Origin of the sequence: Oribacterium sp. FC2011, assembly GCF_000701645.1 — a bacterium.
Taxonomy (GTDB): Bacteria; Bacillota; Clostridia; order Lachnospirales; family Lachnospiraceae; genus Oribacterium.
In genome coordinates this window covers 57,672-173,014 of record NZ_JNJM01000003.1, presented here as the reverse complement: position 1 = coordinate 173,014, position 115,343 = coordinate 57,672, and the positions used below count along the sequence as shown (strand labels likewise).

Annotated in this window: 90 protein-coding genes, 3 tRNA genes, 1 other RNA gene and 1 other annotated feature (2 of these 95 cut by a window edge); of the genes, 88 read left to right on the top strand and 6 right to left on the bottom strand. The window is 43.3% G+C overall.

The genetic code is table 11. The features are described 5' to 3' along the window. Both T357_RS0103575 and T357_RS19920 read left to right on the top strand, forming a co-directional pair. Window positions 1-474, top strand: the 3' portion of a protein-coding gene (locus T357_RS0103575; protein ID WP_031548729.1) for an alpha/beta fold hydrolase. 333 nt of this gene lie to the left of the window's left edge; 474 of the gene's 807 nt are visible here — the last part of the coding sequence; its start codon lies beyond the left edge, outside the window; it ends in the stop codon at window positions 472-474. 86 nt (window positions 475-560) lie between these two features. Further along, entirely contained in the window at window positions 561-2,474 is a 1,914-nt protein-coding gene (locus T357_RS19920) for an EAL domain-containing protein (protein WP_049962244.1), read from the top strand. A 133-nt stretch (window positions 2,475-2,607) separates the two neighbouring features. Here the strand turns inward: T357_RS19920 and T357_RS0103565 are convergent, their stop codons facing one another. Continuing rightward, window positions 2,608-3,288 carry a hypothetical protein gene (locus T357_RS0103565; RefSeq protein WP_031548723.1) on the bottom strand — a complete coding sequence of 227 codons (681 nt, stop codon included), beginning with the start codon at window positions 3,286-3,288 and terminating at the stop codon, window positions 2,608-2,610. Between the two features lie 409 nt (window positions 3,289-3,697). Here T357_RS0103565 and T357_RS0103560 point away from each other — a divergent pair, with 409 nt between their 5' ends. The 19 genes from T357_RS0103560 to T357_RS0103470 all read left to right on the top strand — a co-directional run bounded on the left by T357_RS0103560 (window position 3,698) and on the right by T357_RS0103470 (window position 32,354). After that, on the top strand, window positions 3,698-4,147 hold the full coding sequence (locus tag T357_RS0103560; protein ID WP_031548720.1) for a DUF4869 domain-containing protein: 450 nt from the start codon (window positions 3,698-3,700) through the stop codon (window positions 4,145-4,147). A gap of 10 nt (window positions 4,148-4,157) precedes the next feature. Next, entirely contained in the window at window positions 4,158-5,120 is a 963-nt protein-coding gene (locus tag T357_RS21380; protein WP_031548717.1) for a hypothetical protein, read from the top strand. A gap of 92 nt (window positions 5,121-5,212) precedes the next feature. After that, the gene (locus tag T357_RS0103550) at window positions 5,213-6,736 is read left to right on the top strand and encodes a tetratricopeptide repeat protein (protein ID WP_031548714.1); all 1,524 of its coding nucleotides are present in this window, start codon (window positions 5,213-5,215) and stop codon (window positions 6,734-6,736) included. Between the two features lie 21 nt (window positions 6,737-6,757). Next, entirely contained in the window at window positions 6,758-8,173 is a 1,416-nt protein-coding gene (locus T357_RS0103545) for an MATE family efflux transporter (RefSeq protein ID WP_031548711.1), read from the top strand. 180 nt (window positions 8,174-8,353) lie between these two features. Further along, window positions 8,354-9,541: a phosphotransferase gene (locus tag T357_RS19910; RefSeq protein ID WP_049962243.1), complete on the top strand. Its 1,188-nt coding sequence runs from the start codon at window positions 8,354-8,356 to the stop codon at window positions 9,539-9,541. Between the two features lie 124 nt (window positions 9,542-9,665). Then, window positions 9,666-12,830 carry an EAL domain-containing protein gene (locus T357_RS0103535; protein WP_031548706.1) on the top strand — a complete coding sequence of 1,055 codons (3,165 nt, stop codon included), beginning with the start codon at window positions 9,666-9,668 and terminating at the stop codon, window positions 12,828-12,830. A 233-nt stretch (window positions 12,831-13,063) separates the two neighbouring features. Further along, window positions 13,064-14,563: a carbon starvation CstA family protein gene (locus T357_RS0103530; protein WP_031548703.1), complete on the top strand. Its 1,500-nt coding sequence runs from the start codon at window positions 13,064-13,066 to the stop codon at window positions 14,561-14,563. 15 nt (window positions 14,564-14,578) lie between these two features. Next, on the top strand, window positions 14,579-15,586 hold the full coding sequence (locus T357_RS0103525; protein ID WP_031548700.1) for a hypothetical protein: 1,008 nt from the start codon (window positions 14,579-14,581) through the stop codon (window positions 15,584-15,586). A 263-nt stretch (window positions 15,587-15,849) separates the two neighbouring features. Further along, entirely contained in the window at window positions 15,850-17,667 is a 1,818-nt protein-coding gene (locus T357_RS0103520; RefSeq protein WP_049962242.1) for a bifunctional metallophosphatase/5'-nucleotidase, read from the top strand. 67 nt (window positions 17,668-17,734) lie between these two features. After that, window positions 17,735-19,918, top strand: coding sequence for an NAD-dependent epimerase/dehydratase family protein (locus tag T357_RS0103515; RefSeq protein ID WP_031548695.1), 2,184 nt, complete (start codon window positions 17,735-17,737; stop codon window positions 19,916-19,918). A gap of 2 nt (window positions 19,919-19,920) precedes the next feature. Further along, complete coding sequence (locus T357_RS0103510) at window positions 19,921-20,958, top strand: hypothetical protein (RefSeq protein WP_031548693.1); 1,038 nt, start codon at window positions 19,921-19,923, stop codon at window positions 20,956-20,958. 3 nt (window positions 20,959-20,961) lie between these two features. Next, a complete protein-coding gene (locus T357_RS0103505) occupies window positions 20,962-22,857 on the top strand; it encodes a DUF2194 domain-containing protein (protein WP_049962241.1) in 1,896 nt (631 codons plus the stop codon). A 58-nt stretch (window positions 22,858-22,915) separates the two neighbouring features. Next, window positions 22,916-24,328, top strand: a complete 1,413-nt coding sequence (gene pelF / locus T357_RS0103500; RefSeq protein ID WP_031548687.1) for a GT4 family glycosyltransferase PelF — start codon at window positions 22,916-22,918, stop codon at window positions 24,326-24,328. Beyond that, entirely contained in the window at window positions 24,316-25,845 is a 1,530-nt protein-coding gene (gene pelG / locus T357_RS0103495; protein ID WP_049962240.1) for an exopolysaccharide Pel transporter PelG, read from the top strand. The genes pelF and pelG overlap by 13 nt, the downstream gene beginning before the upstream one ends. Continuing rightward, the gene (locus T357_RS0103490) at window positions 25,842-27,728 is read left to right on the top strand and encodes a CotH kinase family protein (protein ID WP_081828033.1); all 1,887 of its coding nucleotides are present in this window, start codon (window positions 25,842-25,844) and stop codon (window positions 27,726-27,728) included. Before pelG ends, T357_RS0103490 begins: the two co-directional genes overlap by 4 nt. 13 nt (window positions 27,729-27,741) lie before the next feature. Further along, window positions 27,742-29,487, top strand: a complete 1,746-nt coding sequence (locus T357_RS0103485) for a CotH kinase family protein (protein WP_031548682.1) — start codon at window positions 27,742-27,744, stop codon at window positions 29,485-29,487. Window positions 29,488-29,507: 20 nt separating this feature from the next. Further along, window positions 29,508-30,260 (top strand): polyphosphate polymerase domain-containing protein, encoded by a 753-nt coding sequence (locus tag T357_RS0103480; protein ID WP_044916001.1) that lies wholly within the window; start codon window positions 29,508-29,510, stop codon window positions 30,258-30,260. After that, window positions 30,257-30,940: a DUF4956 domain-containing protein gene (locus tag T357_RS0103475; protein ID WP_031548680.1), complete on the top strand. Its 684-nt coding sequence runs from the start codon at window positions 30,257-30,259 to the stop codon at window positions 30,938-30,940. Before T357_RS0103480 ends, T357_RS0103475 begins: the two co-directional genes overlap by 4 nt. After that, window positions 30,933-32,354: a DUF4832 domain-containing protein gene (locus T357_RS0103470; RefSeq protein ID WP_031548679.1), complete on the top strand. Its 1,422-nt coding sequence runs from the start codon at window positions 30,933-30,935 to the stop codon at window positions 32,352-32,354. The genes T357_RS0103475 and T357_RS0103470 overlap by 8 nt, the downstream gene beginning before the upstream one ends. 133 nt (window positions 32,355-32,487) lie before the next feature. On the opposite strand, the gene T357_RS0103465 is transcribed toward T357_RS0103470, so the two are convergent. Further along, a complete protein-coding gene (locus T357_RS0103465) occupies window positions 32,488-34,230 on the bottom strand; it encodes an MATE family efflux transporter (RefSeq protein ID WP_031548678.1) in 1,743 nt (580 codons plus the stop codon). Between the two features lie 331 nt (window positions 34,231-34,561). Between T357_RS0103465 and T357_RS0103460 the strand changes: the two genes are divergently transcribed. The 29 genes from T357_RS0103460 (at window position 34,562) to T357_RS0103325 (ending at window position 64,415) form a co-directional block, all read left to right on the top strand. Then, window positions 34,562-34,635 (top strand) — tRNA-Pro (locus T357_RS0103460). Window positions 34,636-34,850: 215 nt separating this feature from the next. Further along, entirely contained in the window at window positions 34,851-36,131 is a 1,281-nt protein-coding gene (locus tag T357_RS0103455; RefSeq protein WP_031548677.1) for an O-acetylhomoserine aminocarboxypropyltransferase/cysteine synthase family protein, read from the top strand. Further along, window positions 36,128-37,507 carry an NAD(P)/FAD-dependent oxidoreductase gene (locus T357_RS0103450; protein ID WP_031548673.1) on the top strand — a complete coding sequence of 460 codons (1,380 nt, stop codon included), beginning with the start codon at window positions 36,128-36,130 and terminating at the stop codon, window positions 37,505-37,507. Before T357_RS0103455 ends, T357_RS0103450 begins: the two co-directional genes overlap by 4 nt. Before the next feature lie 193 nt (window positions 37,508-37,700). Then, window positions 37,701-38,720 (top strand): ketol-acid reductoisomerase, encoded by a 1,020-nt coding sequence (gene ilvC, locus T357_RS0103445; protein WP_031548671.1) that lies wholly within the window; start codon window positions 37,701-37,703, stop codon window positions 38,718-38,720. Between the two features lie 75 nt (window positions 38,721-38,795). Next, window positions 38,796-40,115 carry an ATP-binding protein gene (locus T357_RS0103440; protein WP_031548670.1) on the top strand — a complete coding sequence of 440 codons (1,320 nt, stop codon included), beginning with the start codon at window positions 38,796-38,798 and terminating at the stop codon, window positions 40,113-40,115. Window positions 40,116-40,686: 571 nt separating this feature from the next. Beyond that, window positions 40,687-42,345: a biosynthetic-type acetolactate synthase large subunit gene (gene ilvB / locus T357_RS0103435; RefSeq protein WP_031548668.1), complete on the top strand. Its 1,659-nt coding sequence runs from the start codon at window positions 40,687-40,689 to the stop codon at window positions 42,343-42,345. Between the two features lie 117 nt (window positions 42,346-42,462). Continuing rightward, window positions 42,463-42,717 carry an acetolactate synthase small subunit gene (gene ilvN / locus T357_RS0103430; RefSeq protein WP_029201126.1) on the top strand — a complete coding sequence of 85 codons (255 nt, stop codon included), beginning with the start codon at window positions 42,463-42,465 and terminating at the stop codon, window positions 42,715-42,717. 169 nt (window positions 42,718-42,886) lie between these two features. Further along, on the top strand, window positions 42,887-44,095 hold the full coding sequence (gene ilvA / locus T357_RS0103425) for a threonine ammonia-lyase (protein WP_031548630.1): 1,209 nt from the start codon (window positions 42,887-42,889) through the stop codon (window positions 44,093-44,095). 110 nt (window positions 44,096-44,205) lie between these two features. Next, window positions 44,206-45,840 (top strand): biosynthetic-type acetolactate synthase large subunit, encoded by a 1,635-nt coding sequence (gene ilvB / locus T357_RS0103420; protein WP_031548628.1) that lies wholly within the window; start codon window positions 44,206-44,208, stop codon window positions 45,838-45,840. Window positions 45,841-45,850: 10 nt separating this feature from the next. After that, window positions 45,851-46,339 (top strand): acetolactate synthase small subunit, encoded by a 489-nt coding sequence (ilvN, locus tag T357_RS0103415; protein ID WP_031548626.1) that lies wholly within the window; start codon window positions 45,851-45,853, stop codon window positions 46,337-46,339. 5 nt (window positions 46,340-46,344) lie between these two features. Then, the gene (locus T357_RS0103410) at window positions 46,345-46,713 is read left to right on the top strand and encodes a RidA family protein (RefSeq protein WP_031548624.1); all 369 of its coding nucleotides are present in this window, start codon (window positions 46,345-46,347) and stop codon (window positions 46,711-46,713) included. Window positions 46,714-47,085: 372 nt separating this feature from the next. Continuing rightward, on the top strand, window positions 47,086-48,144 hold the full coding sequence (locus T357_RS0103405) for a deoxyguanosinetriphosphate triphosphohydrolase (protein ID WP_031548622.1): 1,059 nt from the start codon (window positions 47,086-47,088) through the stop codon (window positions 48,142-48,144). Window positions 48,145-48,157: 13 nt separating this feature from the next. Further along, on the top strand, window positions 48,158-49,921 hold the full coding sequence (gene dnaG, locus T357_RS0103400; RefSeq protein ID WP_031548620.1) for a DNA primase: 1,764 nt from the start codon (window positions 48,158-48,160) through the stop codon (window positions 49,919-49,921). Next, the gene (locus T357_RS0103395) at window positions 49,921-50,610 is read left to right on the top strand and encodes a tRNA (adenine(22)-N(1))-methyltransferase (RefSeq protein WP_031548618.1); all 690 of its coding nucleotides are present in this window, start codon (window positions 49,921-49,923) and stop codon (window positions 50,608-50,610) included. Before dnaG ends, T357_RS0103395 begins: the two co-directional genes overlap by 1 nt. Further along, complete coding sequence (locus T357_RS0103390) at window positions 50,604-51,476, top strand: Nif3-like dinuclear metal center hexameric protein (RefSeq protein WP_029201118.1); 873 nt, start codon at window positions 50,604-50,606, stop codon at window positions 51,474-51,476. The genes T357_RS0103395 and T357_RS0103390 overlap by 7 nt, the downstream gene beginning before the upstream one ends. Window positions 51,477-51,637: 161 nt before the next feature. Then, window positions 51,638-53,290, top strand: a complete 1,653-nt coding sequence (locus tag T357_RS0103385) for a nucleoside kinase (protein ID WP_031548616.1) — start codon at window positions 51,638-51,640, stop codon at window positions 53,288-53,290. A gap of 275 nt (window positions 53,291-53,565) precedes the next feature. Then, an RNA gene (rnpB, locus tag T357_RS19955) (RNase P RNA component class A) lies at window positions 53,566-53,913 on the top strand. Window positions 53,914-54,245: 332 nt separating this feature from the next. Beyond that, entirely contained in the window at window positions 54,246-54,512 is a 267-nt protein-coding gene (locus T357_RS0103380) for a hypothetical protein (protein WP_031548614.1), read from the top strand. Window positions 54,513-54,839: 327 nt separating this feature from the next. After that, window positions 54,840-55,322 carry a hypothetical protein gene (locus tag T357_RS0103375; protein ID WP_031548613.1) on the top strand — a complete coding sequence of 161 codons (483 nt, stop codon included), beginning with the start codon at window positions 54,840-54,842 and terminating at the stop codon, window positions 55,320-55,322. After that, the gene (locus tag T357_RS0103370) at window positions 55,319-57,499 is read left to right on the top strand and encodes an NHLP family bacteriocin export ABC transporter peptidase/permease/ATPase subunit (protein ID WP_044915999.1); all 2,181 of its coding nucleotides are present in this window, start codon (window positions 55,319-55,321) and stop codon (window positions 57,497-57,499) included. The genes T357_RS0103375 and T357_RS0103370 overlap by 4 nt, the downstream gene beginning before the upstream one ends. A gap of 5 nt (window positions 57,500-57,504) precedes the next feature. Next, window positions 57,505-59,688 (top strand): ATP-binding cassette domain-containing protein, encoded by a 2,184-nt coding sequence (locus T357_RS0103365; RefSeq protein ID WP_031548609.1) that lies wholly within the window; start codon window positions 57,505-57,507, stop codon window positions 59,686-59,688. Window positions 59,689-59,936: 248 nt separating this feature from the next. Next, a complete protein-coding gene (locus T357_RS0103360; protein WP_031548607.1) occupies window positions 59,937-60,200 on the top strand; it encodes a hypothetical protein in 264 nt (87 codons plus the stop codon). Window positions 60,201-60,214: 14 nt separating this feature from the next. Further along, window positions 60,215-60,484 (top strand): hypothetical protein, encoded by a 270-nt coding sequence (locus T357_RS0103355; protein WP_031548605.1) that lies wholly within the window; start codon window positions 60,215-60,217, stop codon window positions 60,482-60,484. 92 nt (window positions 60,485-60,576) lie between these two features. Beyond that, window positions 60,577-60,774, top strand: a complete 198-nt coding sequence (locus tag T357_RS0103350) for a hypothetical protein (protein WP_031548603.1) — start codon at window positions 60,577-60,579, stop codon at window positions 60,772-60,774. A gap of 12 nt (window positions 60,775-60,786) precedes the next feature. Then, a complete protein-coding gene (locus T357_RS0103345; protein WP_031548601.1) occupies window positions 60,787-61,257 on the top strand; it encodes a LytTR family DNA-binding domain-containing protein in 471 nt (156 codons plus the stop codon). A 153-nt stretch (window positions 61,258-61,410) separates the two neighbouring features. Next, complete coding sequence (locus T357_RS0103340) at window positions 61,411-61,842, top strand: DUF3021 domain-containing protein (protein ID WP_049962239.1); 432 nt, start codon at window positions 61,411-61,413, stop codon at window positions 61,840-61,842. A 186-nt stretch (window positions 61,843-62,028) separates the two neighbouring features. Continuing rightward, window positions 62,029-62,577 (top strand): DUF3592 domain-containing protein, encoded by a 549-nt coding sequence (locus tag T357_RS0103335; RefSeq protein ID WP_031548597.1) that lies wholly within the window; start codon window positions 62,029-62,031, stop codon window positions 62,575-62,577. A 99-nt stretch (window positions 62,578-62,676) separates the two neighbouring features. Continuing rightward, window positions 62,677-63,858 carry a hypothetical protein gene (locus tag T357_RS0103330; RefSeq protein ID WP_031548595.1) on the top strand — a complete coding sequence of 394 codons (1,182 nt, stop codon included), beginning with the start codon at window positions 62,677-62,679 and terminating at the stop codon, window positions 63,856-63,858. Between the two features lie 221 nt (window positions 63,859-64,079). Next, window positions 64,080-64,415, top strand: coding sequence for a hypothetical protein (locus T357_RS0103325; RefSeq protein ID WP_031548593.1), 336 nt, complete (start codon window positions 64,080-64,082; stop codon window positions 64,413-64,415). Window positions 64,416-64,625: 210 nt separating this feature from the next. Here the strand turns inward: T357_RS0103325 and uxaC are convergent, their stop codons facing one another. Both uxaC and T357_RS0103315 read right to left on the bottom strand, forming a co-directional pair. Further along, on the bottom strand, window positions 64,626-66,041 hold the full coding sequence (gene uxaC, locus T357_RS0103320; RefSeq protein ID WP_031548591.1) for a glucuronate isomerase: 1,416 nt from the start codon (window positions 66,039-66,041) through the stop codon (window positions 64,626-64,628). Between the two features lie 132 nt (window positions 66,042-66,173). Beyond that, window positions 66,174-67,202 carry a LacI family DNA-binding transcriptional regulator gene (locus T357_RS0103315; protein WP_031548589.1) on the bottom strand — a complete coding sequence of 343 codons (1,029 nt, stop codon included), beginning with the start codon at window positions 67,200-67,202 and terminating at the stop codon, window positions 66,174-66,176. 259 nt (window positions 67,203-67,461) lie between these two features. On the opposite strand from T357_RS0103315, the gene T357_RS0103310 reads away from it, so the two are divergent. From T357_RS0103310 to T357_RS0103235, 16 genes are all read left to right on the top strand, one after another. Beyond that, entirely contained in the window at window positions 67,462-68,493 is a 1,032-nt protein-coding gene (locus tag T357_RS0103310) for a sugar kinase (protein WP_031548587.1), read from the top strand. A 499-nt stretch (window positions 68,494-68,992) separates the two neighbouring features. Next, window positions 68,993-69,242 (top strand) — a binding site (T-box leader). A 151-nt stretch (window positions 69,243-69,393) separates the two neighbouring features. Beyond that, the gene (locus T357_RS0103305) at window positions 69,394-70,521 is read left to right on the top strand and encodes an ABC transporter substrate-binding protein (RefSeq protein ID WP_031548585.1); all 1,128 of its coding nucleotides are present in this window, start codon (window positions 69,394-69,396) and stop codon (window positions 70,519-70,521) included. Window positions 70,522-70,784: 263 nt separating this feature from the next. Beyond that, window positions 70,785-71,738, top strand: a complete 954-nt coding sequence (locus T357_RS0103300; RefSeq protein WP_031548583.1) for an ABC transporter permease — start codon at window positions 70,785-70,787, stop codon at window positions 71,736-71,738. After that, a complete protein-coding gene (locus T357_RS0103295; RefSeq protein WP_031548581.1) occupies window positions 71,731-72,546 on the top strand; it encodes an ABC transporter ATP-binding protein in 816 nt (271 codons plus the stop codon). The genes T357_RS0103300 and T357_RS0103295 overlap by 8 nt, the downstream gene beginning before the upstream one ends. 274 nt (window positions 72,547-72,820) lie before the next feature. Continuing rightward, the gene (locus tag T357_RS0103290) at window positions 72,821-73,942 is read left to right on the top strand and encodes a KamA family radical SAM protein (protein WP_242840056.1); all 1,122 of its coding nucleotides are present in this window, start codon (window positions 72,821-72,823) and stop codon (window positions 73,940-73,942) included. Between the two features lie 360 nt (window positions 73,943-74,302). Further along, window positions 74,303-74,941 (top strand): cytidylate kinase-like family protein, encoded by a 639-nt coding sequence (locus T357_RS0103285; RefSeq protein ID WP_031548577.1) that lies wholly within the window; start codon window positions 74,303-74,305, stop codon window positions 74,939-74,941. Continuing rightward, window positions 74,941-76,266, top strand: coding sequence for a 3-phosphoshikimate 1-carboxyvinyltransferase (gene aroA, locus T357_RS0103280; protein WP_031548575.1), 1,326 nt, complete (start codon window positions 74,941-74,943; stop codon window positions 76,264-76,266). Before T357_RS0103285 ends, aroA begins: the two co-directional genes overlap by 1 nt. A 178-nt stretch (window positions 76,267-76,444) precedes the next feature. Continuing rightward, window positions 76,445-76,516, top strand: a tRNA-Glu gene (locus tag T357_RS0103275). 26 nt (window positions 76,517-76,542) lie between these two features. Beyond that, window positions 76,543-76,614 (top strand) — tRNA-Glu (locus T357_RS0103270). 193 nt (window positions 76,615-76,807) lie between these two features. After that, window positions 76,808-77,680: a peptidoglycan editing factor PgeF gene (gene pgeF, locus T357_RS0103265; RefSeq protein WP_031548573.1), complete on the top strand. Its 873-nt coding sequence runs from the start codon at window positions 76,808-76,810 to the stop codon at window positions 77,678-77,680. Between the two features lie 126 nt (window positions 77,681-77,806). Beyond that, the gene (locus tag T357_RS0103260) at window positions 77,807-78,037 is read left to right on the top strand and encodes a hypothetical protein (protein WP_031548571.1); all 231 of its coding nucleotides are present in this window, start codon (window positions 77,807-77,809) and stop codon (window positions 78,035-78,037) included. A 130-nt stretch (window positions 78,038-78,167) separates the two neighbouring features. Next, the gene (locus T357_RS0103255) at window positions 78,168-78,815 is read left to right on the top strand and encodes an RluA family pseudouridine synthase (protein ID WP_044915996.1); all 648 of its coding nucleotides are present in this window, start codon (window positions 78,168-78,170) and stop codon (window positions 78,813-78,815) included. Window positions 78,816-78,973: 158 nt separating this feature from the next. Beyond that, the gene (locus T357_RS20775) at window positions 78,974-80,005 is read left to right on the top strand and encodes a DUF4186 family protein (RefSeq protein ID WP_242840055.1); all 1,032 of its coding nucleotides are present in this window, start codon (window positions 78,974-78,976) and stop codon (window positions 80,003-80,005) included. Window positions 80,006-80,142: 137 nt separating this feature from the next. After that, window positions 80,143-81,360 (top strand): dicarboxylate/amino acid:cation symporter, encoded by a 1,218-nt coding sequence (locus tag T357_RS0103245; RefSeq protein ID WP_031548566.1) that lies wholly within the window; start codon window positions 80,143-80,145, stop codon window positions 81,358-81,360. 170 nt (window positions 81,361-81,530) lie between these two features. After that, window positions 81,531-82,538 carry an aspartate--ammonia ligase gene (gene asnA, locus T357_RS0103240; RefSeq protein ID WP_031548564.1) on the top strand — a complete coding sequence of 336 codons (1,008 nt, stop codon included), beginning with the start codon at window positions 81,531-81,533 and terminating at the stop codon, window positions 82,536-82,538. Between the two features lie 119 nt (window positions 82,539-82,657). Next, window positions 82,658-83,272 (top strand): NUDIX hydrolase, encoded by a 615-nt coding sequence (locus T357_RS0103235; RefSeq protein WP_031548561.1) that lies wholly within the window; start codon window positions 82,658-82,660, stop codon window positions 83,270-83,272. 74 nt (window positions 83,273-83,346) lie between these two features. Here the strand turns inward: T357_RS0103235 and T357_RS0103230 are convergent, their stop codons facing one another. Beyond that, the gene (locus tag T357_RS0103230; RefSeq protein ID WP_031548559.1) at window positions 83,347-84,117 is read right to left on the bottom strand and encodes a ribonuclease H1 domain-containing protein; all 771 of its coding nucleotides are present in this window, start codon (window positions 84,115-84,117) and stop codon (window positions 83,347-83,349) included. 425 nt (window positions 84,118-84,542) lie between these two features. Between T357_RS0103230 and T357_RS0103225 the strand changes: the two genes are divergently transcribed. The 7 genes from T357_RS0103225 (at window position 84,543) to T357_RS0103195 (ending at window position 93,331) form a co-directional block, all read left to right on the top strand. After that, a complete protein-coding gene (locus T357_RS0103225) occupies window positions 84,543-85,295 on the top strand; it encodes an HAD family hydrolase (protein ID WP_031548557.1) in 753 nt (250 codons plus the stop codon). A gap of 217 nt (window positions 85,296-85,512) precedes the next feature. Then, window positions 85,513-86,880 carry a GTP-binding protein gene (locus T357_RS0103220; protein ID WP_031548555.1) on the top strand — a complete coding sequence of 456 codons (1,368 nt, stop codon included), beginning with the start codon at window positions 85,513-85,515 and terminating at the stop codon, window positions 86,878-86,880. Between the two features lie 108 nt (window positions 86,881-86,988). Beyond that, window positions 86,989-88,029 (top strand): TIGR03943 family putative permease subunit, encoded by a 1,041-nt coding sequence (locus T357_RS0103215; RefSeq protein WP_031548553.1) that lies wholly within the window; start codon window positions 86,989-86,991, stop codon window positions 88,027-88,029. Between the two features lie 343 nt (window positions 88,030-88,372). Next, window positions 88,373-89,443 (top strand): ABC transporter substrate-binding protein, encoded by a 1,071-nt coding sequence (locus T357_RS0103210; protein WP_031548550.1) that lies wholly within the window; start codon window positions 88,373-88,375, stop codon window positions 89,441-89,443. Window positions 89,444-89,607: 164 nt separating this feature from the next. Then, window positions 89,608-90,591 (top strand): ABC transporter permease, encoded by a 984-nt coding sequence (locus tag T357_RS0103205; RefSeq protein WP_031548549.1) that lies wholly within the window; start codon window positions 89,608-89,610, stop codon window positions 90,589-90,591. After that, window positions 90,591-91,388 carry an ABC transporter ATP-binding protein gene (locus T357_RS0103200; protein ID WP_031548547.1) on the top strand — a complete coding sequence of 266 codons (798 nt, stop codon included), beginning with the start codon at window positions 90,591-90,593 and terminating at the stop codon, window positions 91,386-91,388. The genes T357_RS0103205 and T357_RS0103200 overlap by 1 nt, the downstream gene beginning before the upstream one ends. A 287-nt stretch (window positions 91,389-91,675) precedes the next feature. After that, complete coding sequence (locus T357_RS0103195; protein WP_031548545.1) at window positions 91,676-93,331, top strand: C40 family peptidase; 1,656 nt, start codon at window positions 91,676-91,678, stop codon at window positions 93,329-93,331. A gap of 245 nt (window positions 93,332-93,576) precedes the next feature. On the opposite strand, the gene T357_RS0103190 is transcribed toward T357_RS0103195, so the two are convergent. Continuing rightward, window positions 93,577-94,893: a cyclic nucleotide-binding domain-containing protein gene (locus T357_RS0103190; protein WP_031548542.1), complete on the bottom strand. Its 1,317-nt coding sequence runs from the start codon at window positions 94,891-94,893 to the stop codon at window positions 93,577-93,579. A gap of 236 nt (window positions 94,894-95,129) precedes the next feature. On the opposite strand from T357_RS0103190, the gene T357_RS0103185 reads away from it, so the two are divergent. The 15 genes from T357_RS0103185 to serS form a co-directional block, all read left to right on the top strand. Beyond that, the gene (locus T357_RS0103185) at window positions 95,130-98,090 is read left to right on the top strand and encodes an FtsK/SpoIIIE family DNA translocase (RefSeq protein ID WP_081828030.1); all 2,961 of its coding nucleotides are present in this window, start codon (window positions 95,130-95,132) and stop codon (window positions 98,088-98,090) included. Between the two features lie 61 nt (window positions 98,091-98,151). Beyond that, window positions 98,152-99,819 carry a formate--tetrahydrofolate ligase gene (locus T357_RS0103180; protein WP_031548538.1) on the top strand — a complete coding sequence of 556 codons (1,668 nt, stop codon included), beginning with the start codon at window positions 98,152-98,154 and terminating at the stop codon, window positions 99,817-99,819. A 95-nt stretch (window positions 99,820-99,914) separates the two neighbouring features. After that, complete coding sequence (locus T357_RS0103175) at window positions 99,915-101,408, top strand: UDP-N-acetylmuramoyl-L-alanyl-D-glutamate--2,6-diaminopimelate ligase (protein WP_044916024.1); 1,494 nt, start codon at window positions 99,915-99,917, stop codon at window positions 101,406-101,408. A 108-nt stretch (window positions 101,409-101,516) separates the two neighbouring features. Then, on the top strand, window positions 101,517-102,878 hold the full coding sequence (locus tag T357_RS0103170) for a UDP-N-acetylmuramoyl-tripeptide--D-alanyl-D-alanine ligase (RefSeq protein ID WP_031548534.1): 1,362 nt from the start codon (window positions 101,517-101,519) through the stop codon (window positions 102,876-102,878). After that, window positions 102,879-104,957, top strand: coding sequence for a replication restart helicase PriA (priA, locus tag T357_RS0103165; protein WP_031548532.1), 2,079 nt, complete (start codon window positions 102,879-102,881; stop codon window positions 104,955-104,957). It begins immediately after the preceding gene. Window positions 104,958-105,042: 85 nt separating this feature from the next. Continuing rightward, complete coding sequence (def, locus tag T357_RS0103160; RefSeq protein WP_031548531.1) at window positions 105,043-105,540, top strand: peptide deformylase; 498 nt, start codon at window positions 105,043-105,045, stop codon at window positions 105,538-105,540. A 67-nt stretch (window positions 105,541-105,607) separates the two neighbouring features. After that, window positions 105,608-106,585 (top strand): methionyl-tRNA formyltransferase, encoded by a 978-nt coding sequence (gene fmt, locus T357_RS0103155; protein WP_031548529.1) that lies wholly within the window; start codon window positions 105,608-105,610, stop codon window positions 106,583-106,585. Window positions 106,586-106,603: 18 nt separating this feature from the next. After that, the gene (locus T357_RS0103150; RefSeq protein WP_031548527.1) at window positions 106,604-107,305 is read left to right on the top strand and encodes a zinc metallopeptidase; all 702 of its coding nucleotides are present in this window, start codon (window positions 106,604-106,606) and stop codon (window positions 107,303-107,305) included. Between the two features lie 7 nt (window positions 107,306-107,312). Further along, window positions 107,313-108,629 (top strand): transcription antitermination factor NusB, encoded by a 1,317-nt coding sequence (locus T357_RS0103145; protein WP_049962237.1) that lies wholly within the window; start codon window positions 107,313-107,315, stop codon window positions 108,627-108,629. A gap of 72 nt (window positions 108,630-108,701) precedes the next feature. Beyond that, on the top strand, window positions 108,702-109,751 hold the full coding sequence (gene rlmN, locus T357_RS0103140) for a dual-specificity RNA methyltransferase RlmN (RefSeq protein WP_031548523.1): 1,050 nt from the start codon (window positions 108,702-108,704) through the stop codon (window positions 109,749-109,751). A gap of 3 nt (window positions 109,752-109,754) precedes the next feature. Beyond that, window positions 109,755-110,501, top strand: coding sequence for a Stp1/IreP family PP2C-type Ser/Thr phosphatase (locus T357_RS0103135; RefSeq protein ID WP_031548521.1), 747 nt, complete (start codon window positions 109,755-109,757; stop codon window positions 110,499-110,501). Continuing rightward, the gene (gene pknB / locus T357_RS0103130; protein ID WP_044915992.1) at window positions 110,498-112,654 is read left to right on the top strand and encodes a Stk1 family PASTA domain-containing Ser/Thr kinase; all 2,157 of its coding nucleotides are present in this window, start codon (window positions 110,498-110,500) and stop codon (window positions 112,652-112,654) included. Before T357_RS0103135 ends, pknB begins: the two co-directional genes overlap by 4 nt. A 115-nt stretch (window positions 112,655-112,769) precedes the next feature. Beyond that, window positions 112,770-113,753, top strand: a complete 984-nt coding sequence (gene rsgA / locus T357_RS0103125; protein ID WP_031548518.1) for a ribosome small subunit-dependent GTPase A — start codon at window positions 112,770-112,772, stop codon at window positions 113,751-113,753. A gap of 52 nt (window positions 113,754-113,805) precedes the next feature. Further along, entirely contained in the window at window positions 113,806-114,681 is an 876-nt protein-coding gene (locus T357_RS0103120; protein ID WP_031548516.1) for a pyridoxamine kinase, read from the top strand. Between the two features lie 179 nt (window positions 114,682-114,860). After that, a protein-coding gene (serS, locus tag T357_RS0103115; RefSeq protein WP_031548514.1) for a serine--tRNA ligase crosses the window boundary here: on the top strand, window positions 114,861-115,343 show its 5' portion. It continues 828 nt past the right edge of the window; the window shows 483 of its 1,311 coding nt (coding positions 1-483); the start codon lies at window positions 114,861-114,863; the stop codon falls past the right edge of the window.

Sequence of the window (115,343 nt, the reverse complement as noted above, 5' to 3'; positions counted from 1 at the left end):
CACCCGGAACTGGTTGACAAGCTGGTTCTCGGATCCACCTCCTCCCATGTTCGGGATGATGAGTTCCAGGTCTTCGATACCTGGATTAAACTTGCGAAGGAGAGAAGGGCTGAGGAACTGTATCTTAATTTCGGTGAAAAGGTATATCCCGAAGACGTTTTTGAAGGCTCAAAGGAAGGATTGATCCAGGCTTCGAAGACATTAACCGATGAAGATTTTTCACGTTTCATCGTACTCACCGAAAGCCTAAGGCACTTTGATATCACAGCCGATCTCAAAAAAATCACCTGTCCGGCTTTGGTTATCGGTTCAAAGACAGACAAGGTTTTGGGTGGAAATGCCTCTGAGCTGATAGCATTAAGCCTCAGCAACAGCTCTGATTGTGAGCTTTACATGTACGATGGATACGGTCATGCAGTATATGACTGTGCTCCGGACTATCCGGAACGGATATTAAAGTTCTTAAAGAAATAACACATCATAACAGCACGCATTACCGTCTTTTTCCAAGAGAGAAATGTAAACAATACATTTCACCGTGCAAATAACAGGAGAGTTTAATGTTTAACTGGATCAGCGACTTTAACTACGATTTTGCCATAGCAGCGATTCCTATCCAGATAATACTTCTTGTATTCTATGGAGTCCGCAGGAATCTCCCTATAGGCCAGAGCTTTTGCTTCTGGCTTGTTATGGTTGCCAATCTGGTGATGACCTCTGCCGATATCATTTCCTGTGAAATGAATGAGATATGGACAGAATTCCCGCTGTGGGTTATGTATGCTATCAATCACGCATATTTCCTCGGGTTTATCGTCAGAGGCTGGGCACTCTTTGCCTATACTGCAGAAACGTCGCACTTCCTAAAAAACAATATTCAATACAAGCTGCTTGCTTCAATACCGGCATTGGTGGCTGTATTCCTGATTTTTTCCACACCCTGGACTTCAGCTATCTATACCATTGCAGAAGATGGTTATCACAACTGTTCTTTATACGGCATTATTTATTTCGATACCTATTTCTACATTATTTTTTCAATATTCATTGTTTTGTTTCAATGGAAAAAGCTGTCGCCAAGGATCAGAGGAGGTCTTCTTTCCTTTAATCTCTTGTTACTGTTCGGTATCATCATTAGAAAACAGTTCTATCATATGCTGGTAACCAGTTATTTCAGCATCCTTTCCATCATTATCATTTTCCTGACTGCAGAAAATCCGGATCTCTACAGAGACAGCAGAACAAAGCTTCTAAACAAGGAAGCCCTGGACATGATCGGCCTGGATTACTGGGAAAGAAATATTTCCTTCAGTCTTATAGTCATGACTGTTCACAATTATGAGACCTCAAAGTCAGTTTATGGCATCAATCAGGTAAATGAGAGCCTTAAAATGATGGCAGCATGGATAGTTAAGACATATACTGGTTTGAATTGTTTTTATACCAGAAACGGAACCTTTATCGTTCTTATGAGAGGACAGATGCCCGGTGATCCCGAAACCATCATGAAGGACTGGAAGGAGAAATACACGGCTTTTCAGAAATCCTGTGAGACTCCGGTTACCATGAAGGTATCTGCGATATTCCTGCCGGGATATTTAGTTGACAGGAATAAAATCACCATGGGAGATATGGCAAGATATGCAAGGTTTAATGCCTATGCCGAAAACCACCGTGGAAACTATGTTTTTTCAGAAAGTATGCTTGATGAAGTTAAAAAGCAGAAATCACTGGAAAAAGCAGTAAAGGATGCCATAGCCAACAACAGATTTGAGGTTTACTTCCAGCCCATATACTCTGTAAAAGCCGGAAAGGTGCAAGGTGCGGAGGCATTAGCCAGATTAAAGGATCCTACCATCGGTTTTATATCACCCCTTGATTTTATTTCAATAGCAGAAAAGAACGGAGACATCATTGAGATAGGAAGACAGATATTTGAAAAGGTTTGTATATTCCTTGAAAACACTGATACAAAAGGTTTGGGCATCGAATATATCAATGTTAACCTTTCACCAATCCAGTGTATGAGCAACAGTCTTTCACAGGAGCTCTCAGATATAGCAAAAAAACACGGCATATCTATGGATATGTTTGATTTTGAGATAACTGAGTCCCTGATAGAAGATTACGAAATGATCCAGATGCAGATCGCAGGACTTCGTACCATGGGAGCCGAACTGTCTCTTGACGATTTCGGAACCGGTTCTTCAAACCTTACAAGCCTAATGAATCTGCCTATCCACGTTGTTAAGATAGACATGACATTTACCAGATCTTTCTTCTCAGGAAAGGCCGAATTCCTGCCGGATCTCATTAAACTTTTCCAGCGCTCCAATATGGCAATAGTTGTTGAGGGCATCGAAACAGTAGAGATGAAGAACAAGATGGCCGAGCTTGGCTGCGACTATGAGCAGGGATACTACTTCTCAAGGCCACTGCCTCCGGAAGAGTTCATTGAATACATGAAGAATTAGACTGCATAAGAATTCCTATTTTGCCTTTTTGATTCAGCGGCACAAATAGTAATGAAACATATTTTCACACCGGGGTCAGCACAAATAATAACCAATAAATTAGGAGTTCAGGAAAATCCTGAACTCCTTTTTCTTACTTCAGTTCAATGAGCTTGATCATATCATCGGTATCATCTGTCACGAAGCTTGTAAATGCTATACAGATATAATAATCATCCTGGATACCCATATACTCCTTTTGATAAATATCATATTCATCATCTAACAATCCATGTGCGGAAAGAAGATATGTATCTTTTCCCGAAACCTTTTTCTTTACTACAGATACATCCTTGGTTTTAATACCTGCTTCTTTAAGGGAATCCTTTATATCAGGAATACTGTCTTCAAACATTTTCTTGATGTCTGTTTCACCATCGGAAAGAGATATTGTGACACAAATGTTATCTAAAGTGTCTTCATTTTCAGCATAGGCAATGGTAACAGGATTACCCTCTTTAATACTCTTGATAACAGCATCCTTATCTTTTATAAATTTTTCTGTAGATCCATCTATTTCAGCAACTGCCGCTGCATCTCCGAAGATGAATCCATCAGGGACAGCAAGCTTGAGACCGAAATAGTCATTCTCATAAACATTCTTCTTGACTGATCCCAAAGACAGCTCTTTCTTTTCGGATTTAGTTGACTTAGAGTTTGTTTTCTTTGTGCTTGCAGCCGCAAAAGAAATAAGTGACTGATTAACCGGTGCCACACTGAAAAGCATAGCAGCAGTAAGAGCTGCAGCAATCTTTCTTCTTAAAAAATGTCTCATTATTAACTCCTTTCCTGAACAACATTTCCCGGGTTTACGCCCGGACTATCATGGCCCATGAAGAGATGGGCATAACCACAATACCTTTTGGCGTACACTATATACCTTATTTTTCGACAAAACAGGCGCAAAAAATAAGTATTTATATTTGAGATATATCTTGATTAAATCATAATTTATGTCGATAAAGATTAAGTAAGGGTTTTTGCGTTAAAACCCGGTTCTTACACCATGGACATAATAGCTATACTTATGAAGTATATTTATACTGGAGGAATTATAAATGACAAAGGTAAAGATTGTATGTAACCCATACCGTATGATATAAATACCAAAAAATAACACAAAGGTATTGATTTTTTTACGCTGACACTTGAATATATGGAGAGGGAAGGAGAGATGATTATTTATGCTTAAAATTTACTATGGAGATATTGAAAACGATAATTATATTTTTAATCCCGATTCATATTTTAACAACAGCTATGAAGATGAGTGGATAACAGATCCTTTTTCTGTTCAGATGATAAAGGATATTGATAAATCTACGGTTATAGGTCCAAGGGTTATAGATAGTCCATTCTTAGGTTCCATACCGGTTGAACGACTTTCCGGCGGCGTTAAAACACTTATTCTTATGAATAATGACTCAGAACACATATTTAACGCTTCAGCATGCGGAGATAACTGTGCAAAATGGATTTTAGAAATTGCGAAGAAAAAGGAGCTGACGATAAGACTTGGCTATTTAATGGATTTTGGAAATGATGATTTTAACATAGAAATAGCTAACCTTGGCAAAACCGTTCATAACAGTCTTGAGCTTGCAGAAACGGTTTTGGATAATCAACTCTTATAGGAAGTTCATCATGGTAGGAAAGTACGATATCGAAATTTACAACAACAGGGTTCACTATTTCCTTACGATCAAGAGAAACATAACCATTCTACAAGGGGATAGCGCAAGCGGAAAAACAGAGCTTATTAGACTCATAAGTGACTATGAGTCCAACGGAACCTCCTCCGGAATAACCATAAAATGTGAGAAAAGGAACACTGTTCTTACAAATGTAGACTGGGAACTCAGATTATCAACATTAAAACAATGCATTATCTTTATTGATGAAACTGCATCATTTATAAAAAGCAAACGCTTTGCGGAGATGGTAAAAGGTTCTGACAACTATTTTGTAATTGTCACAAGAGATGACTTGCCTCAACTGCCCTATAGTATTGATGAAATATATGGTTTGAAAAATGTTTCAGATTCATCAAAATATAAGACATATAAAAGAGTCTACAATGAACTATATAAGCTATACAATCTCGATACTTATAACGATAGTCTGAACCCACAGGTAGTTATAGCTGAAGATTCAAATTCAGGTTATGAGTGCTACAAAACCATATACGGGGAGAAGTGTATATCTGCAAATGGAAAAAGTAATGTGTACAATTGCATTCGAGAATACAATAACTCTACATCTCTTGTCATTGTTGACGGAGCTGCTTATGGTTCAGATATCGGAAAGGTAATGAGATACCTTTTCGTTTCCAAGCAAAAATGCATTGTATATGCACCGGAATCATTTGAATATGTTCTTTTAAAGGCAGGTATCCTTAATGTCCCTAAACCGATACTTGATGAAACCTATGATTATGCAGACAGTATCAAATATATGAGTTGGGAAGAATACTACACTGACTATCTCATACAAAACAGCCTTAATACTGTTTATAAATATGGCAAATCGACACTAAATGAGATTTATAAATCCGATAAAATCTTGTCCAAGATTAAAAAAGTACTACCATCAGAAATACTCACATAATGATAGACAGAAATAGATTTCAAAAAGGCTCTTGGGGACATAATAGATAAGGTGGCTTCAGAAGTTTATTGCTGTAAATTGAGAGGATGTATATGTTTTGTCCAAATTGTGGAAATGAAATAAGCGATGAAGCAAGGTTCTGCGCAAAGTGCGGGGCAAAAATGCCGGATACGGAGCCGGTACCAAACTATGCTCAGGTTCCTCAGGAGGATAATCCGTCACAGGAATTTGCCGCCGAACCGGGTTCAGCAAATGACATGCCTCATGCGGATTTAGGTCCGGCAAATATCAGGCCGGTCCACGGAAAAAACCGCCTGCCGCTGATAATAGGCCTGGCTGCGGTCTTCCTGGCCGCTGCTGTCATTGGCAGTGCGATGCTGATATGGCAGAGCAGTCCCGGAGAATCCATCAAGAAACAGTTAGTACTGGGAGAAAAGTATCTTCTGGAAGAAAATTATGAACAGGCAATTCTGGCCTTTGAAAAGGCCATAGAGATTGACCCGAAGAATCCGGAGCCATACCTCAAACTGGCTGAAATCTATACCCGTCAGGACAACTATGAAAAGGCAGTGAAGATTCTGGAAAAGGCCCGGAAGGCCGGGGCGGAAGAAGCAGATGAGGACGGAAAGATAGAAAAGCGCCTTGAGGAAGGGAAAATCATCCTTAAAGAGATGAAAGAGTCTGAAGATGCGGAGAATGAAAGTTATCAGAATACTGCAGAAACTACCGGAAATGAGATTTTGCAGAATACTACAGAAATCACAGAGACAACACAGGTAGAACAGACAGAACCTCCAAAAACGGAGTATGCTGCGGGAAAATGGCTGCAGGAGAATGGGAGATGGCGCTTCAGGACTACCGATGGAAATTACCTGAGCGACGCGTGGTACTGGCTGGATGCCAATATGGACCGGGTGGCAGAAGCTTATGCCTTTGATAAAAACGGGTATCTGTTAACTGATAAATATGTGGATGCCTCTATTGGAAATGATTACGGCCAAATCTATGTAGATGCGGATGGGGTTGCCAGGACATTCTATTCATCATATGGCGGAACCACTCCTGTCTGGACTATCGACATGCCGGATTGTCCATATACCATAAAAAAGGCAGCATCTGAGCCAGAATACTATCTGGAATATTTTGATTGTCAGGGATATTTTGATTATGAATTCGAAAAACAAAATGGTTATAATGACTTGCGTATGTTCGATGTAAACTATGGATCATTAGATGAATACGGATATCCGGAATCTTTGGGATGTATCAGTCCGTTTATGAGATACTATTACACCCTTGGATATGGAGAATATACGGCTAAGAGAGAAGAAATTTCGTCACTTGATAAGGGAAGCTATTACGAGATTCCCGTGGAAGTAATCTTTGATTATTCCGAAGATTCTCTGAATTTCTTTATGACTGCTACGGTTCGTTTTACAAAAGACTGTATCATACAATATGGATATTACGATGGACAGAGCTATAACATGGCTACTGATACTTTAGAGTATTTCCTCTCGCAGGATCAACATGGGTCCATCGGGAACTTTATGTCAATCGAGCAGGTTGACAACCGCGGGTATGCGACGCGAATCCGTACGTATTCCGCTGATTGATGACAGACTGGAATAGAATCTATGCAAAACACCGGATTTAACTGGAAAAGTTTTTTAAAAAAAGTGGCTATCATTGCGGTTCCGGTAGCTTTACAGAATCTTCTTACCACAACAGGTTCTATGGTGGATACCATGATGATCGCTTCCTTAGGTCAAACCGAGGTCGGGGCGGTGGGATTGTGCGCACAGTTTTCATCACTGATGTTCAGCAGCTACTGGGGATTTGTTGGTGGAGGAATGCTGTTCATATCCCAGTTCTGGGGAGCAAAAGATGATGATGGAATAAACCTTTCCTACGGACTTACCCTAAGCTGTATGATGACTGTAGCATTAACATTCTGCATACTCGCTACCTGTTTTCCGGATAAGGTCATGAGCCTGTACACGGATAAGGAATCTATCAAAGAAATAGGTATCTCTTATCTCAGGATTGTTGGTTTCTCTTACCCCTTTATGGTGTTTTCCATGGCCATGGCAGCGATGCTCAGATGTACAGAAAGAGTAAGGATACCTCTTTATGGAGCAATCGCCGCAGTAATAACCAATATATTTTTTAACTGGGTTCTTATCTTTGGGCATTTCGGTTTCAAGCCAATGGGGGTCCGGGGTGCCGCGCTGGCAACATTAACGGCGCAGATTGTAAGTGTGCTTTTCACCATACTACTGGCATTAAAAAACAAACATCCTTACCTATTGGCTATTAACAAACACTTTCGGTGGAACATGCCTTTTGCGGCATCGTATTTCCAAAAATGTCTGCCCATAATCATGAACGAAGTCCTCATAGGACTTGGAAATATGGTGATAAATGTAATTCTGGGGCGACAGCCGGAAGAAGCCATCGCGGCAGTTGCAGTGTTCAGAACTTTTGAAGGACTTGTCATCGGATTCTTTGCCGGCTTTTCCAATGCAGCTTCCGTACTTGTTGGAAAGGAAGTCGGAACCGGTAATATCGACCTCGCATACTCAAGAGCCTGGAGGCTTGTTTATCTATGCCAGAGTGTCATAGGCCTGGTTGTTCTCGGACTTATAGCACTTCATACTCCCATCCTTACTCTCATGGGAATGCGTGGTGCCAGCTTTGACATAGCCTTTGGTTTCCTCTGCATCTACGCAGTGGCAGCCTTCATCCGAATGGGAAACTGGACACAGAATGACACCTTCAGGGCAGCGGGAGATGCCTCCTATGGTACCATCATGGAGATAGCTTTCATGTGGATAATGGTTCTTCCTCTGGTATGGATAAGCGGCATGGTGCTGAAAACTAACACTCTGTTGGTTTTTGCTTTCTGTTATATAGATGAACCCATACGATATATACTGATGCAGATTCACCTGTTTAAAGGCAAATGGATAAAACCCGTAACTCCTGAGGGCAGAAAGGCAATGATAGGCTGGAAACCGAAAAATATCATTTTTAAGAGGCGTCGTTCGTGATACGACAGCCTCTATTTTTTTTACGATTTCAACACAAATTAGGATGAAATTTCCTTATATCCGCTTATTTTTTTGACGAAATTCATGTGTAATGGTATGTAATGCCCTGGGAATGATAGTTTTAACCGAAGTTTTTCTTTCAAACCTCAGTTACAAGTATCAATACAAAGGAGATGCAGCATGAGAACAGACACTGATAACAAGAAAACCACTGTTTACCTTGAGGGAAAGATCAATACGGATAATGCCGCAAACGTTGAGGCAGAAATATTAGCCATAGTCAATGAACTAAAGCCCGGACAGGAAATCCTTTTTGATGCAGAAAAGCTCGAATACATTTCCAGTGCAGGTCTGCGTGTTCTCATGAAGGTGAGAAAGCAGCTGGGAAAACCGATCACCATAACGGAAGTCAGCCGTGATGTATATGATATTTTCGAAACAACAGGTTTTACAGATCTGTTTAATGTAAAAAAAGTCCTTAGGAAAGTTTCCATAGAGGACTGCGAAAAAATCGGCGGTGCTCCAAACTGTGAAGTTTACCGTCTTGATTCGGAAACCATAGTTAAAGTTTATAAAGGGGATAAATATACCCGGGAGAAGATAGAAAAGGACAGGGAACTTGCCAAAAAGATTTTTACAGGAGGAATTCCTACGGCAATACCTTTCGACATGGTTAAAGTGGGGTCCCATTACGGTCTCGTTTTTGAAATGATGTCAGGAGGTTCTTTGGCAAGTATTCTTTCATCTCACCCCGAAGAAACAGAAAAGTACGGTAAACTCGTTGCAGGCTTTATAAAGAAACTTCATTCAACCGAGTTTGAAACAGGAGTTCTTCCGGATGCCAGGGCGCCGTATCTAAGGAACTTGAAATATCTTGAGGAGATAGGCGTTTACACAGAAGAGGAAGCAGAGAGAGTACATGAACTCCTCCGCACTATTCCTCATAGAAATACCTTTATCCATCAGAATCTTAATCCCGTTAACATCATGCTGATGGATGATGAGTTCATCCTTATAGATGTTGATGATTCAGGAACCGGACATCCTGTCTGGGATCTTATGGGAATGTATCAGGTTTATGTCACAGGAGCCAAAGCAGGTTGGACAAAATCTATGATGGGTCTCGGAGAAGAGGTCTTAAAGCCTCTGTGGAATACGATTCTTCATTCATACCTGGGGGAGGTACATAGTGATGATATCCCGGAGGTAAACAGAGTCCTTGGCGGCTACACGAAAATGAATCAGATTTTTGAGCTTGTAACAGACCCAACCATACCGGGAGATATAAGAAAGCCAACTATAGAAAAAGAAAAGGCAGCTTTCTTCGATATGATGGATACGCTTTACCCGGTACCGAGATGGATCTGATTTTAATTACAACGATTAGGATTCGCACACATCAGCAGAAAAACGCTTGATGTCAAAAAATCGATTATATAATAACCGATATTACAGGAAAACATCTTTAAAATGTTTTCAGGAGGGGTTTCAATTGGAAAAGTACAGATACTGTGACGAAGAACTTAAACTGATGGAGAACAGTCCGGTTCCCTTCGCAGTTTATCAATTTATAAATAAAAGAGTTATCACCATAATTCTTTCCCAAGGCTTCATTGACCTGTTCGGATTTGAGGACATGAAAAAAGAAGATGTTTATGCTCTCATGGATAACAACATGTACCGTGACACACATCCTGATGACATGGCTTCTTTAGGGGATGCTGCCTATCGCTTCGCAACTGAAGGCGGTGCCTATGACGTGGTCTACAGATCCAAAAAGCATGGGGAATACCGGATCATCCATTCCTATGGCAGACACATTTTTAAAGAAGACGGGGTCCGTCTGGCTTTTGTCTGGTATACGGATCAGGGTGCCTATGTTGAAGACGGTAAAAAAGAAAAAGACAGCCTGATGAATCTTTTCAAAAATCAGCTGGCAGAAAGAAGCATTAACGTCCAGACCAGTCATGACTATCTGACGGGTCTTCCTGCCATGACCTATTTCTTTGAACTTGCGGATGAAGGCTGCAAGAGGATACGTGAAAGTGGAAAAACTCCTGTCATTCTCTTTACCGATTTTAATGGAATGAAGGTATATAACCAAAACTATGGAATGGAAGAGGGGGACAAAGTTCTTAAGTCATATGCCGATAGACTGATCGGTATTTTTACCCATGAAAACTGCAGCAGATTCAGCTCAGACCACTTCTGTATCTTCACAGATCTGGAAAAAGGTCTTTCTGCAGCAAAACAGCTCACCTCCAACAATGCCGGAATTGATATCGAAAAAAAGCTACATCTCCGTATAGGTATGTATGTTTATGAGGATGAGAATATAAGCATAAGCGGTGCCTGCGACAGGGCAAAGGTGGCGTGTGATTCCGGCAAAAATACCTTTACTTCAAAGCTGTATGTTTTTGACCAAAAAATGATGACGACTATTGAGAATCGTCAATACGTGGTAGAGAATCTTGACAAGGCAATAAAAGAAGGCTGGATCAAGGTCTACTATCAGCCCATCATCAGAACCGCCAATGGCAGGGTATGTCATGAGGAAGCCCTGTCCAGATGGATAGATCCTGTAAAGGGCTTCCTTAGTCCTGCAGAATTTATACCTGCTCTTGAAGAATCCAACACCATATTTAAGCTTGATCTGTATGTTGTAGATTCTGTTTTAAAAAAAATGAAAGATCAGGCAAATCATGGTCTTTATATTGTTCCTCAATCAGTCAACCTGTCCAGATCCGATTTTTATACCTGTGATATCGTTGAAGAGGTAAGAAAACGTGTAGATGAGGCCGGAATTCCAAGAGACAGACTTGTTATAGAGATTACAGAAAGTATCGTAGGCGATGACATTGAATACATGATCGATAAAATCAACCGTTTTAATGAACTGGGTTTTAAGGTCTGGATGGATGATTACGGCAGCGGTTATTCATCTCCTATGATTCTTCAGAAGGTCTCCTTTGACCTGATAAAGATCGATATGCAATTTGTAAGACAGCTCGAAGAAGGTGAAAGGGCAAAGATCATACTGACCGAGATCGTCAGAATGGCAATGGCACTTGGAATGGACACAATCGCCGAAGGAATCGAAACAAAAAAACAGGCTGAATTCCTTAAGGACATCGGCTGCGATATGCTTCAGGGATACTATTTCTGCAAGCCGGTACCTCCGGAAGAAATCATTGAAAGAAACAGAAAAGGAATACAGATAGGCTTTGAAAACCCCAGGGAAGAGGATTATTATACCCAGCTTGGTAAAGTAAATCTTTATAATCTTTCCATTTCAGCAAGTGACATTCACGGAGGTACCAGTTATTTTGATACCTGGCCCATGGTCATGACTGAATGCAAGGATGGTCACATAAAGATCATAAAATACAATACTACTTTTAAAGCCTATACCGACGAACTATTCCCGGATTTCGCCAATAAATATGAGTTTGATTTATCTGATTTTAAGGGTAAAAACGGAGAGCTTTCCCTTAATGCAGTTTTACAATGTGCAAAGGATGGAAAGAGAATCATCCTTGATGACATGACAAAGGATGGAAAGATCATTCAGATCATGGCCTGGAGAGTGGCGGTGAATCCCGTGACAAAGGTTTCAGCTGTAATGGTTGCCGTATTATCTTCAACAGACCAGCGTGGCGGATTCCTTGACGAAGAACACAACAAAGAACTTCAAAGATTATCCGGAGAATATGAAAAGCTCCGGAAAGAAAATATGCGTCTTAAAGAAGAGGCAGATGTAATCCAAAAGATTACTGAACTCAAAAAATCCGTATCGGATCTTCTGACCAATATGCCTGCTATGACCTTCTCTAAGGATGTGGATACAGGAAAATACCTTGCCTGCAATCAGGCATTCGCCGACTATGCTCATAAGGAAACTCCTGAGGGTGTCGTAGGATTAACGGATTATGAGATTTTTGATGAAATCACCGCACGTCATTTTGTTGAGGATGACAAAAAAGCTCTTTCCATGAGTAAACCACACATTTTCTTCGAAGATGTGCCTGATGCAGCCGGAAATCCCCGTCAGTTCCAGACCACCAAGCTCAAATTCACTGATAATACGGGAAGAGAGTGTCTGCTGGGACTTTGTCAGGATGTTACGGATGCCATGAAGATCAAGCGTGAGTATACCGAAAAGCTGGCTCTTGTCCAGAACATGGCCGAGATTGATGCATTGACAGGCATTAAAAACAGAAATGCTTATGAGACAAGAGAGAATCTCATGGATCTGAGAATCAAGGAGCACCGTCAGCCTGAATTTGCCATCGTTGTCCTTGATGTTAATGACTTAAAGGTCATCAATGACACCGAAGGTCATGAAGCGGGAGATAAGTGCATCTGTGATGCCTGTGAGATAATATGCAGAACCTTTAAACGAAGTCCTGTTTACAGAATAGGCGGTGACGAATTTGTTGTTATATCCCAGGACGAGGACTACGAAAGAAGTGATGATCTCACCGGTATCATTGCAAAATACAATGAAGAAGCTCTCAAAACCGGAGGACTTACCATAGCCTGTGGAATGGCAAAGTATCATTACGAAGCAACCGTTGAAGAAGTCTTTGAAAGAGCTGATAAACGGATGTATGAAAACAAGCACTTTTTAAAGAAAATAAAAAGACAGCAACAATAATATATAGTTAACAAAAAGGAACGGTTCAGTGTCGATTTTTTATAAATTCATGACACTGAACCGTTTACTTATCGTTATGGATTTATCAACCAAAAAATTAACCAAATTAAAAATTATTTTTTTAACACATTTCACAGATATTATTAAGTCTCCTGAAATCTATTGAAACCGCTTTCAATTAATTCTAAAATAAATACGAAAATTTAATAAACAATCTACAAAGGAGGTAATGTATGATCAGTTTTTTGTTTTGTCTCTGTTTACTGATTGCGGGCTATTTTACTTATGGTAAATTAGTCGACAACACCTTTGGTCCCGACGACCGTGAAACACCGGCTGTCGCCATTAATGATGGAGTTGACTATGTTGTTTTACCACAGTGGAAGTTGTTCCTGGTTCAGCTTTTGAACATCGCAGGTCTTGGTCCTATTTTCGGTGCACTTCAGGGCGCTCTTTGGGGACCGATAGTATTTCTCTGGATCACCTTCGGTACAATTTTTGCCGGCGGCGTACATGATTACTTCTCAGGTATGCTCAGTGAGAGAAATAACGGTTATTCAATCGCAGAGGTAACAGGTAAGTATCTCGGAAATACCATGAAGTCCATCATGAGAGTTTTCTCTGTTGTTCTTCTTATTATGGTAGGTACAGTATTTGCTGTTGGTCCTGCAGGTCTTATTGTTCAGCTTCTTGCAAATAAGGGCGTGACCGGTGCATTTGCAAACACAGCTGTATGGCTTGCCATCATCCTTACTTATTACTTCATCGCAACATTTATTTCCATCGACAAGATCATCGGTAAGATTTATCCTGTATTCGGTATCTGCCTTATCATCATGGCGATCGGTGTTGTTATCGGACTTCCGTTAAATGGTTTCCATACACCTGAGCTTTGGGATCACTTCTATAACATGCATCCAAAGACAACTCCTGTATGGTCCTTCATGTTCATCACAGTTGCCTGCGGTGCTATCTCAGGTTTCCATTCAACCCAGTCACCTCTTATGGCAAGATGTCTTAAGTCCGAGAGACAGGGACACTTCGTATTCTACGGTGCGATGGTAGCCGAAGGCTGTATCGCTCTCGTATGGGCAGCGGCAGGTTGTTCACTCTATGCTGCTGAGGGCGGTCTCAATACAGGTCTTGCAGAGGCTCTTGCAGCAGGACAGTCAGCAGCTATCTATGATGTTTGTGTAAAGACCATGGGCAACGTCGGTGTTGTACTTGCAATGCTTGGTGTAGTTGCATGTCCTATCACTTCAGGTGATACAGCATTCCGTTCAGCAAGATATACAGTTGCAGACTGGATCAAGATGGATCAGGAGTCTTACATGAACAGACTTAAGCTCTGCGTACCATTACTTGGATGCGGTGCATTCCTTGGTTTCGGAAACTCCTTTGGACTTTTCAGTTACGCAGTGATCTGGAGATATTTCTCATGGACAAACCAGACTCTTGCTATGCTGGTTCTCTGGACAGGTGCAATGTATCTCGTAAGAGAGAAGAAGAACTACTGGGTATGTGCAGCTCCTGCAACTTTCATGTCAGCAGTATCAGCTACCTACTTCTCAATGGCTCCTGAATGCTTAGGTCTCATTCCTGTATTCACAAATAACAAGACATTTGCATATCCGTTTGGAATTATCGTAGCAGTATGCTTCCTTGGTCTTTTCCTTAAGGCAGCAAAGAAGTATAATCCCAATGTAAATGTTCATCATGCAGCACATGCATAAATAACAGAGGTTAAAATGTTTTTTACTCCTAAATGTCTCGGAACGACAACATTAACAAAAGAAGAACTGAAAGAAGATAAAGAAAAATGCCTGAAAGTAGGTCCCTGCGGACTTGGTGCTAAGGCACTTTATCTTAACAGTTTCTTTCTGGACAGAGTCTACTATATAAGCTACAAGGATATAAACAGATGCTTCAAACGAGTTGCCATGAGTAAGGGCGGCTTTACCGGAAAAGGTGTTTTCGGAAGTATGCCTTACCTGGTTGTGCAGTATGGCACCGGGCTTGAGAAACAGTGTAATTTTAAGTTCGAAGAAGAAGTTGATATGTTCCTTGAGGAGCTTTCAAAGATCAGACCCGAGATGCCTCTTCACAGCGTGGAAGCTGAATACAAGCTGAGAATGGCTGAAGAAGAGGAGCGGAAGAGATACTTAAAGGAGCTTTCTCCGGAACAGGAAAATTCCGTTAAGGTTTTAAGAGATGCTGAGGAAGTTGTCAAAGCTTATCCTGATCAGTATACAAAACTGTCTGTAACTGCTAAACAGAAGCGCGTCATCGAACGCATAAGTCCAACCTATCAGAAAGTTGCACTGGTTATCCTGATGCTTTCCATAGCTTCGGCACTGTTTGGTGTTTTTGCCCTTATCAAAGGGCAGGGCCTGGCCATTTACTTTGTGCTTTTTGGTTTCTCCTTCATCTTTATCGTTATTTCCTCAAGGATACTTCCCACAGGAAGAAATAATAAAGCTTATGCGGAGAAGGAATGGGCAGACGCTCTTAAGGATATGTCTGAAACCATGAAGGATACTAAAGACTTCCCGGTTCCGCCTCAGTATGCACATCCTGTAGTTCTGGAGAGAATGATAAGAGTCATAAGAGAGGGCAGGGCTGACAGCGTTAGTGATGCCTTTACTATAATGAAGGAAGACCTCAAGAAGCTGAACAGCGATGTTACTGTTTCTCAAAAAGAATATGACGAAGTGGTCCAGGTTAAACCAATGTTTCTGGTGATGGACTACCAATAAAAGATTTTGTTCAGGGAGAATGCTGATGATCTCAGCATTCTCCCTGTTTTTTACATTTTGAAAAGGAAAGCTGAACTTCCCACATTCAGCAGAAAACCAAACTGAAAGTTCTTCTTTTATTCCTTTTGTGAAGAATAATTTCTAAATAGAAAATCAAATATTATTATTATAAATATAAAGTCGATAAAATATGTAGCGAGTTAGGCTACATTTCGGCTTTATATTTTTTTTATATATTTTTGATCACAACGAGGTGACGATACATGCTTAAATCCAATTTTAAACGTTCTTTACGTACCTTACTTTCCATAACAACAGCCATGATGCTGATGACCGGCTGTATGGATCAGATACCGGAAATACAGGTCACTCCGGAGGAGACTTCAACAGGAGAAACCAAAACCACAGAAACCACTGCTGCCGGTGTAAAGTCCGGCGGAACTATGGCAGAAGGCAAAGAAGGGTCCGCTGATACCAAAGAACCGGAAAAGAACGGAGAAGTAGTGCTTCTCTTTACAAGTGATGTTCATTGCGGAATGGATAAAGGCTTCGGCTATGCGGGGCTTCAGGATGTGAGAGATAAATTTGATGCTGAAGGCTATACTACCATGCTTATTGATGACGGAGATTTTATTCAGGGAGAAGCAGTGGGAACTCTCACAAAGGGCGAAGATCTCGTAAAGCTTATGAATTCCCTCAATTATGACTTTGCTGTGGTTGGAAATCATGAATTTGATTACGGTATGGATCAGTTCATAAAGATCTCTGAAATGGCAAATTTCCCCCTCATAAGCTGTAACTTCAGAAAAAACGGTGAGCTTGTTTTTGAACCATATGTCGTTAAGGAAATTTGCGGAATAAAAATCGGCTTTGTGGGTGTAACAACCCCCACAACCATCACTACATCAACTCCAAAATTCTTCCAGGATGATAAGGGTGAATATATCTACGATTTCATGCAGGATGACACCGGAGATATGCTCTACGAAGCAGTACAGAAGTCAGTGGATGATGTAAGAGCACAGGGGGCTTCCTATGTATATCTTGTGGGACATCTCGGCATGTATGATGATGTACGTCCATGGACTTATGCAGATGTAATTTCACACACAAGTGGTATAGATGTTTGTTTTGATGGTCATAGTCATGACACTGAACATGTGGTCATGAAGGATAAGGATGGTAAAGACGTACCAAGATTTGGTCTGGGCACAAAGCTCAATGTCATCGGCTACAGCCACCTCAATAAAGATAAGGGCATAGTCGATACCAACGTTTGGAGCTGGGCAAATGATGTTTCTCTGCCTGATCTTCTGGGAATAAAAAATAAGATTTCAAAGGAAATTGATAATGATGATGCAGATGTGAACAAACTTATGGGAAAGGTGGTAGCCCACTCATCCGTAGAACTGACTGTAAACGATCCAAGGGAAAAGGATTCAAAGGGACAGCCTGTAAGAATGGTGCGACGTGCCGAAACAAATCTCGGCGATCTCTGTGCCGATGCTTACAGAGATCAGACAGGAGCTGATATCGGAATCATAAACGGCGGAGGCATCAGAGCCGAGATACAAAAAGGTGATGTTACTTACGGCGACATAATCAATGTAAATCCTTTCGGAGATACCATCGTTGTTATAGAAGCTAAAGGACAGCAGATCATTGATGTTCTTGAATGGGGCGCAAAAAACATTCCTGATGAAGACGGAGGTTTTATACAGGTTTCCGGATTAAGATACGAAATAGATGCCTCTGTCAAAAGCGGAGCTAAAAAAGATGACAAAGGTATGTGCACGGGATTTGAGGGTAAGCGCCGTGTTAAAAATGTAAAAGTCGGAACGGAGCCTATAGATCCTTCCAAGACCTACACCGTGGCCGGCATTAACTACCTTCTTCAGGAAAACGGAAACGGAATAACATCTTTCGACGGCTGCAAGGTAGTACAAAACAACCAGAAACTGGATAATCAAATATTGATAGATTACATTACAGAGACATTAAACGGAGAGATCGGAGACGAGTACAAAGATCCCTATGGGCAGGGAAGGATCGTGATACATGATGAAGGAGAGAATTCATAAGCACATTCAACTGATTCATCTGTAAATCTATCGTCCGTCGAAACAGGTTACTCTAAAAGGTGAGTACATGAAATATATCAAAACAAAAGAAGACTCAACTTCCTGTATCTTGATCGCAGGAAATACCAATTGTCTTGAAACGGAAACACTTAACCATATTGCGGATTATTACAGAGTTGTCATCATTTCTGACGACTCTGATAATGTTGCCCCGATTAAGCTTTCCGCTAAATATTCAAAAAGAATAAAGACCTATAAAGAGGATCTCTCCTCTGATAACTGTAAAAAAATATTTCACGCTTTTTCACCGGACACAGTATGGTATTTTTCAGGTTATACAGATGGGTGTGATGGTCTCAGAGACGAAAACAAGAAATTGTCGGCTCTGATCCATAACTGTTCTGCAATCGGAGTTCAGAAGCTAATTTTTATATCCTCCGTCAGCAGCCTTAACTACTACTACAAGGATACCGTCAACGGCAAAGTGAAGATTTATCTGTCTGAAACCGGATTCGAATGCAGTCAGCTTGAAAATCTTTGCAGATACAGCTCCACAAAAAACTATTTGAAATACATAATCCTGAGAGCTCCTTACCTGTACAGCAAATATAATAATACTAAAAACTATCTGGGCAGTCTCTTCAGCAGGATGGAAGAGATCGAACCTATAGTTTTTCCATATGATGCCTCCGGAAAGGTTGATTTTCTTTCTGTTCGCGACCTTACAGAGCTTTTAATGTTTATAACCGAGGAAACCCTGGATGATGCAGGAACCTACACATTAACCTCGGATTCAGGACTTACTTATCAATCATTTGCAGAATTACTTAAAAAATGTGAACCTTCAACACAGGCAAGCTTTTCCGAAGGAAAGCCCTGCGTTTTGGAGCTTGATGAGAAAAACGAAAACAGAAATATAAGAAAAGAGTATGGCTTCATCCCTTTGGATAACATTGTAGAAAATCTGAATGACTTCTATAAGATATACATTCAAGGACTGAATAAAGAAGTAAATATTCTTGAAAATCTTTTGGAGAGGATGCCTAAGCTTCCGCATATAGCATTGGCAGTTACCGAAACACTTGTTCTGTTTGTCATCATCCAGCTGCTTTTACCTTATACTTCAGATAATACGCTTTTTAAATATGTGGATCTGAGACTATTCTTTGTTGTCATACTGGGTGTTACCTACGGAATGATACCGGGAATGCTTGCGGGACTTCTGATGTGTTTTTCATTGATATACTCTTATTCTCAGATAGGGATCACGATCAAGATGCTTTTTTACAATATGGACTACTGGCTTCCCTTCGCCATTTATCTGATGACCGGAGCCATTACGGGCTATCTTGTAAGTACAAAGGATCAGAAACTGAAATTTGCTGAGGATGAGGCAATTTCCCTTCACAACAAATACTCCTTCCTGAATGATGTTTATATGTCAGTCATAAACAACAAGGAAGAGTATAAACGTCAGATACTTGGTTATCAGGACAGTTTCGGAAAGATATTTGAAGCAGTTCACAGTCTGGACAGTTCAGTACCTGAGAAGATCTTTATGAACAGCATTGAAACTCTGGAAAATATCCTGGACAACCACACTATAGCAATTTATACCCTGGATAAATTCCAGAGATACGGAAGACTGGTGGCATGTTCAAGAGAGCTTCTGACGGATCAGCCTAAATCTCTGAATATTGAACAGATAAGTGATGTTTATGAGGTGATCAAAAACCGTGAGACCTGGAAGAATATTGATTTTAAAGAGGAGCTTCCTGCCTATGCTTACGGAATCCTGGATGAGGGAAAAGTCCGTATCATGATCTGTATTTATAAGGCATCACAAATGCAGATGAGTCTTTACTACATGAATCTTTTCACCATCATCTGCCACCTTATAAGATTCGCCTTTATAAGAGCACTGAGATACCAGACTCTTATGGAAGAAAACAAATACTTTGAGAATACCGGAATCCTTAAGCCAGAGTTTTTCATATCCGAGCTTAAAGCCCAAAGGAATATGGCGGATAAGGGCATCGCAAATCATGTGCTATTGAAGCTGCATTCATTCAACATTGTTGAAACCGATAAAAAGCTGGGACATCTCATACGTCATACCGATTCCCTGGGAATAGGAGAGGATGGAAAATATTATCTTCTGATGAGACAGATCAATCCCAATGTATTCAAGATCATAGATCAGCGTCTCAGGGAAAATGGTATCGAGTTTACAGTTGTGGAAGGAGTGTGAGCATGATCCTTTTAATGATTCTATTTGCACTTCATTACATTATATGTATCGTTTTATTTGTCCTTATGAAAACCGGAAGACTCCGCCACAACTACGTTAACCTTTTTATAGCTATATTTATACCTTTATTCGGACTTATCTTTATGCTGGCCAAAAAAACTTCTGACATTCGAAGTGACAGAACCGCCATTGATATAGATCTGGAAGTAAAGCCTGATGACGAAGCAAAAGTCCTGAATGCTTCATCAGCTTTAAAATTTGAAGATAATGAAGATGACGAAGAAGCTCCTGCCGGATCCGAAGCCACGGAAGCTGCTACCCGTTCCTCCGGCGGCGACACAATGATGGATGTGATCAGCGATATAAAAAAGAGTATCATTATAAGTGATGACAGCGCAGCAGGAAATGTTGTTCCGCTTTCGGAAGCCCTTGCCATAAATGATACAAAAACCAAGAGAGCTCTTATCATCGATCTCCTTTACTCGAATCCGACTGATTTTGTCCAGCAGCTTTTCTATGCAAAATCAAACGGTGACACTGAGGTTGTACACTATGCAGCAACGGCACTTACCGAAATACAAAAAGATTTTGACCTTAAGTTAAACGATCTTTTAAACAAAAAGGCCTTATATCCCGATGATCATAAACTTGATCTGGATTACATGAACCTGCTTGAAAAATACATTGCAAGCGGACTTCTCAGCGGTGAGAGACTGAAGAGTAATCTGAGAAAATTCTCCGATCTCATAGCTGGTGAGCTGATGAAGGATAATGTCAAGGGACGATGGTCACTCATAAACAAAAAAGCCAATGCAGATCTTCAGTTACAGGACCTTAAGGCTTTATATGAAGACATCGATTACATGACCAAACGATGGCCTGAAAGAGAAGGAATCTACATCTATTTACTTCACTGGGCCATATTGAAAAAGAACAGAACTCTTATCAATGACATAATAAGTCAGATAAAAAAGAAAGTTGAATACATTCCGGAAGAACTCAGAGATCTGATGGATTTCTGGGATGAGAAGGCCTGTTAGAAAATGGATAATGAGAATATCAACCACAGACATAAAAGAAGGAATACAATACTGGCCAAAGCCGGCTTCGACGGTCTCTACATTATAGGGGCTGTATTTTGCCTTACCATGGCTGCACTTGTGCTTCTTCAGATGAATATCCAATACAGTATAAGACCTGACAGACTCAGCATAATGTCAAAGGAGGAGCTGTCACGTATCAAGACCACGGAGAATGCAGAAGGTGTAGTTAAAGCAACAGGAGACGGAAGAGTTCTTCTGGTTTTGGAACCGGGAGACAATCAAAGTGACGATGCGAGAGATATATGGATTCCGATACTCAGCCAGATGAAGATGCCTTACGATGTTTGTGATGCAGCTGACTACAAATCCGATTCTCTTAAAGATTACGATAAACTGGTTCTTGCGATCACCAATTACCATAAGATTTCAAAAGAGCTTTCCGGTATTCTGGCCTGGGTGGAAAATGGCGGTAATCTCATGGTGCCTTATCCTCCTTCCTATCCCGGAAGCTATCAGGGAATGTTCAACATGCTTGGAGTAAAGGACTGCGGTGAGTCCAATGTTTTGGTTGAAGGTATTCATTTTACCAGGGATTTTATGATAGGCGGCACTGCCCATGACTTCCCAGTGACAGATGCCTTTGACGCAGCCTTAAGTTATACCCTGGAAAATGACTGTGAAGTATACATGGAATCTTCTGATGATTATCCAACTCCGCTTATCTGGAGAAGGAATTACGGAAAAGGTTCCGTAGTAGTAGATAATTTTGGCTATCTTGAGAAAGCTTACAGAGGCATACATTGTTCAGCCTTCAGTCTTCTTGATGATTACTGTGCATATCCTGTAATTAACGGAGCCACCTTCTATATAGATGATTTTCCTTCTCCGGTCCCTGAAGGAGACAATACATATATAAAGAGAGATTACAATATACCTGTTGCCGATTTCTATATGCAGATCTGGTGGAATGACTTATACAGAATGGCGCAGAAATACGGTATTGATTATACAGGTCTCGTCATAGAAGATTACTCAGATGTAGTAAGTGGTGATTTCCCTAGAAATTACGAAACTTCTCAGTTTTATTACTATGGAAACATGCTCCTGGATGAAGGAGGCGAGATAGGGATACATGGCTATAACCACATGCCGCTGGTTCTTGAGAATTTTGATTATCAGGACAAATATGACAGTTATGTTCCCTGGCCCACAAGGGAAGATATCAGAAAATCTCTTGATGAAGTATTTGACTTTACACACAGACTGTTTCCCAATGAGGAATTGAATGTCTATGTTCCTCCTTCAAACATTCTTTCCGATGAAGGAAGGGAGATACTTAGCCTGTATACTCCGACACGCTGTATTGCTTCAATTTATTTTCCGGGAGAAATGTGTTTCGAACAGGAATTTGATATCTCCGAGGATGGTATCATAAATGCCCCTCGTGTAACCTCAGGATGTATAATTGATGATTACATGAAAATAGCAGCTCTTTCGGAGCTTAATTTCCATCTTGTCAACTCACATTTCCATCATCCGGATGATGTACTTGATGAAGACAGAGGAGCAAAACTCGGATGGGAAAAGCTCTATAACAACCTTCTTGAATATTTTGGATGGCTGTACACAAGCTGTCCTGCCATCAGAAATCTTTCAGGTACAGAGCTGTCCGGTGCCATAGAACGATATGACCTGATAAAGATAAACCGTGAATATACCGGCAATGACATCAACCTTAATTTCAACAGCTTCTATGATGAAGCCTGGATGCTTGTAAGAATCAACAACGGCAAGAGTATAGATACAATAACAAACGGAAGCTATACAAAGGTAGCGGAAGATCTTTATCTGGTAGAGTGTACGGAAGACAAGGTTGATATAAAACTGACTGCATGATTATCAGCTCTCAGGGACTTCAAAAAGTCCGAATATATATATTATACAGAGGTGTGAAGTGAGGATCTGCGTAATTCTGGAAGGATGTTATCCATATGTTACAGGAGGTGTATCTACCTGGATACATCAGTATATGTCTGCCATGCCTCAGCATGAATTTGTCATATGGGCCATAGGTGCCGACGCCTCCATGAAAGGTAAATATAAATATACTTTGCCGGAAAACGTGGTGGAAATACATGAAGTATTTTTAAATGATGCCCTTACCCAAAAGGGTATTCCGAAAAGATATAAGTTTTCAAAGCAGGAGATAGCAACACTCCGCGCTTTCGTAAACTGTGCTTCACCGGACTGGGATCTTTTGTTTAAGATGTACTCCCAGGACAGGATAGACCCCATTTCTTTCCTTATGAGCGAAGAGTTTCTGGATATACTTATAAATCTTTGTGAAGATGAGTATCCATATACGGCATTTTCTGATTTTTTCCACACAGTAAGGTCAATGTTCCTGCCGGTACTGTATCTTCTCAGCATGGAAGCGCCGAAAGCAGATCTTTTTCATTCCATAGCCACAGGCTACGGCGGTCTTCTGGCGAGACTCGGAAGCTATAAATATACCGTTCCTTATATGATAACCGAGCATGGGATTTACACAAGAGAGAGAGAAGAGGAGATAATTCGTGCCAAGTGGGTTATACCGGCCTTTAAAAAGCTCTGGGTAAAGTTTTTTTACATGCTTTCGGAATGTGCCTACAGTAAGGCTTCCATGGTCACAAGTCTTTACTCGGACGCAAGAAAGATACAGATAGAAATGGGATGCGACCCGGATAAATGTGTATTCATAGGGAACGGAATTCATTATGAAAGATTCAAAGACATCCCCATGAAGGAACCTTCAGAGCATATCGATATGGGTGCCGTTCTACGTATTGCCCCCATAAAGGATGTCAAAACCATGATATATGCTTTTGCCGGAGCCAAGGAAAGGGTTCCCAACGCAAGACTGTTTATTGCGGGTCCCGAAGATGATAAGCAGTATGCAAAGGAATGCTATGATCTTGTGGATCTTCTGGAGGTTGATGATGTTTATTTCATGGGACCTATCAATGTTGTAAAGCATCTGGGAGATTTTGATTTCACAATTCTATCCAGTGTTTCGGAAGGTATGCCTCTTTCAGTGCTTGAATCTTTCGCTGCAGGAAGACCCTGTGTCACAACAGATGTGGGCAGCTGCAAGGAGCTTCTGGCAGGATCTCCCGAAGACGATTTCGGCATGGCGGGAATCTGTGTTCCTCCCATGGATATTCCGGAACTCACAAATGCACTTATACAAATGTGTTTAAAACCCGAAGCCCGATATCAAATGGGTATAGCAGGAAGAAACAGAGTTGCAAAGTTTTTTCTCCACGACGATATGATCAAAAAATATCAGAGTGTTTACGATGAGGTATTTAAAAGATGGCAGGTATAGGCTTCAGCTTAAAAAAACTCTTCAGTAAAAAAGGAATATTCAGTCTTTGCAAGGCTTACGGCTACTCCGGAATAGTAACCATAGGCCCCATGCTGCTGGGCATTATATTCCTTTGCGGCATAGCCATGCTGTCACAAAGCATAGGAATCAGCGATTACAAAAGACATATTTTAAACTGTTCACTGACCTATAGTCTGATGTTTGCATTCTTTATAACCTCAATCTTTGATATGGTGGTTACAAGATATGTTTCCGACAGGCTTTATGAAGATAAAAAAGATAAAGTTATGCCATCCTTTTATGGAGCGGTATCCCTGGAGCTGGTTATCTGTCTTATCACATATACGCCTATACTGATAGCTTCAGTTGAAAATTTCCTGCAGCTCATTTTATGCCTTTGGTTTGCCATGATCCTTATGGTGGTCTGGACAGAAATGATCTACATAACAGCCCTGAAAGATTTCAGTTCCATCGTTATCTCCTTTACAATCTCACTTATGTCAGGCTTTTTACTGGCGCTTATAATGATTGTCCTCGGAATGGCAAGTATGGAAGGATTTTTACTATCCGTGACTGTTGCTTACGGAATACTGGCAACAAGAATGTATATGCTTATGCTGGATTATTTTCCGAAAAGTTCAGGGAGCAATTACTCTTTTCTCAGATACATCGACAGGTATCCCGAATTGCTTGTTTCCAGTTTTCTTATGAAAGTAGGGCTTCTAGGCCATGTCCTTATCATGTATTTTGGTCCTCTTAAAGTTCAATACAGAGGATTGTTTTACGGCGCTCCCGAATATGAGGTACCGGCTCTTATGGCATTTGCTTCAATCCTTATATCCACCATCAACTTTGTAGTTTCTGTGGAGGTAAATTTTTATCCAAAGTACAGTAACTATTATGGACTTTTCGCCTATAAAGGTGCTATCAAAGACATCAAACTGGCCGAGAAAGATATGCTCAGAGTTCTTTCACGTGAACTGGCTTATCTTGGAAGTAAACAGGTATTTGCCACCATTATCTTTATAGTTGTCGGTACTCCTTTGGTTGAAATCCTTTTCCCGGGAGTAAGTTCATTGTCTCTTGCTATATATAAACTCCTTTGTGTCGGCTACGGAGTATATGCCATAGCAAATTCTGTACTTCTTATAGAGCTGTATTTTGATGATTATACAGGAGCTTTAATCGGTTCACTTCTTTTTTCCGCCATAAGTGTCGGTGTTACCATCTGGCAGATTATATTTGGAAATGAGCAGTTCTATGGTATGGGATTTTTCGCAGGTGTGATCATATTCTATTTTTATATAATCACAAGACTTAACTGGTATTCCAGAAGGCTGCCATATTATCTTCTTTCAAAACAGAATCTGGTTCAGACTGAAGAAAAAGGCATTTTTGTAAGTATAAGTAAGAAACTGGAAGAAGCCCAGGCCAGAGAGGATCTTAAATGGAAAAGCAAAGAACCGATTCTGAGTAATGCAGGAGGAAGTAATTCAGGAGGAGGTGCAAATCAGTGATCAACAAATCAATTCACTATTTCTTTGCCTTCTTCATTTGCATATGTATCCTTACTGCATGTTCCTTTAAAGAACGTGCTTCAGGGGAAGGGACAGCTGCAGCCTCGACTGATCCGCTCAATTTCCTTAGTGAGACTGACAATGAATCCACTACGGAAACTGAGCCGATCATCAAAGCTGAACCTGCCGAAGAGCACCTCCGTGACAATAAGGAGCTATACAAAAACCAGGACGACTATTCTGTCATCACCATGTATCTTACTGTCAGTAAGGGTAACGCAGGTGACGGCACTGACCATACATGGTTTGATGTCAATGCTTATTCTGAGAATGATTATGCAAAAATGGGCATCAAAGATCGTTTTAAAGCAGAGGGACTCCTTCAGATTGATGAGACAGGAAAGGGCATTACCGAAAGCTCCTTCGGATATGGAGAAACTATTCCCAATGTTTCAGTCCAGATGAGAGGGCAGTCATCCACTTCCAACAGGCAGAAAAACTATAAGGTCAGGATAAAAGACGGGAGAGGATCTTTCAGAGGCCAGCGTACTCTGAATCTGACAAAACATATGACCGAAGCCTATCGCTTTACAAATAAGCTTTGTTACGATCTCGGAAATACTATCCCTGAAATCATCGCCGGGAGGACTCAGTTCGTTCATTTATATGTTAAGGACGAAACTTCCGATGAAGACTCATTCGGAAAGATTTTTACCGATATCAAAGATTCCGAAATAAAGCCCGAAAATGACACAGTTGATCATGACGGCTTTAAAGATTACGGTCTCTATACCATGGCTGAGCAGGTGAACAGAACCTATCTCAAAAATCATGGTTTTGATGAAAACGGACAGCTGTATAAGCTTTCATTTTTTGAATGGACTATCCAGGAGGATCTGATGCTGGATCAGGACGATCCTTCATTTGACCAGTCCAAATTTGATGAATTTCTGGAATCAAAGGTCAACGATGACCACGATAACCTTCAAAAAACTTTATCGGAAGTCAATAACTATTCCATTCCTATTGATAGGATCCTTGAAGAACACTTTGATATAGACAACATGATGTATTTCCTGGCCTTCAATATATTGAACGGAAATGATGATGTAGGCCCCCGTAATCTGTTTCTGTACAGTCCGCTGAATTCCGAAAAATTTTATTTTATCTGTTGGGATATGGATGGATCAATGCAGGCAAATTACAGGGAAACAATTAATTTTTCAGAAGGAAAATCCTGGTCACGCGGAATGACAAAGTACTTAATCCTGGTGCTTGTAAACCGGATGATGAAAGAACAGAAGTACAGGGATATGCTTTCAAACGCTGTTGACGATATTTATCAAAACTACTTTTCTCCACAAATAGTTGAAGCCCGCGCAAAAAAGTATGCTGAAGTAGTAAAACCTTTCCTTTTTTCATCTCCTGATTTTTATTATTCACCAATAAAGGATCAGGCTCTTTATGATGAACTGGTTTCAAAACTTGGGGATGAAGTGGAACAAAACTACAAGGACTACCAGGAATCCTTAAAATGGCCATGGCCTTTTTATGTAGACCTGCCAACCGTGGACTACCAGAAAAATACAACCACCTTTAGCTGGGGAGCTTCTTATAATTATGGCAGGAACGTAACCTATGACTACATGCTTGCCACAGATTATTTGTTTGAAAACATTTTATACGAGGGTCATGACCTTGTTGTTCCTTCAACAACCATAAAGAGTCTGTCCCCGGGAACTTACTATCTGAAAGTCACCGCGACAAGTGACTCAGGTTACACCATAGATTGTTTCGACTATTATCCGATGGAAGATGGAGGCAAATATTTTGGGTGCTTCTGCTTCACTGTCAATAATAACGGCACCGTAGTATATAGCTAAGAGGAAGTATAGGATGAAAAAAGATACCTTACTCAAAAATACATTTTTTATCATATGTCTTTTGGGATCTGTAATGTCATTTTCGGCATGCACTAAACCGACAGCTTCCTACGAAAAAGCCTCCACAGAGTCTCTTATGGAGGTGAAAGACAATAATGTACTGTATGAGACAGCTATGGCTGAACCCGTATTGTATCTTACCGTTGGATGGGAAAACGATCGTAAGAATACAGGTTATTATTCATGGACTGATATAAACAGTCATGATATTTCCTGGTATGAGACCAATGATGAAGATATCCACTACTGCGAAGCCCTTGTACAATTCGGTGATGAAACCGGACCTTCTTCCACAAGTTTTGGTTATGGAGACCTTACTCCAAATGCAACTGTAAGACTTATAGGTCATAAAGCGTCAAAAAGACCTCAAAAAAGTTACAAAGTAAAAATCAATTCTGGAAGCGGTAATGTATCAGGTGTAAAGAACTTTAACCTTAAGAAGTGCTTCGGTGATCCGTTCCGTTTCTTAAACAAGCTGTCTAATGAGCTGATAAGGGATATCGACCCCTTGTTATCTGCAAGAACGGAATTTGTTCATCTGTATGTAAAAGACAACTCCCTTGAGGGAAACCAGTTGTTCGTTGATTATGGTCTGTATACCATGACTGAATCAGTAAATAAACGATACCTTACAAACAGAAATCTGAACAGCAGCGGAGAGCTGTATGATGTTGAGAATTTCGATTTCAGGAGACATGAAGATGTGATCGTTCAGCCAACCGATTCCCGTTATGACCAGAAAAAATTCGAGCAGCTCCTGGAAGCTGAAGGCAGTAATGATTATTCGAAGCTTATCCGGATGCTTGATGCTTTAAATGATGACTCCAAGGATATCGAAAGCATTGTAAACTCATACTTCAATGAAGATAATCTTTACAGCTTTATGGCTTTAAACATTCTTATGGATAATAAGGATACGGATACCGAAAAGTTTTATCTGTACAGTCCTGTAGGCTCCGAAAAATTCTATTTTATACCGGGAGATATGGATGGGTCACTAAGGGCAGACTATAGGCTTGTCAGAGATCAGGATTACTCTGCAGGATGGGAGAAAGGCATATTTATCTTTAATGATTCAGTCCTGTTTTCAAAAATTCTGAAGAACAGGAACTGTATCAATAAACTAAGTGAATACGTTAAAAAGCTTCATAATTCTGTTCTTAGTCCTGATAATGTCTCTGAGAAGGCAGTCGAACTTTCCAAAACTGTAAAGCCCTTCCTGTTTTCTCCTCCTGACATGAAGTTTGCAAGAGTATCGGAAGAAGAATACGGAACGCTCATATCGGAGATACCTTTACAGATGGAAGATAATTATTATTCCTACAATGATTCTCTCCTTACTCCATGGCCCTTCCATATAAAGGAGCCGACAATTCTGGATGATGACACTATCACCCTTAACTGGGAAGAATCCTTTATCCTGGATTCAAACCTCACATACGATGTAACATTATCTGACTCCTGGGGATTTAACAATATCCTCGTATCAAAAACAGGATTGACTAAAACAAGTCTTAACATTAATTCCCTTGAGCCGGGACAGTATTTTCTGAAGGTTGTTGCCAAGTCTGATAATTCCTATGGCCTCGAACAGGAGGCATATGAATACTATAATACCGAAACCAAAAAGACAATCCATGGTGTTATGTGTTTTTATGTCATGGATAATGGCAGCATCAAAGCATTGACCTATAAATGACCGATAGCGGGAGGATACAAATGGCCGAAAGAAAACAAGTATTCAGAAATGAATGGAAATATGTCATATCCCGAAGCCAAAGTCTGGTCTTGAGGAAAAGATTGGAGCCGTTTCTGAAACTGGATTCGCATGCAGGTCCTGAAGGTTATGAAATCCGAAGTCTTTACTTCGATGATTATTACAATTCAGCCTACCAGGAGAAACTCATGGGTGTCTTCTACAGAAAAAAATGGAGGATCAGGATCTACAATTACAGTGATTCCAAGATCTCGTTAGAGAGGAAGTTGAAAAACGGGAATTACATTTTTAAGGAAGCAGCCGACCTTACCCGTTCCGAAGTCGAGATGATTCTGAATGGCGAATATGGATTTCTTCTTTATAAAGAAGAAAATCTGTGTAAAGAGTTCTATGTTGAGCTTGTAACAAATCTTTTGAGGCCAAAGGTTATCGTTGACTATAACCGTATACCTTTAATACAGGAAGAGGGAACCGTACGTATAACCTTTGACAGCGAGATTGCTGCCGCAATAGGGGGATTTGATATTTTTGATGAAAGTCTTCCAAAAATTCCTGCTATAGAACCTGAAACAGAAGTACTGGAAGTAAAATATACTGAATTTTTACCCATGCTCATAAAAGAACTTCTGCCTGTTGACGGACTGGAGTTCATTGCTTTTTCAAAGTATGTCGGTTGTTATGAGGCAGCTCACCACATAACAGATGTAACGGCGGGAATAAGTAAAACAAATATCGGTTGGAGGAATCAAATATGACTACAGGTGATTATTTTAAAAAATCCGTTATAGAAACCTTTACAGCAAGAAACGGGCTTACCCTTGATTTTATCATCAGTGCGGTAATAGCACTTACCGTCGCAATTATATTAGGTTTTTTTATACAGTCTCTATATAAAAAGTACTACGGAGGAGTAGTTTATTCCTCCTCCTTTGCCATGACACTTGTGGGCATGACGATCCTTACCTGTTCCCTGACACTGGCCATAAGCAGTAATATCGTTATTTCCCTCGGTATGGTAGGTGCCCTTTCCATCGTAAGATACAGAACAGCAATAAAGGACCCCATGGATCTTCTTTACCTGTTCTGGTCCATTTCAATCGGTATCATTGTAGCCGCACAGATATACCCTCTGGCAGCTATCACTATGGTTATAATGTATATTCTGGTAAAAAGATTCTATGCGTTAAAGAAAAATGGTCTGATTTACATACTGGTTGTACATTACGAAGGAGAGGCAACTGGTGCAAAGATCATGAAGATGCTCGGAAGTCAGCATTATCAGATAAAGTCCAAGACCATGAGAAAAGAAAATGTCGAACTTACCGTGGAATTCCGTAACAAGCATGACAATCTTCTGATAGCCGACATGATAAACGATCTCCCCGGAGTAAAGGATGTAAATCTCATTCAGTATAATGGTGAATATAATGGCTAAAAAAAACCGCTTGATACAATTTATCAAGATTATCGTCCTAGCAACAGCGATATGCATTTTGATGTTTTATATAAAGGCCCGATCCAATTACAATGTAAACATCGGTTTTGCCTCGGATAATGCCATGTACGATAATCCTCTTATCGGTTTTGCTCCTTCGGCTGACAATACTGAACTTTGTGAAAAAGCGAAGCTTGTATATATCAGACTGACCTGGGCAGACTGGGAGCCGCGTGAGGGTAGTTTTGATATTGACGGACTTGAAAACAGGTTCAACCTTCAAAGGTGGAAATCCGAAAATAAGCATGCCATTATCAGATTCGTGTGCGATATTCCGAGATCCGAATCCCACATGGACATACCGGAATGGCTTTATTCCAAAACATCCACAGGTACTTTCTATGACACGGTACTTGGAAAAGGTTATTGCCCCGATTATTCAGACCAGACTTTCAAAGAATATCATAAGCGCGCTCTGGAAGCTTTGGCAGAGTACTGTAATCGTGATCATTTTGTATCATTTGTTCAACTTGGAAGCCTCGGACACTGGGGTGAATGGCACGCCACGGGAAATAATGATGAGTCCCTTATGCCCAGTGAAGAGGTTTGCGAAGAATACGTTAATCTATACTCACAAAACTTCAAAAATGCTCTTCTCATGACCAGACGCAACTATAACTTTGCTATGGAACAGGGTTACGGCGTTTTCAATGATATGGTTGGTCACAGCGGGGATACCGCAAAATGGATTGACTGGCTGAACAAAGGTGGCACCCAGCGGACTTCCGGTCAGGAATTAACTCTTAAACCGGTTCCGGACATAGGAATAGTGCACCCTGTAGGAGGAGAGTTCACCAGCAGTGTTCCCATGGAGGAGATACTGGGAAACGGGCTTGGGGATGTGCTCCAGAATGTTACTACTTCAAGGATGACATATCTTGGTCCCAAGGTTCCGGATTTTACTGATGAACAATATGCATTGACCATGGATTCGATTCTCAGAAGAATGGGTTACCGCATTTACCTTTCAAGGCTCAAAATGCTTTACAACTATTCCTCCAACACCCTTAATATGACTCTTTCCTTCAGAAATTCAGGAAATGCAGGTTTCTACTTCGACTGGCCCGTAACCATGGTAGTTTTTGATAAGGATAAGAAAAAAGTATTCTGGCAGGGGCTTGACATCGATCTCAGAAAATTAACCAAAGACGAAGACGTATCCACCACCGTATCCGTTCCTTTCTCTGAGAAAATCAGTGATGAATTTTATCTTGGTCTGTACGTCACAGACTATGACGGTAAGGATCATGTCATACTGTCACAGTTTCCGGCAGAAGATATCACATATATAGATGATGTTCAGATAGTCTATCATTATCCGGATGATAACGATAAGGAGAAGACTAAAGGCTAAAGCACTAAATCCCGGGCATAAATAAAGGCGAATGTATCAGTTTAAGCTGACGCATCCGCCTTTTTCGGTTTTATATGACCGGTATTGTTTTATTATTCACTGAATCACACACCTGAGAATGTCTGGATAACTTTTATTTCTTTTGTATTTTTATCATAGTACTGTTTATGCCCATAGCGCGATTGTAGGTTATCTCATCGGCGATCTTGTTCAGGACGTAGGCATTATCAAAGGCATAATCGAAGTTTTCGTCAACGATTGTGGGGTTAAATTCTCTTCCGGTGTCATGTATGGTAATGATAATGTCATCGCCTTCCTCGCGGAGCACCACGTCGATCATATCGCTGCTTCCGGTGTTTCCCGCCGTGATACCGGTAAGCATTTCCTCAATGGCGAGGCAGGTCTTCATGGCTGTGACATCATCAGTCCTTTCACTCACCCAGTCGCTGGCTTCTTTTGAAAGACTTACAACCTCATCCAGATTCATGGCTACAGTAAACTCAAATCTTCTGTCATCGGTTTTCTTGGGAAGCATGAAAGAGTATTTCTTATGATTAACCAATGAATCTTCCCGAAGCACCATAAACAGTATCTGAAGCGGCACCAGAATCTCTATGAAGAGAAAGCCCATATACAAACCATCGACACCCAAAAAAGGAGCAAATATGCCCATCATCGCTATAGGCAGTACAAGTCCCTCCATGATAGTGATGATATGGGCGTAGGTAAAATGTTTAACCGCCTGGAAATAATGTACCATGATGATACAAAATGCCATTCCTGTAAACGAAAATGCAAAAATGCGGATAGCCCTTATGCACTCAGATGCTGTCTGAGGATCCGAAACATTGAAAAGCATAAGTATGATCTGAGGTGCAAGCTCCAGAATGAAGCAGAGAGCAAGAGCTCCTGCCAATGCTGCTTTTATGGACTTAAACAGCATTTTCCTTACTCTGTCATAATCGCCGTTCTGTACCTGAATGATAACCAAAGGCACCAGTGTCTGAGCGATACCGAGAGCCAATGTAAAGAACATATAGATACAGTTATTGAAAATACTGAATACCTGAAGACCTCTGCTTCCTCCATAGGCTGCAACTATCATATTGAGAATATGGACTCTCAAAGTGATGTTGAGAAGATAAGATGCCTCCGGAAATCCCTTCAGAGTTATGTCATGAAGATGTGAAAGCACGGTCTTCTTAGGCATTTTCACAAGCACCAGCTGACGGTCCTTGCTAAAAAAGTATCTCATCATATACATGAATCCGGAAAAGTATCCGATAATGGTAGCAAATGCTGCACCGGAAAGTCCCATTCCCATAACCTTTATAAGCACCACATTCATGACCATGTTGATGACATTGGAAATAACTACTGCATGAAATGCCATTTTATGTTTTCCGTCAGCTGTTGCAAAATATGCAAGTGACATCATCAAACATACAAGGGGCATTCCCAACACCAGGACACTGAGATAATCCAGAACATCTTTAACATAGGATGATTCCGGACTCAAAAGCTCGGCGAACTGTTCACAAAAGATGCGTCCGAAGAATGCCAGAAAAATTCCCAACAGCGTTATGAACACTATGGAAACAGTAAAGGTCTCATCGGCTTTTTTCTTTTCATGGTCTGCCATATGGTTCAGGGCCAGCGTGCTGCCGCCAAGTCCCAGCATCAGATAAACCATACTCACAAATGTCATAACCGGGAAACACAACTCCACCGCAGGCAGCTTTTCAATCCCCAAAAAGTGGCTGATAAAAACCGAGTCCACAAAAAAAGCTATGTTGTTGGCAACTGTCATCACAAGCAACGAAAACAAAAACGACTTGTATCCGGCAGACAGCAACTGATACTTCTGATTATTCAACTATTTAACCTCCCGCAGTATGTTATTTTTCATACCGCCACAATGTAGATATGATATACCATGAACCTATACATATCATATTCTGAATATTATAACTCACTTAGGGGTATTACGTAAAATTAAGATTACACTATCTGCATTATTTGCCGTTTTGAAACGAAAATTTGTACTTTTAATCAGTTTGTCATAACAGTTCAGTCGGTGGACCAGTGGGACGGGGCTGGTGGTCCACCGACTGAACTGTTACCGCTTGTCGAGAATTATTTCAGAAAAAAATAATCAGAACTTGACACATCTCCATTGCTTTGCTAAGATTTCACTTGCACAAAAGCGATGCGTGGCTCAGCTTGGTAGAGCGCTGCGTTCGGGACGCAGAGGTCGCAAGTTCGAATCTTGTCGCATCGACTAAAAAAAAGAGTTTTGGGTTTCCCAAAACTCTTTTTTTGTGCCCCGTGGATTGAAGGGTGATATCAGCCATAACATATAATTAATTTTACAAGGTAACGGTGATGCGCTATCATGAATAGGTAAAAGTAAGTGGGTGTCAAAGCTGTTTGTCACCCACTTATGGCGTGTTTAAATTCACATTAACAAATCATCCAAAGGAGCTTCGCAAACTAATGAAAAAAGAAACAAAATGCATTGAAGCCGGCTATACACCAAAAAATGGCGAGCCACGCATGATACCTATATATCAGAGCACCACCTTTAAGTACGATACAAGTGCTGATATGGGAAAGCTTTTCGATCTGGAGGCTGAAGGATACTTCTATACAAGACTTCAGAATCCTACCAATGATTACGTTGCTGCAAAGATCGCAGCCCTTGAGGGCGGAACAGCAGCAATGCTTACATCTTCAGGTCAGGCGGCAACATTTTTCTCTGTTTTCAATTTGGCAAGTGCAGGAGATCACGTTATCGCATCTTCCAGTATCTATGGCGGAAGCTTCAACCTTTTTAATGTCACCATGAGGAAAATGGGCATAGATTTCACTTTTGTGGATCCGGAATGCTCAGACGAAGAGCTGGAAGCAGCATTCAAGCCAAACACAAAGTGCGTTTTCGGAGAGACCATCGCAAACCCCGCTCTGATAGTTTTAGACATTGAGCGTTTTGCCAATGCTGCCCACAAGCATGGCGTTCCTCTGATCATTGACAACACCTTTGCAACACCTATTAACTGCAGACCCATCGAATGGGGAGCAGATATCGTAACCCATTCAACCACAAAGTACATGGACGGTCACGATGCAACAGTAGGCGGTGCAATTGTTGATTCCGGAAACTTTGACTGGATGGCTCATGCCGACAAATTCCCGGGCCTCTGCACACCGGATGATTCCTATCACGGTATCACCTATGCAGAAAAGTTCGGAAAAGCGGGAGCTTTCATTACAAAGGCCACAGCACAGCTCATGAGAGACCTTGGCTCCATACCTTCACCTATGAACTGCTACATGCTGAACCTCGGACTTGAGTCCCTTGCTGTCAGAATGCAGAGACATTGTGAAAATGCACAGAAGGTTGCCGAGTTCCTTCAAGCTAATGAAAAGGTAGCATATGTAACATATCCGGGACTTGAAGGCGACAAGTATTATGAGCGCGCTAAAAAGTACATGCCTGACGGAACCTGCGGAGTTATTTCCTTCGGTGTAAAGGGCGGAAGAGCAAGCGCAGAAGAGTTTATGAAGCGCCTTAAGCTGGCCATCATCGCAACCCACGTTGCCGACGCACATACCTGTGTTCTTCATCCCGCATCCTCAACTCACCGTCAGATGACTGATGAAGAGCTTCTGGCAGGCGGTATCAAGCCTGATATGATCAGACTTTCAGTCGGTATCGAGAATGTTCAGGACATAATTGATGATCTTTCACAGGCACTTAAAGGAGAAAATCAATGAACACTAATTTTGACGTTATAATAATCGGCGCGGGACCTGGAGGTATTTTCGCGGCCTATGAGCTTATGAAACTGGACCCTCAGCTTCAGATCGCAGTCTATGAATCCGGCAATCCTCTGGAAAAGAGAAAATGTCCCATAGATGGAGACAAGGTTAAGTCCTGTATCAATTGTCCTATCTGCTCCATCATGAGCGGTTTCGGCGGAGCAGGAGCCTTCTCTGACGGCAAGTACAACATTACCAATGCTTTCGGCGGAACTCTCTATGAGCACGTTGGACGTGACAATGCCATCGAGCTTATGAAATATGTAGACAACATTAACATGAGCCACGGCGGAGAGGGCACAAAGCTTTACAGCACTTCAGGATCGGAATTTAAAAAGAAGTGCATCCAGAGCAAGCTCACACTCCTTGATGCATCAGTAAGACACCTGGGCACCGACAAGAACTATGTTGTTCTCAAGAACATGTATGAGGAGATGAAGGATCACATCAAATTCTTCTTCAGAACACCTATCGAAAAGGTTGAGAAGCTTGAGGATGGCTACGAGGTATCTTTCAAGGACGGTAAAGCTACCTGTAAATACTGCGTCATCTCTGTAGGCCGCAGCGGCAGCAAATGGATGCAGTCTGTTTGTGACGAGCTTAATATCCCGACCAAGTCAAATCGTGTTGACCTTGGTGTCCGTGTAGAGCTTCCGGCAGTTGTATTTGAGGATATCACCAGTGCACTTTACGAAGGAAAGATCGTTTACCAGACCCAGAAATTTGAGGATTCTGTACGTACCTTCTGTATGAATCCACGTGGTGCGGTTGTTAATGAAAACACCAACGGCATCATCACAGTAAACGGTCACAGCTATGAGGATCCTTCCCTTCAGACAGAAAATACAAACTTTGCGCTCCTTGTAAGCAAGCATTTCTCAGAGCCCTTCAAGGACAGTAACGGCTACGGCGAAAGCATTGCCCGCCTCTCCAACATGCTGGGCGGAGGAGTCATCGTTCAGAGATTCGGAGATCTCGAAAGAGGACGCCGCAGTACGGTTAAGCGTATAGAAGAGGGAACTGTGAGACCTACCCTTAAGGCTACCCCCGGTGACCTGAGTCTCGTTCTTCCGAAGCGAATCCTGGATGGAATCATCGAGATGATCTATGCTCTCGACAAGATCGCTCCGGGCACTGCCAATGATGACACCCTGCTTTACGGTGTAGAGGTTAAGTTCTACAATATGGAAGTTTCTGTTGATGAAAAGCTTGAAACCATCTATCCCGATCTCTTTGTAATAGGAGACGGCAGCGGCGTTACCCATTCTCTTTCACACGCTTCAGCAAGTGGAGTATATGTAGCAAGAGAGATTGCTGAAAGAATAAAATAAATAGCAGTTTAAGAGAATCCGTAAGGATTCTCTTTTTTTGTAACCGACCTTTGGTTATACATTCTATGAAGTTATAATATATTATCTTTTCATAATTGCTGTTGCATTTTGATTGTGCAAAAACTATAATTTTATTTAATTACAAGCGATATAAGCTTATGAGTTAATTACTATATTTTGGAGGATTTTAAAAATGGCAGAACCAAGATTATTTTACGAAAAAGACTGTGACATATCTTTCCTTAACGGCAAGAAGATCTGCATCATCGGATACGGATCACAGGGACATGCACATGCACTCAATCTCAAAGAGTCAGGCTGTGATGTAGTCGTAGGTCTTTATGAGGGTTCAAAATCAAAGGCTAAGGCAGAGTCACAGGGTCTCACAGTACTTCCTACAGCAGAGGCTGTAAAGCAGTCAGACGTCATTATGATCCTCATTAACGACGAGCTTCAGGCAAGTATGTACAAGAAGGATGTAGAGCCAAACCTTAAGGCCGGCGATATGCTTATGTTCGCACACGGCTTCAATATCAACTACAAGCTCATCGTTCCTCCTGCAGACGTTGATGTAGCTATGATCGCTCCTAAGGCACCGGGACACACAGTTCGTTCAGAGTACCAGGCAGGAAAGGGAACACCTTGTCTCGTAGCTATCCATCAGGATGCTACCGGTCATGCACTTGACAAGGCTCTTGCTTACGGCGCAGGCATCGGCGGCGCACGTGCAGGTATCCTTGAGACAACCTTTAAGACGGAGACTGAAACAGACCTTTTCGGTGAGCAGGCAGTTCTTTGCGGTGGTGTTTGTGCACTTATGCAGGCAGGTTTCGAGACTCTGGTTGAGGCAGGCTATGATCCAAGAAATGCTTACTTCGAGTGTGTTCACGAGATGAAGCTTATCGTAGACCTTATCTATCAGTCAGGTTTTGCAGGCATGAGATATTCCATCTCCAACACAGCTGAGTTCGGTGACTATGTAACAGGTCCGAAGATCGTTACAGAGGATACCAAGAAGGCTATGAAGAAGATCCTTTCAGACATCCAGGACGGAACATTTGCATCAGAGTTCCTTCAGGATATGAATAATGGTCAGGTTCACTTCCAGGCAATGAGAGCAAAGGCTGCTCAGCACCCTACAGAGACAGTTGGTGCAGATATCAGAAAGCTTTACAGCTGGAACAACGAATCTGACAAGCTTGTTAACAACTAATTTTTAAAAACCGTTTTTTAAGGCCGGCTGTTTTAAACGCCGGTCTTTATTTCTATTCAGGCACGGAGGTGCAAAATGCTTGAAATACTTGACCATCTTATCTTGTACAACAATGTAAAACATGACCGGACTCTGAGGACTCTGGCGAAGGCGGAGAATCTTCTGAGATACAATGAGGAACAGTCTGTTCAGGAGCTTCTTTCAGAATGTCTGGATGAGGTTCACTACATCATGGAGACCGCAACAAAATACGGTTTCACTGAGAATCTCTGGGCAGCCTACATTAGCTTTCTCATCATGAATGACGAAAATCCTCTTGCGCTGGTTTCAGAAAATGCTGTGATCCCGAAGGGCTCTGCCTCAGAAATAGCTCTCAGCGACTGCAGATATCTCATGGATCTTATCCATTATGATTTCTCTTTCCTTGAGCTGAAGCTTGGGATCAGCTGTATGAAAAAGCTGCAGACCTATAAGGCTGTGCAGAAGCACGAGAGAATGTACTACAGCTACATTTCAAAAACCGTAAACTCTCTGAAAGTCAGGCTTCTCTCGGCCGGTACTCGGGAGCGCTTTTATGATGCCATCTCAGAATACTATGAAAACTACGGCGTCGGAATGTTTGGTCTCAATAAAGCTTTCCGTATCAGAAATAATATTGACGGTTCTCCTGAGCTTATCCCTATCAACAACCTGGAGTCGGTAAACTACGATGACCTTGTGGGTTATGAGCTGCAGAAGAAGCAGGTCTATGACAACACCCTGGCTTTTGTGGAAGGGAAGAGCGCCAACAACGTGCTTCTCTATGGAGATGCCGGAACCGGAAAGTCCACCACCATCAAGGCGACCCTCAACGAATTTTATCCGAAGGGTCTCAGACTTATCGAGATCTACAAGCATCAGTTCAAAGATCTTTCCTATGTGATATCAAAGGTTAAGACCAGAAACTATAAATTCATAATCTACATGGATGACCTTTCCTTTGAGGATTTTGAGATCGAATACAAATACCTTAAGGCAGTCATCGAAGGCGGCTTCGAAACAAAGCCGGACAACATCCTGATTTATGCCACCTCGAACCGCCGTCATCTCATAAAGGAAAACACAAAGGACCGTGACGATATGGGAGTAGGCGGAGATGTATTCCACTCCGACACCCTGGAAGAGAAGCTTTCCCTTGTGGACCGCTTTGGTCTCAACATTCTTTACACCAAGCCAAGCATGCAGGAATTCCAGCAAATTGTCATCAATCTCGCAAAGAAATATCACATTGATATGGAGGAGAAAGAGCTTCTTGCCGCTGCCAATGTCTGGTCCGTGAGAAAGGGTGGCCACACCGGAAGAGTGGCACAGCAGTTTATCAATTCCCTGAATCCGGGAAAAAACGCCACACCATAAGTTTTGAACCTGCCGAAAGAGCAGCCCGGTCTACAATCCCAAAGCATAACAGCTATAACTTATAGCATAGCTCTTATAACTTATTGATTGTTGACATGCCGTACTTAGAAAGTCATAATTACTTTATATATTTTAATGAAAGGCACGCAAAGAAGCATGAATAATTACAGTGTTGTACTAGCAGTCATTATTATTCTCGTGAACATTATTGTCATTAGCAATAATGCTTATTTGTGTAAAGCTTTTCAGGAGAAATAAAGTCATGACGCGCTTTTGAACCTTGCAGCTTTACAACTGCAAGGTTATTTTTTTAGCAGTGTTTCTTTACATTGCCTGATTTGTAAAAGCCGTCAAAAATCCATGATATTTATTTAAAATAGTTGTATTATTATATTTGTGATTTATAGAAAAAAACTTATTATTTCCGCGATAAAGCCGTCACGCGGGGCGCTGTGTATACACAAACGCACATGTGACGGCTAACGCGAAATCCAACAGGTGTCTGTTGGATTCTACAGCGTTTTAACGACTCATATCATAGGATTATTTTCACCTTAAAAGGAGAACAAATATGAGATTAAAGGGAGCACAGATTCTGATTGAAGAACTCGTTAAGCAGGGCGTTGATACCGTATTCGGTTATCCCGGAGGTGCGGTTCTCGACATCTATGACGAGCTGTATAAAAACAGTGACAGGATCAACCATATCATTTCAGCTCACGAGCAGGGCGCCTGCCATGCAGCTGACGGCTATGCCAGAGCCTCAGGCAAAACCGGAGTGGTTATCGCAACTTCCGGTCCGGGTGCCACCAATCTTGTTACCGGCATAGCCAATGCAAACCTTGATTCAGTTCCGCTGGTTGCCATCACCGGTAATGTTTCCATCAATGCTTTGGGCCGTGACAGTTTCCAGGAAGTAGACATTGTGGGCATCACCCAGCCGGTGGTTAAGCACAATTTCATGGTGCGTTCGGTTCAGGAACTGGAGCAGACCATCAAGGAAGCATTTCTCATTGCAAACTCCGGAAGAAAGGGTCCTGTACTTATAGATATTCCAAAGAATGTCCAGACCGATATGTGTGAGTACGGCATCGCAGTTGTTCCCCGCATGCCGGATAAGCCAAAGGTTCCTTACGTAAAGGAAGCTGCTCTTGAAGCCATCAGGAACTGCCAGAGACCATTCATATATTGCGGTGGCGGCGTTCTCGCTTCAGGTGCAGAGAAGGAAGTTCTGGAGCTTTCACATCGACTGGATGCACCGGTAGGCCTCAGCATGATGGGCAGAACAGCCATTCCGGATTCCTACGAATACAATCTCGGAATGTGCGGAATGCACGGACAGTATGCAGCCACAAAAGCTCAGGCAGAATGTGATCTGATGCTTGCTATCGGTGTGCGATTCTCAGACCGTGCCACAGGAGATATCGGTGAATATACAAGAAAATGTACTGTCATTCACATTGACATAGACAAGGCTGAATTCGGAAAGAATGTAAGCCCCGATGTCTGTCTCCAGGGTGAGATAAAGGGTATCCTTCAGGATCTTCTAAAGGACATCCAGGGGGTTCGTCACAAGGAATGGAGAGAAGAGGTTGAAGAGTTCAAGAAGACCAGAATCCCGGATCGTCCCGGAGAATTCTGTCCAAAAAACATCATTGAAACTGTCAGAAAACATGTTCAGGATGACACAGTCGTTGCTACCGATGTGGGACAGCACCAGATGTGGACAGTACAGTTCTATGACTTTGAACAGCCCCGTACCTTACTTACTTCAGGTGGTCTCGGAACCATGGGCTACGGTCTCGGCGCTGCCATCGGAGGCTGCATCGGTTCAGGGCGTAAGAGAACAGTTCTTTTCACTTCGGAGGGTTCCTTCGGTATGAATCTGAATGAGCTTTGTACAGTAGTAAGCCAGGAGCTTCCTATCACAGTTGTAATCCTTGACAACAATGTTCTAGGAATGGTACGTCAGTGGCAGGGTATTTTCTACGAAGGCAGATATTCCCAGACTACTCTCGCAAGAAAGACAAACTTTGCAGCCCTTGCGGATGCCTTCGGCTCAAAGGGTTACTCTGTATCAACTCTTGAGGAGCTTGAGAAAGTACTGGAAGAGACCGATAAAGATCCGGCAGGATCCTTCGTTATCGACTGTCATATAAGCGAGGATGAAAAGGTTCTTCCCATGATCCCGCCCGGAAAGTCCATAAAGAGCATCATCCTGAAGGATTAAGGCCTCATTCCCCGATGTGATCGGGGAAGCTGCAGGTTGAAAGCATTTATAATGATATTTCAAAGCAGTTTAGTACAGACTGCTGAAAACAATATATTGAAAGGAACGAAGCTAATCATGGAAGAGAAATTTATCATTGATCTTTGGGTAAATAACCGCTTCGGTGTGCTTAACAGAATTACAGGTCTTTACTCAAAAAGAGGCTACAATATCGAAACAATCCACGCCGGCCCGACGGATGTTCCCGGTGTGACCAAGATAGAGATCGTTTCCACAGGAGACGATTATATGAGAACTCAGGTAATCTCACAGCTTGAAAAGCTTTACGACATCAGAAAAGTTGACCTGAGAACTGAATTCAAAGAAGACTAAACCAATAGAGGGCACTATCCCTCAAACTCATCCTCAGAGACCAATCAACATATTGCATGGAAAACTCTCTGAGATTGAAATCAATCTACGATTTTCGAGGCTTTCACACAGAAGATCAATTCTTCAGGAAAACACCCAAAGATCGCAAAATTTGGGAGGACTAAAAAACATGAACGAACTTACACTAGACCGCGTATACCAGGCAGCTCACGTACTTAAGCCTGTCATCAACAAAACCGAGCTTGTACACGCAACAAGAATCGATGCAGGCTGCGACCTTTATCTGAAGGCTGAAAATCTTCAGAATACAGGTTCTTTCAAGATAAGAGGTGCTTACTACAAGATCTCAACCCTTTCACCGGAAGAGAAGGCAAAGGGAGTCGTTGCCTGTTCCGCAGGAAATCATGCACAGGGCGTAGCATTGGCAGCTCAGAGAGCAGGCATCAAGTCAACTATTTTCCTTCCTGCCATCGCACCTATTTCAAAGGTTGAAGCCACAAAGAGCTTTGGTGCCGAGGTTCGCATGATTGATGGTGTTTATGATGATGCCTATGCAGCATCTGTTGCATATCAGAAAGAGTCAGGCGCTGTATTTATCCATCCTTTCGATGACATCGATGTCATTGCCGGACAGGGAACCATCGGTATGGAAATCTGTGATCAGCTTGCAGATGCCGATGCAGTTGTAGTTCCCATCGGAGGCGGTGGACTCATTTCAGGTGTAAGTTTCGTCGTTAAAAAGCTGAACCCTAACTGCAAGGTTTACGGTGTTCAGGCAGATGGTGCTCCAAGTATGGCTGAGGCCATTAAGAACAAGAAGATCGAGCCTCTCAAGACAGTTCATACCTTCGCAGACGGCATCTCTGTAAAATGTCCCGGTGATGTAACTTACGATATGGTAAGCAAGTATGTTGATGAGATCGTAACCGTTACAGACGATGAGACAGCTGCTGCAATCCTTACACTTATGGAGAAGCAGAAGGTGGTTTCAGAGGGTGCCGGTGCGGTTTCAGTAGCCGCCGTTCTTTTCAACAAGATCCCTGTAGCAGGCAAGAAAGTAGTCTGCGTAGTATCAGGCGGAAATATCGACGTTAACATCCTTTCACGAGTTATAAACCGCGGTCTCATCAAGACCGGAAGAAAGGCCGACCTCACTATAGAGCTTCTGGACAAGCCAGGTCAGCTTGAAGAGGTTTCACACATTGTTGCATCCATGGGTGCCAATGTCACAAAGGTCGACCATAATTCCATCTCCATGGGAACAGACATCAACGGTTGTTACCTCACTCTCCAGATGGAGACCAGAAACTTCGAGCATATCGAAGCAATCCGCCAGAAGTTTGTGGAGGAAGGCTTCAAACTCATAAACAGACCCTGATAAAGTCACAAGCCGTTTTTAATGGCAATATAATCCAAAGTCCGGCAGCTCAATGTTTAAATCATTACGCCAGCGGACTCTATAAGAACTCAAGAAGGAGATTCCCTCATATGACAGGTGCAGACGCTTTAGTTAAATGTCTTGAGCAGGAACAGGTTGAATATGTTTTCGGCTATCCAGGAGTAGCTATAGCTCCGTTCTTCAATAGCATCCTGGACAGCGACATTAAAACCATACTTGTTCGTCAGGAGCAGAATGCTGCTCATTCGGCCAATGGCTATGCCAGAACCACAGGAAAAGTCGGAGTTGCTGCGGTTACTTCGGGTCCCGGTGCAACCAATATCATCACCGGAATAGCAACAGCTTTTGCTGACAGTATCCCTATAGTAGTCATAACCGGTCAGGTTAACAGTCAGCTGGTGGGTTCGGATGTGTTCCAGGAGGCTGACATCTGCGGTGCCTGCGAATCCTTTGTCAAGTATTCTTATATCGTAAGAGATTCAAAGGAAATTCCCCGAATCATGAAGGAGGCATTTTATATCGCAAGCTCCGGAAGACGGGGACCTGTTCTCATAGACATTCCTATAGATATCCAGAAAGAGGATATTAAGAATTTCCATTACCCTGAGGAGGCAAAGCTTCGTACCTACCGTCCGACGGTCAAGGGTAATGCCGTTCAGATAAAGAAAGTCTTCGCAAGACTTAAGGATGCAAAAAAGCCGATAATCTGTGTGGGTGGCGGTGTTCACCTCGCTGCAGCAGAAGAAGCAGTCCGTACCTTTGCAGATAAAAATCGTATCCCGGTTGTCTGCACAATGATGGGAATCGGTGTAATGAAAACCTCGGATCCCATGTTCTTCGGAATGGTGGGCAATAACGGAAACTCTTACGGAAACAGAGCCATGAATGAAGCTGATATGATCATCATGGTAGGAGCAAGAGTTGCAGACAGATCCATCAGCCAGCCTGATCTCATTACAGAAAACAAGACCCTTGTTCATATCGACGTGGATCCTGCGGAAATAGGCAAAAATGCAGGTCCCGAGATTCCTCTGGTTGGTGATATAGCAAGCGTTTTCGAAGAATTTAATCAACAGAAGAACGATGCTGATTATCACGAATGGGTTGATGTATTGAAAAACTACAAAAAGGAATCCGAAGACAAAAAGCTCAAGAATCTGCTTGAAAGAGTGAGAAAATCTGAGCTTGTAACACCCGAAGAATTCGTTATCCAGCTCAGTACCAAAATTAAGGATGATGCCATCTACGTAGCTGACGTCGGCCAGAATCAGATGTGGAGCTGCGGTAATTACGTAATGCGTAACGGCAAATTCTTCACCTCCGGCGGCATGGGAACCATGGGCTATTCCGTACCGGCAGCCCTGGGAGCAAAACTTGCCGATCCGAAAAAGCAGGTTGTTGCGGTTGTTGGAGACGGCGGCTTCCAGATGTGTATGATGGAGCTTGCCACCATGCGTCAGTACAATGTTCCTGTAAAGATAGCCGTCATCAAAAACGGATGGCTGGGACTTGTAAGACAGTATCAGCATTTTACCTACAATGACAGATTCTCTGTAACGGATCTCTCCGGAAGTCCCGAGCTTGACAAAATAGCCGAGGCTTACGGCATGAAATATATCAGAGTTTCAAATAACAACAGCATCGACCCGGGTCTGGAGGAATTCCTTAAGATGGATGAATCTGTTCTTATGGAAGTTGATGTTGATCCATCTGAGATATCTTAAGGAGGTCCGAATGAAACGAATATATTCATGTCTTGTAGAGAACCGTTCGGGTGTACTTGCAAAGGTAGCAGGTCTTTTCTGGAGACGATGCTTCAACATCGATTCACTGACAGTTGGAGAAACAGAAGATAAAAACATTTCCAACATGGTCATCGTTTCAAGCGGAGACGAGCGGACTCTTGAACAGATAGAAAAGCAGTTAAACAAAAAACTTGATATCATAAAAGTCAAAACCTTTGACGAAAGCGAAGGACTGTCCCAGGAACTGGTACTCGTTAAAATAAAGTATAACCGTGACAACCGAAAAGACATCATGGAAAACTGCCAGATCATGGGGGCAAGGATCATCGATCTCTCAAAGACCATGATGACCATAAAGATGTGCGATACTCCCGAGCGTGTCCAAATGTTCCTTGACACCCTCAAGTCCATCCGCATCATCGAGCTTGCCCGCACCGGAACCCTGGCGATAACAAAGATAAAAGAACAAGGAGACTAATTATCATGGAGAAAGTAACAACAAGCAATGCACCCGCAGCAATCGGCCCATATTCACAGGCTATGAAGGTTGGAAACCTCGTTTTCTGTTCCGGCCAGATTCCAGTAGATCCCGCCACAGGCAACGTACCCGAAACCATAGCTGAACAGGCAGAGCAGAGCTGCAAGAACATCAAGGGCCTCGTAGAAGCTGCCGGAAGCTCAATGGACAAGGTAGTAAAAACCACCTGCTTCCTCAGCGACATCAACGACTTCGCCGCCTTCAACGAAGTCTACGCAAAATACTTCACTTCAAACCCCGCCAGATCCTGCGTCGCCGTAAAGGACATCCCAAAGGGTGTTAAGTGTGAAATTGAGGCAATTGCAGAACTCTAATTCAAAATTCTCTTGCTGCCCTTTAGTGGCGGCATTTTATATTTTAGGCTTATCAATGTGTAAAGAAAATGCAGGGGATGTGCGGCTAGGCTTGCGAGTTGAAAGAACATCCTCTCGGTCATGTACGATCAGTATGCACACACCTGTGCATACTGGGCGAACATGACCGAGAGGATGTACTTTCAATCTCGTGGGCCGTCGCGCATCCCCTGCATTTTCTGACCCATTCCACCACCTTACGAATTTAAAAAAATGGATTACAACCGCCTTACACTCTGTAGCGTAGCTTGCTCAAATGGTCGCAATATATTGCGGATAAAGCCCGAAAATGCTATTATTTATTTATAAATTTTTTATAATATGGGGGCAACTATGAGCTGTATACGTGAAGAACTTGAAGAACTTGAGCGGATCGCATTGTCACCCTATGCAGCCCTGTCAGCCGAGTCCTCAGGCCGTGATACATACGAAGATCCGGATGACATCCGCCCCTGCTACGAACGTGACAGAGACCGGATCATACATTGCAAAGCCTTCAGAAGACTTAAACACAAAACACAGGTATTTATCGCTCCCGAAGGAGACCATTACCGCACCAGACTTACCCATACCCTGGAGGTAAGTCAGATTGCCCGTACCTTTGGAAAAGCCTTAAGACTCAACGAAGACCTCATTGAAGCCATCGCACTGGGACATGATCTCGGTCATACTCCCTTTGGTCACAGCGGAGAACGGATCCTTAATGAGCTTTGCCACAAAGGTTTCTCTCATGTTGAACAGAGTGTACGTGTTGTTGAAGTGATTGAAAAAGGCGGCAAGGGGCTGAACCTCACAAAAGAAGTAAGGGATGGTATACTTAACCACCGCACCTCAGGTCACCCTCATACTCTTGAAGGACAGGCCGTTCGTTTTGCAGATAAGATCGCCTATATCAATCATGATACCGATGACTCCATACGTGCGGGACTTATAAAAGAAAGTGAGATCCCAAAGGAGATCACCGATGTTCTCGGACACTCCGTTAAAGAACGACTTAACACGCTCATTCATGATGTTATATACAGCTCAAAAGATAAAAATGAGCTCATAATGTCACCCAAAACAGAAAAGGCGATGCAGACACTACGTCAGTGGATGTTTGATCACGTGTATATAAGCGGAGAAGCCAGAAAAGAAGAGATCAAGGTTCACCGTATGATCAGTCTTCTTTTTAAATACTATATGGAGAATCCGGGATCCATGACCAATGAATACATGGGCATGCTCGAGAATGCTCTTTCCGCCATCAGTAAAGATGACCCTGATAAAGAAAACAAGATCCGGTTGGCACATGAGAGAAGTGTATGTGATTACATTGCCGGCATGACGGATGATTACTGTATATACAAGTTTAAAGAATATTTTGTCCCCATAGGATGGCAGAAATTCTAAGGAGATTAGTACCTTGCGTTATTCTGATGAAATACTTCAGGAACTCCGGTCACGGGCAGATATAGTTGACGTGGTCGGAAAGTACGTGAATTTAAAGAAAAAGGGAGCCAATTACTTTGGGCTGTGCCCATTCCACGGCGAAAAAACTCCATCCTTTTCCGTTAACCCCAGGATGCAGATATTTCACTGCTTCGGCTGCGGTAAGGGCGGAGATGTGATCCGATTCACCATGGAATACGAGAACCTTACTTTTCCCGAGGCTATCCGAAAAGTAGCGGATGATGTAGGCTATAAGCTTCCCGAGATAAATCAGTCGGAGGAAGAAAAAAAGGAAAATGACCTCAGGGTTCAGCTCCTTGACATAAATAAAAAGGCTGCGGTTTATTTTTATAACGCTCTGAGAGACAAAAAAGGCCAGATCGGCATGAACTATTTTAAGAAGCGTGAGCTCAGTGATGAGACCTTACGGCTTTGGGGGCTCGGCTATGCGGATCAGACCAGAGACGGACTCTATCAGTACCTTAAGTCCGCAGGATATTCCGAGGATTTACTCCATCAGTCCGGACTTATTAATTACTCGGAAAAAGGAATCTATGACAAGTTCTTTAACCGTGTCATGTTCCCTATCATGGATGCCAATAACAGGGTTATAGGTTTCGGAGGCCGTGTTCTCGGTGACGGAGAACCGAAATACCTGAACAGTCCCGAGACAAAGCTCTTTGAAAAATCAAGAAACCTTTTCGGTCTGTGTTACGCGAAGAAATCCAGAAAGAAGTATTTCATTCTTTGTGAAGGCTATATGGACGTTATCCAGATGCATCAGGCAGGCTTTACCAATGCCGTTGCCTCTCTGGGAACCGCACTTACCGACCAGCAGTGCCGCCTTATAAAGCGATATGTGGATGATGTTATATTAACCTATGACTCGGACGGTGCCGGTATCAATGCAGCCAAAAGAGCCATGCCAATGCTTCGGGCCGTAGGCATTAACACAAGAGTCATAAACCTGAAGCCCTACAAGGATCCTGATGAGTTTATAAAGGCAATGGGCGTTGAAGCATTTCAGGATCGCATAGACAATGCGAAAAACAGTTTCCTGTGGCTCATAGATGTAATAAAGCAGGATTACGATCTTTCCGATCCTGCCGGAATGACACAGTACACCAATGAAGTAGCCTCAAAGCTTAGTGACATAAAAGAACCTATCGAAAGAGAAAACTATGTGAAGGCAGTTGCAAGAGAACAGCTTATCGACCTTGACAGTCTGAGAAAGCTTGTGAATAACATGAGCGATCTCAGGGAACGTCAGTCATCACCTCTTAATGAGAGGATATATACTCAGACAAACTTCACTCCAAAGGAGGACAAGGTTCGCAGGAAGGAAACGGCTCTGCAGAAATCAGAGAAGCAGCTTATAACCTGGCTTCAGGAAAAACCGGAGCTTATTCCTAAGGTACATGAGTTTATACTTCCGGAGGATATGAGTGATGAAATCATGGGAACGGTTCTCACCATGGTTTATAACGAAACTCCTGCCAATGAGATTCTTGACCGGTTCCGGGATTCCGATGAAGACTACGAGAGAGTGGCAGGCATGTTTAACGGAAATCTTCTTTCAGAGGATACCGACGAAAATGAATTTAAGCGGGGGCTTGAAGACATCATCAGAAACATTAAACTTACCTCACTTAATACGAAAATAGAAAACGAAACAGATCCGCACAGACTTACAGAGCTTTTCAAACAGCAGTCGGATCTTCAGAACCTTAAACTATAATGACCAATTTACCTGACAGACTTAAAAAAATCGTGGAGCTGGTTCCGGATTCAGAAACCGTGGCGGATATAGGCTGTGATCATGCTTATGTTTCCATCGAGCTGGTTTTAAAGGAGAAGGCCAGAAGGGCTCTCGCCTGTGACATCAATGAGGGACCGCTCAGTTCCGCAAAAAGCAACATTATAAACGCCGGTCTTGCAGACAAAATAGAAACACGACTAAGTGACGGATTAAAAGAGGTTTTGCCTCACGAAGCAGACACCGTAGTCATTGCCGGTATGGGCGGACTTCTGATGGAAAAGATCCTTCAGGACCGCCTTCATGATTTTGATACTTTTATTCTTTCACCTCAGTCGGACATAGAACATTTCCGGCACTTTCTCATAGATAACCACATGATCATCAAAGACGAGGCGATGCTCATGGAGGATGGGAAATATTATACAGTGATGACTGTTATTTCACCTGATAGTTCCTTGGAAGAAGAACCATCAGCCGAAGACTTCTATAAAAACGAAGAAGACTTCATCTATGGAGGAATTTTGCTGCATAGGAAGGATGAAACACTTCATAAGTTTCTTCTGAAAGAGAAGAACCGATTTGAAAGCATCCTTCAGAAAACGCAGAATGATTCAATAAAAGAAGCACATAAACACTGTTTAAAAGCATTGGAGGGGTACTTATGTTAACAGTAGGGGATATTGCAGACAGACTTGACCTTTTGGCACCACCGGCTTCAGCCTGCGAATGGGATAATCCCGGACTTCTTGTGGGCAGAAGAGACAAAGAGGTTTTCAGAGTATGTGTTGCACTGGACGCAACCATGGATGTAATCAGTGAAGCCATTGAATCCGGCTGCGACATGATTGTAACTCACCACCCGATCATTTTTAAAGGAATCAAATGCATAAATGACAGCTCGGCTCTTGGAATCAAGCTCATGGATCTGATTCATAACGATGTAGCTGTTTATTCTATGCATACAAACTATGACAGCTGTCCCGGAGGCATGGGAGACATAGTATGCGAGACACTTGGCTTCGAGAAATCCAAGATCATGGACCCCACAGGATATGTTCCCGTGGGTAACGAAAACGGAACCCCGGAAGGTCTCAGCATTTCTGCCCCGGAGCTCGTAACTGATAATTCCGGAAATACTGTCGAAATAAAAGAATATGGCATCGGATTTGTTGCAAAGCTTCCCAATGTCATGACCTGTGATGAACTGGCTCAGCTTGTGAAGGAAAAATTTGACCTTCCGTTTGTAAGCTTTTATGACGCAGGGGCACCAATTAAAACTATCGCCTGCTGTCCGGGTTCAGGCAGAAGCGAGCTTAAAGAAGTATTGTCTCTTCATGTTGATGCATTTATAAGCGGTGATATGGGGCATCATGAAGGAATCGATCTTAACGAAGAAGGTGTAAGTCTCATCGATGCCGGACACTATGGTCTGGAGCACATCTTTGTTGAGCATATCGGAAATTTCCTCAGAGACAGTTTTCCTGAGGCTGACATCGTCAAGGACTACTACCGTTTTCCGGCCAAGGCCCTGTGATTTTTCATAGTCTCCGCTTATTGATCCGGATTTCATGAGAGCGATATACTTCACATCTTAAAAACAACTATAGAAAAAACTATCCCAGGATTTCCCGCAGCTTTCCGGGGAATCCTGTTTTTGAAAAAAAGTCCAACAGCTGTTTACGAACGGAGTTTATTATGATCATTACATTAAACGGAGATAACTATGAGTTCCCGGAGGGCACAACCTTTCTTGATATGGCAAAAGAATTCCAGTCACTTTACAAGGAAGATATCTTACTTGCCAGATTTAACAGCGTATTATATGAGCTTTTTAACCCCTGTAAGGAAGACGGGAATATACAATTCATAACCGGACGGTCAAAGATAGGCCAGATGACCTATGAGCGTTCAGCCATCTTCATGATGCTGAAGGCTTTCTATAAGCTGTGTTCCGACGTAAAAGGTTTTGAAGTTATAGTAGACTATACCCTGGGACGTGGATACTACTGTCACCTGAACGGAGGCGTGGAAATCACGCCTGAGCTTCTGAAAAAGGTCAAGGATCAGATGGACGTTTATCACGAGATGAATATCCCCATCACAAAAAGCTCCATGAGAACCAACGAAGCCAGGGATTTTTTCCGTAAGGTCGGAATGCACAGTAAAGAAAAGCTTTTCCGTTTCCGTATGACTGCCAATGTTAATGTTTATGACATGGACGGCTTCAGGGATTACTTCTATGGATATATGGTTCCGAGTACAGGCTATATAAAGTCCTATGATCTTATACAGTACGGTGAAGGATTTGTATTGCTCCTTCCATCCCGTCAGGAACCTGATAAGGTAACGGATTTTGTCCCCTTTGATAAGCTCTATAACGTTCAGCAGACCTCCTCAAAGTGGGCAAAAAAAATCGGCTGCTCCTGTATCGGATCACTGAATGAAATGGTAGTGGACGGTCACTCCGATGACCTCATCCTCATGCAGGAGGCACTGTTCGAGAAAACCATCGGCAACATCGCCATGGACATAGAAGAGAAGAAGAAAAAAGTGGTTATGATCGCGGGCCCCTCAAGCTCCGGAAAAACCACTTTTTCAAGACGCTTAAGCATTCAGCTGAGAGCTTTGGGTCTCAACCCTCATCCTATTTCCGTTGATAATTATTTCCGGGATCGCGAACTTGCTCCCCTGGATGAAAACGGCAAGAAGGATTTCGAATCCATAAAGTGTGTGGATGTTGAGCTTTTCAACAATGATATGCTGAAACTTCTGGAGGGAGAAACCATCCAGCTCCCGAGGTACAATTTCTTCACCGGAAAGAGAGAATACAAGGGTGATTTCTGCAGATTAAAACCAAATGACGTTCTGGTCATCGAAGGCATCCATTGCCTGAACGATGAAATGTCCTATGCTTTATCAAAAGACGCTAAATACCGCATATATATCTCAGCCCTGACCCAGGTCAATGTTGACAGCCACAACCGCATCCCGACAACAGACGGTCGTCTCCTGAGACGTATAGTCCGTGATAATCGAACCAGAGGCTATAAAGCCAAGGATACCATCGCCATGTGGGAAAACGTGCGAAGAGGAGAGAACATGAACATCTTCCCCTATCAGGAAAGCGCAGATGTCATGGTTAATTCCAGCATGATCTACGAGCTCCCGGTACTGAAGATCTTCGCAGCCCCCTTACTCTTCCAGATAAAACCCACCGATCCAGAATACCAGGAAGCCAAGCGCCTCCTGAAATTCCTGGACTACATCCTCCCCATCAGCCCCGAGTTAATACCCCAGAATTCAATTATTCGCGAATTCATCGGTGGCAGTTGCTTAGACGTAGGATAACCAATACGTATATTGGAAAAAATGCAAGGGATCAGGCTAGCCAATACGTATATTGGAAAAAATGCAAGTGATGTGTGGCTAGGCTTGCGAGTTGAAAGAACATCCTGCTCGAAATGTACGAACCAGATGCACATAGTGCAGCTGGGGCGAACATTTCGAGCAGGATGTCCTTTCAATCTCGTGGGCCGCCACGCATCACTTGCATTTTTTCCTCGCCACCTATCCCTTGCATTTTTTCCTTGCAATGTAAACCATTTAATAGTACACTCTAGTCTCGAGTATCGGATGTGGTCGCTGCCAGTATAAGGGAAACCGGCTGGGAGAGGAAAGTCCGGGCTTCACAGAGCAGGATGCCTGCTAACGGCAGGTTGCGGTGACGCACAGGAAAGTGTAACAGAGAGTAGACCGCCGGTTTCGACCGGTAAGGGTGAAAGGGCAGTGTAAGAGACTACCGCACAACTGGTAACAGCTGTGGCATTATAAACCCCATCTGAAGAAAGACCAAACAGGAAACATATGGCTGCTCGTCAGTTTCCGGGTAGGTTGATTGAGACGTATGGCAACATACGCCCTAGATAGATGACCACTTGATACATAACCCGGCTTATTACGATACTCGATTGTTTTAGACAGTTAAAGAGGATGTGAAAATGAGAGATCATTTCCACATCCTCTTTTTGATGTACAAAAAACACAAAAATCACTTAACCTTTTATAGATACTTTGAAGAAAGCATTAAATAAGAAATGGATTCATATGGAAATTAAGAATAATAAATGAACTCAAACTCATAGAATCAGAGTTTTTTGCCGAATAGACATTAAAATATACCGAATAGGCGAGAATCATTGTTCCGATAATACATTAATGGTACAGTTAATCTATCAAAAAAACGTGAACAAAAGGAATTAGAAAGATTCCTAAAAAATTTCGACTAAGACAGGAGGATAAGAAAATGTCAGAGAATAAGAACATGGAACTTAATGATAAGATGATGGCGAATGCTACGGGTGGTAATGCTGAAGAAAAAGGACGTACTGCAATAGGAACAGTAGTTGGCCCTGGTGTTTCAGGAGATCCGACGATTTACAGGGTACATGCGGATGACGGGCGAGATATAAGCGCTCACTATTGGGCAATCGGAAAGCTGCTGGAGCCGGGTACAAGGGTAAAAGTTGAACTAATAGGACAAGCCAAATGGGAGATTATTCAATTCCTTTGATGAGAAGAACAACATAACAAGGAGGAAACAGATATGTCAGAGAATAAGAACATGGAACTTAATGATGATATGAAAGTATGCTGATTCCTTCATAATAATCAATTCAATGTCACGTTAAAAGGAGCCTCTTTAAAAAGGAGACTCCTTACTTTTTAATTCCTTTTGCAAAGGTAAAGGCTTATATCATGAAAAAAAAACATAGTTATTAAACAAAAGAATAATGTCGATTATAGAGTCAAAGCTTATTATGCACTTTTTCAATAGAATTATATTAATATTTCCGTATTTTATCCTTAGATTAAATCTCTCAATACGAGGTACTGCCTGATGGAAAACAAAACCATATTCCGAGATAAATCCATAGAACGGATATCCTCACCGGATCAGCTTAATGACTACATTAAACTGGCAAACCCCGGTGTCTGGTTTATCCTTCTGGCCATACATATCCTGCTTGCCGGAGCCTGCATCTTCGGCACTGTAGGGCATATCGACTCATATGTTCCCGGAGTAATGATTTCAGAAGACAACCATGCCGTATGCCTCGTTAAAAAGGAATTCGAAAACCGTTTCTCCGGAGATATGTTTATAAGATCAAACGGCAAAGAATATAAAGTATCCCTTAGTGATGCAAAGCCCATAGCTCTCACTCCCGATTTTGATTCCTACGCGCTTTTTACCGGAAACATGCAGATAGGCGAGTGGGTATATGAGGTTACTGTTGACGGGGAGATCGCTGAAGGCATTTACGAAGTGCAGCTTGTAACCGAAAAGATCTCACCACTTTCATTTTTATTCGGTAAGCAATGAAACATACTAAACTTAAACAACCTACACAGGGAAAGGTGGCAAAGGTACCTTTTATCATGCAGCTTGAAATGCTTGAATGCGGAGCTGCCTGCCTTGCCATGATCCTGGCTTACTATGACAAGTGGATACCACTTCCTCAGGTACGTCGTGACTGCGGAGTGTCAAGAGACGGTTCCAATGCACTAAACGTTATGAAGGCTGCAAGGAATTACGGGCTTAATGCCACCGGCTACAGATATGAGCCTGATTACCTTCGTGACAACGGAACTTTCCCCTGCATTGCCCATTGGGGTTTCAATCACTTTGTAGTGGTAAACGGATTCAAAAATGGAAAGGTATCTTTAAATGACCCCGCAAAAGGAACAATACTTGTTTCCATGGAAGAGTTCGATGAGAATTTCACCGGGTTATGCATACTCTTTTCCCCATCAGAAACATTTGAACCCGGCGGAAAACAACGATCCACCCTTGATTTTGCAAGAAGCAGACTGACAGGCTGCGGCATTGCCATCGCCTTCGTTGTGCTTACAAACATCATATATTCCCTGATCGGAGTTATAAACCCGGTTTTTTCAAGGATCTTCATGGATCGGCTTCTGACAGGAAAGGATCCCGGGTGGCACATTCCATTTATCCTTGTTATGTCAGTGTTTGCAATCATACAGATAGTGTCACAGCTCATACGAACAGTTTATTCCCTTCGTATAAACGGTAAAATGGCAGTTCAGGGCACTACCTCCTACATGTGGAAGGTTCTTAATCTGCCCATGGATTTCTTCTCTCAACGATATGCAGGCGATATACTTCAGCGAAGGATGGGTAATGCATCCATTTCGAATTCATTGATAAACACCTTTGCGCCGCTATTCCTTAATGCATTCATGATGGTTTTCTACCTTGTGGTAATGCTTAAGAACAGCGTGCTGCTCACGATGATCGGTATATCATCCATTGTTATAAATATGCTGATAGCCCGTATCATATCCAGGTACAGGGTGAACATCTCAAGGATACAGATGCGAGATGCAGGAAAGCTGGCAAGCTCCACTACAGCAGGCATAGAGATGATCGAAACCATTAAATCCAGCGGTGCAGAAAACGGATACTTCCAAAAGTGGGCCGGCTACCAGGCAAGCGTCAACACCCAGAAGGTTCGATTTGCAAAGCTTAATCAATATCTGGGAATCCTTCCCGGAGTGGTATCTGCCGTGACCAATACCCTGGTACTGTCAATGGGCGTCCTTCTGGTGATACAGGGTAAATTTACTCTTGGTATGGTCACCGCCTTTCAGGGATTTCTCAGTTCCTTCTCGGCTCCTGCGGAAACCTTTATCTCCACAGGGCAGACCTTACAGGAGTTAAGGACTGAGATGGAACGTATAGAAGATGTTATGGAATACCCCGAGGATAAAAACGGTGCTTCAAAATCAACCGTAAAAGCCGAAGTATACAATAAACTCAGCGGTGATATAGAGATGCGTAATGTCACCTTCGGATATTCAAGGCTTGCGGAGCCGCTGATTAAAGACTTTTCATTAAAGCTATCACCCGGAATGAGGATTGCCTTCGTTGGTGAGAGTGGCTGCGGAAAGTCAACATTGGCAAAGATACTTTCCGGTCTGTATGATCCCTGGGAAGGCGAGATCCTGTATGACGGAACTCCCCTTAAAAAAATCGATAAAGACGTGTTCAAGGGTTCCCTTGCGGTAGTGGATCAGGACATCATCATGTTTGAAGATACGATTTCCGCAAATATCAGAATGTGGGACAGTACCATCAAGGATTTCGAAGTGATCATGGCTGCCAGGGACGCTCAAATCCATAAGGATATAATCGCAAGAGAAAACGGCTATGATTATAAAATGAGTGAAGGCGGAAAAGACTTCTCGGGAGGTCAAAGGCAGCGCATGGAGATTGCCCGGGTTCTTGCCCAGGATCCAACCATCATAGTTCTTGACGAGGCCACCTCAGCCCTGGATGCAAAAACAGAATATGATGTTGTGAAGGCCATAAAGGACAGAGGCATTACCTCCATAGTTATAGCCCACAGGCTGTCCACCATAAGAGATTGTGACGAAATAATCGTACTCAAAAACGGAGAAGTAGTGGACAGAGGAACCCACGATGAACTTTTCAAAAACAGCGACTATTACAGAGAATTAGTACAAAGCGAGTAAGATATATGGGTTGGTTTGATGATCAGATAAAACAGAGAAAACAAAAAGATGCTCAGGCTTTTGATCGCGCCTTCCGAAACATCGCAGGAGCTGTTACAGGTATAAAGTACAGAGCATCCACGGAGGAGGAATCCGACGTAGAAGACAGTGCGATAAACGATATCCTTCAGCACCTTCATATCCCTAAGAAAGAGCTGCCCGAAAATCTGTTTTCCATTGAGGATAAGCTTGATTATGCTCTGCATCCTCATGGGGTTATGCACAGGGCGGTGAATCTTACCCCCGGGTGGAGCAAGGATGCCTACGGGCTGATGCTGGGATTTAAGAAGAAGGATAATTACCCTGTCGTACTTATCCCTTATGGCCTGAGCAGCTATAAATATTACGATGATACCTCTGATAAATACCGGATTGTCACAAAGAAAACCGAAGCTATGTTTTCCCAAAGGGCTTACGCCTTTTATAAACCCTTCCCGCTTAAAAAGCTTTCCTTACTGGAGCTTTCAAAATATATCCTTGGTGTCATCGATATTTCAGATTATGTGATGGTATTCCTGACCACACTGGCATTGACTCTTGTGGGGCTTCTTACTCCCAGGATCAACCTTTTTCTTTTTCGTAATGTCATAGACAACGGAAAGATATCACTTCTTGTGACAACTGCAATGTTTCTTTTATGTGTGTCCTGGAGTACCCTTATTTTCAGTGCGGCAAGAAATCTCATTTCCACAAGGATAGATACCAAAATGAGTATCTGTGTTGAAGCAGCTACCATGATGAGAGTGTTGTCATTACCGGCAGACTTCTTTAAGAAGTTTAGTTCCGGCGATCTTGCAGCAAGAGCAAATCATGTTAACTCATTATGTTCCACGCTGGTTTCTGTGGTGCTGAACACGGGCTTAACTTCGGTATTCTCCTTGGTCTACATATTTGAGATTTTTGCCTTTGCACCGGGACTTGTGATACCGGCTCTTTCCATCATTATCATCACAGTGGGTTTTTCAGTTATATCATCTCTGGTACAGATGCGGATAACCAAAAAACAGATGCTGCTTAGTTCTCAGGAAAATGGTATGAGCTATGCGGTAGTTTCGGGAATCCAGAAGGTTAAGCTTACCGGCGCAGAGAAGCGTGTTTTTGCAAGATGGGGAGACCTTTATTCAAAAAATGCCGAGCTTCTCTATAATCCGCCTTTGTTCATAAAGCTAAACGGAGTTATAAGTATTGCCATAACCCTTATCGGTACCATTGTGATTTACAATCAGGCTATAGTTAACCATGTGTCCCCTGCTGAATACTACGCTTTTAATACAGCCTACGGAATGGTCTTCGGAGCCTTTATGGCACTTTTCAGCGTAGCGATAACGGCCGCAAACATTAAACCTACCCTGGAGATGGCTGAGCCGATACTTAAGGCGGAACCTGAGATTTCCGGAAATAAGGAAAACCTGTCAAGACTATCCGGAATGATAGAAATCGTAAACCTCAGCTTCAAGTACACTGAAAACTCACCGATTATCATTGACAACCTTTCCCTGAAGATAAACCCGGGACAGTATGTTGCCATAGTGGGAAAGACCGGATGCGGAAAATCCACACTGGTGAGACTTCTCATAGGTTTTGAAACACCAACAAAAGGAAACATATTCTATGACGGAAAGGATCTATCTACTGTGGATCTTAAGTCCCTCAGAAAGCATATCGGGGTTGTTACTCAGAACGGAAAGCTGTTTTCCGGCGATATATACTCCAATATCGTGATTTCGGCTCCTCAGCTTACTCTTGATGAGGCCTGGGAAGCTGCAAAGATCGCAGGCATCGACGAAGACATACGCCGTATGCCTATGGGTATGAACACACTTATTTCAGAAGGCAGCGGAGGCATTTCGGGAGGGCAGCGGCAGAGACTTATGATAGCGAGAGCCGTGGCACCGAAGCCGAAGATACTTATTTTTGACGAAGCAACCTCAGCTCTCGACAACATTACCCAGAAAAAGGTAGCCAATGCTCTCGACCGGATGAATTGCACCAGGATCGTCATTGCCCACAGACTCTCAACCATAAAACAATGCGACAGAATTCTGGTATTCGACGGAGGTCATATTGTTGAAGACGGAACCTATGATGAGCTTATAGCACTGAATGGTTATTTTGCAGATCTGGTTTCCCGTCAGAGACTGGATAAGTAAAACCTGTATTGGAAGTACCCCTTAAACTTCAGACACTGCAATGACCGAATAGACATGAAAAACAGCCGAATAGACATGAAATATTGTAGGGTCAACCTATACATGGTAAAGTCGAATCATGAAGAAACGGAATCTTCGAATGATTCTATAGAACAGCCGGTAAAATTCTAATAGCCAATTGGATCTGCATCTGTATGTCAGAGCTAAACAGCAAAAAACATGCATTTATAGATGAGGAGGAAATCAAAATGTCAGAAAATAAGAATATGGAACTCAATGATGAGTTGATGGAAAACGTAACAGGCGGCGAAGGAGAGAGCAGGGTACGTAAAGAACCCGGAACAGTAATAGGGCCTTATGATGAGTCACGGAATACATATAGAGTAAAGCGTGATCAAGGTCCTGAAGCTATTGCTTCATACGATAGAGTTGGCCCACTGCTCAAACCCGGAACCAGAGTAATGATCGCTCTTGTAGGTATGGGCAAGTGGGAAATTGCTGAATTTATCTGATAGAAGGAAATACCATGAACAATGAAAAGAACATACAGCTTTCGGATGAAATGCTGATGGGTGCCAATGGAGGGCTTTCTATAGACCGACAAAAAGACCCTGAATATGATGCCATGGGGACCATAGTAATGCATCTTGGCGGCAGGCTTTATCAGGTACGCTTCAGTGACGGTGCAGAACTGGTTGCCAACAGTCAGACGGACGATATACTACCCGCAAACTTAAAAGTAGGTCTTTATGCTGTTACAGGCGGCTGGATACTGCAGGTTCCGGGAAAACACTGATTAAACCGACATCCTATGGGATCCTTGTGGATAAGACTCTGTTTTTCAGAGATAACCCGTGAATTACCTACGTTTATTGATGAGGTGAAAAAATGAAAGACAAGAAAAAATCAAAAATCATTGCAGCTATAGCCATGATATCAGTTTTTGTCATGATTGCATGGGGAACCGTTGCCGGATCCTACCAGCATGCCTGGCTTGCAGTTTTTGCAGGCGGAATAGCCATGACCATAGTTTCAATGTTTTACAAAGACGGAAGCAGCAATAGTGATAAAAACGACACCAATTGAAGGATTTAAAAAATGTCCGACTTACCAGATATTAAGCTCATTATCGATGAAGCATTTGAGAAACTGACTGTCATAATAAAAAACAGGGAAAATAATGAAGATGTCGAAGGCGTAATAAACGCTATCCAGAACTATGCCAATAATCAGAAACCTATGATTCAGGCATATTTCAAGGGTAGCGTTGTTATGCTGCCACAGAGGAAGATATTCCGAATCTACATCGTTAACAGAAAGATCCTGATCCAGACCTCAGAAAGACTATATGAAGTCCGAAAGAATCTCCGAGACCTCGAAGAACTGCTGGATTCGGAAAGCTTTATACGTATTTCACAGTCAGAGATTCTGAATATAAAAAGGGTTAAGAATTTTGATTTTTCTTCCACCGGAACTATAGAGGTGGAACTTGAAAACGGAGAAAAAACCTACGTTTCAAGAAGAAGAGTAAAGGAAATCAAAGCTGCTCTTTCAAAGGCAGTCATTTAAATCAACATTTATAGATGAGCCGGATAGATCTGCATCTGTATGTCAGAGATAAACAACAGAAAACATACATTTATAGAGCTGGTTAGATTGACATCTGTGTGTCAGAGATAAACGGCGGAAAACATGCATTTATAGATGAGGAGGAGGTCAGTCATGAACATCAAAACAAAATTTATAATACGGGCTCTGGTTGGTTTCTCTCTCGGAATTTCGATCGGTGCCATCACCTATGTTATCTTTACAAGTGAAACCGAACCACTTAACAAAAGATTTCTTCTGATGCAGCTGTTTGGTTCAGGCTTATATGGTGCTATAGCAAACGGAGGAGCCATCGTATATGACTTTGAATCCTGGAGCCTCGGAAGAGCCACGCTCACACATTATTTGGTAACATTTGTCTCCATGTTTATCACAAGTAAGATTCTGGGATGGTTCCCACAGGGAATTCTGTTCTGGGTATTTTTAGCCTTTTCTATAGTATATCTGGCCATTTGGCTGACAGAATACTATCTCTGGAAGAAGGAGATAGCAAAAATCAACGGACAACTGGAACTCGTAAAATTCAGTTCCAATATACCGACATAGCCACACAGTTACTGTGAAAAACAAAAAAAATCCAGTAGTTTGACCAAATAGACAGGAAAAACGACCGAATAGACAGGAATTATTGTAACCAAAATCCAGCCATGGTACAGTCAACTCATAAAGAAACGGAGCCGGGAATCGAAGGAAGATTCCAAGGAACAATAAAAATCTCGAGGAGGATTTATCATGAGAGTCACTACAACTACAACCCGTCGGAATAGCGGCCCTTTGGGAGGACTATTTGGATCTGTCATCATGGTGATACTTGGAATAATATTTATCTTTGCATCATCCTTTATAACAAAACAAAATGCCGCATTAAAAGAGCGCTGCACAACTCAGGTACAGGCAACAGTAACCGGTTTTGCAAGATCGGAAAGCTCTGAAAAAGGAAGTTCGAATTCATCCTCAGTAACACCGGTATTTGAATATGATTTAAACGGAAAGACCTATTCATCTAACGCAACCACCTACAGCAGTACTTTTAAGGATACTTTCAGGGTAGGAAGTCAATACACTATATATGTAGATCCTAACGATCCTATGGAGCTGTATTCAGAAGAAATCTCCAAATCAGACGGAACCATCCTGAAAATATTAAGGTGGGGCGGAGTTGGTCTAATTGTTTTTGGAATCATATCATTTATGATTTCTCTGGCAGTGGTGATTGCAATAGGAGGAGCTATAGGTCTGGCACTTATGGAATTATTCAAGAAGAAAGATCAGCAGAGTTAATCCACCTCTTTAAAAAAATCCAAAGTTTTAGAAAAAGCATTAATCATCATCTTTTAACATAGGCTTCTGAAAAGCCTGTTACAAACCAGGAGGAACAACATGAACAAAAAAGCGTTATATTCACTTATGATAGCAGCCTGCTCAGCAGCCCTTCTTTCCGGATGTGGTGAAGTTCAGAAAACCACTGCTGAATCAAAGTCTGCAGAGACAGTTGTGGAAACCACAGTTCAAGAGACCACTGAAGCAGCAAAGGCAGATACATTAGCCGAAACAACAGAAGCTGTCAAGGAAGAGACTTCCGTAGCTGAAGAAGAAAACGTCAGCTCTGTTGTTTTGCAGGAAATATTCAAAGACGCCCAGTACATGGAGATCGGAACTACCGGATATTTCATCAAGGTTCCCAAGAGCTACTATCAGGGCGATGTAAAGGATAATGAGCGCAAGGATGACATGATAGCCTACTACAAGAGTGATGAATTCCTTATGGATTTCGATGTATATCAATTCCCTAATGAAGGAAGAGACCTTTACGCTTATACCGAGACAGAGGCAAAACAGTACAATGCTGACGGAATCACCGAAGTCACCATAAATGATACCGAACTCGGACTATATTTCTCAAAAGAGAAGTACGAAGGTGAAAAAGAATATATAGTAGCAAACTACATTTTCGTTTCCGGTAATGATTTCGGAGAGCTATCCTTCTGGCAGGACGGCGATGAAGCTGAGGAGCTTACGAAAGCTATTATCAACAGTATCACTACAACACCTGAAAAAGCATCTCAGGAAGTTCAGGCTCAGGGTGACACTCCTGACTACTCCTTCCTTATGTCAGAAGAGTACCAGAAGATGGTACAGGCAATGATTGCTGAGAAGGTTGCCAACACAAAACTCACTCTGGATAAGAAGGATTCCTCTGAAGACGTAAATTCTTTAGAAGACGGTCACTTCGTTACAAAGGATGAGGTTCAGTGCCGTGAAGTAAAAATCAAGTATGGAGATGGTGCTACCGGAGAAAGGATGTATTGGTTTGGAATCTACCTCTATAATGAGACCGGTGAAGAGAAAGCCTTCGACGCCGCAAAGTTTATGATTGAAACCAAAAGCGGTCAGCTGGTATATCCTTGCCTCATGGATGATGATGGTCTTGTAACCGTAAAGAGCGATACTCAGACATCCCACTCATTCACCCTTGTGGACACAAAGGATCTTGCACCTGAAGAAGAGGCAAGTATTTACTACGATGGAGTACTCATAAGCACAGTAAAGGTATCACCGTGATTGAAATCAGGCTTACGATCAAAAACATAGTGGAAATGTCTGAACCGTGACCGAACAGACATTAAAACCTACCGAATAGACATTAAATATTGTACTTAAATTAATGCAATGTTATACTCGATTCAACAATTAAAAGACAGGAAGGCAATGAAAAACATAGTTTAGTTTTTAAATATAACTGCTGATTCCTGAAGGCGTACAAAACATGAAAGGAGTACTTTATGGAAGACAACAAGTTTACCGAGTTTATCAAGAAGCATCGCGGAGAAGTAGAGAAGATCAAGGCAAAGAATACCGCAATTTCTGATGAAGAGATGGCTAATGTTACCGGCGGTGTAGGCGGAGCTAATGAAGCAACCTGCCCTCAGTGCGGAACACCTATGAACGTTGTTAACGCAAATGGCGAGTATGGTGATAAAACCTGGGTATGTCCTTCCTGCAATACATATCAGTGCATGTCTGATGCAGAATATATTGAACTGTTAAAGGTTCTTGAGTCTACAGGTATGACACAGGGAATGGTTTATCCTGTATGGTGGAATCAGATTCCAAAATAATGGTTTACTCCAGAAAAGAAAAGGGACGTGTGACGGCTCACTCGATTGATATCACATCCCGCGCAGATTGTTCGTCTAATTCGTACTAACGTACGCCCTAGCCGTACAATCTGCGCGGGATGTGCTCTCAACTCGCAAGCCTGGCCACACGTCCCTTTTATTTTCTTCAGTGTATATATTTACCTTTAAATCTGATTCAAATTATACAGTTCAGCACTGCTCAAGATCAAATCCAAAATATCTTGCAGCATTATTATAAGAAATGCCCTTGATGATTTCTTCCAGAGCCTTCTTGTCATAAGGATACTCACCGTTCTCTACCCAGCTTCCTACAAGGTTGCAAAGAATACGACGGAAGTAGTCGTGACGTGTGTAGGAGAGGAATGAACGTGAGTCTGTAAGCATTCCGTTGAAGTTTCCGAGTGTTGACAGGTTAGCGTAGTTGATAAGCTGATCTGTCATACCCTGCTTGTGATCATTGAACCACCATGCAGCACCCTGAGTGATACGGTTCTGTGTCGGAGCCTTGCAGAAACATCCGCAGATTGTGTTAATGGTTGTGTTATCACAAGGATTCAGTGAGTAAAGGATGGTCTTTGGAATCTCATCTGTAGCTGAAAGTGCATTGAAGAATGCAGCAAGCTGATCAGCAGGAGCGTAGTTGTCAACAGCATCAAAACCTGTGTCAGCGCCAAGCTTGTTGTACATGTCAGCATTGTTATCACGTACACATCCGAAGTGGATCTGGAATACAAGGTCTCTCTTGTTGTACTCCTTTGCAAGGAACTGCATCTCGGCTGTTCTGTACTTTGCACATTCCTCCTGTGTTAATGTCTCGCCCTTAAGACCCTTCTTGAGAATCTCATCAACCTCTGCATCTGTAGCAGGAGCGTACATAACATAACGAAGAGCATGGTCTGTTACGATACATCCCATTGACTGGAAGAAATCAAGACGGTTCTTGAGAGCTTCCTTAAGTGATGCGAAATCCTTAACCTCGATACCTGATCTCTCAGAAAGCTTCTTCATATATGAAGGGAACTCAGGCTTCTCAATATTAGTAACCTTGTCAGGTCTCCATGCAGGAAGAACCTGAACATCAAAGGTAGGGTCATCCTTGATCTTCTGATGCCACTCAAGAGTATCAACAGGATCATCTGTTGTGCAGATAAGAGTAACATTGGAAGCCTTAATGATATTTCTTACAGACATTGACTTCTGGTGAAGCTTTTCATTGCAAAGATTCCAAACCTCCTCGGCTGTATCTCCGTTAAGGTAACCCTCATATCCGAAATACTTACGAAGCTCAAGGTGAGACCAGTGATAAAGAGGGTTTCCGATAAGCTTAGGCATGGTCTCTGCCCACTTCTGGAACTTCTCACGATCTGACTTGTCACCTGTGATATACTCCTCAGGAACACCGTTTGTTCTCATCTGTCTCCACTTGTAGTGATCGCCTCCAAGCCATACCTGGAAAATGTTATCAAACTGACGATCCTCAGCAATCTCCTGAGGATTGATGTGACAGTGATAGTCGAGAATAGGTGCATTCTCAGCATAATCATGATAAAGCTGCTTTGCTACATCTGTTGAAAGCAGGAAATCCTTATCCATAAATGGTTTCATTTTAAATTACCTCCATAAGTATAATACATTGTTTTCTTGTACCAGTTCGCCGGTGAACTATGGTGACAGGGTAAGTGTTCCAGCGGCTGAGCTGTTACGTTTTTTTATATTTAAACGTCGTGATATCCGACGTTAAAATCGTGTTGTTTCTCTGGTAACCAGTTTTGTCTTTACCTTTGTTTTCTTAGGTATGGAAACCGGTTCCGGATTGCCCTCCTCATCAAGAGGGGGATTAAGCAGCTTCATGATGAGCTTGCAGACTTTCGAGCAGGATTCCTCCAGTCTCGCGTCCACACTGGTAAGCTCCGGGTTCACCGCATTGGCAAGCTTTGAATTATTGAAGCTTATGATCTGAATGTCCTCCGGGATCCTGAGTCCTTTGTGAATAGCGAACTTAAGAGCACCTACACCGGTAGTGTCGGACGAGGAGATGACGGAATCGAAGGGTTCCTTTTCATATTCCCTGGTTAAAAGCTCCTCTATACCCTTATAACTCTTTTCACCCTTGACGATACGCACGGAATTCGCAGGAATACCACATTCCTTTGCGCCTTCTTTGATACCATCTATTTTCTTTGATCCTGAATAACTGTCACTGGAATAAACATAGATGGTTTTTCTTGCGCCTGATTCGTGAAGCCTGATAAAGGCATCCTTTGTTCCGCCCTTGTCATCACTGGCCACGGAGTAGACATTATCCGCATCAATGAATCCGTTCAGCATCATGACCGGATGTTCCTTTGCACCATCGATTATGTACTGATGGTCCTCAGGATTTTTCTCAACATATTTTGAACCGGCAAGTATAACCGCATCTACCTGACGTGATTTCAGAAGCTCAAAGCTTGCCTTCTTATTCTCAAGGTCGTAGCCGGTGCAGCACAGGATACTGTTATAACCGTTTCTCCTGAGATCGGTTTCGAGATAGTAGATGGCATTGGCAAGATATATATCGGAAGAGTCCGAACACATGATACCGATGGTTTTCATGGAACCTCGTCCCAAACCTCTTGCATAGGCATTGGGAGTGTATCCGTATTCATCTATAACATCCATTACTTTCTTTCTTGTTTTTTCTGAAACATTATCCGCCCCGTTTATGACACGGGACACAGAGGCGATGGACACGCCTGCTGCTTTTGATATGTCGTAAATATTCATAAAAATTTCCTTTTTGAATTGGTTAAATTGACCATACCCGCTGGCGCTCCGCCGGTCAGGTTCGGCGTTGATAGCCTCACCTGATCCCTTCGGGACAAGAGCAAAAGCTCTTGCCATATCGCTCGGACGTTTGCTGATGCAAAGTCCTCGCTGTAAACGCTTACATTTCTTCTTGATTATAACCATATCTTGATATAAAATCAATGCATTATAAAAAATTTGAGACATGTATTTTAAATAAAAAATAAAGGAGCCGATCATGAATTTTCCAAACCGTTCTTTTGACCTTGTTACCATGGGACAGCTTATGCTGAGACTTTCTCCTCCGGGAAATGAGCGTATCGCAAGAAGCGATGTCTTTGAAAAAAATGTAGGCGGAGCAGAGCTTAATGTTGCCGTCGGAGCATCCCTTCTGGGACTCCACACCGGTATCATTTCAAAGCTTCCGTCACACGACCTCGGTCAGTATATGAAGGGAACCATCCGTAGCTACGGTGTTTCCGATGATTTCTTCATATATGACGATTCACCGGAAGCGAGAGTAGCGGTTTACTTTTACGAGTACGGCGCATATCCGAGAAAGCCACAGGTAATCTACGACAGACGTAATTCCAGCTTTTTCTCATTAACTTCTGACGAAATTCCTCAGGAAGTTTATGAAAAAACCAAGTGTTTCCATACTTCAGGAATCACCCTTGCACTTTCACCGGAGATCAGAAAGACAACCATTGAGGCAATAAAAAAATTCAAGGAAAACGGAGCCCTTATTTCCTTTGATGTGAACTTCCGCGGCAACCTTTGGTCAGGAGACGAGGCAAGAGAAACTATTCTTGAAATCCTTCCTTACGTAGACATTTTCTTCTGCTCAGAGTCCACCGCAAAACTCACCTTCCTTAAAGAAGGTAGCTGCCGTGAGATGATCAAGAGCTTTACAAAGGACTATCCTATAAAGGCTGTATTTGCCACACAGAGAACAGTACATAGTCCGAAATCTCATTCTTTCGGCTCACTTGCTTACGATGCCGAAAAGGATGCTTATTTCGAGGAGCCGCCATACGAGAACATCGACGTTGTAGATCGTATCGGTTCCGGCGATTCCTACATTTCAGGCGCCCTGTACGGTCTCATCAGTTCCGGCGGCGATGTGAGAGAAGCAGTGAAATACGGTAACGCTACCTCCGCAATGAAGAACACCATCCCCGGCGACCTTCCTCAGAGCAATCTGAAGGAGATCAATGCTGTTATTGAGGACCATTACTCCACTGGATTCCACAGCGAAATGAATAGGTGACTGTGTTACCGTCAAGTGATGAAATGGCACAGAAATTGACTTAAAGTCTCAACGCTCCATAATAATCAGTGTGTTAGGATTGACCACATATTAGAATTAGCGTTTTTGAATCAATTCAATAGTAATAATCGATTGACTTCAAAACTCAATTTCTAAATATAGGGTCAAGGAAGAGCGTTTTTTACTATGACCTATATCTCAAAAAAAGAAATATAGGTCATGGATTAACATGATTCACCATGACTTATATTCAAAAAAACTGGTTATGAGTCATGTGAGAACCTGTTTCGCCATGACCTATATTCAAAAAAAATGCTTATGAGTCATGTGAGAACCTGTTTCGCCATGACCTATATTCAAAAAAACTGCTTATGAGTCATGGGAGAACCTGTTTCGCCATGACCTATATTCCTTGATGGACCATGGGGACGGAGTTAGTAATCAAAAAAAATGTTTGACATCAAAAGTTCAACGTGTTAAAGTACGTGTAAATTAATAAAACAAACCGATGACAGAGAGAAGTAGTTTATCTTTATCGTCACAGAGAGCCGCAGGTGGTGGGATTGCGGTACGGGCGGATAAGTGAATGGACTCTGGAGGGTGCTCAGAAAGACTTGAAGATCATGAGTCGAGTATGCGGCAACGGGTTCTGCACCGTTATCAGGCAGCACATATGCTGGTATGTGAAGAGTGACCTTTTTATTAAGGTAATATGAGTGGTACCACGGATTTATATATTCGCCTCATGTCGGGAGTGATCCTGACATGGGGCTTTTCTTTTTAGTCCGAAGGTTGGCAGGCTATCAATCCAAGTACGATGCCTGACCCCGGGGAGGACGATAAATCTGTATCACAATGGCGCTCCAGTAAACATCTTTTTACATTATGGAGGAAAATCAAATGAAAAAACAGTTAATCGCAGCATCTATGGCAGTTCTTATGGCAGCATCTCTTATGGGCTGCAGTTCAAACACAGCACCTGAGGCTACATCCGGAGCCGCAGCTTCTGAAGCAGCAGCCACTGATGCAGCTGGATCAGATACCTCAAAAGAAAATGCTGATGCAGACTCAGCTGATAAGAAAGATTTCAAAGTTGGTATCGTCCTTTTCATGGATCATCCGTCACTTAATCAGATCAAGGACAATGTTGCCTCTGAGCTTGACAAGCTTTCCGGAGATATGGGTGTAACCTTCAACTATGCAGACTACACCTTCAACGGTCAGGGAGATGCAACGGTTCTCAATCAGATCGCAAGTGAGCTTATATCTGATGAAGTTGACGTTATCATCCCAATCGCAACTCCTGCTGCACAGGTTGTACAGGCAGCTGTGGAAGATAAGGGTATTCCGGTTGTATTCTCAGCAGTTTCAGATCCTGTAACAGCAAAGCTGGTAAGCTCCATGGAAACTCCCGGCTCAAACATTACCGGCACCTCAGATGCACTTAATACAAATGCCATCATGGATCTCATGTTTGCAGTAAACCCGGAAACAGATTATGTAGGTCTTCTTTACTCAAATTCAGAGGATGCTTCAAAGCAGCCTATAGAGGATGCCAAGAAGTATCTTGACGATAAGGGCATCAAGTACATTGAAAAAACAGGAACAAAGACTGACGAGATTCAGGCGGCGGCAGATGCTCTTGTGGCAGAAGGCGTTGATGCGGTATTTACACCGACCGACAATACCATCCAGCAGGCTGAGCTTGGTATCTACGAGAAGTTCCAGGATGCAAAGATCGCTCACTACGCAGGTGCCGACAGCTTCGCTCTTAACGGTGCTTTCATGGGCTACGGAGTTGATTACTCATACCTCGGAGTTGCTACAGCTGATATGGTTGCCGATATTCTTGTAAACGGCAGTGATGTTGCAACAACTTCAGTTCAGACCTTCGATAACGGTATCGCAACCATAAACACAGATACCTGCGAGGTTCTCGGTCTCAACCTTGATGATGTAAAGAAAGCCATCGAGCCGCTTTGCACACAGATCGTGGAGACAAAGACAGAGAAGGAATTCTCAAAATAATGCTTCAGCCCTGAGCCGCTTCCTTTGACTTTCAGCGGTTTCATTCCGAAGTTTTTCAGTTATTCTCAAAACTGATTTTTTAACCTATAATCATAACAGCAATACACTCTCAAGCTTCCCGGGGAAACCGACCGGGAAGCACTTTGTTTTGTAACACTTATCCACAGGGACGGTTTTTACCTGTCTACCGGGGAAAGCTCTTGTAGGCGAGAACTTTCCCCGGTAGACAACCCCGGTGGTCGAAATTTCAGGAGGAAATTCCATTGACCGGATTTTTAACAGCAGGCATAGTCCGCACCGCGCTTGAGGTGGGACTTATCTATTCACTTGTTGCACTTTCACTTTTCATCAGCTACTCAATCCTTAACATCTGCGATCTTTCAACTGATGGATGCTACACCCTTGGCTGTGCAGTAGGCGCAATCATTACCATAGCAGGACACCCCTTCCTGGCGATCCCTGCGGCAATGCTGGCGGGCATCTGTTCCGGCTACGTAACGGCACTGCTTCAGACAAAATTCGGAGTTGAAAGCATTCTCGCCGGAATCATTGTAAACACAGGACTATACACGGTGAATCTGGCCGTCATGGGTTTCAGTTCCAATGTCTCCATCTTCGGAACAGACACCATTTTTTCTCTATTCAAGGGACTCAGTGACTCTGCCTTCTGGAAGGACTGGTCCGCACTTATTCTGCTGGCAGTTGTAGTTATACTGGTCTGCGCACTTATCAAATGGTTCCTGGGAACGACTCTCGGTCTTTCCATCCGTGCAACCGGCGACAGCCCTGCCATGGTGAGAGCTTCCTCCATCAACCCGATATTTACCATCACAGTGGGACTTTGCTTCTCAAATTCCCTTACCGGTCTCGCAGGCTGCCTCATCGGCCAGTACAACAAGACCTGTGACATTAACCTTGGTACAGGTATGGTAACCATAGCCCTTGCGTCTCTTGTCATCGGTGAAACCCTGTGTGGAAAAGGAAAGATGATAGTAAGGATACTTGGCATGGTCATCGGTTCCTGCCTGTATCGTTTCATTATTTCCATTGCCCTTCGTCTCAATGTTCCTACCGAGGCATTTAAGCTGGTATCGGCAGTTATCGTTGCCATCGCAATCGCGGCACCACGGGCGAAACAGCTTATTGCATTTAAACATAAGCAGCTCACTGCAATGCAGGAAAGAAAAGCTATGAGAGGAGGCAGGGCAGATGCTTAAGATCGAACATATCTTTAAGACCTTTAACACCGGAACAGTAAATGAAAAAAGAGCTCTGACAGACCTATGCCTCACTCTTGAGGATGGGGATTTTGCAACCATTATCGGTTCAAACGGTGCCGGAAAATCTACATTATTCAATGCCATCGCCGGCTCCTTTTACACCGATTCGGGTTTCATTGAGCTTGACGGAAAGGACATCACCTTCGAGCAGGAGCATGTGAGAAGCCGCTACATCGGACGCCTTTTCCAGGATCCTCTCATGGGTACAGCACCACACATGACCATAGAAGAGAACCTTTCCGTTGCATATCTCAGGGCCAATGAGCATAAGCGTGGTCTTTTCAGCCATGTATCAAAGGCAGAAAGAGAGAAGTTCAGACAGCAGCTTTCACTTCTTGATATGGGACTTGAGGATCGTATGGATCACCCTGTGGGACTTCTTTCCGGAGGACAGCGCCAGGCTCTGACACTTCTTATGGCTACCATGGTAACTCCAAAAATCCTTCTTCTTGACGAACACACCGCGGCTCTGGATCCTTCAACCGCAGCCAAGGTTCTGGAGCTTACCAAAAAGATAGTAGCAGAGAACCACATTACCTGCCTCATGGTAACTCACAACATGAACCAGGCTCTGGAGCTCGGCAACCGAACCCTGATGATGAACAGCGGAAACATTGTCTTCGATGTCAAGGGCGAAGAACGTGCTCACATGACCATCCAGAACCTCCTTGATAAGTTTGAGGAGCGCGCCGGAAAAGGTCTCAATAACGACAGAATATTACTATCAACAAAAGAAAGAGTTTGATCACAAACTCGATCGCTGATAAATCAATACAGCCGGGACGTATTTATGATCATGTCCCGGCTGTATTTTATCTGACAACGAAAAAAATCACTTCTTTTTTTATCGTTCGAATCGTGAATTTCTTTTATTTGGTATATAATTTCTTTATAGTTAGTTATTAAAACAGTGCAGCTATCGTGACAGTCGATAAAGAAATTCTTTTTATCAATGTCCATATTCACTAAACAAAAATGGTTTTGAAAACATCTTTCCAGAGAAAAAGAAAGGAGCGCATATGAGTAATTCTGTACTATCTTCCCTTATGTCCCAATGTATCCGATCTGTCGACCAGTTAGAGAAAGTCTTCAGTCTTTCACCCGAAATTGCTGATCAGATCAGACATATCGAAGAGAAATACCCTATCTGTATCACTCCCTACTACCTGAGCTTGATAGACAAAAATGACGATCAGGATCCCATCCGCAAAATGTGTATTCCCACTGTGGCGGAATTTATCGATGGCGGCCTGGAAGATCAGTCAGGTGAGACGGACAACACTGTTGTCGCAGGTTTACAGCATAAATATCAACAGACAGCCCTGATTCTGACCACCAACCAGTGTGCCATGTACTGTCGCCACTGTTTCCGTAAACGTATGGTCGGCAACACTTCCGATGAGATCGCCTCTCAAATTCCTGCAATGCTTGCATATATTAAAAACCATTCTGAAATCGACAATATCCTGCTATCCGGTGGAGACGCACTCATCAACTCAAACGAAGTCATAGAACGCTATCTCGAAACCTTTAGTAAGCTTGAGCAACTGGATTTCATCCGTATCGGAACCCGTACACCTGTTGTACTTCCCATGCGGATTTATGATGACGCAGAGCTTTTGGAAATACTCAGGAAATACTGCGCCGTAAAACAAATCATCATAGTCACACATTTTAACCATCCTAAAGAACTCACTCCGGAAGCAAAAAAAGCCATTCATTCCCTTCATGCAGCAGGTTGTATAGTTCGAAACCAGACGGTTCTCCTTCGGGGAATCAACGATGACCCTGAGGTGCTGAGCACCCTGCAGAACAGATTACTCAGCTATCGAGTCATTCCCTATTACATATTCCAGTGCCGTCCGGCCAAGGGCGTTCTTAACGAATTCCAGATTCCTATCCGCGAAGGCTCCAGGCTGGTTGAGGAAGCCAGGAAACGAATGAACGGCCAGTCCAAGAGCCTTCATTACGTCATGTCTCATAGGACAGGGAAGATTGAAATCCTCGGTCCTATGACGGACGGTAAAACCATGCTCTTCAAATATCACCAGTCCAAAGCCCCGCAGGATCAATCCAGGATTTTCCTCTGCGATCCCAAAGACAATTGCTGGCTAGAGGATCATATACCCAACGGGTACTAAAAAAGGTTGAAAGAACACCTGAATGTTTTTTTGCATTAACAAACAGTAAATATGTAGAAAACGGAAGAAAATGCAAGGGATGTGCGGCTAGGCTTGCGGGTTGAAAGAACTCCTGAATGGTTTTTTGCATTATCTGTAAATATATAGAAAGCGGAAGAAAATGCAAGGGATGTGCGGCTAGGCTTGCGAGTTGAAAGAACATCTCATGCCGTTTGTCCGGCTAGGGCGCACGTCAGTGCGAACTAGACGGACAAACGGCATGAGATGTCCTTTCAATCTCGTGGGCCGTCGCGCATCCCTTGCATTTTCTGTACCATTATATATACTCTTAAGTAGGAAAAAACTTTTCAGGAGGCAATTATGATAAAAAAGCATTTTGTCATCACCATTGACAGACAGTATGGTTCAGGCGGACGTGTAGTTGGTAAGCGCCTCGCAGAAGAATTAGGCATTCACTTTTATGATAATGACATATTGAAACTCACATCGGAACGTACAGCCATAGGAGAGCAGTACTTCCGTCTTGCAGACGAAAAAGCAGGAAACAACATCCTCTATAAGATCGTTTCACACCTGACTCCGGATATCTCCAGCCCGAAGCTTGACGAAAACATCGTATCCCCGGAAAATCTTTTCAGATTCCAGGCCGAAGTAATCCGTGAGATCGCTAAAAACGAGACCTGCATCATCGCCGGTCGCTGCAGTAATTTCGTACTGTCCGAGGCTAAAATGGATGATCACGTAGACTTCTTCGTATATGCAGACGAGGAGACCCGTATCCAAAGGGCAATGGACTACAATAAGATCGAAAGAGAAGAAGCCATCAAGCGCATCAAGCGCATAAACAACGAAAGAAAGAAATACCATAAATACTATACCGGTCAGGACTGGATGAATCCTGAAAGCTATGACCTTATGATCAATGCTTCCCGTATCAGCTACGATGAGATGGAAGTCCTTATGAAAGACTATATTCGCATGAAGGGATTTATCGACTGATGAATAAAACTGTAAAAGGCATCGAACGACCACTTCGGGGAGAGCTCACTGTTCCCGGAGACAAAAGCATTTCCCACCGTGCCGTGATGCTGGGATCACTTTCTGAAGGGGTAACACGTGTCAAGGGCTTCCTTAACGGAGCCGATTGTCTTTCTACCATCGGATGCTTCAGAAATCTCGGAATAGAGATAGAGCTTAGTGATGACGAAAAGGAAGTTACCATACACGGAAAGGGTCTCCATGGGCTTAATGCCTACAGCGGGGTTCTGGACTGCGGAAACTCCGGCACCACAACGAGACTTATCTCAGGCATACTTTCAGCCCAGAGCTTCGACTCAGAACTCACTGGAGATGAGAGCATTCAGAAGCGCCCCATGAAACGTATCATGAAGCCTCTTATGGAAATGGGGGCTGATATCACTTCTGTAAAGGGTAATGACTGCGCGCCTTTAAGCATTAACGGAAAGGCACTTCACGGCATAACCTATGAATCCCCTGTAGCCAGTGCTCAGGTAAAGTCTTCCATACTTTTCGCCGGACTTTACGCAGATGGAAAAACCACCGTAATAGAGCCCACATTATCAAGGGACCATAGTGAAAGAATGCTGAGAGCCCTTGGTGCCGAGGTTTCTACCCGTATGCTTCCAGACGGAAGAGCGGAGATAAGCATTGAGCACTGTGATAAGCTGGTGGCGCCTAAGGAAGTTCTGGAGATTCCCGGAGACATTTCTTCTGCAGCTTACTTTATTTCAGCGGCTCTTCTGGTGCCGGGTTCTGATGTGATCATCAGAAATGTAGGCATTAACCCCACAAGAGACGGCATCATCGAAGCTTATCTAAGTATGGGTGCGGATATAACTCTTGAAAATAAGAGAGTTTCAGGTTCTGAAGATGTTGCGGATGTTCATGTGCGATACACAGAAGGACTCCACGGAGCTGAGATAGGGGGATCCCTTATCCCGAGGCTTATCGATGAGCTTCCTGTTATAGCTGCAGTGGCTGCAGGTGCTTCAGGAAAAACGGTGATAAAAAATGCATCGGAGCTTAAGGTCAAGGAATCTAACCGAATTGCTGTTATGGTGGATGGTCTTGAAAAAGTCGGAGTTAAAGCTGCCGAAACAGAGGACGGAATGATCATCGAAGGACAGGGCAGTGGACTTAAGATATGTTCAGGCGAGATCGATACCCATAAGGATCACCGTATCGCCATGACCTTTGCTGTACTTGCCCTTGCGGGATCACAGAATACCGAGGTGACACTTATTGACGGAGATTGTATCAATATTTCCTATCCGACATTCTACGAGGATTTGGCAAGTCTCTGATCATAAAACACATACTGAATCGCACTGCTGATGTTTCTTTCCACCTGATTGTCGGCGATTCTGGCCAAGTTATACAACACACATAGTTGATAACCAAATGTAATATCAAAAGGTTGTTGACATTCTAGTGACTCTCTGATAAATTATTCAAGTCGCATAAAAAGCGGCTTGATAATATGGCGGATTGGTCAAGCGGTTAAGACGCAGCCCTCTCACGGCTGAATCCCGGGTTCGATTCCCGGATCCGTCACTTGATTTTCAAAATTTATATATTATGGCGGATTGGTCAAGCGGTTAAGACGCAGCCCTCTCACGGCTGAATCCCGGGTTCGATTCCCGGATCCGTCACTTAGCCTCAGGTTTAAGACCTGAGGCTTTTTAGTTTATTAGTCCTGTATCTCGGTTTGCGGTAGATTTTCCTATATAACCAGCCAAATAGCCTCAGATCTCATAAAATGAATTATACTGTGATGACATCACCAACGAGAGTTATCAATTCTATACAGAGGACTTATACAAATTCCGAAATCCGGAGGTTCATATGAAAATAAGACGTTTTTCCGACAACTCTGTCATGAAAATAAAAGCAGCAAAAAACGATGATGGCAGCGACCTGACCTATCTTGAGTTCCCTGCTTTTAATTCTCAAGGCATTGCCGAACATGCTTTTTCAACCCGTCTTGGGGGTGTAAGCAAGGGCATCTGGTCCACCATGAACTTAAGCTTCACAAGAGGCGATGATCCGGATGCTGTTTATGAGAACTTCCACAGATACGCAAGACTCTTTAATGTATCAGATGACCGTATGGTCTTCACCTTCCAGACTCACACTACCAATGTCCGTTATGTAACGGAAGAAGATGGTGGCAAAGGCTTCACGGTTCCAAGAGACTATACTGATGTGGATGGTCTCATAACTGATGTCCCCGGCCTGGTTCTGGGAGTTTTCGCAGCCGACTGTGTGCCGCTCCTTTTTCTGGATCCTGTACGGAAAGCTATAGGAGCCAGCCATTCAGGATGGAGGGGTACTGTGAACCGCATGGGAGAGGTAACTATAAAGAAGATGCAGGAGCACTTCGGTACAAAGCCGGAGGATCTGATCTGCGCCATAGGTCCCAGCATTTGCAGACATTGTTATGAGATATCAGAGGATGTTGCTATGGAATTTATAAAAGCATTTCCCAATCACAAAGATGAGCTTCTGACAGATGACGGTTTCAATGAAAACAACGAGCACAAGTACCATCTTGATCTCTGGGCGGCCAACCGAATCCTCCTGGAGGAAGCCGGTGTAAAGAGCGAAAACATTTGCATCACTGATCTTTGTACCAATTGTAATCCGGACCTTCTCTTCAGCCACAGATTCACCCATGGCCAAAGAGGAAACAACGGAGCCTTTATAATGCTAAAATAAGATGCATTCCGACCTTGTGAAATCAGGCTCAAGCCGGTTTATATGTCACTAAATAAGTACTTTTTAAAAAACTTTGATGTGGATTTTTCTGTTTCGTGTTAGAATCACGAAAAGGAGACTTTAACTATGACTATGAATTTACCATTAGCTATTTTGATCATCATATTTTTGGCATCCATCACCGTTTATATTTTCAAAAACGGAGCCCGCATGGACAAGCTTACAAAAGAAGAACAGGAGACCATCATCAGGTCACGCTGCTCCACTTGCAGGATGTCTCACTATTGCAATGATTCAAAGCTTGGTAAATGCAGTACCACCGATAAAGAAGCCTCAGTTCAATCTGAACAAAAGTAGTCCGGCACCGGATGAACTATTCCGATAAACCGGAACAACAGCGGTTAAGCATCGGATAAAATATTCCAAAAACAAATCACTTAATATTCCCAAAACTCTTGGTTTATAGCTGAGAGTTTTTTTAACGCCTATGGAAATCATTAAAGAAACCCAAAACTATATAGTTGTGAACAAAGCCCCGGGAGAGGACTCCGAGCATGACGTTCCACGCCTTTTGGCAGAGGCACTAAAGAAAGAAAACACTGGTTTTCTCTGTATTCACAGACTTGATAAAACCGCCGGAGGACTTCTGGTCTACGGCAAAAACAAAGCTGCCGCCGCAGAGCTCACAAAGCAGCTCCAGGAGGGCACTCTGAAGAAATCTTATCTCGCCATCGTCCCGGGAATACCGGAACAGACTGAAGGTATTCTCAAGGATCTTTTATATAAAGATAAAACAAAGCAAAAGATGTTCCCGGTGAAGCGCATGAGAAAGGGTGTAAAGGAAGCTGTCCTGAGTTTCAAAGTTGCTGACACTAAAGAATGGAACGGAAATGTCATATCCCTTTTGGAAATAAGCCTTAAAACCGGTCGTTTCCATCAGATCCGCTGCCAGTTTGCGTCCCGCAGCCTGCCGCTTTTGGGAGACGGAAAATACGGTTCAAGGATCAAAACGAAAAGTCTCTGTCTATTCTGCCGGAGTCTGAGCTTCTATGACTCTGTTGAGAAAACAGAGGTCGCTTTCACAGCCGATCCACCTGCAGAAGAACCCTGGACCGTTTTCAGTACCGTATTATAATCTTTTCCGTATACGACGGAATCGAGTCATTCCCACGGGGACCGGACAAACAATTTCAGCTCTGAGTTTTGAACTTTTCCGCATTTTATTCTGAAATACCTGTCCTGCTGTAGGTATTTCAGATCAAAACTATCATGTCACATTAATGGAGGCATCAAATGGATATTCCTGTAAAAGCTTCTTTATCCATTAGTTTTTCAAATCAAAGGGAGGCAGACGAGAAGCTGTCTGCAATCAACGAACTTAATCTTGAAAAAATCCCGGATGGCGTTGCGCTTCTGGCAGAGCCCCTGACAGAAAAAATAGATATCGCTTCTTTTCTTGACTTCGAAAACATTTCATACCTTAGCTGCTCCGGGGATAATGCTGATGACGGCTCTGTTCTTGACTTCGACTGGGTACTGGACCTGAGGCGCCAATGCATCCTTCATGACATCCCCTTTTATTTCACTTCAACCGGTGCTAACTTCCGCATGAGGGGACGTGACTACCATATCGGCGAAAAGTTCCGTGAATCTCAGGCCGCAAAAGCTGATGTTCATTACTTTCCGGTTTCCCGAGCCTTCAATCCGCCTGTATTTCAAACCACAGTCGCACCCACAAGCTCTGTAATTCATGACACAGATACCAAAATCAATGAAGCCCCTTCTTCTAAAAACACAAACACTTCCTGTGTTCAAGAATCTTTAAACTTCGAAGACTCTAACCCGACGGATGAAAATTTCGAATCTGAACACACTATCCCCGTAGTGACTTCCGAAGCCGAAAACATTTCCATCCCCGGCATCAACTATGAGATTGAAATAGAACCTGAGGACAGATACATTGATGAACTTTTTAACCGCATAAGCCATAGCAAATTCCGTTCCTCATTTCACTTACGTGAGCAGGAGAGAAGCTACTGCCTGTCACATAGTGAAGAGACCATAAAACAACATGCCATGGATTTTGTTTCCAAAAAACTGGCGCCTGCCGAGCCAGAGAATGACGGAAAGCAGACTCCCATGAAGGGACATCCCGTTTTTATCGCCCAGCATGCCACCGCCTGCTGCTGCCGGGGCTGTCTCCATAAGTGGCACCATGTCCCGGAGCACAGGCCTCTGACAGAAAGCGAACAGCAGTATATAGTCAAAATCCTTTTGTCCTGGATCAGAAATGATATGAGAAACAGTTCCACAGGAGACAGCTGACTAAGAAACGCCAGAACCGTTAATAAAATGTAATTATTTTTTAGGTCTACGATAAAGAAAAATATTTTCAACAGTTCCCATAGTAGTGTAAAATATTATCATCAATTTGTTTACGTGTGCATTTTAAAGGGGGAACTATGGAAAAGAAAAACAAATTATCCTTAGCCGGGCAAATTTTCGTTGCTTTGATCCTGGCTGTCATTGTCGGCCTTCTCATGCAGAACAATGCCGACTTTGCAAATGACTACATCAAGCCATTCGGAACGATTTTTCTCAATCTGATCAAGTTCATTGTCTGTCCTATCGTTCTTTTCTCCATCATGGCAGGCGTTGTTTCCATGAAGGATATAAAGAAGGTAGGCGCCATCGGCGGTATGACTGTTGCCTATTATCTCGTGACCACAGCATTTGCCATAACCATAGGTCTTGTTTTCGGAAATATCTTCAAGGGCGGATTCCCTGCACTTTCCACCACAGACCTTAGTTACGAGGCCGCTGAACCCACATCCTTTATGGATACCATCGTAAATATTTTCCCAAGCAACTTTGTAAAACCGCTTCTGGATGCCAATATGCTTCAGATCATCGTTATGGCTCTGCTTCTTGGATTTGCAGTCATTCTCATCGCAGATGTTGCACCGGATGCCAATGAAAGAATCATCAATGACATTAACGACCTCAGCAATGTATTCATGCGTGTCATGGAAATGATCCTGAAGCTTTCACCTATAGGTGTATTCTGTCTCCTTTGCCCCGTAATTGCAAAGAACGGCCCCATGATCCTTGGCTCACTTGCAATGGTGCTTCTTACAGCCTATATCTGTTATATAGTTCATGCAGTTGTGGTATATTCATTAACAGTAAAACTCATTGCAAATATAAGTCCGATCCACTTTTTCAAGAAGATGGCACCGGCCATGATGTTCGCATTCTCCAGCGCCTCCAGCGTGGGAACATTACCACTTAACATGGAATGTGTAACGAACCTCGGTGCATCAAAGGAGGTTTCATCCTTTGTACTTCCTCTGGGAGCAACCATAAACATGGACGGAACCGCTATCTATCAGGGCGTGTGTGCAATCTTCATAGCAGCCTGCTACGGCATCGACCTGTCATTGTCTCAGATGCTCACAATCGTTCTTACCGCTACACTTGCTTCCATAGGAACAGCGGGTGTGCCGGGTGCCGGCATGGTCATGCTTGCAATGGTTCTTCAGTCCGTAGGACTTCCTGTTGAAGGTATCGCTCTGGTTGCGGGCGTTGACAGAATCTTCGATATGGGTCGAACGGTTCTCAATATCACAGGTGATGCATCCTGCGCAGTCTGCATTTCAAAAATTCACGAAAAGAAATAATATAAACATGTTTTAGCTTTTTATGGGAGTGGCAGCACTCCCATTTTTTATGTTTTAAATTACATGTAAAAATGCAAAAAGTCATGGATGTCTTGCATATAAATACTTGCAGTGCGTTTTCGATAGCGCTAAGATAGTGCTTTAAAGAATATAACAATAGGGAGGCAACTATGGGACTTATTTTTCCTAAGGACTATGATCCACGACTTTCTGTTCGCGAAACACAGGAAGCCATCAAGTACATTCGCGATACATTCCAGAAAGAATTCGGCCGTGAGATGAACTTGAGCCGTATTTCTGCACCACTTTTCGTACCGAAGAGCAGCGGTCTCAATGATAATCTCAATGGTTATGAGCGTCCGGTAAGCTTTGATGTTCCATGGTGGCCGGAAGAAACTATAGAGGTTGTTCATTCACTTGCAAAGTGGAAGCGTATGGCTCTTAAGCGCTACGGCTTCAAACCGGGTGAAGGTCTTTATACCAACATGAACGCTATCCGCCGCGACGAGAAGCTTGACAATCTTCACAGCTGCTACGTTGACCAGTGGGACTGGGAGATGGTCATCAATAAGGAAGAGCGTACACAGGAAACTCTCGAGGGTACTGTCCGCATGATTTTCCGTATCATCAAGCACATGGAGCATGAGGTTTGGTACAAGTATCCCAATGCCGTAAACAAGCTTCCTGATGATATCTATTTCATCGATTCAGAGACTCTTCTCAAGATGTATCCTGACAAGACTGCCAAGGAACGTGAGAATGCCATTACCAAGGAGCACGGCTGCGTTTTCATCAGCAAGATTGGTGATAAGCTTTCAAATGGCGAACCTCATGACGGAAGAGCACCGGACTATGATGACTGGGCTCTCAACGGAGATATCCTTTTCTGGTATCCTACACTTAACTGTGCCCTTGAAGTAAGCTCCATGGGTATCCGTGTTGATGAGAAGTCACTTGCAGAACAGCTGAAGAAAGCAGGCTGTGAGGAAAGAGCAGAGCTTCCTTACCACAAGATGCTCCTTAACAGCGAGCTTCCTTACACCATCGGCGGTGGTATCGGACAGTCCCGTCTCTGCATGCTCCTTCTCGACAGAGCACACATCGGCGAGGTTCAGGCAAGTATCTGGCCTCAGGACATGATCGATGAGTGTGCAAAGCACAATATCACATTGCTTTGATATATTAAAACAAACGATATATTAATCCCAAAAAAGAAAAAATCGTTCAAGTCATCCAGTGGCTTGAACGGTTTTTTCTTTTTAATTATACTAGCAATAGTATATGTTGAGGTATAAAAATGGATGAGAATAAAAATAACTCTTTAACTGATAACAGCCGGAAAGATCCCCTTGCCTGGGAGGAAGTCAGCTGCGAGCATATAGTAAAGGATGAGTGGATAGATTTCAAAAGATTATCCTACAGATTCCCGGACGGAAGTATATTTGAACCTTACTACTGCTATAGCCGCAAAAATTATGTTGTTATCGTGGCTTCCGACACAGATGGGAATTATCTATGTGTTAAGCAGTTCCGGCAGGGAATAAAGGAAGTGACCACCGAGTTCCCAGCCGGAGGCATTGAGCGTAAGGACAATAAAGAATACGGAGACAGCAAAGATGATTCTTCAGAAGATGCACTTCAGGCTGCAAAACGGGAACTGCTTGAGGAAACCGGATATGAATCCGATGAATGGAGCCATCTCATCACTGTTCCCTCCAATGCAACCATCGCAGACAATTACGCCTATATCTACCGGGCAAAAAACTGCAGAAGAGTAGCCGATCAGGCCCTGGATGAAACGGAGTTTCTTAATGTGAAGAAATATACTCCTGACGAAATCGAGGGAATGATCTCTGCCGGTAAATTCCAGCAGGCAGTGCATATCATGGCATGGCTGCTGGCTCAGAAATAAGTTATAATGATTACAACATTCATAAACATTAGCATAAAAGACAAAACGATATGGCAATTACAACTTAAATCATATCACAATATCCCAACAGAACCCTTCGCCAGCTTGTCCACCAGTTCGTTGAATCTGACGCCGGTGTGGGCGGCTACCTTTTGAAAACGTATCTCCATACTGTTTCGCATTTCAGCGATAAACGCCTTGTATTCAATGGTTCCTTCTTTATTAGCCTTCCACTTGTCATCGGCCCACATCTCAATCCCCATATAATCATAGAAGATGGTAATGCTTTTTACGCCCTGTTTTGCGGCTGCCCTAATGGCTGCCATGGAACCGTGAATCTCGCCGGCAACATTTCTCATGGAAGCGAGAGATGGGTCTGTACCCGAACCCTGAACCGTCTCGAAGGTTCCGTCCCTCCTCATGAGAATCCCGCCGTAGCCGAATTTCTTTGATACTACATTGTAGCTTCCGTCAACATAGGCAAGAGCTTCCGTATCTACCCCCGCAAACTCAGCTATTATATCTTCACTTTTGATGTCATCCACAGAATGGAACTGAGGACCCTCGGGAACTTTTGCAGATGCAGAAGAACTACCATCACCCAATCCCTGCGCCTTGCCTGACATACCGGTAGACAATCCGGATTTCTTTAACCCGGAGGATTCTCCGGGATCATTTTGGGTAGCATATCCGCTGTCTGCTACCGCAAATGCTTCCGCCTCTGCCTTTGTGCTGAACTTCTTATATACTGCTCCGGAAAATCCCGTCACCTGGGCTTTGCAGTCATTCCAGTTACTGTAAACTCCGGGTTTCTTTCCTTTTTGAACTGCGTAATAAAATGCCATATATTCCTTCCTGTATTTCAAGCTTAAAAAAATATGCCGGTAAATAGTTCCATCGATTATGTATAAAAACCTGAACCCGCTAAACTGTTTCTCATTTTACCTAAAAGTAAAAGACATTACCACAGATTAAGAAGTAAATGTTTTATAAAGATTCCAAATCCTCTTTAGATGCCTTAGATTTAGTGTTATGATGTGAGCGTCAAAAGATATCCACCGGGGACGGTTCTCACCTGCCAGAACCGTCCCCGGTGGATACAGGCTCGCAAAAAAATAACCGCCCATAAGCCTGAGAAACTTGAGCAGTTATTTTTGCAACTTATCATCCAAGGGCTAGCCGTCTATCGGCAACACCTCTTTTATATTTGTATATTAACATTTCTGTCATATATCATCAAACGGATATTAATTAAGAAAGGACCTTCACCATGTCGCAGAAATTCAATGCAATTCTTTTAGATCTCGATGGCACACTTGTAAACACTCTCTACAGTCTTCAGGACACTGTGAATAAAGCTCTGGAACGTTTCGGCTTTGACACGGTAACCCTGGAGCAGACAAAAAAGTACGTAGGCATCGGCAGCCACAAGTTTGTTGAGCGTTCTGTGGAAGCCACCGCCAATCGTCTCTACAGGGAAGCAGAAAAGTGGGAAGAGAAAGACGAGGATAAAGCATTTGACCTTGACCAGCAGGCAGACGAGGTTATGGAACAGATCGATGATGTTCACGATGCATATATGGAGATATTTAAAGAGAACTGCATATATAAGGCAGAACCGTATCCCGGAATGAGAGAATCTCTTGATGCTTTGAAGGCAAAGGGCTGGAAGGTTGCCTGCATTACAAACAAGCCAATGGCAGAGGCTGTGACAGTTCTTAATCATGCCTTTGGCGAAGGGTATTTTGATTACATTTCAGGTGACGACGGAACCCATCCTTTGAAGCCTGACACAGGTGTAGTGGATGATACATTAAAACACATCGGCTGCAAAAAAGAGGAATGTATTTATGTCGGTGACACCAACACAGATATGGAAACCGCAAAAAGAGCCGGTATTAAGTCCATCGGTTGTCTATACGGATTCCGCGATAAGAAAGAGCTGGAAGAAGCCGGTGCCGATGTGCTCATAAAGAGTGCGGAAGACATCGGAAAGGCAATCGAATACTTTGAAGCTGAATGATTGTGTAAAACCGATTTTACAGAATTTTCACAATTTCGCACTTTTTATGGCGGTTTCATCGGTTGACAATAAAATTTCATAAACCTATAATTAGCAATGCCGAATCAAGAGTGCTAATTTTGTATACACGTGATTCGCTTGCCCGATGATTATGTTAACTCCTTATGAGATTAATCGATCATCTTGATATATAAATGTTTTACTGGAAGGAGTAATCATGACAAGTATAGATATCGTTTCCGGTTTCCTCGGAGCCGGCAAGACAACATTTATCCAGAGACTTCTGGATGAAGCATTAAAAACAGAAAAGGTAGTTCTCATCGAGAACGAGTTCGGTGAGATAGGAATCGACAGCGGTTTCCTCAAGGACTCCGGAATTGAGATCCGTGAGATGAATCAGGGCTGTATCTGCTGCTCACTGGTTGGAAACTTCGAGCAGTCTCTTACAGAGGTTGTTAATACTTATAAGCCTGACCGTATCATCATCGAGCCATCAGGTGTAGGTAAGCTTTCAGACATCATCGGCGCGGTGAAGTCAGTTTCAGAAAGCCTTGATGTAGAGCTTCACGCAGCAGTTACCGTTGTGGATGCAAAGAAGGCAAAGATGTATTCCAAGAACTTCGGTGAGTTCTTCAACAACCAGATCGAATACGCTGGAACCGTTGTACTTTCAAGAACAGATATCGCTGATGAAGCAAAGGTTGGTGAGGCTGTTTCCATAATAAAGGGAATCAATGAAAGAGCCACTGTTATCACAACTCCTGCAGATAAGCTTACAGGTGAGCAGCTGGTGAACATTATCTCAAAGAAGTATGATCTTGCAGAGGAGATGCTTCAGGATGTAATGGAGCGTGTTCACGAGCATGAAGATCATGAGCACGAAGATGAGCATGATGAGGTCGAGACACTTCCAAACGGCGTTCAGATCCATCACAGCCATTCACACCATCATCACCATCATGATCACGATGAACATGAGCATCATCACCACGATCATGAAGAACATGAACATCATCATGACCATGATGAAGACGAACATGAACACCATCATCATGATGAAGACGAACATGAGCACCACCATCACGAAGATGGCGAAGAGTGCTGCTGCCACCATGACCACGAGGAGCACGAGCATCACCACCACGATCACGATCATGAGCACGAGCATGATCACCATCATCACGAGGATGGCGAAGAATGCTGCTGCCACCATGACCACGAGGAGCACGAGCATCACCACCACGATCACGATCATGAGCACCATCATCACCATGAGGGATGCAGCTGCGGTCATGACCACGATGCAGATGAAATATTTAAGACCTGGGGCGTAGAGACTCCATATCCTTTCGAGAAGGACAAACTTTCCCAGATCCTTGAGGAGATGGCTCACTCAGAGAAGTACGGCAAGGTTGTAAGATGTAAGGGAATGCTTCCTACAAAGGACGGCGAATGGATGTACTTTGACCTCGTTCCGGAGCAGACCGAAATCAGAACCGGCTCACCTGAATATACAGGAAAGGTTGTAGTTATCGGTGCGGATCTCAACGAGCACGAACTCCGTGAAGCTTTTGCAGGAATGTAATATTTGACGACGGTGATTCTCATCACCGTCGATTTATTATATGATGACGTGACAGGTTAAAGTAAAAACCATTTATATCAACAGATAAAAAATTGAAATGGAGACAATATGGCAACAAGTGATAATTATGAATTAAGAGACGATCAGATTCCCGTATTCCTCATTAACGGATTTCTCGAGGCAGGAAAAACTGATTTTTTAAAATTCACCATGGCACAGGAGTACTTTCAGGCACAGGGCACCACACTTTTGCTTCTTTGCGAAGAAGGTGAGTCAGAATTCGATAATGCCACTCTTGAAAAATACAACACAGTTAAGGTTCTTATAGAAAATGAGACTGATTTCAACGAAGAGAACCTGAAGAAGCTTCAGGACAAGTATAATCCTGAGCGTATAATCATTGAGTGGAACGGAATGTGGAACCAGGATGATCTTCTGGACGGCCCCATGTCAGAAACAGCTCTTGCGGAGCAGCAGAACCGCGAGCCGGCTTACGAGCTTTCACTTCCGGAATCCTGGGCAATCTATCAGATAATAACTATCATTGACGGTTCAACCTTTGATCTTTATTTAAACAACATGAAGAGCCTTATCGGTCAGATGCTCCGTTCAGCAGAACTTGCCATTGTGAACCGTTGTGATAATATTCCCAACGAAAAGCTTGTGGACTACCGCCGCAAAATAAGAGCCATGGGACAGAATGCTGTTATAGTCCTTGAGGGCAAAGACGGTGAGATTCCTCAGGATACACTTCCTGAAGATCTTCCCTATGATATCAATGCCTCCTCAATCGATGTTAAACCGGAAGACTATGGAACCTGGTTTATGGATTGCATGGATAACCCGGATCGATATATCGGCAAAGACATTACCTTTACCGGCATGATGCTGAAAAGAAAGAACATGCCTGCTAACGAGTGTGTACCCGGTCGTATGGCAATGACCTGCTGCGCTCAGGACATGACATTCCTTGGATTCGTAACAAAGGGCGATCCTAAAGTTCTTGCTCCTTTCAACACAAGGGACTGGGTCAAGATCACTGCCACTGTAGGTATGGAAGAAAGAGAAGAGTACAGCGGAGAGGGGCCTGTCCTCGAGCTTAAGACTATCGTTCGTACAGGTCCTATCGAGGAGCCTGTGGCATTCTAAACAATTAAATGGTACGAGAAACCGAAGCGGATGGGTGCCGGCCCACTCGATTGGAAGAACAAATAGCCTGACATGTTCGCATCCGATCACACTAACGTGTGTCGGCTACGTACATGTCAGGCTATTTGTTCTTCCAACTCGCAAGCTCGGCACCCATCCGCTTCGGTTTCTCTCACGTTTCATAATTATTTCATTCCTAATATAACTATTTGTAATGGCAGAAAAAAATATCATAAATCCGTCTTGATATACCCGGTTCCATGTCCTATAATATAAAAAATAAAACGATTTAAAGCGCTAAAGTATCGGCGCGAATCATCATCTGGAAAAGGGAGAAAAAGTTATGAAAAAAATGACTAAATTGACAGCAGTTTCCATGGCAGCTGTTCTTGCAGCAGCTTCACTCACAGCTTGTGGTTCATCAACAACACCTGCAGCAAGTTCTGCAGCGGAGACTAAAGCTGAAGCCGCAGGCGCAACTGAAGCTGCAAAAGAAGAATCCGCAGCTCCGGCTGATGGTGCAGCATCAGATAAGCAGCTCAAAGTTGGTATCTGCCAGCTTGTTCAGCACAGTGCACTTGATGCAGCTACAAAGGGCTTCATCGACGTCCTTAAGGAAGAGTACGGCGACAATGTATTCATTGACGAGCAGAACGCACAGGGTGATTCAGCTACATGTACAACCATCATCAATGGATTCGTATCCAATGAATATGACCTCATCCTTGCAAATGCAACACCTGCACTTCAGTCAGCCATGAATGCTACTCAGGATATCCCAATCCTTGGTACCTCCGTAACAGATTACGGCACAGCACTTGCAATGGACAACTTCGATGCATCAAAGGGTACCGGCATCAACATTTCCGGAACTTCAGATCTTGCACCTCTTGATCAGCAGGAGGACATGATCCTTGAGCTTGTTCCTGATGTTAAGAATGTTTCTATCCTTTATTGCTCAGCAGAGGCCAACTCTCAGTACCAGGCATCCCAGATCGAGAAATATCTTGAAGAAGACGGAATCGCATACAAGGAGTTCACATTCTCGGATTCAAACGATCTTCAGTCAGTAGTTCAGTCAGCTGTTGCAGATTGTGATGCTATGTATATCCCTACCGACAATACAGCAGCTTCCAACATGACTGTTATCAATAACATAGTTCAGCCTGCAGGTATCCCTATCATCTGCGGAGAAGAGAACATGATGAAGTCCGGAGCTCTTGCTACACTTTCCATCAGCTATGAAGATCTGGGACGTGCAACAGGTAAGCAGGCAATCGAAATCCTTTCAAACGGTGCAGACGTTTCTACAATGCCTATCGCTTACGCTGAAGCTACAACAAAGGAATACAACAAGGCTTATGCAGATGCTATCGGTATCACAATTCCTGATTCTTACACAGCAGTAGAGTAATATCTTAAATCTATAGTATCAAATCATATTCAATAAAGATCAGTGCAATATTGTTACATATATTGCACTGAATTATTTTTCATTATGGATAAGGCGTATCGCAATTCTGCGTGCTGCTTTAGAAACATTAAAATCAATCATTCAAGATAACGGAGATTCACTAAATGCAAGCTTATTTTTCTTCACTTAATCCTGTAGCTCTGTGGAATGCAGCTCCGGGAGGTATTGCCCAGGGACTGATCTGGGGCATCATGGCACTGGGTGTCTATATCACTTTCCGTGTACTTAAATTTGCGGATATGACAGTCGATGGTTCCTTTTCACTTGGAGGAGCTGTTGCAGTTATGCTCATATTAAATGGCGTAGATCCTCAGATAGTTCTCATAGCTTCCTTTTTCTCCGGTATCCTTTCTGGATGCATAACAGGTATCCTTCACACAAAACTCGGTATCCCGGATATTCTGGCAGGAATCCTCACCCAGATATCACTTTATTCCATAAACCTCAATATAATGGGAAAGGCAAACCAGGCTGTACCTATAAATTCGGTAAGAGTATTCTTTACTTCCAATATCCGTTATCTCGGACAGACTCTGACATTAACACTGGTAGTTGACATATGTATCATCGCCGTTATCTATTGGTTCCTGGGAACAGAGCTTGGAAGCTCCATCCGTGCCACGGGTATAAATCCGAATATGTCCAGAGCCCAGGGTATCGACACAAACAAAATGAAGATCATAGCCCTTATGCTGGGCAACGGTCTCGTAGCTCTTTCAGGCGGTATCCTTTCAGAGTATCAGGGTTTCGCTGATGTTAAGATGGGACAGGGTTCCATCGTTATCGGCCTTGCTGCCGTTATCATCGGTGAAGTTCTTGCCGAAACTCTCGTAGGAAAACGTCTCAATTTCATTATGAGACTCAGCTTCACTGTTATCGGTGCCATCATCTACTATATGGTTTATGTATTCGTTCTGTGGCTTAAGTTCCCTGCTGACGATATGAAGCTTCTTACAGCAATCGTGGTTGCAGCATTCCTTGCAGTACCTTATCTAAAAGAACGCAGCAATAATTCTTTTTCCGGTTTGGCCAAGCGAAACGCAAAGCTTCAGGCTGAATCAGCAAATAACGGTAAGGAGGCAGACTAATGCTGGAAATCAGAAACATTAACAAAACCTTTAATCCCGGTACCATTAACGAAAAGAAGGCCCTCATTGATGTGAGCATCACCCTTAATGACGGAGATTTCTGTACAGTCATAGGTGGTAACGGCGCCGGAAAATCCACAATTATGAATGCAGTTGCCGGTGTATGGCCTCTGGATTCAGGAATGATACTTGTTGACGGAGTTGATGTATCAGGACTTTCAGAGTACCAGCGTGCTCCCTATTTCGGCAGAGTATTTCAGGACCCTATGACAGGAACCGCCGGTGACATGCAGATCGATGAAAACATGGCCCTTGCCGCAAGAAGAGGTCAGAGGCGCACCCTCCGCTGGGGCGTTACCAAAAAAGAAAGAGAGCAGTATCAGGAGTACCTTAAGGATCTTGATCTTGGACTTGAGGACAGACTTACAGCAAAGGTAGGACTCCTCTCCGGTGGTCAGAGACAAGCTCTTACACTTATTATGGCCACCATGAAAAAGCCGAAGGTTCTGCTCCTGGACGAGCACACCGCGGCTCTGGATCCCAAGACTGCTTCAAAGGTTCTTGCAGCAACCGACAAGGTTGTAGAAGAACATCACCTTACAACTCTTATGGTTACACACAACATGCGTGATGCCATAGCCCACGGTAACCGTCTCATAATGATGAACGAAGGCAGAGTTGCTCTTGATATTTCAGGTGAAGAGAAGAAAAAACTTACCGTTGAGGATCTCCTTCATAAGTTTGAAGAGCTATCCGGCGGAAACTTTGCAAACGACAGAATGCTCCTGTCAAAATAACAAAAACTCTCAGGCTGCAGCAAAACGCTGCAGCCTTTTTTAATATAGAACCACCGGGGACGATTCTTGCCGGCCCTGTGTGTCAGAATAACTGTCAGTGAAGCATGAAAGATTTTGTGGAGCTATCTATCATAGGAAGGCGCTTCTCAGACGATTCCCGCTATTTAAATCCAACATTAAACTTACACTTTCAATGCATATATACATGTTCAGCAAAACTTCAGAATTATGCTAAAATATATATGATATAATACATCTCATGCCAATTTTCACAGGAGTATCAATATATGGGAAATCCAAAAATGAATTATGACAGAGAACATACAATGCTTTTTGTTTCGGCAGGAATTCTATGTGTACTGGTCATAGCCATTATCATAGCTCTTATAATGAAGGGACAGAAATCCACACTTTCACAAGATACCGTAATGGCTGTAGAATCAGAGACTGCTGTGGAAGACATCGCCTCTGCCGGTGAAAGTCAGCCCGTAAAGTCAACTCTATCAGAAATTCAGGTATTTACAAAGGCCATCCAGATGGAGGCCATCAACAATTCAATTGCACAATATGCGGATCTCGGAATCGTAACCTGCGACAGCTATATCAATTTCCGCAGTGCCCCTGACCAGAATGACCTTACCAATATCATGGGCATGCTTGCCAATGGTTCTGCTGTTGACGTAGTGGAAGCAGCCCCCGAAAATGCTTCCGGCTGGATGCATATAAGATCCGGCGGTATGGACGGATATGTTGCTTCTGCCTATATAGTAACAGGAGAGGATGCAAAAACTCTTGCAGGAAGCCTTATTAAACCAAGAGCCACCGTTGTTACTGACAAACTGCGTATACGTTCAACTCCTGAAATAGCAGATGGAAACACCATCGGTTCTGCAGCAAAAGGAGAGAAGTACGAGGTTCTTGGGAGAGTAAATGAAGACTGGATCATGATTTCCTCGGACAATATCGATAATTTTGACATAGCCTATATGTCTGCGTCCCCTGAGAATGTTTCCCTTGGTTTTGGTCTTGATGAAGCAAAGTCACTGAATCTTAAGCAGAAGGTTCTCAACATGTATGATAATCTCGGTGTTTCACTGGCTTCCGATTACATCAATGTGCGTTCTTCACCTGAAGAAAAAGGCATTGACAACATAATCGGAAAATTCCCGGGATACGGAGGCTGTAACATCCTTGGGGAAGAAAACGGCTGGTACCATATAAAGTCAGGTTCCGTAGAAGGTTATGTTCGTGCAGACCTTCTTGCCACAGGCCAGACTGCCCAGGATCTTGCCGTGCAGAATGCTCACGTTATGGCCATCATCAATACACAGTCACTTAATGTACGATCTCAGGCATCAACAGATTCCGAAGCCTGGACGCAGGTAACCAGCGGACAGCGCTATGACGTAGTAAATCAGATGGATGGATGGGTAGAACTTGATCTCGGTGACGGTGATGACAGTGACTCATCACAGGGATCCTTCGTATCAACCCGTGACAACAATGTTTCCGTAAGATACGCACTTCAGGAAGCCATCGAGTATTACCCTGCAGTAGAAGCTGCCAACGCTGCAGCAGCCTTCAGAAACAAGATCGTGAACTACGCCTGCCAGTTCGTCGGAAACCCTTACGTTTGGGGCGGAACCTCCCTCACACACGGAGCCGATTGCTCAGGCTTTGTACAGTCGGTTCTCAAAAATTTCGGAATCTATGTACCAAGAGTATCCCGTGACCAGGCAGGAGCCGGCGTAAAAGTAAGCAGTGAAAACATGAAACCCGGCGACCTCGTATTCTATGCAAACCGCAGCGGAACCATAAACCACGTCGGTATGTACATCGGAAACGGTCAGGTTGTAAACGCAGCCTCCCGCCGCTCCGGCATCCGCATCTACCGCTGGAACTACCGCACCCCGGTCGCAATACGAAACGTAATCGGCGATTAATCCAATCTACAAAAAGGGTAGCACCTCGGTGCTACCTCTTTTGTCACTTGATTCAATTGTAAATTAAGCCAAAACGTGAGAGAAACCGAAGCGGTGGGTGCCAAGGCTTGCGAGTTGAAAAGACAGTCTGTCAGTTATGTCCGTCAACGGCACACGTCAGTGTGACGATGACGGACATAACTGACAGACTGTCTTTTCAATCGAGTGGGCCGGCGCCCGCCGCTTCGGTTTCTCGTCCCATTTCACTACATAAGCGCATTCCTGAACTCAAGCCCATTAAAGTTATAGTAGTGCGTCGGCCTACCCTGTCTTACGGACCTGTCATGCTCACCATTCTCACTCAGACTGATGATGTGAAGATCCAGAAGCTTCGCCAGAATACGACTCGCAGATCTCGGAGTTATCCCAAGAATGGAAGATAACTCATGTGAACTGATAATCTGCCTCTCATCCTGCTCAAACATACTGATGAGCTTAAGGATATTCGTTTCGTTGATACCATTATCCCTGGCAAAATTCAGCGCCTTTTCATTGGAATAATTATACATAAGCTGAGTATCCGAACTCAAAGGTCCCGTTACTTTACCTTCCTCACCAACAAAAAATGCATCGTTTCTGCCATATCTGTTGGCCTCCATCAAAGCATGTTCGGAAAAATATCTTGAACGCTCCTTTGACGAGCTGACACCGGCACCTATTCTGAAAGCAAATCCAAGCTCCTTCTTCATTTTTAGAAGAATAGGGCGGAGCTTCTCAACTTCAAATGTCCCTGCCTCCATCTGTGCATGAATCTCAAACTGATTAAATCCCTGAGTAATGCTGAAATGTATGTGATTCTCCTTACGGTGATCAACAAGCATCTTATACAAGGTAGCCTCACGGTATTCCTGTTCCTCCTGGTCTATATCCTCACCAAAAGGTAAACGGATAAGAATGCTTAACTCATCCTTCTGATCAAACTGATTAAGCTTTAACTCCTTAAGTGCCGTTCTAATGGACTTGACTATCATATCCTCCGAAGGAAAAACAGCAACATAAGGAATGTGAAGTTCATCCAGTCTTTTAAGATTATTGATGGAACGGGAGAGTATATAATCTATCTTGCCATCGTCCCAAAGTTTTTTGGCATAAGCTGTAAGATGCTTATAATCATAATGAGTATCTTCATAAAAAAATGGGCATTCATCTTTTTTTATATATTGACTCACTCCCATATAATTATTTGTAGGAGTCAGGAAATCACAATAAATCCTGTTTAATTTAGTTCCGGGATGCTCATTTTTGAACTGAAGAAGTATCGATAATACATCTATAGGCTCATAAGCTGTAAAAGTACAGGGTATCCTTATGTCCGGGAATTTATTTTTTATATAATGATAACCAAGCTCTCCGGAGAAAAATATTACGTCGCATTTTCCTTTACAGTCCTGATATATTTCATCTATATCGGTAAGCTTCTTATATATATACTTGAAAAACTGACATCCAAAATCATGCTCTGAAATAACCTTGTCCACAGGTTCCAGTGAATGATCCGGACTAACTATAGCAACATTGATCATGATATAACTCCTGTATTTTGAGACTTGTATTTTTATGTCTTTAAACATAGGGTATCACCGAGTGTTTTTAAAGTCAAACAAAACATATTTTTTACAGGCAAAAACCGCCTTATTTCAATGCTTAGGAGAGAACTGTCATGAACAAATCAGAACATAAGTTTTAAGGATATGGATTTTATTCATCAGATGGTCTATAATGTAGTAGTTATGTTTTGCATTTATTAAGGTGGGGTAAAATGGGTAGACCAAAAGGCAGTAAAAATAAAGCAAAAAAAAGAACGACAACAAGCAGTCGTTCAAAGAAAATTACATATGACGCACCGATGATGAGTGACGAAGTCGCCATTATCATTACATTTGCAATATCAGCATTTCTGTTTTTATCCAATTTAGGACTTTGTGGACCTATAGGAGCTTTCCTAAGAGGTGTTCAGCTTGGTCTCTTTGGAATTGTCGGATTTATTTTTCCTATAGTTTTAAGCTTTGTGGTGGTTTTTATACTCTCCAATCTGGATAATCCTTATGCCACATTCCGGATGACAACAGCTCTTTTCATGCTTATATTTATATCGGCTTTTCTGCAGCTTGCCTTCGGGGAAGTTGCTCAAATGGGACTTGCAGATTTTTATAAACTGGGTGCCGAAAAGGGCACCGGAGGAGGAGCCATAGGCGGTGCTCTCGCCATGGTTCTTTATTCTGTGACAGGAAAGGTTGGAGCTATACTCATTCTTCTTGTGGCTTGTTTCATTTGTCTTATTTATATTACCGGCAAACCACTTGCAAGGATACTTGCAGAGGGATCAGGAAAAGCTGCTATTATGGCAAGAGACAGAGCAAAAGAAAACTGGAACGATGTTGCAGCCTCTGCCCGCATTCGGAGAGAAGAAAGACGACTTGCAAGGGAAGCACAGCAGCGTGAGCTTGCGCAGAAGCGTATAGACTTTGCCCTTACGGGAACAGATGATTCGCCTGCCGTAGCCTTAGGATCCCCGACAAACGTAATAAACCGTACAGGTATGCAGGTTGAAGAACCTTTGGCATTGGCTTCAAACAATGCTGCTCCTGTGCATAATTACGATTTTGACATAGCACCTTCACGAGATGCCAATCATGTATCCGAACCGGATCTTTATGCCGAACCTTTTGCAGAGGTAGATGCCGCACTTGATGCAGCTTTCGAGCGTCATGCAAAACCGGAAAGCAAAGCTTCGTCTCTTTCCTCTCAGGGCACAGACGCCGGAACATCTTCATATAGAGACAATCTGTTTAACGATGTACGGGTTCCACACAGTGCCGTTGAACCTTCTACAGGTATAGAAGTCACGGAAGTTACTGATGAGCTTTATGATGAAAGCTCATCCTTTGCCCGGGATACAAATGATTATTCTCAGTTTTCCGACATTGATAATACAGCTGAAGCCGCATATGAGGATAATGTCTCAGAAAATGATATTTCATCATTTGACAATATGGATGAAAATGATCCTCAGGAGAATTTCCTGGATGACGACGGCATCTCCATGTCATCTGACGGTAAAGCCACTATTTCAAGAGGCGACATGGAACAGGGCAGAAGACGTATCGTCACCTCAAACGGTCAGATAATAGATGCTGATGTTGAGCCTGTATCCAAAAAGATAGAGACTCAGCTTGAAAGAGAGAAACGTGAAAACACTCCTACTGCTCTTGACAACGCAAAAGTAGAACAGGAGATCAAAAAGAAAAAGCCTCCGAAGCCTTATATCATCCCACCACTCAGCCTTTTGAAGAGCGGTGGTGCACAGGACTCCGACTCAAGGGAAGAAATCCGTCAGAACGCAGTAGTTCTTCAGGAGACTTTGAAAAGCTTTGGTATCAATGTAAAGATCACCAATATTTCAGTAGGACCGGCTGTAACACGTTACGAGCTTCAGCCTGAGATCGGTGTCAAGGTTTCAAAGATCGTTTCCCTAACCAATGATATCAAGATGGCACTTGCAGCAGTTGACATCCGTATAGAAGCTCCTATCCCCGGAAAATCCGCAGTTGGAATCGAGGTTCCGAACAAACATAGTTCCATGGTTTATCTGGGAGATGTTTTCAGGAGCTCAGAGTTTGCTGACGCAAAATCAAGGATTGCCTTCGGTGTAGGAAAAGACATTGCCGGTAAGACCATAGTAACCGATATAGCAAAGATGCCTCACCTCCTTATCGCTGGATCCACAGGCTCCGGAAAATCGGTTTGTATCAACACTCTCATTATGTCCATGCTTTTTAAGTACAAGCCTGAAGAGCTTCGTATGATCATGGTAGACCCCAAGGTGGTTGAGTTAAGTGTATACAACGGCATCCCTCACCTCCTTATTCCTGTAGTCACTGACCCTAAAAAGGCTGCAGCTGCCCTTAACTGGGCCGTAGCCGAAATGACAGACAGATACAAGAAGTTTGCGGAAAGCGGATCAAGAGACCTTAAGGGCTACAACGAGAAAATCGAAAGAGTCATTAATGACCCTGAGGTTCCCGAGGATCAGAAGCCCGAAAAGCTGCCTCAGATTGTAATCATCATCGACGAGCTTGCCGACCTTATGATGGTATCAAGTCAGGAGGTGGAAGATTCCATCTGTCGTATAGCACAGCTTGCCCGTGCAGCCGGAATGCATCTGGTTATCGCTACCCAGCGTCCTACAGTAGATGTCATCACCGGTCTTATCAAGGCCAATGTTCCTAGCCGTATAGCTTTTGCAGTTTCTTCCGGAACCGATTCCCGTACCATCATTGATATGAATGGTGCCGAAAAGCTTCTCGGAAAGGGAGATATGCTGTTCTTCCCTCAGGGCATCCCCAAGCCGATTCGTGTTCAGGGTGCCTTTGTGTCCGACCAGGAAGTCGGGGCCGTTACGGATTTCATCAAAAAGACTATGGGTGACATACAATACAGCGAAGACATTCAGGCTCAGGTACAGTCAGGAGGCGGTGCTGCCGGTGCCGGCAGTTCCCAGAGTGACCTGGATGATCTTTTCTTTGAAGCCGGTCAGCTCATTATCGAATCCGAGAAAGCATCCATCGGTATGCTTCAGCGGAAATTCCGCATAGGCTTTAACCGCGCTGCAAGAATCATGGATCAGCTGGCAGAGGCCAATGTGGTTGGGCCTGAGGAAGGCACAAAACCCAGAAAGATTCTTATGAGTCTTGATGAATTTAATGCTCTGAATTCTTAGGATACATTCCTTTGAAGATATTTTTGTTGTCTGATTTATACCAGGGAGAAAGAGGTACAAAATGAAGTCTGATATCGAAATCGCACAGGAAGCCGTTATGGAACGTATTACCGACGTCGCTGCCAGATACCAAATTGAGGCAGACGATCTCGAACAATACGGAAAGTACAAAGCAAAGCTCAGCAATGAACTTTGGGACAAATTAAAGGACCGTCCAAACGGAAAACTGGTTCTGGTTACTGCCATCAATCCAACACCTGCCGGAGAAGGAAAGACCACAACATCCATAGGTCTAACTGATGCGTTAAACTATGTTGGCAAAAAAGCAGTAGTAGCCTTGAGAGAGCCTTCACTCGGACCTTGTTTCGGTATAAAGGGCGGAGCCGCCGGCGGCGGATATGCCCAGGTGGTTCCTATGGAGGATCTCAATCTTCACTTTACAGGTGATTTCCATGCCATAACCAGTGCAAACAATCTTCTTGCCGCACTTCTTGACAATCATATCCAACAGGGCAACGAACTCAGGATCGACCTTAAGAGCATTAACTGGAAACGCTGCGAGGATATGAATGACCGTCAGCTCAGAAACATTGTCATCGGAATGGGAAGAAAGACTGATGGCGTAGTAAGAGAAGACCACTTTGTCATCACCGTTGCATCCGAGATAATGGCTATACTCTGCCTTGCAGATGACATGGATGACCTAAAAGCCCGTCTTGCACGTATAATAGTTGCTTATGATGTTGACGGAAATCCTGTGACTGCCGATATGCTTCATGCCACAGGTTCTATGGCAGCACTTCTTAAAGATGCCATAAAGCCAAACATCATTCAGACCCTTGAGCACAATATGGCCATCGTTCATGGTGGACCTTTTGCCAATATTGCTCACGGCTGCAACTCCGTACAGGCAACACGTTTTGCCCTTAAGCTCGGTGATATCGCCGTTACTGAAGCCGGATTCGGTGCAGATCTCGGTGCAGAGAAATTTTTTGATATCAAGTGCCAGATGGCAGGATTCAAACCTGATGCCGTTGTTCTCGTAGCAACAGTAAGAGCCCTTAAGTATAACGGCGGAGTTCCGAAGGCAGAGCTTTCCACAGAAAATCTCGATGCATTAAGAAAGGGTATCGTAAATCTCGAAAAGCATATAGAAAACCTTCAGACCTATGGCGTTCCCGTAGTTGTTGCCATAAATCAGTTTGCATCCGACACAGACGCAGAGCTTAACTTCATAGAAGATTTCTGCCGTAACAAAGGTGCTGATTTTGCTCTTTCCAAGGTTCATGGCGAAGGCGGAAAGGGCGGTGTTGAACTTGCCAATGCAGTTATCAGGACACTGGAGACTAAGGAATCCAATTTCGCACCTGTTCAGAATCTTTCAGAATCACTTTATGACAAGATCAATTCAGTAGCCATCAATATCTATGGAGCTGACGGTGTGGATTTCGAGCCTAAGGCAAAGAAAGCTCTTGATAAACTCACAGAGCTCGGTTTCGGAAATGTACCTGTATGCATGGCAAAGACCCAGTACAGTCTCAGTGATGACCCAAAGAAGCTTGGCAGACCTTCAAACTTCCGTATCACCGTGAGAGAGGCTTATGTATCTGCCGGAGCAGGTTTCATAGTATGCCTCACAGGAGATATCATGACTATGCCGGGACTTCCCAAAAAGCCGGCCGCCTTTGATATCGACGTGGTTGACGGAAAGATCGTAGGATTGTTCTGAGGATATTTATTCGACTCATGAAATATAAGATCAGGGTGCATCTAACCGGTGTTCCCCTGATCACAACCAATGTTTTAAGAAAAGAGATGAATTATATGGCTAAATTAGCAGAATGGCTTTCAGATATATCTTTTGATACCTTACAGGGAAACCCGGCCGGATCCGTTGTAGAAGAGGTAGTATTCGACTCCAGAAAAGCTGCACCTAAGACAGTATTTGTATGCATGAAGGGTGCCAATGTTGATTCCCACAAGTATATCCCTGATGTAATCTCCAAAGGTTGCACCGCAATTGTAGTGGAAGAGAATCTCTCCGAAACCGGTATCGATGAAACCGCCCTCAATAAGGATATCACTATAGTTAAAGTTGAAAATTCCAGAGAGGCCCTTGCAAAACTCAGTGCAGCCCGCTTCGGACATCCGTCAGAGGAGCTTACTGTCATCGCCATTACAGGCACCAAGGGAAAAACCACAACAGCACATATGATACATCAGATCCTGGAGTCAGCCGGTAAAAAAGCCGGCTGCATCGGAACTACCGGTGTGGAGTATTGCGGAAAACATATACCTACAAAAAACACTACTCCCGAGTCCTATGACCTCCAGCATTATTTCAGGGATATGGTGGATGAAGGATGCAGTTATGTTGTTATGGAGGCTTCCTCACAGGCCTTCAAGCTTCACAGAGTGGATGCCATCACCTTTGATTTCGGCATATTCACAAACATTGAGCCCGATCACATCGGCCCTAATGAACATGCGGATTTCGAAGAATATAAATTTTTCAAGAGCTGTATATTTAAGCAGTCCAAAACAGGAATCGTAAACCTTGATGCAGATTACGCAGCTGAGTTTATAGAAAATGCCCCTTGCAAGATTTACACTTATTCTCTGGAAAAACCGGCTGATTTCACAGCAGATGGTATAAAACCGATAAATGACCATGAATTTGTCGGTGTTGAGTTCCAGGTTCAGGGCCACACAGATCTTTCGGTACGCCTCGACATGCCCGGAAAATACAACGTTTCCAATGCTATGGCCGCCATTTCCTGCCTTACTCTGGCAGGAATAGAAAAGACCTCTATGCTCCATGCTCTAAGCAGGATTAAAGTTGACGGCAGAACAGAAGTAGCTTTCAAAAACAAAGATATGTCGGTGCTTGTTGACTATGCTCATAACGAAATGGCCATGGAAAACCTTCTGGTCACACTCAGGGAATATGCTCCAAAAAGACTTGTTGTCCTTTTTGGCTGCGGAGGAAACCGTGCAAAGGACAGACGTTACGGCATGGGCAAGGCTGCAGCCAAATATGCTGACTTAAGCATTCTTACTGCTGACAACTCCCGTTTTGAAGAGACGGAGGACATCATCAATGATATTAAGTCAACATTGGTTCCCGCAGGAGGCAAATACGTTGAGATCCCTGACAGAAGAGAGGCCATTGAATATGCCATGACTCATGCAGAGCCGGGTGACATGATAGCAGTTATCGGAAAAGGTCACGAGGATTACCAGGAGGTAAAGGGTGTACGCACACATTTCCTTGACCGTGAGGTTATAGCCGAGACTGCCGTAAAATTTAACCTTTGATCAAAAGCACAGATTCATGTCTCCATGCATGATCATTGATAATTATTCATTAAAAAATATACAACCGGGTATCTCAAACCCGATAAACTATTCTAAGAAGGACACTTTATGATTACCGCAGATAAAAGTTTTGGTTTTACAGATGATGACATAGAGGAGATAGTACTTGACTCCCGAAAACAAATGAACCATGCATTGTTCGTTCCCATCATCGGCGAACGCAGTGACGGACATGACTATATCGACATGGCCATACAAAACGGTGCAGTTGCCGTTTTGAGTTCGAGAGATATTTCTCCACTGAAGGAAAAATATCCGGATGTAAGATTTTATCAGGTAAATGATACAAAAGAGGCCCTTCAGGAGATAGGTTATATGGAGCGCCTTAAGTTCCATGGCACGGTTATAGGTGTAACAGGTTCCGTAGGAAAAACCACCACCAGAACCATGATAGCCACAGCACTCAGTGCCGGAAAAAAGGTATTTCAGACCGCCGGCAATGCAAACTCCCAGGTTGGAGTTCCTATTACAATGTTCCAGATGGCCCGCTCAGGAGCAGATATTGCGGTTATCGAGCTTGGAATGTCCGAGCCGGGAGAGATGACAAGAATCGCTCAGATCGCCTGTGTGGATGCCGCAGTCATTACCAATATAGGTATCGCACATATAGAGCAGCTTAAAACCCAGGAGAACATTCTCCGGGAGAAGCTTCATATCCTTGACGGTACACCTGACGGTGGTATCCTTTATGTCAATGCGGATGATCCTATTTTAAGCAAACTCACCCCGGACATTATCCATGACTTCGGAATAGCAAAGGATATCAGTCTCACCATAAGACAATACTCAAAGGATGACTATCCTCTGACACTTTCCGTCAAGGGTGATCACATGCTTCAGAATGCTTCGGCAGCCATGCATATAGCGGAATTTGCCGGCGTAGATACGGAAGAGGCAAAGGATAAACTCATGTCCTTCACCGGAGTCACAGGTCGCGGAGAAACCTTTAAAACCAAAGACGGCGTCACAATCATAGACGATGCCTACAACGCATCACCTGTTTCCATGAAAGCAGGTCTTGACACCTTATCACAGCTTGAAGGAAACCGGAAGATCGCAGTTCTTGCAGATATGCTTGAACTCGGAGAGAATACTTTGGATTATCACCGAGAGGTCGGTGTATACCTTGCTACTCTTCCTATTGATGTAGTATTTCTTTACGGTGAAAAAGCCGCATCTATAGGCTCCGGAATCAACGCAGCCTTTGATGCCCCCGATATTTCACTTGGTGACAGCGATATCAGGAACAGAGCCGAAAAAAAGCCAACCATAGAATATTTCAATGATTTTTCAGAGCTTAAAAATACTATACAAGCCATTGCAAAGGATCAGGATGTGATACTTTTCAAGGGTTCCAACAGTATGAAGCTTACTGAGATCGTTAAAGCCTTTAAACAGGATATTGTATAAATGTACGCAAAGATCATAGTAGACATTACAAACGAAGCTCTGGACAGAGCTTATACATATCGAATACCTGAAGGAATGAAGGTACACGCCGGGGATAGAGTTTCTATCCCCTTTGGTGTTTCTAATGCCAAAAAAACAGGCTATGTCATAGGTCTTACAGATACCGTGGATTACGATCCCTCCCGGGTGAAAGATATCAAAGAGGTTCTGAATAACGCGATATCCGTTAAGGAACAGCTCATAAGTCTTGCCTCCTGGATGTCAACCGAATACGGAACAACTCTTATCCAGTGTCTGAAAACCGTACTTCCGGTAAAACGCGCCGTACGAAAGAATTCCCGCCGTATAGATCCTCTTTTAAGGTATCAGGATGAAAAGGATGATTACCATGAGCTGAATCCCGAACAAAAGGCCGCTGCCGATACTGTGATCGATGGCTTCAGGAAGTGCCGGAACACTTCAGAATCCGCTGCGGAATCAGCTGAAGAATCCATCCCGGACTCCGAAAGTCTCAGTGGCACCTGCACAAAGGATGTACCCCGGTATCTTCTTCATGGAATAACCGGTTCAGGAAAAACCGAAGTATACCTTCATGTAATGGAGGAAGTCATAAGGTCCGGCTATAAAGTCATCATGCTCATACCTGAAATCTCCCTCACATACCAGACTGTTATAAGAGTCTCTACCAGATTTAAGGGCCGTGTGGCGATACTGAATTCACGCATGAGCATGGGAGAACGTTACGAACAGTATATGAAATGTGAGAAAGGGGAAGTAGACATACTGGTGGGTCCCCGTTCAGCCATATTCGCTCCCTTTGACAGGCTTGGCATCATAATCATGGACGAAGAGCACGAAGGTGCCTACAAATCAGAAACAGCGCCCAGATACGAAACCCGGGAGGTTGCTTACCAAAGAGCAAAATTGAGCCAATGCCCCGTTTTATACGGTTCCGCTACCCCTTCTGTACATATATACACAGAAGCCCTGAGGGGAAACATCACTCTTCTTGAACTTCACAGAAGAGCAAGACTGGGCTCAAATCTCGCCGAAACCGAGATAATAGACTTACGAACCGAACTTGAAAACGGAAACCGCAGTGTCTTTTCGGAAAGACTTTATGAGCTCATAAAGGAAAAGCTTTCAGCCCGTCAGCAGATCATGCTTTTCATGAACCGGAGAGGGTACAGCAATTTCGTATCCTGCAGAAGTTGCGGACAGGCCATAAAATGCCCTCACTGCGATGTTTCCCTGACTCTTCACAGAGACGGGATACTTCGATGCCACTATTGCGGTTATGAAACACCGCTTATGAAAAAATGCCCCGGCTGCGGAAGCCCTTATCTTGCACCCTTTGGCTTCGGAACCGAAAAACTTGAAAGCCTTGTGAAAAAGACATTTCCCGAGGCCGTTGTGATCCGTATGGATGCAGATACCACCAAAAACAAGGGCGGTCACGAAAAGCTCCTGGAGCAGTTCAGAAACCATAAGGCAGACATACTCATAGGAACCCAGATGATAGTAAAAGGGCACGACTTCCCGGATGTGACCCTTGTAGGTCTCATAGCTGCAGATTTAAGTCTTTCGGCACCTGATTTCCGGTCTTCCGAAAGAACCTTTCAGCTTATCACCCAGGCAGCGGGAAGAGCAGGCAGGGCAGGAGGCCCCGGTAATGTCATTATCCAGACCTATCAGCCTGATCACTACGCCATAGCTCTGACAACCACTCAGAACTACAAACTGTTTTACGAAAAAGAAATCGGCTTCCGTAAACTAATGGGATATCCGCCTTTGGAATACCTCATGACCATACAGCTCTTATCGAAGGACGAAGAAATGCTTTCACTTATCAGCAGTTCAGTGTCTGAGCTGTTTAAGCCGGAGTGTTCCGAAAAAAAAGCAGAGTTTATCGGTCCCCTGGAGGCAAGCGTATATAAGGTGAATGACATATACCGAAAAATCGTGTATATTAAACATCCCGGACATGATATAATCATACAGTTAAGGGACAGATTCACTGCACTTGTCCGGGAAAAAGACAAGCGTGGATTTGTTATGCTTAACTATGACCTTCAGTAAATCCCATGTGCCGGAGGTTTACGGTTAAATCCACCTGACCCGCGGCCTGTGATAAAGAAACTATATTTTCAGAATGGAGTAAAAAATGGCTTTAAGAACAATCAGAGTAATCGGCGACCCAATCCTTGAAAAGGAATGCAAGCCTTTAAAAAATATTTCCGACCGTACAAAGGAGCTTATCATGGATATGTTTGAAACCATGTATGATGCCAATGGTGTCGGACTCGCAGCTCCACAGGTTGGTATACTTCGCCAGCTTTTTGTTGTTGATATCGGAGATGGCAAACGTTACGTATGCATCAATCCTACAGTAACCGCCATAGGAGAAGAGTGCCAGACCGGAGAGGAAGGATGTCTTTCAGTACCGGGTAAGGAAGGTGTTGTAACACGTCCTCTTAAGGTACATGTAAAGGCCTATGACATTAACATGGAGGAATATGAGTTTGATGCAGAGGGTCTCCTTGCCCGTGCCATGGCTCATGAGAACGATCATCTCCACGGAATCCTTTATACCGAAAAGGTCGAAGGTGAACTGGAGGATGTAACATACGAGAATCTGGAAGAGTACGAGGACGAAGAATAAAGCTTTTTTCATACATATGAATTTAAAGATGTAACAAAAAAACGGCTTATACTTAGGAGGTAGTCTTTTGAAAGTCATATTTATGGGTACACCTGATTTTGCGGTTTCCACACTGGAAGCATTATACAAAGCAGGACATGAGATAAGCCTTGTGGTGACGCAGCCGGACCGTCCGAAAGGCCGCCACGGAGAAGCGCAAAAAAGTGACGTGAGAATCGCCGCAGAAAGTCATTCTATCCCGGTCATTACACCTTTAAAAATACGAAATGACGAGGAGGCTAAAAAACTCCTAAAGGATCTTACACCGGATGTTATAGTTGTAACCGCCTTCGGTCAGATACTCCCACAGGATATCCTCGACATCCCAAAGTATGGCTGCGTCAATGTTCATGCTTCACTGCTTCCAAAGTACCGTGGAGCTGCACCTATCCAGTGGGCAGTCCTTAACGGCGATCGGGAGACCGGTGTCACCACCATGCAGATGGATGCCGGGCTTGATACAGGTGACATTCTTCTCACCAGAAAAATAGCTCTGGATCCCAAGGAAACCGGCGGAAGTCTTTTTGATAAACTGGCTGTTCTCGGTGGTGAACTCATTGTAGAAACCCTTGATAAGATTGCTGACGGAAGCATTACCCGCACTCCCCAGGATCATGATGCTGCGACTAAGGTAGGCATGTTTACCAAGTCCTTCGGTCTCATCGACTGGTCCGGGCCGGCAGCAACTATAGAGAGGAAGATCCGCGGACTTAACCCATGGCCATCAGCCTACACTTTCCTTTCCGGAAAGCAGCTGAAGCTCTGGGATGGAGATGTTGTTTCCAAAGAATACTTTGATGCAGGAGCATTTGAAGAAGCCGCAGTATTAACTTCAGACAGGACTCCGGAGAATTCCGATAAATCTATGGAGGGACGTCTTTTCACAGACCATAAGAAAAATCTCATTGCCGTCTGTGGAGAAGATTTCCTGAAAATCAATGAACTTCAACTTGAAGGCAAAAAACGTATGACAGCCGCCGATTTTCTGAAGGGCTATCGTTTTTAATAACAGGAGGTGATCACTATGTATTATCCAATGTTTTACGACCCGACTTATATCCTTGTTTTGATAGGTGTGGTTCTCAGCATGATCGCGAGCCACAATGTACAATCAACCTTTGAAAAGTATTCACATGTACAGGCTTTTTCCGGGCTTACCGGAGCACAGGCCGCAAAAATGATACTCGAGAGAAACGGTATCAACAATGTCAGAGTCCAGGGCATAGCCGGTAATCTCACCGATAACTATGTACCAAGTCAGAAAGTACTGAATCTCAGTCAGTCGACTATAAACAGCACCTCCATCGCTGCCATCGGTGTGGCTGCACATGAGTGCGGACACGCTATCCAGGATGCGAAAGGCTATTATCCACTGGTACTTACGAGAACCATCTCTCCCTTATGTGCCATTGCTTCTAAGCTGTCTATTCCGCTGATATTATTCGGATTCATCATAAGTATGACTTCACTTATACAGATTGGCATAATCGCCTTTGCAGTTGCCATATCTATCCAGCTTCTGACTTTACCCGTGGAGTTTGATGCTTCCAGAAGAGCTGTTCAGACTCTGGCAGAGTACGGTATGGTGAATGACAACGAGCTTAACGGCATCAAGGCCGTTCTCAAAGCTGCCGCATTAACCTATGTTGCGGCTGCCGCATCTTCAGTTCTGCAGCTTTTACGTTTAGTTTTACTCACACAAGGAAGAGGAAGACGAAGAAGATAGGACGTCTATGGAAAATAAAAAGCCATTTAAAAAACACTTTAATAAAACTTCCCGCCCGTATACGCACACCGGAAAGCCTCAGGAAAAGACCGCAGTTACACCGCGGTCTATTGCGATTTATAGCCTGAATAAAATCCTGGAGGAAAAACTGTTTTCCCACATCGTTCTGAGAGAGCAGCTCCAAAAATACACCAATCTCACAGAACGCGACCGCAATTTCATTACACGTCTCGTTGAGGGAACTCTGGAGTATACCGTCCAGATTGATTTCATTTTGAACAGGCATAGTAAAACTCATACCAAGAATATGGATCCTCTGATAAGGACCGTCCTTCGTATGTCCTCATACCAGATTTTATATATGGACAGAGTCCCTGACAGTGCAGCCATTAACGAGGCGGTCAGCTTCATTAAATCACAAAGTGACAAAAAAATATCATTTCTGTCAGGCTTTGTTAATGGAGTCCTCCGCACCATATCAAGAGAAAAGGAGACTATATTTGCTGACCTTGCCCATACCGGAAAGACACCTGCCTATATTCGTCTGAGCACACCTTTATGGCTTTATGATTATCTCAGGGTTATGTACGGAAGAGAAACCACAGAGCAGATGCTTGACTGGTTTTTAAAGGGTTCAAAGAAGAACTATGTACGTTTTAAGGACGGACACTCTGAGATCATGGATGGTAATATCTCAAAAACAAAGCTCTTTAAGAGCGGCGACATAACTGTCCAGGACTATGCTTCACAGCAGGTCGGAATAGAGGCCGATCCTCATGCAGGAGATCTGGTGGTAGACGTTTGCGCCGCTCCCGGCGGAAAAAGTTGTCATATAGCCGAGCTCCTTCAGGGAACAGGTCATGTTGACGCAAGAGACCTTACAGAAGATAAGATCACACTTATCAACGAAAACATTGAAAGGCTTTCCCTTGAAAATATTTCCGCAAAGGTGTTTGACGCAAGAATACCGGATCCTTCACTTCTGGACGAATCCGGCAACGGAAAAGCGGACATCGTTTTGGCGGATCTTCCGTGTTCCGGACTTGGAATCATGGGCAAAAAGCCGGACATCCGTTTCAATACTTCATTAAACAGCATAAAGGAACTCCAGTCACTTCAACGAGAGATCCTTACAACCGTTATAAACTATGTTAAACCCGGCGGAAAGCTTATATATTCCACCTGCACACTCAGCAAAGAGGAGAATGAAGACAACAGGGATTTCATACTTTCCCTTCCGGGATTCACTTTAGAAAAGGAAAAGAAGTTCCTTCCGGGGGAACCTTCGGATGGCTTTTACCTTTGTGTGTTCAGGAGGGCCTGACAGACCGGAGTTTTTTACCCGGAATCACGAGAAAGCGCCAGAATCCGAACAGAAATAACCGGATTTATCAAAATGAAAAATATACGAGACTTTGAAATAAAGGAATTAACAGAATTAATAGAAAGCATGGGGGAGAAGTCCTTTCGCGCAGCACAGCTTTATCAATGGCTTCACGTGAAGCTTGCTGACGGTTTCGACGAAATGACCAATCTCCCGAAGTCTCTCCGGGAAAAACTTTCAGAGGACTACTATGCCACACTGCCGGAGACCGTTGAGGTTCTCACCTCTCAGATCGATGAAACCAAAAAATTCATAAACCGCATGAAAGACGGTCATGTGATCGAGTCAGTCTGGATGAAATACCAGCATGGCAATTCAGTATGTATCTCCAGCCAGGTAGGCTGCCGCATGGGCTGCAAATTCTGTGCTTCAACCCTGGATGGCCTTGCCCGAAATCTCACATCCGGTGAAATGCTCGGGCAGGTTTACCGGATGGAAAAAGACACCGGCGAAAGGGTAGACAATATTGTCATCATGGGTTCCGGAGAACCTTTGGACAACTATGATGAATTCACCCGTTTCATCCGTATGATCTCAGATAAAAACGGGCTCAACATTTCCCGCAGAAATATCACTGTATCCACCTGCGGCATTGTTCCCCGTATAAGAGAACTGGCTGACGAGAATTACGGTATCACTCTGGCCCTGAGCCTTCATGCGCCAAATGACGAAACCCGTAAAACCCTTATGCCTATAGCCAATAAATACTCTCTGTCGGAGATAATGCCTGCTATAGAGTATTATTTCGAAAAAACCGGACGTCGTGTAACATTTGAGTATTCTGTAGTTGAAGGTGTCAATGACAACAAAAACGAGGCGCAGCAGCTTGTCCGCCTTATACATGGCATGAAACAGAAGGGCAGGCTCCAGTGTCATGTGAACCTCATTCCTGTAAATCCCATTAAGGAAAGAGACTGGAAACGTCCGGACCGCAGCAAGATCGAAGCATTTCAGCATATCCTGGAAAAGAACGGCATCGCAGCCACCATACGCAGGGAAATGGGCTCTGATATCTCCGGTTCCTGCGGACAATTAAGAAGAGATTACCTATTTAAGGAGTAGATGATGGACTTTTTTGCAAAAACAGACAAAGGCCGCAAAAGGCGTATGAATCAGGATTACGTTTTTGCGACTTCAAAGCCTGTAGGGGTATTACCTAATCTTTTCCTCCTTGCCGACGGCATGGGAGGTCATAAAGCAGGTGATTTTGCCTCGCGTTTTGCTGTGGAAGAGTTTAAAAAATACATCAGTGAAGCACCAAAAGACATTACATCTGTTCAGCTTATACAGAACGCCATTTCCTCTGTTAATGAACGTCTGTACAAACTGTCAATGGAAGATGAAAACTATAGCGGTATGGGCACAACTCTGGTATCAGCATTTATTGATGATAATGTCATCACCGTAAGTAACATCGGAGATTCCCGAGCTTATATCATCCACGGAAATACCATAAAGCAGATCACCAGGGATCATTCCTACGTGGAAGAAATGGTCAGACGTGGTTTTATGCGCCGTGGTTCACAGGAATACCTTAATTCCAGAAATATCATAACCCGTGCAGTGGGTATCGAACCCCGTGTAGCTGCCGACTTTTTTGAAGTTGAACTGTCTGAAGGAGACTATTTTCTTATGTGTTCAGACGGACTCAGCAACATGGCAGACAATGAAAGTATCCGTAACATCATCCGTGAACGGAATTCTGTCGAAAACAAGGTTCAGGCATTGATCGATATAGCCAATATCAACGGTGGTAAGGACAACATCGGCATCGTACTTGTTGACCCTTACAGAGAGGAGGCAGAGTCATGATGATTCAGGAAGGACAGCTCCTTGATGACAGATACGAAATTGACTCCCTCATCGGTCAGGGCGGAATGAGTTATGTTTATCGTGCCACAGATAAGAAGATGGGACGTGCTGTGGCCATCAAGGTACTGAAAGAAGAGTACTGTGAAGACGAAGATTTTATTAAGAAATTCCAAAATGAGGCTCAGGCTGCCGCGAAACTCAATCATCCGAATATAGTTGCAGTTTATGACATCGTAGATAATCACGAGGATAAGCTCCACTATATTGTGATGGAGCTTGTGGAAGGCATTACTTTAAAAACTTATATTCAGAGAAAGGGCGCCATGGACTCCAGGGAAGCCATCGCTCTGGCACTTCAGGTAGTGGGAGGTATCGAACAGGCTCACAAAAACGGCATAGTACACCGTGACATCAAGCCTCAGAATATGATAGTTTCCGATGACGGCACTGTTAAGGTAGCCGATTTCGGTATAGCAAGAGCTGCCACTCAGCAGACCGTAAACACAACCGTCATGGGCTCGGTACATTATATCTCTCCCGAACAGGCACGTTCCGGACAAGCTGATGAAAGATCTGATATCTACAGCTTCGGCTGCACATTATATGAAATGCTTACAGGTAAGGTCCCTTATGACGGAAGCACCTCCGTTGCCGTGGTATTTGCCCACATGGAGAATAAGATTCCCAGAGTTCGCGATCTTGTTCCTGAAGTTTATCCGGCACTTGATATAGCAGTCTTCAAGTGTATGCAGAAGCGCCCGGGCAAACGTTATCAGCACATAGGAGAACTCGGTGAGGATCTCAGGAAAGCTCTTAAGGATCCCAGTGGTTCTTTCTTTAAGGGAAACATTCCTGAGGATCTGGATGATACAAGAATACTTTCGCCTGCTGAGCTGGATGAACTTAAGTCCATGCAGGATCAGTCAGGTTCAAAAGAGCAGCCTCAGTATAGCGGAATACTGGGTTTCCTTTATGATCACAATATAATAAAAGATCACATTATGCTTTCCCGCATCATTACAATCATATGCGGTATCGCAATACTGATCCTTGTTCTGATCATCGGAAAAAATGCAGTTGAGTTCTTCACCCGTGACACAACTCCTTTGGAAACAACAGCTGCCACGACTGAAGAAACCGAGGAAACGACTGCTGTCAGCATTACCATTTCCGCCCTTGAAACACGTATTCAGGGCATAATCGGTCTGACAATAGATGAAGCGGAAGATGAACTCAGTGAATACGGAATCAGGATATTATCATCCGGTGCCGAATATTCTGACACCTATAATGAGGGTGTTATCATCAGCTATCCCGACAGGGATTATACTGCCGGAAGCACCATAGAGGTTACTGTTTCCAAAGGTCCACAGACAATTGTTTTTTACAATAAAAACAATCCTTATGACCTTAGTTCTCTCAATGAGACAAAATTTCAGGATATTGAGACCCGCCTTAAGGAGCGCGAAATTCCGTACAGCGTAACTGAGGAATACTCGGATACGATTCCGGCAGGATATGTGATCCGGACAAACAAACCCGATTCATCAGGTTCTGAACCGCTTGAGATAGTGGTTTCAAGAGGACTTAATGCGAACGTTGTCAATGTTCCGGATCTTAAAGAATACACAGAAACAGATGCCCTGACAACCTTGTCACTTCTTGAACTGACACCGGGAAACATTTCCTATCTCCCGGACAATACTACAGAAGAAGGTATCGTGACCGGACAGTCCATAGCAGCAGGAACTCCTGTACCGAAGGGCACCACCATAAGCTTTACTGTTTCGGCGGGACCTAACGGAATTGCCAGTGTCAAGTCGGTAGAACCGGGAGAGCTTGAGACGATAGCATCAGGCAATGACGGCTGGTATAGTTCTATCAGTACAACCGTTTCCCTGGGATCAGGTGCAGAACCCGGATCAAGTGAAACCATGCTTGTATCCATACGACTCCGGCAGGATGTGAACGGAGAGGAGCACTACAGAACTCTTCAGGAAGCCCGTTCCTATGCCGTCGGAACAGAGCTTCAGGTTGTATTCCCGACTATAAAGGGTGAAGAAGGAATAACTTCAGGTGTCGTTGAAGTTGTTAATGCCTCCACCGATACTGTCATTGCTTCCTTTGCATGTGCTTTCTCCCCGGAGGAGTAGGCTGCTTAATCGAGTAGGGGGAAGGCACCCCTACTCGATGTCACGTTGGCCTTCAAATGAATATAAATATTCGCTTGAAGGCCGTATCGCGCAAACTAAGATTCATGAGGTTGAAATGTCTTTAAAAGGAAAAATCTACAAGGGAATAGGAGGTTTTTATTACGTTCACACGGGAGAAGGTGACTACGAGTGCCGTGCCAAAGGTATATTCCGAAATCGTAATGAAAAGCCTTTGGTTGGAGATGATGCGGAGATTGAGCCGGTCCAGGACAGTGAAAAGGAACGGGAAGGCTCCGTTATCCGCATCCTTCCAAGGAAAAACCAGCTGATACGTCCGGAAGTTGCCAATATTGATCAGGCAGTAGTTGTATTTGCCTTGAAGCACCCGGATCCTAATCTGAGTCTTCTTGACAGATTTCTCATCCATATGGAACAGCGGGACATACCTGTGGTCATTTTTTTCAATAAAGTAGATCTCATTGATGTTCCTGAAAGTGACTTTCCCGAAGAGTCTCAGGAAACCTCTGTTCCAAAGTGGAAAAAGAAGAAAGACAAAGCTTTATCGATTCCGGAAATTCATGCAGAGCACCCGGAACTCATCCCGGAGATATACAGAAACGCAGGATATAAAGTTCTGGAAATAAGCACAAAGTCCGGAGACTGTTATGAAAGAATCATAGAGGTTCTCCGCGGAAAGACCACAGTTCTTTCCGGCCCCAGCGGCGTAGGTAAATCCTCCATCACAAATCTTATACATCCGGATGCCAATATGGAAACCGGAGAACTGAGCCGTAAGATTGAGCGAGGAAAAAACACCACGAGACATACAGAATTTTTCTATATAGATAACGACACCTATGTGCTGGATACTCCCGGTTTCACTTCTCTCTATGTCAATGACATCGATCCGGAACGGCTTATGTACTATTTCCCCGAATTCGAGAGCCACAGACAAAACTGTCGTTTTAAAACCTGTATCCACATAGGAGAAAAAGACTGTGCTGTAAAAGATGCTGTACAGAAGGGCGAAATATCCAGAGAACGTTACGACAGTTATGTACTTCTATACAATGAACTGAAATCACAACGAAGATACTGATCTTTTCAATGTCACCGGTTCATTCGTTAAGTATAAAAGGACTTATCACAAAATGAAAAAACTTGCAGTTATAAATGACCTTAGCGGCGTTGGCCGAAGTTCTCTTTCCATACAGTTACCTGTGGTATCTACCCTTTCAGTTACCGCATGTCCTGTGCCTACAGCCATTTTGAGCAGTCATACAGCATTTAAAGAAGTCGCAAAAGTTGATTTTAAGGATCATCTTTCCGGTTTCTTTGATGCCTGGAACAAAAACGGCTTTAGCTTTGATGGAATCCTTATAGGATATCTCGGGGATACGGAGGAACATCCTCTGATAGAAGACTTTATCAGGGAACAAAAAAAGCGAAATCCTGAACTCACGGTTATACTTGACCCTGTAATGGCTGATAACGGAAGTCTTTACCGTCATATGACACAAAAACATATTGAAGCAATGCTATCTCTTGCAAAGTATGCCGACCTCCTTACACCGAATCTCACTGAAGCCGCGCTCCTGGCTGATTTTGATTATGAGGGCATGAAGGAAACCCTGAAAGACTGCAAGCTTGACGCAGCCAAAGGTATGGTTTTCAATTCCTTATTGTCTGCCCTTCATCACATAACACCCGGAGCGATCATAGTTACCGGAATCGAAGAAGAGAACGAAGCAGGAGAAAAAATGCTTTTAAATGTCCTTTCCGAAACCGATGGAGATCTCAGATTCATCCGTAATCCCCGTACAGGAAACGGAAGACCGGGCACAGGAGATCTTTTCAGTGCCATTATAAGCGCTAAACTCCTGAAGGGTACAGATCACGAGAAGGCATGTCGTTCCGCAGCAGATTTCGTCGGACTTGCAATAAAACATTCCGAAGAGCTTAATGTACCCGTTATCGAAGGTGTGCAGTTCGAAGATCTTCTCCGGCATCTTTCGGATTCAGATTAATAAGCATTCGCCTCATATAACTTGAAAATACAAAAAAATAACGCTATAGTTATTAGGTGCGTTCAGCATATATAACGAGCGTGCGTATCAAAAATCGCATGACGGCGAAACGCTGTGCTTAATTTCCGATCAGAGATCGGACAGTATTACAGATTATTTCCGGGAGGAGAGAGGATCTTATGTTAGACATTAAATTTGTCAGAGAAAATCCGGAGCTTGTAAAAGAAAACATCAAAAAGAAGTTCCAGGAAGAGAAGCTTCCACTTGTTGACGAAGTGATCAAATATGACGCAGAGGCCAGAAAGTGCCAGCAGGAGGCAGATGACCTTCGTGCAAAGAAGAATTCTGTTTCCAAGCAGATCGGTGCTCTTATGGCTCAGGGTAAAAAGGATGAGGCTGAGCAGGTCAAGGCAGAGGTTTCAAAGTATGCCGACAGACTCAAGGAGCTTGAGGAGTTACAGCCTAAGCTTAACGAAGAGCTTACAAAGCGTATGATGATCATCCCTAACATTATCGATCCGTCTGTTCCTATAGGTCCGGATGATACTCATAATGTAGAGAATGAGCGTTTTGGTGAGCCTGTTGTTCCTGATTTTGAAGTTCCATATCATACAGATATCATGGAATCCTTCGGCGGTATCGATATGGATGCTGCGGGACGA

What these genes read in the sequence shown, in the direction of transcription:
- def (WP_031548531.1), top strand. Translation starts at nt 105,043, where the DNA reads ATGGCTTTAAGAACAATCAGAGTAATCGGCGACCCAATCCTTGAAAAG.
- T357_RS0103180 (WP_031548538.1), top strand. Translation starts at nt 98,152, where the DNA reads ATGAAGTCTGATATCGAAATCGCACAGGAAGCCGTTATGGAACGTATT.
- T357_RS0103285 (WP_031548577.1), top strand. Translation starts at nt 74,303, where the DNA reads ATGATAAAAAAGCATTTTGTCATCACCATTGACAGACAGTATGGTTCA.
- T357_RS0103135 (WP_031548521.1), top strand. Translation starts at nt 109,755, where the DNA reads ATGGACTTTTTTGCAAAAACAGACAAAGGCCGCAAAAGGCGTATGAAT.
- pgeF (WP_031548573.1), top strand. Translation starts at nt 76,808, where the DNA reads ATGAAAATAAGACGTTTTTCCGACAACTCTGTCATGAAAATAAAAGCA.
- T357_RS0103120 (WP_031548516.1), top strand. Translation starts at nt 113,806, where the DNA reads ATGAAAAAACTTGCAGTTATAAATGACCTTAGCGGCGTTGGCCGAAGT.
- T357_RS0103260 (WP_031548571.1), top strand. Translation starts at nt 77,807, where the DNA reads ATGACTATGAATTTACCATTAGCTATTTTGATCATCATATTTTTGGCA.
- T357_RS0103480 (WP_044916001.1), top strand. Translation starts at nt 29,508, where the DNA reads ATGGCCGAAAGAAAACAAGTATTCAGAAATGAATGGAAATATGTCATA.
- T357_RS0103215 (WP_031548553.1), top strand. Translation starts at nt 86,989, where the DNA reads ATGGCAACAAGTGATAATTATGAATTAAGAGACGATCAGATTCCCGTA.
- rlmN (WP_031548523.1), top strand. Translation starts at nt 108,702, where the DNA reads ATGAAAAATATACGAGACTTTGAAATAAAGGAATTAACAGAATTAATA.
- T357_RS21380 (WP_031548717.1), top strand. Translation starts at nt 4,158, where the DNA reads ATGGTAGGAAAGTACGATATCGAAATTTACAACAACAGGGTTCACTAT.
- T357_RS0103375 (WP_031548613.1), top strand. Translation starts at nt 54,840, where the DNA reads ATGGAAAACAAAACCATATTCCGAGATAAATCCATAGAACGGATATCC.
- T357_RS0103340 (WP_049962239.1), top strand. Translation starts at nt 61,411, where the DNA reads ATGAACATCAAAACAAAATTTATAATACGGGCTCTGGTTGGTTTCTCT.
- T357_RS0103565 (WP_031548723.1), bottom strand. Translation starts at nt 3,288, where the DNA reads ATGAGACATTTTTTAAGAAGAAAGATTGCTGCAGCTCTTACTGCTGCT.
- T357_RS0103315 (WP_031548589.1), bottom strand. Translation starts at nt 67,202, where the DNA reads ATGAATATTTACGACATATCAAAAGCAGCAGGCGTGTCCATCGCCTCT.
- pelG (WP_049962240.1), top strand. Translation starts at nt 24,316, where the DNA reads ATGGCAGGTATAGGCTTCAGCTTAAAAAAACTCTTCAGTAAAAAAGGA.
- T357_RS0103200 (WP_031548547.1), top strand. Translation starts at nt 90,591, where the DNA reads ATGCTGGAAATCAGAAACATTAACAAAACCTTTAATCCCGGTACCATT.
- aroA (WP_031548575.1), top strand. Translation starts at nt 74,941, where the DNA reads ATGAATAAAACTGTAAAAGGCATCGAACGACCACTTCGGGGAGAGCTC.
- T357_RS0103230 (WP_031548559.1), bottom strand. Translation starts at nt 84,117, where the DNA reads ATGGCATTTTATTACGCAGTTCAAAAAGGAAAGAAACCCGGAGTTTAC.
- T357_RS0103560 (WP_031548720.1), top strand. Translation starts at nt 3,698, where the DNA reads ATGCTTAAAATTTACTATGGAGATATTGAAAACGATAATTATATTTTT.
- T357_RS0103290 (WP_242840056.1), top strand. Translation starts at nt 72,821, where the DNA reads ATGAGTAATTCTGTACTATCTTCCCTTATGTCCCAATGTATCCGATCT.
- T357_RS0103485 (WP_031548682.1), top strand. Translation starts at nt 27,742, where the DNA reads ATGAAAAAAGATACCTTACTCAAAAATACATTTTTTATCATATGTCTT.
- T357_RS0103470 (WP_031548679.1), top strand. Translation starts at nt 30,933, where the DNA reads ATGGCTAAAAAAAACCGCTTGATACAATTTATCAAGATTATCGTCCTA.
- T357_RS0103195 (WP_031548545.1), top strand. Translation starts at nt 91,676, where the DNA reads ATGGGAAATCCAAAAATGAATTATGACAGAGAACATACAATGCTTTTT.
- ilvN (WP_029201126.1), top strand. Translation starts at nt 42,463, where the DNA reads ATGGAAGAGAAATTTATCATTGATCTTTGGGTAAATAACCGCTTCGGT.
- T357_RS0103525 (WP_031548700.1), top strand. Translation starts at nt 14,579, where the DNA reads ATGTTTTTTACTCCTAAATGTCTCGGAACGACAACATTAACAAAAGAA.
- T357_RS0103330 (WP_031548595.1), top strand. Translation starts at nt 62,677, where the DNA reads ATGAACAAAAAAGCGTTATATTCACTTATGATAGCAGCCTGCTCAGCA.
- T357_RS0103370 (WP_044915999.1), top strand. Translation starts at nt 55,319, where the DNA reads ATGAAACATACTAAACTTAAACAACCTACACAGGGAAAGGTGGCAAAG.
- T357_RS0103205 (WP_031548549.1), top strand. Translation starts at nt 89,608, where the DNA reads ATGCAAGCTTATTTTTCTTCACTTAATCCTGTAGCTCTGTGGAATGCA.
- T357_RS0103510 (WP_031548693.1), top strand. Translation starts at nt 19,921, where the DNA reads ATGATCCTTTTAATGATTCTATTTGCACTTCATTACATTATATGTATC.
- T357_RS0103305 (WP_031548585.1), top strand. Translation starts at nt 69,394, where the DNA reads ATGAAAAAACAGTTAATCGCAGCATCTATGGCAGTTCTTATGGCAGCA.
- rsgA (WP_031548518.1), top strand. Translation starts at nt 112,770, where the DNA reads ATGTCTTTAAAAGGAAAAATCTACAAGGGAATAGGAGGTTTTTATTAC.
- asnA (WP_031548564.1), top strand. Translation starts at nt 81,531, where the DNA reads ATGGGACTTATTTTTCCTAAGGACTATGATCCACGACTTTCTGTTCGC.
- T357_RS20775 (WP_242840055.1), top strand. Translation starts at nt 78,974, where the DNA reads ATGGATATTCCTGTAAAAGCTTCTTTATCCATTAGTTTTTCAAATCAA.
- T357_RS0103345 (WP_031548601.1), top strand. Translation starts at nt 60,787, where the DNA reads ATGTCCGACTTACCAGATATTAAGCTCATTATCGATGAAGCATTTGAG.
- T357_RS0103220 (WP_031548555.1), top strand. Translation starts at nt 85,513, where the DNA reads ATGACAAGTATAGATATCGTTTCCGGTTTCCTCGGAGCCGGCAAGACA.
- T357_RS0103530 (WP_031548703.1), top strand. Translation starts at nt 13,064, where the DNA reads ATGATCAGTTTTTTGTTTTGTCTCTGTTTACTGATTGCGGGCTATTTT.
- T357_RS0103335 (WP_031548597.1), top strand. Translation starts at nt 62,029, where the DNA reads ATGAGAGTCACTACAACTACAACCCGTCGGAATAGCGGCCCTTTGGGA.
- T357_RS0103145 (WP_049962237.1), top strand. Translation starts at nt 107,313, where the DNA reads ATGGAAAATAAAAAGCCATTTAAAAAACACTTTAATAAAACTTCCCGC.
- T357_RS0103245 (WP_031548566.1), top strand. Translation starts at nt 80,143, where the DNA reads ATGGAAAAGAAAAACAAATTATCCTTAGCCGGGCAAATTTTCGTTGCT.
- uxaC (WP_031548591.1), bottom strand. Translation starts at nt 66,041, where the DNA reads ATGAAACCATTTATGGATAAGGATTTCCTGCTTTCAACAGATGTAGCA.
- T357_RS0103365 (WP_031548609.1), top strand. Translation starts at nt 57,505, where the DNA reads ATGGGTTGGTTTGATGATCAGATAAAACAGAGAAAACAAAAAGATGCT.
- T357_RS0103505 (WP_049962241.1), top strand. Translation starts at nt 20,962, where the DNA reads ATGGATAATGAGAATATCAACCACAGACATAAAAGAAGGAATACAATA.
- T357_RS0103175 (WP_044916024.1), top strand. Translation starts at nt 99,915, where the DNA reads ATGGCTAAATTAGCAGAATGGCTTTCAGATATATCTTTTGATACCTTA.
- T357_RS0103545 (WP_031548711.1), top strand. Translation starts at nt 6,758, where the DNA reads ATGCAAAACACCGGATTTAACTGGAAAAGTTTTTTAAAAAAAGTGGCT.
- ilvB (WP_031548668.1), top strand. Translation starts at nt 40,687, where the DNA reads ATGAGATTAAAGGGAGCACAGATTCTGATTGAAGAACTCGTTAAGCAG.
- T357_RS19910 (WP_049962243.1), top strand. Translation starts at nt 8,354, where the DNA reads ATGAGAACAGACACTGATAACAAGAAAACCACTGTTTACCTTGAGGGA.
- T357_RS0103440 (WP_031548670.1), top strand. Translation starts at nt 38,796, where the DNA reads ATGCTTGAAATACTTGACCATCTTATCTTGTACAACAATGTAAAACAT.
- T357_RS0103475 (WP_031548680.1), top strand. Translation starts at nt 30,257, where the DNA reads ATGACTACAGGTGATTATTTTAAAAAATCCGTTATAGAAACCTTTACA.
- pknB (WP_044915992.1), top strand. Translation starts at nt 110,498, where the DNA reads ATGATGATTCAGGAAGGACAGCTCCTTGATGACAGATACGAAATTGAC.
- T357_RS0103360 (WP_031548607.1), top strand. Translation starts at nt 59,937, where the DNA reads ATGTCAGAAAATAAGAATATGGAACTCAATGATGAGTTGATGGAAAAC.
- T357_RS19920 (WP_049962244.1), top strand. Translation starts at nt 561, where the DNA reads ATGTTTAACTGGATCAGCGACTTTAACTACGATTTTGCCATAGCAGCG.
- T357_RS0103350 (WP_031548603.1), top strand. Translation starts at nt 60,577, where the DNA reads ATGAAAGACAAGAAAAAATCAAAAATCATTGCAGCTATAGCCATGATA.
- T357_RS0103450 (WP_031548673.1), top strand. Translation starts at nt 36,128, where the DNA reads ATGAACACTAATTTTGACGTTATAATAATCGGCGCGGGACCTGGAGGT.
- T357_RS0103235 (WP_031548561.1), top strand. Translation starts at nt 82,658, where the DNA reads ATGGATGAGAATAAAAATAACTCTTTAACTGATAACAGCCGGAAAGAT.
- T357_RS0103295 (WP_031548581.1), top strand. Translation starts at nt 71,731, where the DNA reads ATGCTTAAGATCGAACATATCTTTAAGACCTTTAACACCGGAACAGTA.
- T357_RS0103325 (WP_031548593.1), top strand. Translation starts at nt 64,080, where the DNA reads ATGGAAGACAACAAGTTTACCGAGTTTATCAAGAAGCATCGCGGAGAA.
- T357_RS0103515 (WP_031548695.1), top strand. Translation starts at nt 17,735, where the DNA reads ATGAAATATATCAAAACAAAAGAAGACTCAACTTCCTGTATCTTGATC.
- T357_RS0103520 (WP_049962242.1), top strand. Translation starts at nt 15,850, where the DNA reads ATGCTTAAATCCAATTTTAAACGTTCTTTACGTACCTTACTTTCCATA.
- ilvC (WP_031548671.1), top strand. Translation starts at nt 37,701, where the DNA reads ATGGCAGAACCAAGATTATTTTACGAAAAAGACTGTGACATATCTTTC.
- T357_RS0103255 (WP_044915996.1), top strand. Translation starts at nt 78,168, where the DNA reads ATGGAAATCATTAAAGAAACCCAAAACTATATAGTTGTGAACAAAGCC.
- T357_RS0103190 (WP_031548542.1), bottom strand. Translation starts at nt 94,893, where the DNA reads ATGATCAATGTTGCTATAGTTAGTCCGGATCATTCACTGGAACCTGTG.
- T357_RS0103355 (WP_031548605.1), top strand. Translation starts at nt 60,215, where the DNA reads ATGAACAATGAAAAGAACATACAGCTTTCGGATGAAATGCTGATGGGT.
- T357_RS0103185 (WP_081828030.1), top strand. Translation starts at nt 95,130, where the DNA reads ATGGGTAGACCAAAAGGCAGTAAAAATAAAGCAAAAAAAAGAACGACA.
- T357_RS0103150 (WP_031548527.1), top strand. Translation starts at nt 106,604, where the DNA reads ATGTATTATCCAATGTTTTACGACCCGACTTATATCCTTGTTTTGATA.
- T357_RS0103210 (WP_031548550.1), top strand. Translation starts at nt 88,373, where the DNA reads ATGAAAAAAATGACTAAATTGACAGCAGTTTCCATGGCAGCTGTTCTT.
- ilvA (WP_031548630.1), top strand. Translation starts at nt 42,887, where the DNA reads ATGAACGAACTTACACTAGACCGCGTATACCAGGCAGCTCACGTACTT.
- T357_RS0103385 (WP_031548616.1), top strand. Translation starts at nt 51,638, where the DNA reads ATGATCATTACATTAAACGGAGATAACTATGAGTTCCCGGAGGGCACA.
- T357_RS0103455 (WP_031548677.1), top strand. Translation starts at nt 34,851, where the DNA reads ATGAAAAAAGAAACAAAATGCATTGAAGCCGGCTATACACCAAAAAAT.
- T357_RS0103170 (WP_031548534.1), top strand. Translation starts at nt 101,517, where the DNA reads ATGATTACCGCAGATAAAAGTTTTGGTTTTACAGATGATGACATAGAG.
- ilvB (WP_031548628.1), top strand. Translation starts at nt 44,206, where the DNA reads ATGACAGGTGCAGACGCTTTAGTTAAATGTCTTGAGCAGGAACAGGTT.
- T357_RS0103380 (WP_031548614.1), top strand. Translation starts at nt 54,246, where the DNA reads ATGTCAGAGAATAAGAACATGGAACTTAATGATAAGATGATGGCGAAT.
- T357_RS0103395 (WP_031548618.1), top strand. Translation starts at nt 49,921, where the DNA reads ATGACCAATTTACCTGACAGACTTAAAAAAATCGTGGAGCTGGTTCCG.
- T357_RS0103405 (WP_031548622.1), top strand. Translation starts at nt 47,086, where the DNA reads ATGAGCTGTATACGTGAAGAACTTGAAGAACTTGAGCGGATCGCATTG.
- T357_RS0103225 (WP_031548557.1), top strand. Translation starts at nt 84,543, where the DNA reads ATGTCGCAGAAATTCAATGCAATTCTTTTAGATCTCGATGGCACACTT.
- T357_RS0103390 (WP_029201118.1), top strand. Translation starts at nt 50,604, where the DNA reads ATGTTAACAGTAGGGGATATTGCAGACAGACTTGACCTTTTGGCACCA.
- ilvN (WP_031548626.1), top strand. Translation starts at nt 45,851, where the DNA reads ATGAAACGAATATATTCATGTCTTGTAGAGAACCGTTCGGGTGTACTT.
- T357_RS0103410 (WP_031548624.1), top strand. Translation starts at nt 46,345, where the DNA reads ATGGAGAAAGTAACAACAAGCAATGCACCCGCAGCAATCGGCCCATAT.
- T357_RS0103550 (WP_031548714.1), top strand. Translation starts at nt 5,213, where the DNA reads ATGTTTTGTCCAAATTGTGGAAATGAAATAAGCGATGAAGCAAGGTTC.
- T357_RS0103310 (WP_031548587.1), top strand. Translation starts at nt 67,462, where the DNA reads ATGAATTTTCCAAACCGTTCTTTTGACCTTGTTACCATGGGACAGCTT.
- priA (WP_031548532.1), top strand. Translation starts at nt 102,879, where the DNA reads ATGTACGCAAAGATCATAGTAGACATTACAAACGAAGCTCTGGACAGA.